Annotated in this window: 96 protein-coding genes, 1 tRNA gene and 1 pseudogene (1 of these 98 running past the window's edge); 20 read left to right on the plus strand and 78 right to left on the minus strand. The window is 33.0% G+C overall.

Features of this window, described 5'->3' with window-relative positions:
* From ACNQGO_RS06395 to ACNQGO_RS06420, 6 genes and pseudogenes are all read right to left on the minus strand, one after another.
* Positions 1-211, minus strand: a pseudogene (locus ACNQGO_RS06395) (IS3 family transposase); the annotation flags it as partial.
* Between the two features lie 23 nt (positions 212-234).
* The gene (locus ACNQGO_RS06400; RefSeq protein WP_417943658.1) at positions 235-513 is read right to left on the minus strand and encodes a transposase; all 279 of its coding nucleotides are present in this window, start codon (positions 511-513) and stop codon (positions 235-237) included.
* A gap of 986 nt (positions 514-1,499) precedes the next feature.
* Positions 1,500-5,762 (minus strand): T9SS type A sorting domain-containing protein, encoded by a 4,263-nt coding sequence (locus tag ACNQGO_RS06405; RefSeq protein WP_417984723.1) that lies wholly within the window; start codon positions 5,760-5,762, stop codon positions 1,500-1,502.
* A 38-nt stretch (positions 5,763-5,800) separates the two neighbouring features.
* Positions 5,801-9,301, minus strand: coding sequence for a PKD domain-containing protein (locus ACNQGO_RS06410; RefSeq protein ID WP_417984724.1), 3,501 nt, complete (start codon positions 9,299-9,301; stop codon positions 5,801-5,803).
* Positions 9,302-9,463: 162 nt separating this feature from the next.
* Positions 9,464-13,708, minus strand: coding sequence for a T9SS type A sorting domain-containing protein (locus tag ACNQGO_RS06415; protein ID WP_417984725.1), 4,245 nt, complete (start codon positions 13,706-13,708; stop codon positions 9,464-9,466).
* A 106-nt stretch (positions 13,709-13,814) separates the two neighbouring features.
* Positions 13,815-14,135 carry a hypothetical protein gene (locus tag ACNQGO_RS06420; protein ID WP_417984726.1) on the minus strand — a complete coding sequence of 107 codons (321 nt, stop codon included), beginning with the start codon at positions 14,133-14,135 and terminating at the stop codon, positions 13,815-13,817.
* Positions 14,136-14,528: 393 nt separating this feature from the next.
* Between ACNQGO_RS06420 and tnpA the strand changes: the two genes are divergently transcribed.
* Positions 14,529-14,966: an IS200/IS605 family transposase gene (tnpA, locus tag ACNQGO_RS06425; protein WP_417947645.1), complete on the plus strand. Its 438-nt coding sequence runs from the start codon at positions 14,529-14,531 to the stop codon at positions 14,964-14,966.
* 234 nt (positions 14,967-15,200) lie between these two features.
* Here the strand turns inward: tnpA and ACNQGO_RS06430 are convergent, their stop codons facing one another.
* The 10 genes from ACNQGO_RS06430 to ACNQGO_RS06475 form a co-directional block, all read right to left on the minus strand.
* Positions 15,201-15,509, minus strand: coding sequence for a T9SS type A sorting domain-containing protein (locus tag ACNQGO_RS06430; protein ID WP_417947647.1), 309 nt, complete (start codon positions 15,507-15,509; stop codon positions 15,201-15,203).
* Between the two features lie 159 nt (positions 15,510-15,668).
* Positions 15,669-16,430: a hypothetical protein gene (locus ACNQGO_RS06435; RefSeq protein ID WP_417947649.1), complete on the minus strand. Its 762-nt coding sequence runs from the start codon at positions 16,428-16,430 to the stop codon at positions 15,669-15,671.
* A 1-nt stretch (position 16,431) separates the two neighbouring features.
* Complete coding sequence (locus tag ACNQGO_RS06440) at positions 16,432-18,042, minus strand: T9SS type A sorting domain-containing protein (RefSeq protein WP_417984727.1); 1,611 nt, start codon at positions 18,040-18,042, stop codon at positions 16,432-16,434.
* A gap of 29 nt (positions 18,043-18,071) precedes the next feature.
* Entirely contained in the window at positions 18,072-18,701 is a 630-nt protein-coding gene (locus ACNQGO_RS06445; protein ID WP_417984728.1) for a thioredoxin family protein, read from the minus strand.
* A gap of 3 nt (positions 18,702-18,704) precedes the next feature.
* Complete coding sequence (locus ACNQGO_RS06450) at positions 18,705-19,202, minus strand: T9SS type A sorting domain-containing protein (RefSeq protein ID WP_417947844.1); 498 nt, start codon at positions 19,200-19,202, stop codon at positions 18,705-18,707.
* On the minus strand, positions 19,189-20,508 hold the full coding sequence (locus tag ACNQGO_RS06455; protein ID WP_417947845.1) for a multicopper oxidase family protein: 1,320 nt from the start codon (positions 20,506-20,508) through the stop codon (positions 19,189-19,191). Before ACNQGO_RS06455 ends, ACNQGO_RS06450 begins: the two co-directional genes overlap by 14 nt.
* Positions 20,509-20,536: 28 nt before the next feature.
* Positions 20,537-21,034: a Spy/CpxP family protein refolding chaperone gene (locus tag ACNQGO_RS06460; RefSeq protein ID WP_417984729.1), complete on the minus strand. Its 498-nt coding sequence runs from the start codon at positions 21,032-21,034 to the stop codon at positions 20,537-20,539.
* A 2-nt stretch (positions 21,035-21,036) separates the two neighbouring features.
* Positions 21,037-21,321: a hypothetical protein gene (locus ACNQGO_RS06465; protein ID WP_417948182.1), complete on the minus strand. Its 285-nt coding sequence runs from the start codon at positions 21,319-21,321 to the stop codon at positions 21,037-21,039.
* A gap of 56 nt (positions 21,322-21,377) precedes the next feature.
* Positions 21,378-21,926: an RNA polymerase sigma factor gene (locus ACNQGO_RS06470; protein ID WP_417948181.1), complete on the minus strand. Its 549-nt coding sequence runs from the start codon at positions 21,924-21,926 to the stop codon at positions 21,378-21,380.
* A gap of 276 nt (positions 21,927-22,202) precedes the next feature.
* Positions 22,203-22,276: transfer RNA gene (locus ACNQGO_RS06475), tRNA-Arg, on the minus strand.
* A 93-nt stretch (positions 22,277-22,369) separates the two neighbouring features.
* On the opposite strand from ACNQGO_RS06475, the gene ACNQGO_RS06480 reads away from it, so the two are divergent.
* Positions 22,370-22,882, plus strand: coding sequence for an adenine phosphoribosyltransferase (locus tag ACNQGO_RS06480; RefSeq protein ID WP_417984730.1), 513 nt, complete (start codon positions 22,370-22,372; stop codon positions 22,880-22,882).
* On the opposite strand, the gene ACNQGO_RS06485 is transcribed toward ACNQGO_RS06480, so the two are convergent.
* The 4 genes from ACNQGO_RS06485 to ACNQGO_RS06500 form a co-directional block, all read right to left on the minus strand.
* The gene (locus tag ACNQGO_RS06485; RefSeq protein WP_417944585.1) at positions 22,879-23,019 is read right to left on the minus strand and encodes an SsrA-binding protein; all 141 of its coding nucleotides are present in this window, start codon (positions 23,017-23,019) and stop codon (positions 22,879-22,881) included. The genes ACNQGO_RS06480 and ACNQGO_RS06485 overlap by 4 nt on opposite strands.
* A 67-nt stretch (positions 23,020-23,086) precedes the next feature.
* Positions 23,087-24,694, minus strand: coding sequence for a M56 family metallopeptidase (locus tag ACNQGO_RS06490; RefSeq protein WP_417984731.1), 1,608 nt, complete (start codon positions 24,692-24,694; stop codon positions 23,087-23,089).
* Positions 24,695-24,740: 46 nt separating this feature from the next.
* A complete protein-coding gene (locus tag ACNQGO_RS06495) occupies positions 24,741-25,100 on the minus strand; it encodes a BlaI/MecI/CopY family transcriptional regulator (RefSeq protein WP_417984793.1) in 360 nt (119 codons plus the stop codon).
* A gap of 420 nt (positions 25,101-25,520) precedes the next feature.
* On the minus strand, positions 25,521-26,738 hold the full coding sequence (locus tag ACNQGO_RS06500; RefSeq protein ID WP_417944583.1) for an MDR family MFS transporter: 1,218 nt from the start codon (positions 26,736-26,738) through the stop codon (positions 25,521-25,523).
* A 206-nt stretch (positions 26,739-26,944) separates the two neighbouring features.
* On the opposite strand from ACNQGO_RS06500, the gene ACNQGO_RS06505 reads away from it, so the two are divergent.
* The 5 genes from ACNQGO_RS06505 (at position 26,945) to ACNQGO_RS06525 (ending at position 30,599) form a co-directional block, all read left to right on the plus strand.
* On the plus strand, positions 26,945-27,547 hold the full coding sequence (locus ACNQGO_RS06505; RefSeq protein ID WP_417984732.1) for a DUF1684 domain-containing protein: 603 nt from the start codon (positions 26,945-26,947) through the stop codon (positions 27,545-27,547).
* Complete coding sequence (locus ACNQGO_RS06510; RefSeq protein WP_417984733.1) at positions 27,548-28,201, plus strand: TatD family hydrolase; 654 nt, start codon at positions 27,548-27,550, stop codon at positions 28,199-28,201.
* Between the two features lie 47 nt (positions 28,202-28,248).
* Positions 28,249-28,962 carry a tRNA threonylcarbamoyladenosine dehydratase gene (locus ACNQGO_RS06515; RefSeq protein ID WP_417984734.1) on the plus strand — a complete coding sequence of 238 codons (714 nt, stop codon included), beginning with the start codon at positions 28,249-28,251 and terminating at the stop codon, positions 28,960-28,962.
* A gap of 66 nt (positions 28,963-29,028) precedes the next feature.
* A complete protein-coding gene (locus ACNQGO_RS06520) occupies positions 29,029-29,703 on the plus strand; it encodes an HAD family hydrolase (protein WP_417984735.1) in 675 nt (224 codons plus the stop codon).
* Between the two features lie 50 nt (positions 29,704-29,753).
* The gene (locus tag ACNQGO_RS06525) at positions 29,754-30,599 is read left to right on the plus strand and encodes a DUF2911 domain-containing protein (RefSeq protein WP_417972133.1); all 846 of its coding nucleotides are present in this window, start codon (positions 29,754-29,756) and stop codon (positions 30,597-30,599) included.
* A 321-nt stretch (positions 30,600-30,920) separates the two neighbouring features.
* On the opposite strand, the gene ACNQGO_RS06530 is transcribed toward ACNQGO_RS06525, so the two are convergent.
* The 12 genes from ACNQGO_RS06530 to ACNQGO_RS06585 form a co-directional block, all read right to left on the minus strand.
* Positions 30,921-32,645, minus strand: coding sequence for a sodium:solute symporter family protein (locus ACNQGO_RS06530; RefSeq protein WP_417984736.1), 1,725 nt, complete (start codon positions 32,643-32,645; stop codon positions 30,921-30,923).
* Between the two features lie 122 nt (positions 32,646-32,767).
* Positions 32,768-35,299, minus strand: a complete 2,532-nt coding sequence (locus ACNQGO_RS06535; protein WP_417984737.1) for a PIG-L family deacetylase — start codon at positions 35,297-35,299, stop codon at positions 32,768-32,770.
* Between the two features lie 140 nt (positions 35,300-35,439).
* Positions 35,440-35,949: a hypothetical protein gene (locus tag ACNQGO_RS06540; RefSeq protein ID WP_417984738.1), complete on the minus strand. Its 510-nt coding sequence runs from the start codon at positions 35,947-35,949 to the stop codon at positions 35,440-35,442.
* Positions 35,950-36,126: 177 nt separating this feature from the next.
* Positions 36,127-36,633, minus strand: coding sequence for a hypothetical protein (locus ACNQGO_RS06545; RefSeq protein ID WP_417984739.1), 507 nt, complete (start codon positions 36,631-36,633; stop codon positions 36,127-36,129).
* 177 nt (positions 36,634-36,810) lie between these two features.
* The gene (locus tag ACNQGO_RS06550; RefSeq protein WP_417944573.1) at positions 36,811-37,128 is read right to left on the minus strand and encodes a hypothetical protein; all 318 of its coding nucleotides are present in this window, start codon (positions 37,126-37,128) and stop codon (positions 36,811-36,813) included.
* A 189-nt stretch (positions 37,129-37,317) separates the two neighbouring features.
* Positions 37,318-39,039: a BamA/TamA family outer membrane protein gene (locus ACNQGO_RS06555; protein WP_417984740.1), complete on the minus strand. Its 1,722-nt coding sequence runs from the start codon at positions 39,037-39,039 to the stop codon at positions 37,318-37,320.
* A 214-nt stretch (positions 39,040-39,253) separates the two neighbouring features.
* The gene (locus ACNQGO_RS06560) at positions 39,254-40,453 is read right to left on the minus strand and encodes an AI-2E family transporter (protein ID WP_417984741.1); all 1,200 of its coding nucleotides are present in this window, start codon (positions 40,451-40,453) and stop codon (positions 39,254-39,256) included.
* A gap of 181 nt (positions 40,454-40,634) precedes the next feature.
* Complete coding sequence (locus ACNQGO_RS06565; protein ID WP_417984742.1) at positions 40,635-41,165, minus strand: mechanosensitive ion channel domain-containing protein; 531 nt, start codon at positions 41,163-41,165, stop codon at positions 40,635-40,637.
* Between the two features lie 13 nt (positions 41,166-41,178).
* Complete coding sequence (locus tag ACNQGO_RS06570; RefSeq protein WP_417984743.1) at positions 41,179-41,763, minus strand: Maf-like protein; 585 nt, start codon at positions 41,761-41,763, stop codon at positions 41,179-41,181.
* On the minus strand, positions 41,756-42,679 hold the full coding sequence (locus tag ACNQGO_RS06575) for a geranylgeranylglycerol-phosphate geranylgeranyltransferase (protein WP_417984744.1): 924 nt from the start codon (positions 42,677-42,679) through the stop codon (positions 41,756-41,758). The genes ACNQGO_RS06570 and ACNQGO_RS06575 overlap by 8 nt, the downstream gene beginning before the upstream one ends.
* 40 nt (positions 42,680-42,719) lie before the next feature.
* Positions 42,720-43,247 carry a KdsC family phosphatase gene (locus ACNQGO_RS06580; RefSeq protein WP_417984745.1) on the minus strand — a complete coding sequence of 176 codons (528 nt, stop codon included), beginning with the start codon at positions 43,245-43,247 and terminating at the stop codon, positions 42,720-42,722.
* Positions 43,231-44,004, minus strand: a complete 774-nt coding sequence (locus ACNQGO_RS06585) for a Rossmann-like and DUF2520 domain-containing protein (protein WP_417984746.1) — start codon at positions 44,002-44,004, stop codon at positions 43,231-43,233. The genes ACNQGO_RS06580 and ACNQGO_RS06585 overlap by 17 nt, the downstream gene beginning before the upstream one ends.
* A gap of 201 nt (positions 44,005-44,205) precedes the next feature.
* Between ACNQGO_RS06585 and ACNQGO_RS06590 the strand changes: the two genes are divergently transcribed.
* Positions 44,206-47,412, plus strand: coding sequence for a cytochrome c biogenesis protein (locus ACNQGO_RS06590; RefSeq protein ID WP_417984747.1), 3,207 nt, complete (start codon positions 44,206-44,208; stop codon positions 47,410-47,412).
* A 278-nt stretch (positions 47,413-47,690) separates the two neighbouring features.
* On the opposite strand, the gene ACNQGO_RS06595 is transcribed toward ACNQGO_RS06590, so the two are convergent.
* A complete protein-coding gene (locus tag ACNQGO_RS06595; RefSeq protein ID WP_417971236.1) occupies positions 47,691-48,476 on the minus strand; it encodes an anti-sigma factor in 786 nt (261 codons plus the stop codon).
* Complete coding sequence (locus ACNQGO_RS06600) at positions 48,476-49,006, minus strand: RNA polymerase sigma factor (protein WP_417978759.1); 531 nt, start codon at positions 49,004-49,006, stop codon at positions 48,476-48,478. The genes ACNQGO_RS06595 and ACNQGO_RS06600 overlap by 1 nt, the downstream gene beginning before the upstream one ends.
* Before the next feature lie 414 nt (positions 49,007-49,420).
* Between ACNQGO_RS06600 and ACNQGO_RS06605 the strand changes: the two genes are divergently transcribed.
* A complete protein-coding gene (locus tag ACNQGO_RS06605) occupies positions 49,421-50,008 on the plus strand; it encodes a glutathione peroxidase (protein WP_417984748.1) in 588 nt (195 codons plus the stop codon).
* 189 nt (positions 50,009-50,197) lie between these two features.
* Here ACNQGO_RS06605 and ACNQGO_RS06610 read toward each other — a convergent pair whose 3' ends face one another.
* Positions 50,198-51,148: a tRNA dihydrouridine synthase gene (locus ACNQGO_RS06610; RefSeq protein ID WP_417984749.1), complete on the minus strand. Its 951-nt coding sequence runs from the start codon at positions 51,146-51,148 to the stop codon at positions 50,198-50,200.
* 58 nt (positions 51,149-51,206) lie between these two features.
* Positions 51,207-51,704, minus strand: coding sequence for a GNAT family N-acetyltransferase (locus ACNQGO_RS06615; protein WP_417984750.1), 498 nt, complete (start codon positions 51,702-51,704; stop codon positions 51,207-51,209).
* Positions 51,705-51,800: 96 nt separating this feature from the next.
* Here ACNQGO_RS06615 and menD point away from each other — a divergent pair, with 96 nt between their 5' ends.
* Together menD and ACNQGO_RS06625 are read left to right on the plus strand one after the other, a co-directional pair.
* On the plus strand, positions 51,801-53,462 hold the full coding sequence (gene menD, locus ACNQGO_RS06620) for a 2-succinyl-5-enolpyruvyl-6-hydroxy-3-cyclohexene-1-carboxylic-acid synthase (protein ID WP_417984751.1): 1,662 nt from the start codon (positions 51,801-51,803) through the stop codon (positions 53,460-53,462).
* An 87-nt stretch (positions 53,463-53,549) separates the two neighbouring features.
* Positions 53,550-53,891 carry a DUF2853 family protein gene (locus ACNQGO_RS06625; RefSeq protein ID WP_417971246.1) on the plus strand — a complete coding sequence of 114 codons (342 nt, stop codon included), beginning with the start codon at positions 53,550-53,552 and terminating at the stop codon, positions 53,889-53,891.
* Positions 53,892-54,041: 150 nt separating this feature from the next.
* On the opposite strand, the gene ACNQGO_RS06630 is transcribed toward ACNQGO_RS06625, so the two are convergent.
* Together ACNQGO_RS06630 and ACNQGO_RS06635 are read right to left on the minus strand one after the other, a co-directional pair.
* Complete coding sequence (locus tag ACNQGO_RS06630; protein ID WP_417984752.1) at positions 54,042-55,394, minus strand: M28 family metallopeptidase; 1,353 nt, start codon at positions 55,392-55,394, stop codon at positions 54,042-54,044.
* A 220-nt stretch (positions 55,395-55,614) separates the two neighbouring features.
* Positions 55,615-56,055, minus strand: coding sequence for a DinB family protein (locus ACNQGO_RS06635; RefSeq protein ID WP_417944557.1), 441 nt, complete (start codon positions 56,053-56,055; stop codon positions 55,615-55,617).
* Positions 56,056-56,697: 642 nt separating this feature from the next.
* Between ACNQGO_RS06635 and ACNQGO_RS06640 the strand changes: the two genes are divergently transcribed.
* The 8 genes from ACNQGO_RS06640 (at position 56,698) to ACNQGO_RS06675 (ending at position 65,678) form a co-directional block, all read left to right on the plus strand.
* A complete protein-coding gene (locus ACNQGO_RS06640; RefSeq protein WP_417944556.1) occupies positions 56,698-57,552 on the plus strand; it encodes a CvfB family protein in 855 nt (284 codons plus the stop codon).
* Between the two features lie 867 nt (positions 57,553-58,419).
* Complete coding sequence (locus ACNQGO_RS06645) at positions 58,420-59,250, plus strand: 1,4-dihydroxy-2-naphthoyl-CoA synthase (protein ID WP_417984753.1); 831 nt, start codon at positions 58,420-58,422, stop codon at positions 59,248-59,250.
* Between the two features lie 125 nt (positions 59,251-59,375).
* A complete protein-coding gene (locus tag ACNQGO_RS06650; RefSeq protein WP_417984754.1) occupies positions 59,376-59,897 on the plus strand; it encodes a PH domain-containing protein in 522 nt (173 codons plus the stop codon).
* Entirely contained in the window at positions 59,897-61,408 is a 1,512-nt protein-coding gene (locus tag ACNQGO_RS06655; RefSeq protein WP_417984755.1) for a PH domain-containing protein, read from the plus strand. The genes ACNQGO_RS06650 and ACNQGO_RS06655 overlap by 1 nt, the downstream gene beginning before the upstream one ends.
* An 83-nt stretch (positions 61,409-61,491) precedes the next feature.
* A complete protein-coding gene (menA, locus tag ACNQGO_RS06660) occupies positions 61,492-62,454 on the plus strand; it encodes a 1,4-dihydroxy-2-naphthoate octaprenyltransferase (RefSeq protein ID WP_417971256.1) in 963 nt (320 codons plus the stop codon).
* Between the two features lie 45 nt (positions 62,455-62,499).
* Positions 62,500-63,177 (plus strand): metal-dependent hydrolase, encoded by a 678-nt coding sequence (locus ACNQGO_RS06665; protein ID WP_417984756.1) that lies wholly within the window; start codon positions 62,500-62,502, stop codon positions 63,175-63,177.
* Positions 63,178-63,287: 110 nt separating this feature from the next.
* Complete coding sequence (locus ACNQGO_RS06670; RefSeq protein ID WP_417984757.1) at positions 63,288-64,496, plus strand: tetratricopeptide repeat protein; 1,209 nt, start codon at positions 63,288-63,290, stop codon at positions 64,494-64,496.
* Positions 64,497-64,631: 135 nt separating this feature from the next.
* The gene (locus tag ACNQGO_RS06675; protein ID WP_417984758.1) at positions 64,632-65,678 is read left to right on the plus strand and encodes an o-succinylbenzoate synthase; all 1,047 of its coding nucleotides are present in this window, start codon (positions 64,632-64,634) and stop codon (positions 65,676-65,678) included.
* A 39-nt stretch (positions 65,679-65,717) separates the two neighbouring features.
* Here ACNQGO_RS06675 and ACNQGO_RS06680 read toward each other — a convergent pair whose 3' ends face one another.
* From ACNQGO_RS06680 to ACNQGO_RS06875, 40 genes are all read right to left on the minus strand, one after another.
* The gene (locus ACNQGO_RS06680) at positions 65,718-66,197 is read right to left on the minus strand and encodes a nuclear transport factor 2 family protein (protein ID WP_417948010.1); all 480 of its coding nucleotides are present in this window, start codon (positions 66,195-66,197) and stop codon (positions 65,718-65,720) included.
* A 159-nt stretch (positions 66,198-66,356) separates the two neighbouring features.
* Positions 66,357-68,390 (minus strand): OmpA family protein, encoded by a 2,034-nt coding sequence (locus tag ACNQGO_RS06685; protein WP_417984759.1) that lies wholly within the window; start codon positions 68,388-68,390, stop codon positions 66,357-66,359.
* A gap of 72 nt (positions 68,391-68,462) precedes the next feature.
* Entirely contained in the window at positions 68,463-70,241 is a 1,779-nt protein-coding gene (locus ACNQGO_RS06690; protein ID WP_417984760.1) for an Ig-like domain-containing protein, read from the minus strand.
* Between the two features lie 402 nt (positions 70,242-70,643).
* Entirely contained in the window at positions 70,644-70,994 is a 351-nt protein-coding gene (locus ACNQGO_RS06695; RefSeq protein WP_417984761.1) for a hypothetical protein, read from the minus strand.
* A 1-nt stretch (position 70,995) separates the two neighbouring features.
* Positions 70,996-71,343 carry a hypothetical protein gene (locus ACNQGO_RS06700; RefSeq protein ID WP_417984762.1) on the minus strand — a complete coding sequence of 116 codons (348 nt, stop codon included), beginning with the start codon at positions 71,341-71,343 and terminating at the stop codon, positions 70,996-70,998.
* Between the two features lie 43 nt (positions 71,344-71,386).
* Positions 71,387-71,719 (minus strand): YtxH domain-containing protein, encoded by a 333-nt coding sequence (locus ACNQGO_RS06705; RefSeq protein WP_417984763.1) that lies wholly within the window; start codon positions 71,717-71,719, stop codon positions 71,387-71,389.
* A gap of 32 nt (positions 71,720-71,751) precedes the next feature.
* Positions 71,752-71,904 (minus strand): lmo0937 family membrane protein, encoded by a 153-nt coding sequence (locus tag ACNQGO_RS06710; RefSeq protein WP_417944540.1) that lies wholly within the window; start codon positions 71,902-71,904, stop codon positions 71,752-71,754.
* Positions 71,905-71,949: 45 nt separating this feature from the next.
* Positions 71,950-72,102 (minus strand): lmo0937 family membrane protein, encoded by a 153-nt coding sequence (locus tag ACNQGO_RS06715; protein ID WP_417944539.1) that lies wholly within the window; start codon positions 72,100-72,102, stop codon positions 71,950-71,952.
* 124 nt (positions 72,103-72,226) lie between these two features.
* Entirely contained in the window at positions 72,227-72,862 is a 636-nt protein-coding gene (locus ACNQGO_RS06720) for a porin family protein (protein ID WP_417984764.1), read from the minus strand.
* A gap of 193 nt (positions 72,863-73,055) precedes the next feature.
* The gene (locus tag ACNQGO_RS06725; RefSeq protein WP_417944537.1) at positions 73,056-73,517 is read right to left on the minus strand and encodes a sll1863 family stress response protein; all 462 of its coding nucleotides are present in this window, start codon (positions 73,515-73,517) and stop codon (positions 73,056-73,058) included.
* 625 nt (positions 73,518-74,142) lie between these two features.
* On the minus strand, positions 74,143-74,910 hold the full coding sequence (locus ACNQGO_RS06730; RefSeq protein ID WP_417984765.1) for a DUF4382 domain-containing protein: 768 nt from the start codon (positions 74,908-74,910) through the stop codon (positions 74,143-74,145).
* A 186-nt stretch (positions 74,911-75,096) separates the two neighbouring features.
* Positions 75,097-75,981, minus strand: a complete 885-nt coding sequence (locus ACNQGO_RS06735) for an MlaD family protein (RefSeq protein ID WP_417984766.1) — start codon at positions 75,979-75,981, stop codon at positions 75,097-75,099.
* A gap of 18 nt (positions 75,982-75,999) precedes the next feature.
* Positions 76,000-76,770, minus strand: a complete 771-nt coding sequence (locus ACNQGO_RS06740) for an ABC transporter ATP-binding protein (RefSeq protein ID WP_417984767.1) — start codon at positions 76,768-76,770, stop codon at positions 76,000-76,002.
* A gap of 1 nt (position 76,771) precedes the next feature.
* A complete protein-coding gene (locus ACNQGO_RS06745) occupies positions 76,772-77,563 on the minus strand; it encodes an MlaE family ABC transporter permease (RefSeq protein WP_417971282.1) in 792 nt (263 codons plus the stop codon).
* A 730-nt stretch (positions 77,564-78,293) separates the two neighbouring features.
* Positions 78,294-78,767 carry a Dps family protein gene (locus tag ACNQGO_RS06750; RefSeq protein WP_417984768.1) on the minus strand — a complete coding sequence of 158 codons (474 nt, stop codon included), beginning with the start codon at positions 78,765-78,767 and terminating at the stop codon, positions 78,294-78,296.
* Positions 78,768-78,997: 230 nt separating this feature from the next.
* Complete coding sequence (locus tag ACNQGO_RS06755; RefSeq protein ID WP_417984769.1) at positions 78,998-80,092, minus strand: alkene reductase; 1,095 nt, start codon at positions 80,090-80,092, stop codon at positions 78,998-79,000.
* A 489-nt stretch (positions 80,093-80,581) separates the two neighbouring features.
* Positions 80,582-81,952, minus strand: coding sequence for an NAD-dependent succinate-semialdehyde dehydrogenase (locus tag ACNQGO_RS06760; protein WP_417984770.1), 1,371 nt, complete (start codon positions 81,950-81,952; stop codon positions 80,582-80,584).
* Complete coding sequence (locus ACNQGO_RS06765; protein ID WP_417944529.1) at positions 81,952-82,314, minus strand: DUF892 family protein; 363 nt, start codon at positions 82,312-82,314, stop codon at positions 81,952-81,954. Before ACNQGO_RS06765 ends, ACNQGO_RS06760 begins: the two co-directional genes overlap by 1 nt.
* A gap of 571 nt (positions 82,315-82,885) precedes the next feature.
* Positions 82,886-83,080 (minus strand): hypothetical protein, encoded by a 195-nt coding sequence (locus ACNQGO_RS06770; protein WP_073355583.1) that lies wholly within the window; start codon positions 83,078-83,080, stop codon positions 82,886-82,888.
* A gap of 385 nt (positions 83,081-83,465) precedes the next feature.
* A complete protein-coding gene (locus tag ACNQGO_RS06775) occupies positions 83,466-85,916 on the minus strand; it encodes a hybrid sensor histidine kinase/response regulator (protein ID WP_417984771.1) in 2,451 nt (816 codons plus the stop codon).
* Positions 85,917-86,032: 116 nt separating this feature from the next.
* The gene (locus tag ACNQGO_RS06780; protein WP_417984772.1) at positions 86,033-89,557 is read right to left on the minus strand and encodes a response regulator; all 3,525 of its coding nucleotides are present in this window, start codon (positions 89,555-89,557) and stop codon (positions 86,033-86,035) included.
* A gap of 16 nt (positions 89,558-89,573) precedes the next feature.
* A complete protein-coding gene (locus ACNQGO_RS06785; RefSeq protein ID WP_417971297.1) occupies positions 89,574-90,146 on the minus strand; it encodes a chemotaxis protein CheB in 573 nt (190 codons plus the stop codon).
* A gap of 1 nt (position 90,147) precedes the next feature.
* Positions 90,148-90,972, minus strand: coding sequence for a CheR family methyltransferase (locus tag ACNQGO_RS06790; protein WP_417945046.1), 825 nt, complete (start codon positions 90,970-90,972; stop codon positions 90,148-90,150).
* Positions 90,973-91,062: 90 nt separating this feature from the next.
* On the minus strand, positions 91,063-91,497 hold the full coding sequence (locus ACNQGO_RS06795) for a response regulator (protein ID WP_417984773.1): 435 nt from the start codon (positions 91,495-91,497) through the stop codon (positions 91,063-91,065).
* 225 nt (positions 91,498-91,722) lie between these two features.
* Positions 91,723-92,274: a helix-turn-helix domain-containing protein gene (locus ACNQGO_RS06800; protein ID WP_309755739.1), complete on the minus strand. Its 552-nt coding sequence runs from the start codon at positions 92,272-92,274 to the stop codon at positions 91,723-91,725.
* Between the two features lie 338 nt (positions 92,275-92,612).
* A complete protein-coding gene (locus tag ACNQGO_RS06805; protein WP_417984774.1) occupies positions 92,613-93,083 on the minus strand; it encodes a hypothetical protein in 471 nt (156 codons plus the stop codon).
* A gap of 1 nt (position 93,084) precedes the next feature.
* Positions 93,085-93,762: a peptidoglycan DD-metalloendopeptidase family protein gene (locus tag ACNQGO_RS06810; protein WP_417984775.1), complete on the minus strand. Its 678-nt coding sequence runs from the start codon at positions 93,760-93,762 to the stop codon at positions 93,085-93,087.
* A 158-nt stretch (positions 93,763-93,920) separates the two neighbouring features.
* The gene (locus ACNQGO_RS06815; RefSeq protein WP_417978697.1) at positions 93,921-94,214 is read right to left on the minus strand and encodes a putative quinol monooxygenase; all 294 of its coding nucleotides are present in this window, start codon (positions 94,212-94,214) and stop codon (positions 93,921-93,923) included.
* Positions 94,215-94,385: 171 nt separating this feature from the next.
* Positions 94,386-96,794, minus strand: a complete 2,409-nt coding sequence (locus ACNQGO_RS06820; protein WP_417984776.1) for an alpha-ketoacid dehydrogenase subunit alpha/beta — start codon at positions 96,792-96,794, stop codon at positions 94,386-94,388.
* Between the two features lie 186 nt (positions 96,795-96,980).
* Positions 96,981-99,752: a gluzincin family metallopeptidase gene (locus ACNQGO_RS06825; protein ID WP_417984777.1), complete on the minus strand. Its 2,772-nt coding sequence runs from the start codon at positions 99,750-99,752 to the stop codon at positions 96,981-96,983.
* A 161-nt stretch (positions 99,753-99,913) separates the two neighbouring features.
* Positions 99,914-100,642, minus strand: coding sequence for an LOG family protein (locus ACNQGO_RS06830; protein WP_417945055.1), 729 nt, complete (start codon positions 100,640-100,642; stop codon positions 99,914-99,916).
* Between the two features lie 266 nt (positions 100,643-100,908).
* Positions 100,909-101,334, minus strand: a complete 426-nt coding sequence (locus tag ACNQGO_RS06835; RefSeq protein WP_417978689.1) for an endonuclease domain-containing protein — start codon at positions 101,332-101,334, stop codon at positions 100,909-100,911.
* Between the two features lie 160 nt (positions 101,335-101,494).
* Positions 101,495-104,326 carry an excinuclease ABC subunit UvrA gene (gene uvrA, locus ACNQGO_RS06840; protein WP_417984778.1) on the minus strand — a complete coding sequence of 944 codons (2,832 nt, stop codon included), beginning with the start codon at positions 104,324-104,326 and terminating at the stop codon, positions 101,495-101,497.
* A 136-nt stretch (positions 104,327-104,462) separates the two neighbouring features.
* On the minus strand, positions 104,463-107,543 hold the full coding sequence (locus ACNQGO_RS06845; protein WP_417984779.1) for a WD40/YVTN/BNR-like repeat-containing protein: 3,081 nt from the start codon (positions 107,541-107,543) through the stop codon (positions 104,463-104,465).
* A gap of 63 nt (positions 107,544-107,606) precedes the next feature.
* Positions 107,607-108,344: an outer membrane lipoprotein-sorting protein gene (locus ACNQGO_RS06850; protein ID WP_417984780.1), complete on the minus strand. Its 738-nt coding sequence runs from the start codon at positions 108,342-108,344 to the stop codon at positions 107,607-107,609.
* A 246-nt stretch (positions 108,345-108,590) separates the two neighbouring features.
* Positions 108,591-110,375, minus strand: a complete 1,785-nt coding sequence (locus ACNQGO_RS06855) for a chloride channel protein (RefSeq protein ID WP_417984781.1) — start codon at positions 110,373-110,375, stop codon at positions 108,591-108,593.
* A 42-nt stretch (positions 110,376-110,417) separates the two neighbouring features.
* On the minus strand, positions 110,418-111,086 hold the full coding sequence (locus ACNQGO_RS06860) for a DNA alkylation repair protein (protein ID WP_417984782.1): 669 nt from the start codon (positions 111,084-111,086) through the stop codon (positions 110,418-110,420).
* A gap of 119 nt (positions 111,087-111,205) precedes the next feature.
* Positions 111,206-112,891: a gamma-glutamyltransferase gene (gene ggt / locus ACNQGO_RS06865; protein WP_417984783.1), complete on the minus strand. Its 1,686-nt coding sequence runs from the start codon at positions 112,889-112,891 to the stop codon at positions 111,206-111,208.
* A 140-nt stretch (positions 112,892-113,031) separates the two neighbouring features.
* The gene (locus tag ACNQGO_RS06870; RefSeq protein ID WP_417948142.1) at positions 113,032-113,445 is read right to left on the minus strand and encodes a GxxExxY protein; all 414 of its coding nucleotides are present in this window, start codon (positions 113,443-113,445) and stop codon (positions 113,032-113,034) included.
* Between the two features lie 147 nt (positions 113,446-113,592).
* Complete coding sequence (locus ACNQGO_RS06875) at positions 113,593-114,174, minus strand: acyl carrier protein phosphodiesterase (protein ID WP_417984784.1); 582 nt, start codon at positions 114,172-114,174, stop codon at positions 113,593-113,595.
* 118 nt (positions 114,175-114,292) lie between these two features.
* On the opposite strand from ACNQGO_RS06875, the gene glmM reads away from it, so the two are divergent.
* Positions 114,293-115,343 carry the 5' portion of a phosphoglucosamine mutase gene (gene glmM / locus ACNQGO_RS06880; RefSeq protein ID WP_417984785.1) on the plus strand. 338 nt of this gene lie beyond the right edge of the window, so the window shows 1,051 of its 1,389 coding nt (coding positions 1-1,051); it begins with the start codon at positions 114,293-114,295; its stop codon lies beyond the right edge, outside the window.

Raw genomic sequence — 115,343 nt, forward strand, 5'->3', positions numbered from 1 at the left:
TGCGATTCACTTTAAAACCTAAATCCTTGAGCCAAAACGTCAGTTTCCTGCAGCCATAAAATGGAGTATTAAAATACTGTTGGTCTAATAATTGCATTATTTTCAAGTTCTCTAAACCTTCCTGTTTTGCTTTATAATAAAGACCGCCACGATGAATTTCTAATAATCGACGTTGTTTGACAATGCTCAATTTATTTTGGGTATCGACCATTTTCACTCGCTCACGGATCGATACTAACCCAGACTTTTTTTTAAAAAGTCATTCTCCAAAGTCAGCTGACCTATTCGAGCATAGAGTTTCTCTGTTGGAATTTCATCTTTGGCAACGACCGTTTTTTCTGCAGAAAAAACCGCAGAAAGATTCCGTATGGCTTCGGACTTCCACATTGAAATTTGGTTGGGCAGCAACTCGTATTTTTTTGCTAATACCTCGATGGTATCTTTCTCTTTTAAGGCTTCCAAAACAACTTTGGCTTTGAAGTCTTTTCCGAAGGTTCTTCTTGTTCTTGACATATTAGTGCTAATTTAAGGTTTTTATTCCTATCTAAATTAGTCGGAATATATTGTCCGAATTTTGGGGGTCAGCATACAACAACTGTTGTGGTCTTGGGAATTTTTTGTGGTATTTTCATAGGTTCGTTTTTTTGGTTAATTTTAATATGTAAATTTATGTTTAACCAAAAAATCAGGAATGTCATAAAACGATATAAATTGCTGATAAACGATATTATGTTTTTGGCAAAAAGTTAACGTATTGTTTATCAGTAATTTAAAATAAGAGTTTTTGTTAATATTTTGATAAAATATTTTATAATTATTAATTTTCTTATAAAAATTTACGATTTTAACTTAAAATAAGTACATTCTTTTATCTTTTTAAGATTTAGATTTAATGTCATTTCGAGTGATTTTGGCGCGATACGTTGCCACAATGTAAAATTGTACCTTGCTATAATTGTTTTGTGAAGTGTTAATATTCCTCTAGATCTACATCGTCACTTTGATTGTTTTACTTGATAATGGTTGATAAAGAGTGCATGATGAAAAACAAAACCTATCTCGAAGTGTAAGCCAATTCTAGATGCAATTTTTATAGCGGGTAACATACAAGCTTATTTTACATTACCATCAAGGATGGCAATGCTACAGTAAAAGATATTAAAACCACCTTAAATAAAAAGGCATTATATAAAAGGTTGACTTTCTTGCTTCTGTAATTATTGAAAATTGTTTAGGGATATTACAATTAGAACTGTTGTATCTAAAAAATACACATCAGTAGAGTAGGTAATAAAGGAAATTATAAAAGAGGTACACTAGTATAATACTGACAGTAGCAAACTAGATTTAAACAAAATGAGCCCGATACACGATCGAGCTCATTATTATCAAGATAAATGATAAATTTTTAAAACTTTTGGATGCAGTCTACAGGTAAAACCAAACCTTTTTTTGTTTAAATCTATTTTATTACCAAGGGAACTTGCTTAATACGATAGCTATTTTTTTATAATTTTTAAATAATTGTATTTATTTTCTACTTTATCAAATACAATTACAAAATACAAACCTTCGGTATATTTTTCCATGTTTACTTGCAACAAGGTAGCACCAGTTTTTTCATATTTTGGAGTGATGTATTTACCGTTTAAATCATAAAAACTAAAACTGAAATCATCTGTGTTATTTCTTGTATCAATTGTGAATAATCCTTGAGTAGGATTTGGATAGGCGACAACCGTAGCGACTGACTTTGAAATAAAATTTTCTATTGCCAAAACTTGGTCTGATGCCAATGAATAGCAAGAATTTGTTACTTGGTAATTACTTCCCGCACAAGGGTTAGAAACCCGTTGGATATACAATTTTTTATTAATCAAAGTAAATTTTAATTTTCCGTTTACAGAAGATTCAGAGTATACATTTGGTGAATCATTATTCAAAACAGAAGATGAAGTAGTGGAACCAAAATGCCTGTAATTGATAACATGTATAGAATTATTTAGCAAATCGATACTCAAATAAACTGTTGCATTGGTGGTGTTGCAACTAGTGCCTATATTTAATTTAACGAAAACACCATTTTGCACTCTTGCAATCGATGCAAAATCTTTAATGAGATTTGTATTCGAATTTGTTATTGTAGCACCAGAAATAGTGTTGTTACAATTTGAAGGTTCAAGGGTATTATCAATTCCATTTTGATCGTCATCCATCACAGACCAACACGATGGGTTGAGTCTAAAACTGCCATTACCACAAGGATTATAAATTCTTTTAACGTAAAGTTTATTGTTACTAATAAAATAATTTACTTGTGCATTTGTAGTCAATGTGCTGGTTATAGAACTGGTTTCGTTTCCTGTACTATCTGAATTTGTTGAAGCAAAATGTTGGTATCCAAGTACATGTATTATATCTGAATCTAGGTTTACAATGGCTTTTAAATTATTGGTAGCGTTGTTGCAAGAAGTAAATGCATTTAGATTTACATAAAAAAGACCAGTGGTTGCACTTGCAAAATCTGTTACCAATATATCACTACTGTCTGTAACTGCTGTAGATTGCGGAATTTGATTATCACATTTTTGTAGTTCACTAGAATCTCCAGAATCTATACCAGTAGCACTATATGGTTTCCAGCATGATTCTTGTAAAGTAACGGTTTTGTCAGTCTGACCAATTGACGCACAATAATTGAAAATATGGTTTAGATATAATGTTTTGTTGATTAACGAAAAAGATACCTGCGCCCAACGATTACTAAAACTCGTTACATTATTGGTATTGTTTCCTGTAACTTGAATTGGCAAAACGCCATCTTCGAAATGACTGTAACGGATAACACTAATTTGATTGTTATCTAAATTGACTATGGCAGTCAAATTACTGGTATAATTTCCACAATTGGTAAAAAGATTCAGTTTTACAATAAATTTTCCGGTTGTTGCACCATTAAAATTGGTAACTAATCCTTGGCTTCCAACTGCTAAGCTTGGTGCTGCTGGAATATTATTTACACAGTTTACAGGATTTTCAAAATCGGAATTTAACACCAAACAACTTGCGGCATCATAATTTACAGTTATAAAATTTGTTACAGTTTTTGTATCTGATATTCCTGAACTGTTGGTTACTTTTAGCGTAGCATTTACAACTCCTGGAGATAAAAATTTTACAACAGGATCTTTTGAAGTTGCACTTGTACCACTTAAATAAATAGGTGTTTTAGAAAAAGACCATTCCCAAGTTGCACCAGTATAATTAAGAATACTATAATCGCTAAATTTTATTTCTTGGTTTACACAAATGTTTTTTACGTTGGTTGTTGGTTGTGCCACAGGATTACTTTTTTCGTAAAAAGGGATTGTTTGCACACCACCTTTAGCACTTGCAACAATTAATCTTTCTTTAAAATAAGATGCTTTTAAAAAAACTCTTTCTTTAGCTGTTCCACTCATTAAATTTGGTGAATAATCTATCCAATCTGGCATGGTGTTGTTTTTGTAAAAACATTTTGATATTTCATTTTGAACTCCCATGATGTACACACCACCATTCGAACCATATTGATGTTGTATTTGTCGAATATTAAATCCGTTTAAATTTGGTGTATTTAAATCAGTCCAAGTTTGTCCACCATTGGTGCTTTTAAATATCCTAGTATTGTTGGCAATGCTGCCGTGAGTAAGCCAAATTTCGTTGGCATTTGTTTGCGATACGTCTAGATAACACTCAACTCCTTCTGGTTTTAAATCTATGTTATTAAGTGTCATGTTGCATTGGGTCCAGTTTGCGCCACTATCACTGGTTTTCCAAAGTCCATCAGTATGGGTCATTACATACATTACTTTTGGGTCTTTTCTGGTTGTTTTTACATCCCAAACTAATGAGTTAAAACTTTTATAAACTTGATTAGTTACACCATTATCATAAGAGATAATCACATCGTTATTAAAACCTGAATAAATAATGTTACTATCTTGTGTGTTCGATGTGGTATCACTATTTCTTAGCCCACTAATATAAGAATTGTTTTTGAGCGTAAAAGGATGAGAATCTGTATAATTCAAACAATAATCTACATCTATTTGTTTAAACCGTTTCAAATTCAAATCTTCATAAAACATTGAATTTGGTCTACTGAAAATTGCTTTTCCCACGGGTGCTTCATTTGAATGGATATGTATTGATTTACCGTTGTTCCAATTGGGGTTAAAAATGTTATTACCGTTGTGTATTTTTCCACCACCCATTTGATCGGTATTAAACCCAATATCAAACCCGATATAATTTAATGAAAACATCCCTTTGGTCATGGTTTTATAGAGCGAAAGATTGGTGAAGTTATCTGGAGATTCTCCCACGCCACCATCAGTGGAAACCACAACTTTTTCTCCAATAAAAACCAAGTCTTGAATGTCGGCATGAATTTTACCGCTCAAAGGACCACCGTAACCACCAATTTTATTAAAAGTTAATCCACCGTCTGTAGATTTTAAGAAATCGGAAATACCAAAATAATAAATATTTGTATCTACTGGCGAAATACCAAAAACAAAAGCATAAAATCCTTGAGTAAATACCAAAGTTTCTTTTATCGATAAAAATGAAAAATTTTCGCCACCATTGGTACTTTTAATTATTTCTACAACGCCGTGACCTGTTGCACCTCTGGTTTGAAAACCGATTGAAACTAAATCTGGGTTTGCAGCAGAAACGGCCAACAAAAATCCTTCTTTACCAGTATTTAGCGTGTAATTGGTTGGTTTAATTGTCCAAGTTAATCCTGCATCGGTACTTTTATAAAAAACACCTTGATCATCAATAGCATAAGCAATTGTAGAACTGCCAGGTTTAAATTCTACATCCATAAAGTAACCTGCTTGTCTTTCATTAAACGTTTCGCCTGCATCAGACGAGACAAATAGCCCATTGTGAGTAGCTGCAATAATGGTAGTGCCGTCGTTTGACCATAATATTTCGTTACAACCTCTTTGAACTGGTTTTACAGTCCAAGTTGCACCACCGTCTGCACTGTAACGAAACGGATTACTGGCTAATATTATTTTATTAGGATCGGTTGGATGAAAGGCACTTGGCCCACCGTGTTCGTTAAGATAAGTCCAATTTGCTCCTCCATCTGTGGTTTTAAAATTAGAATTTGTTTCGTCACTTGCCAACCTAATATTCGGATTAGAGGGTGCAATATTTAAGTAATAAACATTTACCATTGCTTGCACTTGCTCGTCGTTAACTACAACTTCGGTTGTGCCAATTTGTTCCCAATTGTTGACTAAAACACTTTTGCCACTCTTTTTAGCGTTAATATTACTTTTATTTTTTTCAAATAACTCTGCGTTTTTAAAAATTTTTTTTTCTGTTGGCAATTCAATGAAACCTTCATCATTAATCCACTCACCAGGAACTTTCATAACGAAATTTAGTGCAAATCGCACAATTGGATTTTCCGAAAGACTTTCATTAAAATCACTTTCATCCTTTTCAACGGTTTCTTTACTAGTTTTTTCTCTTTTCTCTTTTTTTTCTTCAATTAACCATTCATGAAGTTCTTTTTTTAATTTTTTTACATTAATCTGGTCTGGATTTTCATAAAACTGATTTGCCCACCTTGGTGTTTCGCTTGTTTTTGATGGTAAATCAGAAAAGTTGATGTAATCCTTAATACTCATTTTGGTATCTTGAGCAAAACCATTGATTGTTAATAAAAACAAGAGCAACACATAAATTTTTGTTTTCATATTTTAGTTTTTTAATTGATTATCAAACTATTAATTCTCTATTTCCTGTCCGAAATAATTAGCTTTCCGTTTAGTATTTTATCTTCTGAAATTATTTTATACAAAAGCATTCCTTCTTTCAAATTGTAATTACTAAGAGGAATTGGAGTATTAAACTTTGTAAAAACCGTATCTATTAATTTACCATCAATACTAAATAAATTAAACTTAATATTGTCATTGTCATTTCCGTTTACAGTTACAAAACCAGTGCTTGTTACTGGATTTGGATAAACCAAGGGTGTTTCAAATTTAAAATCATCTGAAGATAATGCTGTACCATTTAGTTTTATATTATCAATATATAATGCTTGACCAAACTGATTAATATTTCTAAATTTGATTAAAACATCTGATGTACCAGCGTAAGAAGACAAATTAATAGTTTCTGTGCGCCATTGCGTTGCTGTTGGTAGAAATAAATCTTGAGTTGATGGTCCTGTTGCTAATTGTTGCCCTACTTTATTATATAAAGTTACAAAACTAGGGCTACAATCTTTTGAAGCAAGTACTTGAAGGCCATCTTGATAACCATCCGAATGAAAAGAATATGCAACATCAAAAGTGAGTATTGCATTTGCAGCGCTAATTGTAGACATATTGATTTTTGCAATCATGTCGGCAGTTGTGCCTGATGCGTTTATATTAAAGTTATCAAAAACCATACATTTTGAACTCTGTCCGAAACCACCAACTGCATCGTTATAAGACCAATTGTAAGTACTTGTACTTTGCTGATACCAATTTTGAGGTAATAAATTTACTTCAAAATCTTGATTTATCGTTGCACTAATTAAACTCGAACTGGTATTTACGGTTATTGTGTCTGTAGAAGAAACTCCACTAGCATTTGTTACTTTTAACGTTATTAGGTGATTTCCCGAAGAATTAAAAAACACTTGCGGATTGCGTTGTGTTGAAGTGCTGATGTTTCCATCTTGAAAAGTCCAGGCCCATGTTGCATTGGTATGATTTAACATAGAATAATCGTCGAAATTAAAAACACTATTACAAGATGTTGCAGCACTTAATTTATCGACCATTATTTTAGCAACTGGCCTTGTTGGTTGTTCATATAATTGACTTTCCCAAATGCCTTTTCCATAACTCGCCATTCTAATTTTGCCATCTCTGTAAAAAGGACGAAGACCGTGTGCATTAATAACTGTTGGTAAGTTTCCGTTAAAAACAGTCCAATTAGTCATGGCATTATTTTTATAATAGCACGTTATATTAGTTGCAACATACACACCACCATTTGTACCACCAATTGTGGTCATAGATTGAATAGTTTGTCCATTAAGTTCACTTGTAGTTTGGTTAACCCAAGTTGAACCTCCGTTAATGGATTTATAGACTAAATTGTTATTTCCACCCTCTGCATAAGCAAGCCAAATTATTTGATCATTTTCTGGATCTATGCTAATAAGAGTTCTATTATTGCCAATTCCTGGCATCGCAATTGTAGAATTTGTTACCCAATCATCAGTAGTTTTAGCAAGATAACAACTTTGTGGGTATGGAGGTCTTACCACCACATACATGGTATTAGTGTTTCGTCTGGAAATTTCAATTCCTAAAACCATTGTTCCTGCGGGTGCAGTGTATTTGACCGTGGCAGTTTCGCCTCCGTCTAAACTTTTAAAAACCTTGTTTTCATAGCCTTTATAGATATAATTAAAACAACTTGGATGAAATTCTATTTCAGATGATTCTGCATACCAAGGTGATTCGTTTACTGGCAAAAAATTACCTGGTGGCGCATCTAGAACAGCACCTGTAATTGTTTGTGGTAAAAATTTACTACCTAGAATAGTTGCGAAAACACGTGATTGATTGCTAGGACTAACATAACCTGATTGTGGTTCTCCGCCTGTTAAATTTAAAAATTCTCCACTTGGGAACCCCTCTGCAAAGGCATCTACACCATTATGAAAAGTACCACCAATTAAAATATCTCTGTTCCAACCTGAGCCAAACCCCCAAAAATCTACTGCTCTCACGCCGTCCATTTTAAACTCTGAATTTGTATCAAAAAAATCATTTGATTTAAAAATACCGCCATCTGTAGTTGCCCAATACTCATTACCAAAAGCTCTATAATCTTGCTGATCTACATGTAAAATTGGTAAGCTGGAACATCCATAATTATACTTACAGGTAAAAGACTGCCCAGCATTAGTACTGCGATGCATACCAATTCCGCCTACTAAAATTTCGTTAGCATTGGTATTTGATGCCATAATGGCCAAATTCATTGTTCCTTCTCCAAAGTCAAAACTAAAGCCTCCTAAAATATCATTAGTCATTAAATTAGGATGGTTTACATTATACGGTCCGCCGTCATATCCCATAGTATTTGCCCAATTTGATCCACTATCGTTACTTTTGTAAACACCAATAAAATTTTGGTCACCTTGTTTAGAGTTACCTGCTAAAATAACGTACACTCGGTTGCTGTCTGCTGCAGAAACTGCAATTCTTGCGCCTCCTACTGTTCTACTAGGATCTGTAGATGTGTACCAACCAGTTGTTTGCGCTGTCCAAGTTAAACCGAGGTCTGTAGAAACAAGAAACTGATGTGTTTTTGTTGTTGTATTATTTATTACAGAATATAATGTATTTGGATTATTGGGTTTGGCCTTAATATCATAACACTCCTTGTTTAGTACTTGGTTCCAATTTGCACCACTATTTGTTGTTCTATAAATACCTTCTTTTCCAGCTAATAAAATTATATTTGGGTTTGCTGCATTAATATGTATTTCTGCAGGATTTATTATATAGCCACTATTTCTAATAGTACTGGTAAAAACTACAGCCCAATTATTGCCACCGTCTGTAGTTTTAAAAACTTGATTACCTGAACCAATATAAACGATATTTGGATCTGTGGGATGCACTGAGACAACAAAAACGCCTGCGTTCGCAACAACAGTATCTACTGCATCAGCAGTAACTAGAGTTTTTGAAACATTCACCCAAGTATTAGCGCCGTCGGTACTTTTATAAACTTCTCCAGGTTCTGTGCCACAATACATTATATTTGGTGTTCCTTCACAACGACCAATCGAGAGAATGTTTGCTTGAGAGCCACCTGGCGCAACGCCGCCAGTTTTAGGATTTTTAAATGGTCCCAACGCTGTCCAATTGCCACTCGCTACTCTGTTTAATTGTGTATCTTTTCTTAGTTTATCTACGGCTAATGCAAATTTAGCTTTTTTTGAAAAATCAATTTGACCGTCATTATTCAAATACGAATCAACCGATCTGCGCCAATGCTTGTAATATTGTGTATAATTTGATTTTTTATAAGCTCTAGATTGAAAATATTTTAAATATAATTGATCAACCTCATTTACATTTGGTTTTTCTGAAAACATTAATTTTGCCCAGTCTGGCGCGTTTTTGTATAATTCACTGTTTTTATCAACTCCCGTAGATTGTCCGTAACCTACTGAAAAACATATGATTAATATAAATAATTTAATTTTTTTCATAATTTACATTTTTGTTTATAACTTGGTATGATTTTTTTATGTTTTAACTCTCAATCAATGGTAATTCAGCTATTTCTTGTAATCATATTTTTTAGCATAATAGTATCCATTTAAAAATATTAGTTACAAAACAGTTTAAATATTATTTTGGTTTTCGTAGTGTTATTTTTTAATTATTTTCAAATAGTTGTATTTATCATCTGTTTTATTATACACTATCACAAAATACAAACCTTCAGCATATTGTTCCATATTTACTTGCAACAAGTTATCAGTTGTTTGTTCAAATTTTGATGTGATAAACTTACCATCGATGTTGTACATACTTAAACTATATTCAGAATCATTCGATTTAGTATCAATCGTGAACGAATTGGTTGTAGGATTTGGGAAAGCAACAATGGTGGCAGCAGAATTTGAAACAAAATTTTCTATTGCCAAAACTTGATCTGCACCTAATGAATAGCAAGACTCTGTAATTTGATAACTGCTTCCAGCACAAGGGTTAGAAACCCGTTGGATATACAATTTTTTATTAATCAAAGTAAATTTTAATTTTCCGTTTACAGAAGATTCAGAATATACATTTGGTGAATCATTATTCAAAACAGAAGATGAAGTAGTGGAACCAAAATGCCTGTAATTGATAACATGTATATAATTATTTAGTAAATCAATACTCAAATAAACTGTTGCATTGGTGGTGTTGCAACTAGTGCCTATATTTAATTTAACGAAAACACCATTTTGTACTCTTGCAATCGATGCAAAATCTTGAATGAGATTTGTATTCGAATCCGTTATTGTAGTGCCAGAAATGGTGTTGTTACAATTTGAAGGTTGAAGCGTATTATCAATTCCATTTTGATCGTCATCCATAGCAGACCAACACGATGGGTTGAGTCTAAAATTTCCGTTACCGCAAGGATTATAAATTCTTTTAACGTAAAGTTTATTGTTACTAATGAAATAATTCACTTGTGCATTTGCAGTCAATGTGCTGGTTATAGAACTGGTTTCGTTTCCTGTAACATCTGAATTTGTTGAAGCAAAATGTTGGTATCCAAGCACATGTATTATATCTGAATCTAGGTTTACAATGGCTTTTAAATTATTACTTGTGTTATTACAAGAAGTAAAAGCGTTTAGATTCACATAAAAAAGTCCGCTTGTTGCATTTGCAAAATCGGTTACCAATATATCGCTACTGTCTGTAACTAATGCTGATTGTGGAATTGGATTGTTGCATTTTTGTAATTCTGATAAATCGCCATTATCTATACCAGTACTAGCATAGGGCTTCCAGCAGGAGGATTGTAAAGTAACAGTTCTGCCAGTCTGACCTGTGGATGCACAATAATTACTAACGTGATTTAAATACAACGAATTGTTACTTAAAGAAAAAGAGATTCCTGCCCAGCGCACGCTTGCACTGAAAACCGTACTAGTATTGTTTCCAGTAACCGATACTGGCAACACGCCATCATCAAAATGGCTATAACGTATCACACTAATTTGATCGGTATCTAAATCAATTATTGCATTTAAACTGCCTGTAAAACTTTGACAATTCGTCAAAAGATTCAGTTTTACTAAAAACTTTCCGGTTGTAGCACCATTAAAGGTAGTTACCAATCCTTGACCTCCAACTGGAATGCTTGGCGCACTAGGAATATTATTTACACAATTTACTTCGTAATCATAATCCGAATTCAAACGTATGCAACTTGCCGAATCATAATTGACATTAACAAAATTTGTAACTGTTTTTGTATCTGATTTTCCTAAACTGTTGGTTACTTTAAGAGTAGCATTTACAGAACCAGGAGATAAAAATTTTACGATAGGATCTCTTGAACCTGCACTTGTACCATTTAAATATATTGGTGTTTTAGAGAACGACCATTCCCATGTGGCGCCTGCATAATCAAGAATACTATAATCGCTGAATTTTATTTCTTGATTAATACAAACGTCTTTTATGTTAGTGGTTGGTTGTGCCACTGGATTGCTTTTTTCGTAAAAAGGAATTTCCTGAACGCCAATTGTTCCAGCAACTCTTAATTTTTCTTTGTAGTAAGTTGCTTTTAAAAAAACATTTCGAGAGGTAGCAGTGTGTTTCACTAAATTCGTAGAGTAATCAACCCAATCGGTCATGGTGTTATTTCTGTAATAACATTTTGAAGTTCCATAGGCTTGTCCCATTAAATAGATTCCACCGTTCGAGCCGTACTGGTGCACTATTTGCTTAGATTGAAAATTAGTTAATATCGGTGTGTTTAAATCTGTCCAATTTTGTCCACCATCGATACTTTTAAATACTCGGTTAGTTGTATATTCTTTATTGTAGGTTAACCAAATTTCATTTGAATTTGTCTGCGATACATCAATAAAACAATTAATTCCGTTTGACGTTAAATTTGTATTATTAAGTGTCATGTTGCACAAAGTCCAGCTAAGACCGCCATCATTAGTTTTCCAAAGACCCGTACTTTGTGTCATAACATAAATCACTTTAGCATCTTTACGAGTGGTTTTTATATCCCAAACTAGTGATCCGAAATTTTTTAAAACTTGCCCAGTAATGCCGTTATCATAAGAAATTACAACATTATTTCCTGTGGCTGCATAGATAATATTGCTAAAATCAGTATTCGAAGTGGTATCGCTATTGCGTTCTCCAAAATAATAAAGATTGTTTTCTAATGTAAACGGAAAAGTAATAGTGTGATTTGGGTTGTAACTAATATCTATCTGTTTAAAATTCTTTCCTACACCAGAAAAAAACATGGAATTGGGTCTGCTAAAAATGGCTTTTCCATCTGCTTCTTCTGCACCACCAAGGTGTATTGCTTTTCCATTATTCCAATCTGGATTGTACATAGAATTGCCATTATGAAATTTTCCGCCACCCATTTGGTCAGTATTAAAACCTAAATCAAATCCCCAATAATCAAGAGCCTCAAGACCTCGACAAGTACTTTTCCAGTTAGCAAGACTTGTAAAACCATCCGTAGATTCACTCACGCCACCATCGGTTGATAAGACAACAGTATTTCCAAAAAGCACCATATCTTGCATGTCAGGATGGATTCCGAAAGGTGGATTGTAACCACCAATTGCATTAAATGTTAAACCACCATCAGTTGATTTATAAAAGGAGCAAATACCCAAAAAATAGGTGTTTACATCGGTAGGGGAAATACCAAAAACAAAATCGTAAAAACCTTGCGAACGCCAAATACTGGAGTTTGAAAGTAGTGCAAAATTTTCACCACTGTTGGTACTTTTAATTATTTCTACTGCATTACCACTTTCAAAAGTAGTACCAGTTAAAGAAGCAATACACACTAATTCTGGATTAGCATCCGAGACAGCAATTAAAAAACCATTTTTGGTAATATTAGAATTGTAGTTTGTTGGTTTTACCACCCATGTTAGTCCAGCATCTATACTTTTATAGAATACGCCTTCATTGTTGACTGCATAAGCAATAGTTGAACTACCAGGCTTAAATTCTACATCCATAAAACTGCCCGTTTGCCTTTTGCTGAAAGTTGCTCCAGCATCTGAAGAAACATATACACCATCGTTTGTGGCTGCAAGAATGGTTGAACCATTATTAGACCATATAATTTCGTTACATTCTGCAGTAACTGGTTTTACTGTCCAAGTTGTGCCACCGTCTGCACTTAATCTGAATGGGTTACTTCCTAAAACAATTTTATTCACATCTGTTGGATGAAATGCGCTAGGACCAGTGTTTTCTGCAATAGTAGACCAATTTGCGCCGCCATCTGTTGTTTTGTAAAGTACGCCTGTTTCGCCACTGGCCAATCTAATATTGGTTGCCGATGGTGCCACACTTATATAATAGATATTGGTACTACTAACAATTTGCACACCATTTTGCACTATTTCTTTAGACCCAATTTGTGACCAATTATTAACTGAGACATTTTTATTAACGCTCTTATTATAGCTAGTTCTATTTTTTTCTTGATTTTCAGCCTCTTTCAAAAAGGCATTTTTAGTGGGCATAACAATAAATCCTTCTTCATTGATCCAACTTTGTGGCACTTTATTTATAAAATTTATTGCAAATCGAACAATTGGATTTTCGCTAATGTTTTCTTGTAGTTCGTTTTCTGGTTCATTTTCGTTTTCATTTTTAACTTTATCTTTTCTTTCTTTTTTTTCAGCAATAACCCAATTATTAATATCTGTTTTTAATTTATTGACATTAACTTGTTCTAGATTTTCATAAAATTGATTAGCCCAACTAGGCGTTTCGTTTGTTTTTGATGGCAAATCAGAAAAGTTGATATAGTCTTTAATACTCATTTTGGTTTCTTGAGAAAAACCCAATTGAAATAATAGTAAAGCGATGATTAGTTTTAATTTCATAATAGTTTAATTTGGGGTTAATTTACTTTTTAATGATTTTTAAATACTTGTATTTATTTTCTACTGTATCAAATACGATTACAAAATACAAACCTTCGGTATATTTTTACATGTTTACTTGCAACAAGTTAGCACCAGTTTTTTTATGTTTTATCGATGAAAATTTTTTAATTCTAACATTAAAATTCGTTTTTCCCCCATCACTTAAATTATTATTTTGCAGTAATGTTAATCCTGGTCTGAGAAAATTTTCTATTGTTAAAATTGCAAAATCTTGATCAATCGCTAACTGATTTATTAAATCATCTTTTTCAAAAAAGGTCATTATCTTAGGAGACAACCCATTTGCATACACTTGTCCACTTGGGTACAAAGTTGCAAAGAGCATCAGTAGGGTTAAAAACGCCCCTTTTATTCTATTTTTCATACTATTTATTATTAAATTATATTTATTAATTTGTCTGCTACTCGGTTTGCCAGTTGTTGCATTACAGACACTGCAATAACTGTAGTGGTCTTGGGAATTTTTGTGGTATTTTCATAAGTTAGTTTTTTTTGGTTAATTTCAAGCGAAAATACAACCCTTAAAAAATATGCACTTGCTTAAAAACGATGCAAATTCCTGTAAAACGACTTTTTGTTTAAAAAAATGTTAAATTTTTTTCCACAGATTAATGGGATTTTGTTTTTGGCTTAAAAAAAACTTTGCTTGCGGATTTAGATTTTTGGGTTTAAAAGATATTTATTGGTCCCAAAAATAGTTAAAACTATGCACTTTAGTGCATTTCGCTTTTAGCTTCTAAAAATGTACATTTGAAATATGGATTTTCAAAGAACAAATGGACATACAGTATCAAGATTGACAGTTCATATAGTTTGGGCTACAAAGTATAGGTGTGCAGTTTTGCAAGGGGATATTAAATTGCGATGTAGAACTATTTTGATACAAATATTTGAAGCGGAGGGAGTTCAGATATTAAAGGGAGTAGTGTCAAAAAATCATGTGCATATGCACATTGAATATTGTCCTTCCCAAGATGTAAGCACTTTGGTTAAATTAATGAAGGGTCGTTCTTCAAGAAAACTACAAATTGAATTCCCAGACCTTAAAAAAAGATATTGGGGTCGTCATTTTTGGGCAATAGGTTTTGGATGTTGGAGTACGGGTAATATCACAGATGAAATGGTAAATCAATATTTGGAACATCACAGAAACCCGAATGAAAACAATATTGATAACTTCATAATTGAGGACTAGCAACGTGCAGACTTTAAGTCTGACAACCAAATCTATGGACTTTCAGTCCATAGTGGTTTAGTTTATGATTTAACCCTGTCAGAGTATAAAACCCTGTCAGGATTATTAAACTACGAACCTCGATAAAGTCGAGTTCTCAAGTTTAAGAATACAAAAAAGCCGTTCAAGATTTTTTAAACGACTTTTTTGGTCTAGAATTTATCAAAAAATAATAAACTTAAAAAAATGATTGTATTATTCGACGATTAACTTTTTAGAAATTTCAAATTCCGATGTACTTATTTTTATCATATACTTTCCGGATGAAATATTTGAAATTTGAATTGTTTGCACATATTTATTAGAACTGAAAACCTCTTGGCCAAGTACATTATAAATTGAAATTTTCTTAATCTCGTTTCGAATTGTTTCATCAATATCTAAATGAATTTCATTTTTTGTAGGATTTGGATATAAAATTATTTTACTTTCATTCAATAAAGTTTGATTTACTGACAAATTACTTACTGTTTTTCTTACAATTACTTCATTGTCTAGAACCACATTTTTACTCCAAATAAACTGAGCATCGTTTGAAGCATCGTCAAAAATATTTATAAAATTAGTATAAGATGGTTTGTTATCTACTCCAATAACTGTGTTAGCATAAGTCGTTGCGCTTGGCCAAGTCGAATCGTCGAAACTAGCTGTAGTCCAGTTTGCTTATCGAGCCCATTGCAAACCATAATAGGCGGTACCTGAATTACTATCGGAAGTACTACAAGTTGTAGACAAACGTGAAGTTCCAGATTCACTAGCACAAGCTAAGTTCATAATTGGTGCTGTATAAAAAGTTTGTGCTTTCCAACTTGTATCAGTTTTTGCAATAATTGTGTTACTAGCATCTTTAAAAACGGCTACCATACCGCCATCACCCGCATGATAAGAAAAACCACCATTTGTTTCTGCTCCCACACCCAATCGTTCTTCCCAATCGACTAAAAGCATTGCAATTGTAAATGGTTTATTTACTTTGAAACGTACAATACTCGAGTTAAATTCGGTAAAAGGAACTTTGTCTTTACCAACTGGAATGACGTTGATGTACATTTCGAAATAATTATCTGCAAAAATATAAGCCGTAATCACCTCTCCAGATGCATCAATTGTTACAATATCAGATCCGTTTAATGCTGATACCGCAGCCGTTGATGTTGCATAAGTGTTGCCATTGCATCCATTATTCAAATCTGATGCAAACGGGAAACTAGCATTTGCAAAATTGGTAACTGCAGGAACCGTCCAAGTTGTATTGTCTGTTGCGGTGATGGTTCCCACAGCCGCGACTCTACTTCCTAACGAACATGTGCTATACAAGTTTGCTGTGGTTATGGTTGTCGCCAAACGTTGTGTAGCAGATCCTGTTCCTGTATATTGTGCAAAACTATAAGTCGTAAACAATAAAAATAGTACTATTTTTATCATGTTATTTTACTAGTATTTTTTTAGTTACAACCGAATTAGTAAACTGAATTTTTACTAAATAAGTTCCTTTAGATAATTTACTAATATCTATATCTGATTTAAAATCAGTAGTTTTTGAAACTATACGTCCATTTATATCATAAATTGAAATGTTTTGAATATCACTCTCAGACGAACTAATTCCTAAATTTATTTTTAAAATATCTGTTGTAGGATTTGGATAAAGTGTAATACTTTTTTCTATTGCAATAAAATTTTCTGTTGATAAGTTTGGAACTGTACACAATGCAGATCCTGTATAATTTGTAGTAGTTGTTCCTGTAGGAGTTACATAATTAAACGTATAAACCCCTGCAGCAGTTGCTGTGTAGTTGGTTGCATATCCTGATGTTCCGTTTAAAGTATAAGCCGTATTATAACCGTTACTAGCATTGGCTACACAAGCCGTAATTAAAGCACCATTAAGCGGACCATACGGTCCTGGTCTTGGAGAAACACCTTGGGGCTGTGGAATAATTTGATAATTGGCATCTTGTGTAACAACTCCCACCATATTACCTACCATATATGGTGCAGTTGCAGTCCCATGATAATGATAAACACCACTCAAATAATGTCCGTGATTGGCATCTAAAGTCGCCATGGCAGCTCCAGTTGGTTCTAAAGGCCCATAAACTGCATAACCATCAAGTGCAAAAGCAATGGGTAAAGTAGCTGTTGTTTGCCCAAGAGTAATTAAATGCAAAGGAGCTGTATGGTAATGATAATCGTCGCCACGCCCACAATGTCCCCCATAATTATCGAGTTGTCCATCAAGAAAAGCATCTACTCCTGTATTTGTATACGGATTAAAAATAGGGACTCCATTAGCCGCTATTGCTAAAGCGCCTTTTATAAAATTTATAGAATTAACAGGTACCGGAGTAGCTGCATCAACTGGATTTAATGGAATAGTCCAATGACTGGTGTTGATAAAACATTTAGCCATAGGAACTTGTTGTTGCCAACCTCGACTAGAAATACCAACCATCATGGTGTGTGCACCAATTCCTGTTGAATTTACATAGAAATAACTGGCATCGTAAGTAGTGCTTACTGTCGATGCAAATGGTGCAAAAGCAGTTTGTACAAAAGCAGGATCAGTTGTGGAAAGAATTTTTTTACCAAAGCTAAATAAAGTAACAAGAACTCCTGAAAATAATATTGGAACAATATATTTAAGTTTTTTTCTATCTGTATATTTAAATACTAAAGAGGTTAAAACCAGTAAAAATAAAGCAATAAAGCCAAATTTATAATTAACCGAAGATTGATTTTCGATTACATTTTGGGGGATTATATTTTTGTTTAATGCTTTAACTGAAGCTTCTTTTTTATTTGCAAATTCTTGATCTGATTTAGAAAATGAATCGATAGGAAAATGAGTAAGATTATTGTGAGCATCTTCAATATAAACATTTCCGTTTTTCATCATAGCGAAAGAACCATCGATATATTTATTTTGTTTTTCTATAAACCAGTGTCGTAAAACTTGATTTTCGTAATTAATAGTATGAGCAAAAATAATATTGCTAAATAAAAACAGTGTTAATAATAGTAATTGTTTTTTCATAATGTAGGTTTTTAGTATTAGTTAATAGTTTAATCCATTATTGCAACTTCGCCACGATAAAATATTTTGCAACCGACTGCTTTTGTGAACGGATTTGATAGTTGCTTTTTTTGCAATAATTCATCAACGGCTTTTTCAAGATAGTTGTTTGCTTTGTTAGGTTCTAGTGCGCTGTTATCTATCGATCCTTCATATTTTACTATCCATTGTCCCAAATAATTTTTAATAATAACAAAAGATTGTGGTGTACAAGAAGCACCAAATTGTTTGGCTACCTTTTGTGATTTATCCTGTAAATAAGGAAAGTTCAATTTTTCTTTATTTACTTTTTTCTGCATCAATGCAAAATTTTCTTCTTTATAGGCCACGGTATCCATAGAATTGATTGCTAAAAGATAAATTCCTTTAAATTTAAATTTAATATTCAAATTATTAAGCCGTTCTGAATATAATTTTGCCATTGGACATTTATTACAAGTAAAAACAATAATAAATCCCTTTGCATTTTTATAACTTAGCAAAGAAATTTTTTGATTATTAGTAGCTTTTAAGGTAAAATTTTTAATTATTTTTTCTGTGGGAACAGGTGAATTTACTGTAAAGCTAGAAATAAATACTGCTAAAAATGAAAGAATTAAGCATGTTTTTACTGTTTTCATAATTTATTTTTTTATAAATTTTTTATTTGTAATGCTTTTTGTTTTATTATCAGTAAGTTTTAAAATATAAGTTCCTGCTGCTAATGATGAAATATCAATACCATTTTGCCATTCTGGTTTGGGTAACATCATAGCAACTCGGCCTTCTAGTGTTATAATTTTTATATAATAAATTTCATTTTCTGTGTTCTCTAATTTTATATATAATTTTTCGGTTGCTGGATTTGGATATAAGCTAAAGGCAACTTTCGTTACATTTTCATTTGTACTAAGTGTATTACTTACTATAAACTGCCCCATCATTCCTTCGTCTTCGTGAGTTAATGCATGACAATGATACATGTATGGCCAAGTCGAATCTGAAAAATCATCAAATTTGGCAACAAAAGTTGCCGATCCTCCAATAGGCAACCAAACAGAATCTTTCCAACCTTGTTCATAAGTACGTAAAGTTGTTCCCATATTTCCGCCCGAACGAGAAATAATTTTAAAAAAAAACATCGTGTAAATGAAAAGTATGACCAAAAATATTGTTGTTTACAATTGTCCATTGTTCTACAGCATTTAGATTAACAGTTTTTGGTGTCATTGTTGTGCTATAAAGTAAACCGTCTAAAGTAAATGCTGATCCACCATTTCCGCCTCCAATAGTAATTGTTCTTGTGCTTGTTACATTTGCTGCCGTCCAGTATGTATTGTTTACTAGCGTTGCTGGAATTGCAGTTATTGGTGTAATTGCGGTTGTTGTAGCCGCTATTTTAATGTTTAAAAGATTGTAAGAGGTGTTGTTTAACAGTCCTCCGTTCAGCGGACCATTACCTCCAGTTGGTGTGGATGGGTTTCCTTCTAATACTGGCCAACCAAAACTATTTTGTCCGGGAGTTAATGCCGTTATTTCGGCTGATGTATTATAAGCTTTTAAAAATAAAGTTTCGGCACCAACGGCATCATCACCTAAATTTACCATAATCTCGTAACGCTCAACTGTTTGAATTACCATTCTAGTTACTGCAATTGGAGCGTTTAGTAATCCGCCATCATTGCCTATGACATAAAAAGTTCTATTATCACTAAAACCAATATTTAGTCCGCGTTGTACTTCCGCATTCAAGATTCTAAAACGAACCCATTGTTTTGGCAAAGTTGCCTGTGGGTTTAATGTTCCGTTAATCATTGAATAATCACCATAATTGTCAATTAATTGAAAAGCCATTTGGTTCGTTGTTGCCAAAAATCGACGGCTAGAAATAGCTAACGGAATATCATCTACACCATACGTTCGAGGAATTGCGAGTGCTGCTTCTGCTGCGTCTTTTACAATTATAAAACCTCCAACACCTTTAGTTAGTTGTTCTTGTGTAGTTTCGTGCAAATGTGGATAATACAATAAAGTTGCTGCTTGGTTTTTGATTGTCCAATACGGTTGCCAAAGTGTTCCCGCCGGAATTACTTGATGTGGTCCGCCATCCATAATGGCGGGTAAATGCATGCCATGCCAGTGAAGTGTGGTAGATTCGTTCAGATTATTAGTAACATCCATATGGACAACGTCGTCTTTAGTGACAATCAATGTTGGTCCCCAAAAATTATTTGTTGTTGCTAATCCTGTATTTATAGAACCAGTTACTGTTGCCTGTCCTATTCGATATTGCTTTACATTATCATCTATATTTAGGGTAAATGTTTTTCCGTTTGTACCCGAAACACCATAATAAGCTTCTGGTATATTAAGGGCATTGTATTGACAGAAGACGCTATTTACGGATAATAGCAGCGTTAGAATGATTAGTTTTAGTGTTTTTTTCATTTTGTAGATTTTTGTTTTTGGTTGTTTTTTATCTTTTTTTATGTTGGTTATCAGGTCTAAAATAATCTCGAATTTCTTTGACTAAATCTTCAAATTTTGCGAGTTGTTCTGGTTTACAAACCGCTTTTAGTTCCTTTACTTGATCGTATCGCAGCATTTCCATTTTATATTCGTTATCTGAAATTCTTATGGCAAACATTTCTATTTTAGCTTCGTCTGTTTTTATATTAAACATTTCTGTATTCATTGCATCTTTATCATCTCGAATAATTTTTTTTAAAATTGCTTGTTTTTCGAAATTTCGTTTTCTTATCTCATCAAATTGAGCAACTTGCTGTTCCGATAGACCCAATTCATCTTTTAAAATTCCTGAAACATCTTTATAAGCTTCGTTTTTAGGAAACAATCGTGGTTCGTGATGCGGACGAATTTCTTTCAAAACAAAAAAACCAATTGAAACTACATTCAAAACAACAAGAACAACCACTGTTCTGATTAATAATTTGTGTTGCGTGAAAATATCCATTCCTAATTATTTGAATTAGTCAATAACTCATTCGAAATTATAACTAGACTCGAAGACCTATTTACTGCAACGGTACCCGAATCATTTGCGATTATACCCCAAACAACGCCTATATTTACACATACTAAGATAATCACCAATACATTTATTTTTAACATAGTAATTGATTTCGATAATCCAGCGGAATATAATTTGTTTTGAAAAACTAAATCCCAGTTCTCAGATGGCGTAATACTTTCTATAGATTCGAATTCTCTTAAAATTATATTGATATCTTGTGTTTTCATATTTAGATATTTTTATTTAGACGTTTATTAAATTTATTTCTGGCAGTTTCATTTTATTATTTTTTCAAAATATGGATTAAATCGACAGCAACTTTCTTTTTAGCTCTATAAACAAGGCTTTCGACTGCAATAATAGTGGTATTCATAATGTCGGAAATTTCTAAATTATTAAAACCATCCATTTTGCTTAATGTAAATGCAATTCTCTGATTATCTGGTAATTGATTGAGCAATTTGTATATTTGCTTCATACTATCCGAAGCAATTAAATCTTGATCAGGCATTTTTCCTCCAGAAATCCAATTGGCTACGCCTTCCAAGTGAAGTGTTTTACCTAATGATGAAATTCTTTTTTTTCTATTCCTTTTTTTAATTTCATCAAGACTTTTAGTTACAGCAATTCTAAAAATCCAAGTTGATAGTTTAGAATCACCCCGAAATGATTGAATAGACTGAAAAATTTCTATAAAAACTTCCTGTGAAACATCTTCTGCATCATCTTTATTCAACAAAAAACGATAACAAGTATTAATAACCCTAATTCTATACAGGAGTACCAATTCGTCAAAAGCATCTTTATTGTTAAGCTGTAACTTTTTATACATTGTTTAGCTTTTTGTGTGTAAATCTAAACAAATTATAATATTTTTTCTTAAAAAAATAAATACTTACTTTATAAGAGCTTTAGATCTTAATTTAGAGGGGTTAGTAATATAGAATTCTTCCTTAAGACTAACTACTATTTATGCTTAATTTTTGCTTCCCCACAGGTTTTGGGATTGATCCTTGATCCTTTTTGTTGACCATACAAAAACCGTACAAATATTAAAATAAAAAATCCCTAAAATACTGATTTTCAGTATATTTAGGGATTTTAAAAGTGACCTTGACTGGATTCAAACCAGTAACCTCTTGAGCCGTAATCAAGTGCGCTATTCAGTTGCGCCACAAGGCCATTTGCAAACCGTTATAATAACTTCATTGCGGGTGCAAATATAGGTATAAATGTGTAATTTGCAACTGTAAAATTATAAAAAAATAAAAAAAGATGTCATTAGAAAAGTATATCCGTGATATTCAGGATTTTCCAAAGGAAGGAATTATGTTTAAAGACATAACTCCTTTATTAATTAATGCCGAAGCGAGAAAAAAGTGCCTTGATCTTCTGGTTGCGGCAGTGTCAAATCAAAGGGTCGATAAAGTAATAGGGGTAGAAAGCCGCGGTTTTTTCTTTGGCACATTGCTAGCTCAGGAATTGAATGCGGGTTTTATACCTGTTCGAAAGCCGAATAAATTGCCTTACGAAACCATTTCGGCAACTTATGATTTAGAATATGGAACGGATACTTTAGAAATACATGCTGATGCGATTCAAAAAGGAGACCGAATCCTTATACACGACGATGTTTTAGCGACTGGCGGGACAGCCCGAGCCGTATGTGAATTAGTCGAACGACTAGGTGGAGAAATCGTTCAATGTAATTTTCTTATCGAATTAACATTTTTAAATGGCAGATCAAAATTAGATGGGAAAGACATTTTTGCTGCCCTTACGTACTAGCGCAATGCCCTAGTGGTTACATAATATCTAAAACCAATAATTGCCATTTGCCATTTTTTAGCTTTGGCCAAATCCAAACGCTGTTTGGTGAAACTAGGTAAAAGTATTTTGTTAATTTGAGCTAGAATTTTGAACATACTTTTTTTGTAAAGGTATAAAAAAAGACTGTCATGATAAATGACCGTCTTTGTTGTGTTTTTTTTATTAGTTTTCATTCATTTTTTCGCGGTATTCCTCCATTTGCTTTTCGTAGATTTTCATATTTTTTTCAAAAATTTTCATTTTAGCATCAAAAGGTTTCATCTGCTCGTCAAATTCAGCCATTTTCTTGTCGAACTCTTTCATTTGTGGTGCCATCGCTTCCATTTTTTTATTGAAAGCTTTCATTTTTTGTTCAAATGTCGCCCATTCTTTTTTATCTCCTTTTTCAGGGGAACCTTTTGGTGCTCTTGGCGCTGTTGGGAAATTAGGCGCTTTTGGTGCATTAAAGTTAAAAGTTGGGGGTGTGGGTGGAGTAGGAGGCGTTGGAAAATCATTATCATTGATTTCAATATTTGCCGTTTTTTCCGAAACTAGATCAGTGAATTCAACTAAATCGGTAACTTCTTCATTTGCGATGGCAGTTTCGTACACTTCATTTTTTTTGTCATTACTCGAAATCTCAATTGAGTTTTTTGTTCTAAAAATAGTTAAGTTATCAATGGGTTCATCGCCATCTATTATGGAGGTTCCTTTTTTACCAACTTTATCTTTATAATCTATTCGGATTGCAGTAATTTCTCCTTTCGAATTTCGTTTAATTTTTGAAAATTTGATAAATACGCTATTATTTTTTTGCAACACTGCTGCAGATGTTTTCATTTCTGCGTCGGTAGAATTTTTGTAAATGTAAATAGCTGATTCTTCTGCAAATACAGCGTTTTTTTCTTTTGGCGCTTCTTTTTTCTCTTGCGCGACCACTTTCACTTGATAATAAAACATAAATGCAAATAGAAATGGCATTATCATTGCGTACTTCCAAGATTTTGATTTTTTTGATTGATTTTTGTTTAACATAACGATTCGTTTTTTGATTAATGATTGATAAAAATGATTGGTAATGGCAACACAATTTTCATGTGTTGTTATTTTTAAAAGTGTAAGCTGATACGCTTTTTTGTCGGATATTTTTTTTGTGGCTTCACGGTCAGCAATGAATTCTAAGTTTTGTAAAATAGCATTTTTGTACCACCAGATGAATGGGTTAAACCAAAATACTGCACAAAAAACTCTAGCAAGTAATACATCAACGGTATGATTTTGATTGCTATGGATTTTTTCGTGTTCCAGAATACTTTGTAATTCTAAACTGCTATACAGAGACGAATTGTAAACGATTGTGTTAAAATATGAAAATGGAGCAATGTTCTCTGTAGTATCAATAAATTTAAAATCTGCTTGACGTGCTATTGTTTTTCCCTTAAAAATCTTTAAAAGGTTATAAAAATCAAATCCAAATTTAGTTAACAAGCCTAATGTACCCAGACAATAACTCAAAGCTAATCCTAAATAGATATACTCTTTAGTGTAATTTTTTTCAGAGACTGTTCGCACAGGTAAGTTTGACCAGTCATAATTTACAGTTGTTGGTTCTATCCAAATTATTTTGGTATAAACTAATAAAGGCATAACTGCAGCAGCAATAAGTCCTAACAAAAGAAACCATCTATTATTTGTAAAAAAAGTTTCTTTACGCAACAAAAAATGATACGCTATAAAAAACAATGCAAGTAAACTACTGGATTTAATCAGGTAAAGATAGAGTGTTTCCATAACGATTTTTGGTTTATAGTGTTTTGATTAAAATAATTGGGTTATTTTACTCTTGTTTTTCAATCATGGCCAGAATTTCTCGCAATTCAGCTGCAGAAATTTTCTCTTCTTTGGCAAAATGCGACACCATATTTTTATAAGAACTATTAAAGTAATTATCAATAGCGGTATTCATAAAGCGTTTTCTATACTCTTCTAAACTTACGATAGGATAGTATTGGTGGGTGTTTCCAAAAGCATAATGCGCTACAAAACCCTTTTCTTCCAGATTGCGAACAATGGTAGAAAGCGTGTTGTAATGCGGTTGTTCTTCGGTGATTTCTGCCATGATTTCTTTTACAAACGCTTTTTTGAGCTTCCATAAAATATGCATGATTTCCTCTTCTTTATTAGTCAGTTTTTGCATGATTCTATTATTTGCAGCAAACATACAACTATATTTATAGTTTACAAACTATTTTTATAGTTATTTAACTAAATTTTTAGTTTTTAAATTTATTACTTGTTTTAAATTATTGATTTTAAAACACTTGATGTTTTTCGTATTCATTTTTTTATTGAGAAACAAAATTTAATTAAGATGATGCTAGAAAGAAATAAAAGGATTTAATAAAACGATTTTCAATTTGAAAATGCGTGTTCAAGGTGCGCTTGGATGATGAAAACCATGTTTCGTGAGGGATAGTAGCGGCATCCTTTTAAAAAATCCTGTTTTAAGGATTTTATAAAAGATACAGCGGATAGCCCGACCACATTGCTAAAAGGGGCAATGGAACCTGCATGTTGATTTGCCCCTTTTTGAAATGTGGTCACGCCCAAAAAAAAATTATTGCTGCTCTTGTTGTACTAGTTTTTGTAACCAGATACACCCTCCAACGGCTAATATTCCTAGCGTTCCCATAACAAACCAGTTGGATTGATAGCCATATTGGTCAATTATTTCTAAACCAGTTTTAGAGCTGGCAATGTGTGCTAAACTGAAACTCATAGTAAACAAAGCCATATAGCGGCCTTCATGCCCTTTTGGAGCTCTACTCAGTGCAAATGAATTCGAAAACGGAAAAATAAACATTTCGCCAAATGTGATAAAAATAATACTGATCACTAATACACCTGCCCAAATATTTATTAGTAAAACATAAAAACTAATCGACATTAATAAAGATCCCCAAAGAATGATTTTTAGTTTATCAATGCCTTTTCTTTGACTAATACTAACAATTGGCATTTCTAAAAAGAAAATCAAAAGTCCGTTCAACGACAATAAAAGACCGCTTTGAAATTCAGTTAAGCCAAATTTTTCATTGTGATATAGCGGTAAAGTGGTAAAAAGTTGGAAAAACAGCATAGCCGAGACAAAGCATACAAAAAGAAAAATCCAAAATATTTTATCCTTGAAAACGGAGGCTGGTATCTCGGTTTCGTGGCTCGCCGTATTCAAATCGGCTGGTTTTTTACGTTCTTTTACTAGCAATGTAAAAATCAAAATCGAGATGATGCACGAGCTTCCATCTACCCAAAACAAACCGCTATAGCCTAAATTCATAATAATCAAACCTCCTAAAGCGGGTCCGGCAGTAAATCCTAAATTAACCGCAAGCCGCACTAATGTTAAGGCTCTGGTACGGTTTTCGGGTTTTGCATACGTACCTAGAGACACAAACATGGCGGGACGAAACATATCGGCAATAGTCATAATGACAAACATTCCGATGCACAATCCCCAAAATGTGCGTATGTATTGAATAGCGAAGAACAGTAGTCCGCTGGTAAATAAACTAAAAACCATGATTTTATAAAACCCAATTTTATCAGATAATTTACCGCCCAGCCAAGATCCTAGCATAGAACCAAAACCAAAAGCGACCATAATCCAACCTACTTGTGCGTAGGAAAAATTCAGATCTTCCTTTAAGTACTTGGATAAAAATGGCAACACCATCGTGCCAGCGCGGTTAATGAAAGTGATAAGTGTCAATATCCAAACTTCTCTGGTAAAACCTCTAAAATTATTTATGTAGCGTTGTAAAGCGTTTGCGAGCATATGTATTATTTCTATTGTACAAATTTACAATGTTTTTTAGGAGCTTTTTCCAGCTATTCGTTACAATCTTCTATTTTTTTTGCAGCAAAAAAATACAAGGATTTTCACTGCTATCTGGGCTAGAGTTTAACATCTTAAGGTCGTATGTTGCAAAATTACACTTGGCAACTTCCAACATTTAGACTAATTTTGCATAAAATTAAAATATGAAAACCAAAGTACTTTTTTTCTTCTTTATGCAGTTAGCTTTGGCTTACGGTCAAAATGCATTTAAATCGGCAGCAGTTGTACAATTTCAAAATAAGATGAATAAGGAATTCGCTGATGCAAAAAAGAGTCCGCTAACACCCGAAGATCGTGCAACATTTAAATCTTTAGCTTTTTATCCTGCCAATAAAACTTTTTTTGTCACAGCTACTTTAGTTAAAACAGAAAAGGAACAACCTTTTGAAATGAAAACTACTACTGACAGAAAGCCGCTGTATGTAAAATATGGAGAACTTTCATTTGTCATGAAAGGAAGGAGTTTTAAGCTAAATGTGTATCGCAATATTGAACTTTCTAAAAAAGAGGAGTACAAGGATTATTTGTTTTTACCCTTTTCAGATGCCACATCTGGCAAAGAAAGTTATATTGGTGGACGATATATCGATTTACGCGTTCCAGCAGGAAATACATTAACCATTGATTTTAATACGGCCTACAACCCGTATTGCGCATACAATTCGCAGTATTCTTGTCCCATAGTGCCGCTTGAAAATGATTTGGATATCGCCATAGAAGCGGGTGTCAAAAAGTTTCATGATTAAATGAAATTTTACAATTTACATACACATACAGCCACGCAGCAAGAAAATAGTGTCGAGTTAGTCAATCAGTATCCACAGGATTTTGATGCTAGTATTCCAGTATATTCTATTGGTATTCATCCTTGGTTTATTGTCGAGGAGCGTTTAGCATCGGATTTAGATATAGTGGAAACAAAACTGCAAGAACCCAATTGTCTCGCGGTTGGTGAATGCGGATTGGATAAACGCATTGCAATTCCGATCGAATTGCAACAGTTGGTTTTCGAAAAACAGTTGGTTTTGGCACAAAAATATAATAAACCAGTGGTGTTGCACTGTGTAGCATCTTTTGATGAATTAATTGCAACAAAGAAAAAATTGAACATCACTATTCCTATGATCGTTCATGGATTTTCAAAAAGTGAACAACTCGCCAAACAATTAATAAGCAATGGATTTTATATCTCCTTTGGGAAATATTTGCTTTTGAATCCCGAATTAGAATCCGTTTTCAAGAGTATTCCAGATGATAAAATTTTTCTTGAAACCGATACAATTTCAGAAAACATTGCAGCAGTGTATGAATTGGCAGCAACATACAAAGGAATTTCAATCTTGGAAATGCAGGAACTCATAAAACACAATTTTCACAAAGTGTTTTTTAAGGAATTGTAGAAATATTAGAGTACCCTATCAATACTAAAATTAAAAAAAAGAGAATAATGGCAGAATGGACAGAAAGAGCAGAACTTCTATTCAAAAAAGAAGGTTTAACTAATTTGCAAAATGCAAATGTATTAGTAGTAGGATTAGGTGGCGTTGGTTCTTTTGCAGCTGAATTTTTAGCACGTGCAGGAGTAGGAACCATGACGATTGTTGATGGGGACGTAGTAGATATTACGAATATTAACCGACAATTACCTGCTTTGCATTCTACAGTCGGACAACCTAAAATAACGGTAGTTGGTGATCGATTGATGGATATTAATCCAGAATTGAAGTTAACTCGCGTACAAGAATTTTTATCTCCGGAGCGCGCTTTTGAAATAGTTTCTGAAGAATTTGATTATGTTTTAGATTGCATTGACAGTGTGACTCCCAAATTAAATTTGATTATTGCAGCAAAACGCAAAAGAGTAAAAATCATAAGCAGTATGGGTGCAGGAGGTAAAATGGCAGCTTCTAAAGTAAAAGTGACTGATATTACGAATACGGTGAATTGTTTTTTTGCAAAAACGATCAGAAGACGATTAAAAGAAGTTAAAATAGATAAACTAAAGGTGGTTTTTTCTTCTGAAATTCAGGATGAATCTAGTTTAAAAATGACAGATGGATCAAATTTTAAGAAATCATTTTACGGAACAAACAGTTATATGCCAGGATTATTTGGCTTGTACGCTGCAGAAACGGTGATTCGGTATTTACTTAAGAAATAGTGTTCAGTGCCTAGGATTAAGAATCGGAGTAATCTAAGAAATCTAAAAAGTCTAAAAATCTAAAAAATGATACAAACCGTAATTTTTGACATGGATGGTGTAATTGTCGATACAGAGCCCGTGCATCGTTATGCTTACTTCAAGCAATTTGATGAATTAAATATTGCTGTAACGGAGGCAATGTACACTTCATTTACGGGTTTCTCTACTCGCAATACATTTCAAAAATTGAAAGAGTTGTTTGTAATCGAGCACGAAGTAGAAGATTTAATACAAAGAAAACGAAACATCTTTAATGATGCTTTTGATAGTAAAGCTGATTTAGAATTACTAGAGGGAGTTGAAAATCTCATCAAAGAATTACACCAAAACGGAATGCAATTGATTTTGGCCTCTTCGGCATCCAAAGTTACGATTGAGCGCGTGTTTAATAGGTTCAACTTACACAATTATTTTTCTCATAAAATAAGTGGAGAGGATTTTCCACAATCAAAACCACATCCTGCTATTTTTGAACACGCAGCAAGTCTTTCGATAGCACCAAAAGAAAGTTGCATTGTGATTGAAGATAGTACTAATGGCGTCAAAGCAGCCAAAGCAGCGGGTATTTTGTGTGTGGGATACAACAGTATTCATTCAGAAGCTCAAGATTTGTCTAAAGCAGATGTCATTATCAACCATTTTAACGAATTGGACTTTGATCTTGTTCGGAATTTGGATTCTAAATTAAGAAATAATTAACATTTTAAAGCTGTTGAATTTGTAAATTTGAAGTTCAAAAAAATTAAAGTATGAAAAAAATAATCCTTGTATTGGCTATCATTATAGCAAACTTTACTATCGAGGCTCAAGTAAAAACACCTCAGTCTAGTCCAAAATCTACTATTATGCAAACTGTAGGTTTGACAGATGTAGAAATCGTTTATTCCAGACCAAGCGCAAGAGGCAGAGTCGTTTTTGGTAATTTGATTCCTTTTGGAAAAGTTTGGAGAACGGGAGCGAACGAAAATACAACGGTATCCTTTAGTGATGATGTAATTATTGATGGTAAAACATTAAAAAAAGGAAAATATTCGTTGTATACGAATCCAAAAATAGAAAGTTGGGAAATCATTTTCTACAAGACTACTGATAACTGGGGGAATCCAGAGGAGTGGAAAGAAGAAAATGTAGCACTTAGAGCTACCGTTAAACCAGAAACTGTAAATAAAAGTGTTGAAACTTTTACTATGGGAGTTAGTGGTTTAGACAATAACTTTGCTTTTTTAGAAATGTATTGGGAGAATTCCTATGCTGCCTTAAAATTTGAAGTGCCTACGCAACAAAAAGCAACTGCAAACATTGATAAAGTACTTGCTGGGCCGGGTGCAGGAGATTATTTTTCATCGGCTCAATTTTTATTCCAGTCTAATGGTGACAATGCTAAAGCATTAGTTTATGTTAACAAAGCATTAGACATGACAAAAGAAAAACCGTTTTGGTACAACAGATTGAAATCCTTAATTCAAGCTAAATTAGGAGATAAAAAAGGAGCAATTGAAACAGCAAAATTATCACTTGCAGCAGCTGAGATTGCAAAAAACCAAGATTATGTAAAAATGAATAAAGACAGTATTGCAGAGTGGAGTAAGAGCTAATTTACTGCATTTAAGTACAAAATCCCGCTTCGATACTATATCGAAGCGGGATTTTTTTTGTGTTATATTTCCAATTTTAGCCATGATTTGTAGATCATATTCGAATTAGTACAGACTTAGGCAATGATAAATTTAACCACAGATTCGCAGATTTTTATTTTGAATACGAAGCACTTGTGCTATCCTAATAAACTACCATTGATTCCGAGATTAGTTGTATGTTGTAAAAAGAATAACCGCAGATTCAGAGATTTTAATAATCTGCGAATCTGCGGTTTTAATTACAAAAGTTTATTTAATTAAAACAAAAATAATTTTACTTTATGCTACAACTGCCTTCTGATTTCTAAAAATAGTCCATTGTAACATTAACGAAATTACTATGGTGAGCATGGCTCCTATAAAATTTAACCACAGGTAACCCAGTTTTTCTTCTCCACTTGGGAAAATATAGATGGCATAATAATAGATAATGAAAATTGTAAGTTGACTAATTACCGCACTGTAAAAAATAGCTTTGGATTGTACATTTTTGATATAAAAACCAACTAGAAAAATCCCCAAAACGGTTCCGTAAAATATAGATCCAATGATGTTTACCAATTGAATCAAATTTTCAAATAAGGTACCAATACAAGCAAAAAGTATGGCAATAACACCCCACAATAGAGTGAAAAATTTTGTTGCGTACAAGTAATGTCTTTCTGATTTTTCTTCTTTTAAGTTACGTTTATAAATGTCAATAGCAGTAGTCGATGCTAGTGCATTTAATCCTGAAGCGGTTGACGACATCGCAGCCGAAATAATTACGGCTAGTAACAAGCCAATAAGTCCTTTGGGTAGATAATTTAGGATAAAATGAAAAAACACATAATCTTTATCATTAGTCTCACTGTTGCTGTCGGCTTTTAGGATTATTTCCTTTGCTCGATCTCTCAAATCTTTTTCTTTATTTGATAATGCGACCAATTCTTTTCGAAGAATAGGATTGTCGTAATCTTGATTGAGCTGATCGATATACAACAGATTAATTACTTTTTTATCTTCCGATAAATCGTCTAATTTTTTCTCCAAAGCATTGTATTCGCCCTTAAAAGCTGATTTTTCAATCATAGCTTTGTTATTTGGATTGAAATTCAAAGGAACGGGATTGAACTGAAAAAAAACAAATACCATAACACCAGTCAATAAAATAAAGAACTGCATCGGCACTTTTAATAGGCCGTTCATGATAAGTCCCATTTGACTTTCGCGAACTGATTTTCCGGATAAATAACGTCCCACTTGAGATTGATCGGTTCCAAAATAGGCTAACGCCAAGAAAAAACCACCGGTTATTCCGCTCCAAAAGGTATATTTTTCTTCGGGATCAAATGAAAAATTGACAATATTCATTTTATCATTAGCACCAGCGATATGCAAGGCAGAAGTAAAAGTCATGTCATTTGGTAAATAATGCAAGATCAGAAAAAAGGTAATAAACATTCCCGACATGATGACAAACATCTGTTGTTTTTGAGTTACATTAACCGCTTTGGTTCCACCAGAAAAGGTATAAATGATAACAAGAACACCAATGATAATATTCATATAGGTTAAGTTCCAACCTAATATCGCCGATAAGATAATGGCTGGTGCATAAATCGTTAATCCAGTTCCAAGTCCTCTTTGAAACAAAAACAAAATAGCTGCAAGCGAACGCGTTTTTAAGTCAAATCTTTTTTCGAGGTATTCATAAGCTGTATATACTTTGTATTTGTGATATAATGGGATAAAAGTAACGCAAATGACAACCATCGCTATGGGTAATCCAAAATAGAATTGAACAAAGCCCATTCCGTCATGGTAGGCTTGGCCTGGCGTAGATAGAAACGTAATGGCACTGGCTTGTGTTGCCATCACTGAAAGTCCTACAACGTGCCAAGGGGTTTCATTACTTCCTAGAATAAAGTCTTGAACATTTTTACTGCCTTTGGTTTTCCAAGCACCATAAATTACAATGAACAGTAAAGTGACTATGAGTATAATCCAATCAAATAATTGCATAATTTAAGCGTATAATTTCATGATGAGACAAAAGATCAAAATATAAATGGCATTGGCCACTAAGACCCAAGTATAGTTTTTTTTCCAGGTTTTTACTTTTTTTGTTTCCATTTTAGTTAGGTTTAGGGCTTGATTTTTTGTGTAGGAATCGTTTCTGATGGCTGTAACGAGATCATATTAGAAAGTAATTTATATGCACCGGTAACACCTTCAGGTAGTTCTCTAAAAAAACTTAACCCAGTATAAATGTAGTGTCCTTTTCCATAAGGAGCAATTAACAGAGCACCATTTTTTGGGCTTTCCCCTTTATCATTTGAAGATAAAATAGGAGTGAAGGCTGTATCATATTCACCCGGATAATACAATCCTTGCTCTTGTTTCCAGCCTTCAAAATCTTTAGTTGTAATTTTGTTTGGAAAATTTAAAACGGGATGATTTGGTGCTAAAAAGCGAACTTCTGCATTTTCTTCTGTAACCCGATCACGAGAAAGTTTTAAAGGGTACGGCGCAATTTGATCTGTTATTAAATCGCCAGCGGTATTGTATTGTACAATCATTGTTTTTCCTCTTTTTACAAAATCAAAAAGTATGTTTTGCTTATTGGCTAAGGCGGTTACAGTGTTGTAAGCCCGAACTCCGGTCATTACCACATCAAAATTTTCTAATTTTTCAGGTGTAATGTCTTCAGGTTTAAGGAGCGTTACGGTGTATCCTAATTGCGTTAAACTATTAGGAACTTCATCACCAGCACCCATGATGTAGCCAATTTTTTCGTTAATGGTTTTTAAGTCTGTTTTTATTACTTTGGCTTCAGCTGATTTTAAAACTTGCTGTTTGGTAATGTGGTCGTAATTAATGATAATTTGCTCCTTGTCAAAGCGTTTATTGTCAATAATTACAATGCTTTTTGCTGTTGCTTCCTCCGATTTATTTGGAGCAGTTACTTCAAAATAAACGATTTGTTCGGTACCCTTTTTTTCAATACTAAACGGAATTGATTTTGGGACAATTTTCCAGTTGTCAGGAAGTTCAAGTTGTAAATCTCCTTTTAATGCGTCTTTTCCGGCCTTGATTTTCACACCTACATATTTACTTTTTGTGTCTCTAAAAAGCAAAACTTTGTCAATGATTGATGTGGTCACCTCTGGTACAATATCCAAATAATTATAGACTTCACCTTTTACGTCGTCATTGTATTTGTAAATTACAGTCCGCTCAAATGGAAGTTCGACTCCGTTTATTTGAATCGTAAAAACTACTTTAACTTCGCGAATAATATCAGGAATACCTCTATTTTGTTGTTGCTTTACGGTATACATTCCTACTGTTCCTTTTTCGTCTAACCAATACGGTTGCGTGTAGTTAATTGATTCAGGTAATTTTAAATCGAGGTTTATGTTATTTAGAATATTATTTTTCAACTCGCGATTCAGGGGTGTATTTATTTTTTCTGGTAAAGTGGTCACGCTCGTTAATTGTATAGGCGCTGAGCTTCTGTTAATGGCTTCAAGTTTCAGTTTAATAGTGCTTCCGGGAGTTGCTTCTTGATTTTGGGCTACGGCTTCTAAGTATAATCCTGAGCAGGCAGCTATAATTTCTTTTATTGCCTCAGATTTTAGCGGTACCCAATGATTTTCGTCCAAAGCTTTCATCATAGCATAGGCTTTCGCCAAATTTGGAATACTCGCAGATGGATTGTTATAATTGTATTCTACTGCAATTTTAGATAGTAATTCGCCAATGGCTTTCCCTCCTTTAACACGATTCCAAGAGGTATCAATTCCTTCAAAAATAGATTTTTTCGCTTGCAGTGGTTCACCATTTATGAATTCTAAATATTCTGTTTCTTCACCTCGTGTTCCTGTGCTTCCAAAACCTTGTGATTGATGACGACTGCGACTTAAGGCAGCAATTTCCTGATTTGATTTACCAATGCCCGTATAAAACACACCAGTTTGCAAGGCAATTAAATTGGTTTTATCAGCTGCATTAAATTTTTCTATAGTACCGTAAAACCACCATGAGGTGTTAAAAAACTGGCGTTTTACTTGCCAAGGTTGTACAAATTCTAATTGTTCAGGAAAAATAGTTGGATCGTTTGCTAAGGCAAAACTTTCTACACTAAGCATTGCCGATGCCGTGTGATGACCGTGAGTGGTTCCTGCAGAGCGATGATCAAATCGGTTGACAATTACATCGGGTTGAAATTTTCGGATGGCCCAAACAACATCAGCCAGTACTTTCTCTTTATCCCAAATTTCTAATGTCTCTGTTGGGTTTTTAGAAAAACCAAAATCGTTTGCACGAGAGAAAAATTGCTCTCCTGCATCAATTTTTCTAGCTTCAATAAGTTCTTGGGTTCTTATCACGCCTAGTAATTCTCGTAATTGCGTTCCTATTAAGTTTTGTCCACCATCTCCGCGTGTCAAAGATAAATAGCCAGTTCTAGCTTTTTGTTCGTTGGCTAAATAGGAGATTAAACGTGTATTTTCATCATCTGGGTGAGCCGCGATATAGAGTGCAGACCCAAGAAAATTTAGTTTCTCAATTTGATTATAAATTTCAACAGAATTCGGCTTTTTGGGTTGTTGTGCAAGAAGTATTTGGCAACATAAAAGAAAAAGTAATAGTGTTGAGAGGGATTTTTTTTGCATTGTTTTAAATTTAATTTGCAATTGCTTCAAATGTAGGAATTAAATAATCTCTTCTAAAATGTTTTGTATTTTCTTTAGTAACAAAAAAGAGAGAGAGAACCAAAACTGATTCTCTCTCTCTCTTTTAAACTATTATTTGCTTAATCTCTATCATGTCCTTTTCCTTTACCATGCCCTTTATCGTGTTTTTTATATTCTTTTCGGTTATCATCATCATGATCTCTCTGATAATAATTTCTATTATCGTTGTCATAATACCTGCGATTATCATTGTAACCTATATTTCTTTGTTGGCTACCATGGTATCCTCTGTAATATTTTACTTTATGATTTCTAAAGTTGGTATACGGTCTAGACCCATGATAATCGTTGAGTACTACTTTGTATCCACCGTATAAATCATAGTTTCGATATTGATTTGATAAATATCTAGAACGAATCCATCTACCACCACCAAAATAAATGAATTGAGTAGCTCTCACATCATAATAAGCTTCAACATCTGGTAAGTAGTAATATTCAGCTTCAGCGTAGCCAACAGGACCCCAGTTTGGAGCGGTACCTATGTTAAGATTTACAGAGATTTGTGCATGTATGGTACTCGAGGCAAAAAGGATAATTCCTATGGCGATTAGTTTTAATGTTCTCATCTTTTCAAAAATTTAATTAGTAATAATTTTAATATAATAGCTCGTAAACACGATGCTTTTAAACTATTTCCAACAACTGTGCCAAAACATGCAAAAGGACATTTAGTTAAGCATTAATACCATAAAAAAAAGAGCCTCATTGCTGAGACTCTCCTTATAAATTATATGAAATCAGTATTAATTTTTTCCATTTCCATTATTCCCTTTTCCACCTTTATGTCCATTTTCTTTGTGTCCATTTCCTTTATTACCATTCTCATAATTCCCATTACTTTTGTATGCCTTGCTATTATAACTTCGGTTGGAACCTATAGATTTTTGTGGTTTTCCTTTATATCCTTTGTAATATTTTACTTTGTGAGATTTAAAGTTACTGTAAGGTCTTGAACCACGGTAATCGTTTAGGACAACTTTATAACCATTGTATAAGTTATAGTTTCTGTATTGATTAGGAAGGTTTCTGGAACGAATCCATCTTCCTCCACCAAAATAAATAAACTGTGTAGCTCTAATATCATAATATGCTTCGATATCTGGTAAATAATAATAATCTACAGAAGAGTAACCAACTGGACCCCATGAAGGAGGATTACCTAAATTTACATTTACTGAAACTTGTGCTTGGGTTGCAGTCGTGGTAGCAAAAAGTATAATTCCTGCAATAATTAATTTTAATGTTTTCATTTTTCAAAATTTTAATTAGTAATTAATACCTAGTAATTTTTAGTTACCGTATTATCTCGTTTTATGATAAAGCCAACAACTGTGCCAATATCATATAATTAACTATTAGTAGTGTTATTTTACTGCATAAAAAAAGGAAACGAATATCGCTTCCTTTTTCTACAGTTATAAATTTATTTACAATAAAAGAATCAATAAAAGAATAACTATTATAATTGCTCCTACAGAAAGATATACACCATTTCCTGTAGATTTTAATTCTGCTTTAATTGCACGCACTTCTTTACGCAGCTCTTTTTTCTCTGAAGCGTTTAAAGATGATTTGTCCATTGCTTTTATTTCGTCAAGACGATTCAGCAATACTTTAACTTCAGCAGGTACTTCTTTTGGAGTATTTGAAACCGAAGTTGGATTTTTCTCTGCGGCTAACATTTGTGTTGGAACAACGCTTAATGATAATACCATCATCATTAAATAAAAGGTGATTTTTTTCATTTTTTATGGGTTTTTGTTAGTAACTAATTACAGTATAAAAGTAAGTATTATTAACAGATGTAATCTTATACAATTATTATATTAAATTACATAATTAACACTATTGGTTTTGCTGTTTTAAGAATAACTTATTGATAAGCTTGTAGTTATGTAAAATAATAAAAAACAGTTATTTATAATGATTGCGACTTATTTAAAAATAACGGCTCGTGGTTTGCCTAAATCAAAATCTTGAAATCCAAAATCAGTAGTTTCAAATGAGTTCGTTTTAAAAACATTTTCGCCGGTACCAGGAATTGATGGATAGTAAGATAGTGAAATTTGGAAGGCACTAAATATTAAAAAGTCATTGTTTATAATCATTCCTATTCCAACTTTAGAATAGGCTTTACTTACTAATAGTCCACGGGTAGGGGTTCCAAGCAATGCAATAGAATAGTTAAAGTAAGGGTTTAATCGAAATCCCCATAGATTCCATGGTGCATATGCCTGCGTTTGCAAAGTCATTATTGCTTTTTGGGTTCCATATTCAGGACTATTAAATCCTTGGATGCCATTGTTGTCATTAATACTAAGCTGATCGCCAATGCTATTAAGTCGTTTGGAACCAATAATTAATTGTGGCTTTACGAACTGTCTCAATTTCCATTTCCCAAAGCTCATTAACTTGGTAAAGTAATTCGCTTGAAATGAAAAAGCACTTTGTTCGGTAATAGATTTATTTAGAAAAGTACCCAACTCAAAATTAGCGCTTAAAAATCCCCATTTATAATAATTTCCGAAAGCCGCACGTGCTCCAATGTAATAGCGCCCTAGATTATTTTTAAATTGGTATCCCGAAGTAATTCCAAATATTTTTCCAATGGGAACATCTTCAATAATTCCATTTCTGAAAATATAATTATCTTGAACGAACTTCCGTGATGCAAGACCAATTCCTAAGAATGAAAATTGTTCATTAGTGTAAAATTTTTCAGGATCGTAAACCAGAGCCGGACTCTCTAAATATTTTACATTTAAAAAACGACCTGCAAGTATTAGATTTGTAGTTCGGTCACTTTCAGTATTACGATTGAGAATTTTAAAGGCATAACCAAGCCATAAATCATGGGAATTGTATTTGAAATTTTGGTATGAAAATACACGATTGTTATCTGGAAGCGTGTCTTTTCTAAACTGTGTGTCAAGATAAATTCCTCCAGCCCATTTGGTAAGTGCAGAATAAAACAAACGTTCTATGTTGATGCTTTTACTGTAATAATCATCTAAATCGATCTGATAATTTACTGTAGTTTTAATGAATGTATTTTTAAAATTAGGAATGGTATACCCCACACCATAGGCATTTTTGCCATCGCTGAATCTGTTTCTAAATTTTGTATTTAATTCATGACCAGAACCTATGATATTTCTATCAATAATTTCAAATCTACTTCCGGAACTAGACACAGAGCCTTTTGGAATAATACTCCAAGAATCTAAAACTCTAATATTAATATCTATCGAGTCACTATTGTTTAGAATTATTTGAGGAGCGATATCTACACGGCTGATGTACCGTTGGGTTCGAATTAAACGTTCAGATTCTTTGACCAATAAGGAATCAAATGGTTTATTTTTTTTTATGAGTAATACATTTCTAATCGCACTTCGGCTGGTTTTGATGTGAATTCTATTACCAGAACGTTCTGCCCAATTTCTAGGTTTTTTAGTAGTGTCAAGTTCAGAATACCCGAATGGATCTAATGTTACAATATTGATGTTTCGAATAATTTTTCCTTCAAAAGTTTTAAATACTTTGGGGGCAATAGCTAAATCTTTAGTTTTTAGATTTACAGGTCTGAAAACGAGTTTATGAAAGAGTTTTGTAAATTTATTTTTCTTAGAGTAGGTCTGTATTTGTTTATACATAGCTGAGGAATCTTTTCGCTTTTTTTCAACCTGAGAAAAAGAAATTTGATAACAGCAGGCGATTAAAATAAGTAGAACCAGTCTTTGTTTTTTAAACATGATAAAAAATAATAATTTTAAACATTGTTAACCAAACAAAAGAAAAATCTTTTAAGTACTAGTTCGAATTAACAAAATTCAGAATTTGAATAGTCGAAAGATACTCTTTTAAAGATTATTCGTTGGTTCTAGTAGTGTCATTTTCGGTTGTAGTTTCAGTAAATACGGGGACTACAATATCAGTCTTGATAACTATTTTTTTTGGTGTTGATTCAGAATCAAACAACGGTAGCTTAATGTTGCGCCAAGTATATGTTTTGGGTAAATGATCTCCCATAAGGTATCCCCAAGGTTCTAAGGATTCTACTCTATCAAAAATTACTTTGAGTACTGCCAGAATAGGAAGTGCTAAAAACATACCAGAAACTCCTGCAATTGCTCCACCTATAATAATTCCAATAATTGATATAAAGGCGTTTATTTCTACTTTTGAACTTACAATCATAGGAACCAAAATATTATTGTCAATTAATTGAACTATAACAGTGACAACGATGACACCAATAATTATGGACAAATCTGGTGAACTAGTTAGAGAAGCCACAATACTTAATACTCCAGCAAAAAGAATTCCGATGTATGGAATAAGATTTAAAATCCCTGTGATTATTCCCAATAAAATGGCATATTTCACACCAATTACCATAAACCCGAGTGTTGTCATTGTTGAGACTAAAATCATTTCAATGATTAAACCCACGATGTAACTGTTGATAGCTACTCTTATGTTTGTCAATATATCTTTTAACTGCTCGTGGTTCTCTTTTTTGAATAACTTGGATAAAAACAATAAAAAATGCGTTCGATACAGCAGAATTAAAAAAGTATAAATAGGTATTAATGTCAAATTTACCAATGTATCAGTAAATGACATTAAAGTAGTACCAATCATTTCTTTTCCCTTTTCCATTGAATCTTCAGTAGCGGTATCAATATATTGCTTTTGCTCGCGGGAACTTAAATGGAAATTATCTCTTATAAATCCTTGAATATTTCGAATATGAATGTTGATGTTACGCTCAATTTTATCAAAATCTTCTGCAAAATCACTTATTTGAAAGGATAAAAAGACAAAAACCCCAATAAAAAACAAAACAAACAAAAGTACAGCCAGCATAACTGCTAAAACATGTGGAAAATAGAGTTTCGATTTTAGAAACTGCACTATTGGATACAGTAAAATAGCAAATAAAAAGGACATCATCACTGGCACTAAAATATCCTGACCAATATAGAGTACGAAAATTAGTGCTATTAGACCCAATAAAACAGCGGTTAATTTAGCATACAATGGAAATTTTAAAATGTCATTCATGTTTTATATTCTTTAAATAAGTGGTACACTATTCCATACTGAATGGTTTAATTCCTAATCGACAAATATGAAAAATTAAAAAAATTGAAGTATTATATATTTTCTATCAATAGTTGTAAAATTATCACTTTTAAAAAATAAATTTGGAATCTAAAATCGAAAAAAGTTATGCAATAATGTCTCAATCCACAAATTCTTTATCGTCAAAATAGTCTTTCAATATCGAAATTCCTTTTTGTAAAAGGAGATTATTAGGATATATGATTTTTTCGCCTTCCCTTGTTTTTAGATACACATGAAATGCTCCAATATCTTCAATTTCAGCTTCGATAGGAAAATCTTTATCATGTATTTTTATGACATCACCTATTTTAAAAGGGAATGAAAAAAACAAAATAACACCGGATGTAATGTTGCTTAAAATAGACCATTGGGCAAACATAGCAACACCCACAACAGTTGTGATAGAAGAAAGTGCGATAAATATATCCTTGGTTTGGACTCCCCAAATAACGATTAAAGCAATTACGACCAAAATATTGATAAACAAGTGAATGTATTTAATCACTAAATTGGTTCTATGTTCTAGAGTTTGATTTGTTTTTGCGTAACGTCTCACCAGTTTTGTAGCAATTATTCGAAATAAAATCAAGAGAATTCCAAGGATTCCAGTGGCAATAAGTTCTCTTGTATATTCTTTAAAAAAGACCATATTCATAATTTAATTAGGCTAATTTACACAAATAGTCGTATACTTTATCTGTAGGCAGTCCCATTACATTGGCATAGGAGCCTTCAATTTTTGAAACGCCAATAAAACCGATCCATTCCTGAATTCCATAAGCACCAGCTTTGTCATACGGTTTATAATTTTCTAAATAATAATAAATGGCTGCATCACTTAGTTCCTTAAAGGTGACTTTGGTAACATCATGCAAAACATCCTCTTTCTCATTGGTTTTAAAACAAACCGATGTGATGACTTCATGGGTTGCATTTGATAAAGATTTCAGAATTTCAAAAGCATTTTTTTCGTCTTTTGGTTTACCCAAAGCGGTATTATTGTGCCAAACAATTGTATCGCTGGTTACTAGAATTTCACCTGCTTTTAATTCGCCTTCATAAGCACTCGCTTTTAACACCGCTAAATAGTTGGTAATTTGCTCGGCTTTTAACTCTGGAGGATAAATTTCATCAATTTCTTTTAATCTAATTTCAAAATCCAAGTCTAAATCCTTAAAAAATTGTTGGCGTCTTGGTGAACCCGAAGCCAGAATTAAACGGTATTTTTCTAATTTATTTTTAAGCATTGTATTTTATATTTATACTGATAATAACAACGGAGAGAATTCCAAAGAACATAATCCATTTCAAGAGCAAACTCAAGGTATAGAATTCCTTTTTAGTTTGTGCCGACCAAACTTTTACAGTAAAATAAAATAAAGGGCCCATTACAAAAAGCAACAAATAAATGGTGGTATAAATCAAGTTTAAAAGATACGCATTGATGTAATACAGCAGGAATAAAATAGGAACAAAGCTAAGTCCAAATACTATTTTAGCAGTTCTAGATTTACCAATAACAATAGGTAAAGTGCGTATTCCTTGATTGTAATCACCATCAACATCTTCGATATCTTTAATGATTTCCCGCAGCATATTAATGAAAAAAGTAAAAATTGCATAGTCCAAAAGTATAGAAAAAACAATTCTCATTTGTTGTTGGTTTCCAGCGTCTATTGCGGGTAGTAAGTCAAAAATACCAATGATAATGACACTGCAAGACAAGAGGATTGCTACTATGCTATTGCCAACAATCAGTATTTGTTTCAAACTTGTTGCATACAAATATAGGGTGGCAGCGATCAAAATAAAAACAGCCGCAAAGCTAGGTTTCAAGATCACATTTGACAAATAAAAACCAATTGCGACACCGGCAACCGTAAGTGCCATATAAAGGGTATACGCATTGGTTTCGGAAATATTTTTTCCAATTATAACATTATTTGGCTTATTGATTGCATCTGTTTTTTGGTCCAAAATATTATTAATTACATAACCACCAGCAGCAATCAAAACTGTGGATAAAACTAATAATCCGTATTGCCAATCGGCTAGAGCCAAAGGAATATCTTGAATTTTAAAAAAAGCATATCGAAAAACAAGCTGCATAAAAGCAAGCATTAGTAAGTTTTGATAGCGAATGAGTTTTAAAATTGGAAACATTGATGATATTTAAAATTATAGTTTAACATTTAAAATAGTTCTAATCGTGTTTCCCATCAAAATGTGCCATCCATTTTCCTTGTGCTTTCATGACTTGTTCGATGACATCTCTTGCAGCACCTTTTCCACCGTTTTTATGCGAAATATACTTAGAAATCGCCTTGATTTCTGGACTTGCATCTTGAGGACAGGCCGCTAAACCAACCAGTTTCATCACATGAAAATCAGGAATATCATCGCCCATATACAAAACATGTTCTGGATTAATAGTGTAAACATCCGTGTATTCTTTAAATGTTTCTACTTTATTTGGTGTTCCTAAGTGAATGTCTGTAATTCCTAAATTGCGTAATCTTATGCGAACGCCTTCGTTGCTACCTCCAGAAATGATGCACACATTATAGCCACTTTCTACAGCAGCTTTCATGGCATAACCATCTCGAATATTCATAGTACGAAGAATTTCTCCTTCATTGGTCACAAAAACAGAACTGTCTGTAAGTACGCCGTCAACATCAAATATAAACGTGCTGATATCATTCATGATTTCTTTATAACTTTTTGCCATTCTCTTGTATTGATTGTGTTAGTGTTTGATAAATTTTAAGATGATTTTTAGTAGTTAAAAATGCCTCATGTGCAGCAATAGTGGCTGTATCATTTCGCTTCGCTGGACCTGTTTGTGCATCTTGTGGCGAAAGTAACATTATTTTTTGAGCGGTTTCAGAAATTAAAGGAGTTAAAATTTCAAAAGGTACGCGGTTGTCAGTACAAATTTCTTGTCCTATTTGATACAGATGATTGGTGAAATTGTTCACAAAAACGGCCGCTACATGCAAGGCTTTTCGTTGTTCAGAGTTGATTGCGAATATCTTATCCGAAATTGATTTGGCTACTTTGTCTAATAATTGATAGTCAGTTGCATTTTCGCTTTCCAAGCAAATTGGAATAGTTCTAAAATCTACTTCCTTGTTTTTTGAAAAGGTTTGCAAGGGATAAAAAACACCTTTTCGATTGTTATCATCCAAAGCATTCAAGGAAACGCTCCCCGAGGTGTGAACTACCAAGCGATTTTTAAACGGAAGTTGTGCAGCGATCTCAGCAATCACAGCATCAGATACAGCAATAATATAAAGATCGGCTTCTACTAAAGAATTCAAATCATCCGTAATTTTAGAATGATCGAGTAGGTGAGATACTGTTCCTAATCGCCTCGAATACACTTGTACCAATTCGATTTCAGTTCCCAAATTTTCAGCATTTTGAAAAGCAGTGATTAGATGCTGTGCTACATTTCCAGAACCAATAATAATAACTTTAGTCATGGGACAAAATTAGCAAAAAAATACGAAGTGTTTTTAGGGAATTTCTAAGTTGGTAATAAACTGAAAATCTATGAAAAATATGGTTTTACGCTTGAAATAGTATCTATTTAATTTTGGATTAAATTAACAAATGTGCGAATATAAGAGTCGAGATTTTTAAGTACTTTTGTGCCACTTTTATTAAAACTTAATCCCTTAAAAATGGATAAAAAAATAGTTTCTTTTTTGTTTTCTACTCGATTAATGGCTTTATTATTTATTGTTTATGCAGTTTCAATGGGTGCAGGAACTTTTATCGAAAGCAAATACAATACCGACACAGCAAAAATTCTAATTTATAATGCTTGGTGGTTTGAAGCCATTCATGTTTTTTTTATGATTAATTTTATTGGAAACATCAAGCGTTACCAATTATTAAAGAAAGAAAAATGGGCTACTTTATTGCTCCACCTCTCTTTTATTTTTATTATTTTAGGTGCTTTCGTAACACGTTACATTAGCTATGAAGGGATGATGCCCATAAGAGAAGGTGCCGCTGAGAATCAAATTTTTTCAGATAAAACCTTTCTGACTGTCTTTGTAGACGGTGAATTCAAAGGAGAAATGAAACGTCGTACGTATGAGAAACAAGTTCTTTTCTCTCCTGCAACGGACAACGATTTTAATATTTCTGGGAAATTTGCTGATACACCTTTTAAAATAGAATATGAAAATTTTATAATGGGTGCCAAAGAATACATCAAGCCAGACCCTAACGGAGTGACTTATTTGAAAATTGTAGAAGCAGGTGATGGCGGACGTCATGAGCATTTCTTGAAAGAAGGTGAAGTTCAAAACATTCATAACGTCCTTTTTTCGGTGAATAAATTTACAGATGGTGCTATAAACATAAACACAACTGGTACGGCTTACACCATTCAAACGCCATTTGAAGGAAACTTTATGCGAATGGCTGATAAATTACAAGGAAATGTAACAAAGGATGCGGTACAACCCTTAATGATGCGCTCTTTATATAGTATTGGCGAAATGCGATTTGTATTCCCAGATCCTGCAGTGAAAGGAATAGTCGATTATAAATCAGATAATGATTTTAAAGCGAAAAATCATGAGGATGCAATTGCAGTGAAACTTACTGCTGAAGGTCAAGAAAAAACAGTTACGCTATTAGGTTCAAAAGGTAAAATAGGAGAATCTAAAACAGTTAAGATTGGCAAAATTGATTATACTTTTTTCTACGGAAGTAAAGCGTATGTATTGCCTTTCAAGATCAAATTAAACGATTTCATTGCAGAAAAGTACCCAGGAACAGAGAAAAGTTATTCCGCGTTTGAGAGTAAAGTAACTGTTCAAGATAAAGAACCATTTGATGCCCGAATTTATATGAATAATGTACTAGATCATGGCGGTTATCGCTTTTTTCAATCTAGTTTTGATCCTGATGAAAAAGGAACTGTTTTGTCCGTTAACCACGATTTTTGGGGAACAGGGCTGACTTATGCCGGTTATTTTATGTTATATTTTGCAATGATGGCTATTCTATTTACTAAATATTCGCGTTTTGCAGATATCAAACGTAAATTGGAAGTGGTTAAAACCAAAAAAGCTAAATTATTGACCATTCTAGTGTTGTTATTCAGTTTGAGTGGTTTTTCGCAAGAGGAAGAGCACAATCATGATGAACATGACGGTCATGCCCATGTCGAAGCTGCTAAGCCGCCAGTAAAACATGAGAATCATACCAAAAAAGTATTGAGTCAAGAGGAACTAAATACTTTGATCACTAAATACAAAGTACCTGAAGAACATGCAGCAAAATTCGGTCGACTAGTGATTCAAGATGGTGGAGGAAGAATGAAACCCATCAATACGTTTTCATCTGAATTGTTGCGAAAAGTAAGCCACGATGATACTTACATTGGTATGAACTCTGATCAAGTATTTTTGTCGATGACACAATACGCCAGTTATTGGATTGAAATTCCGATTATTTATATCAAAAGCGGGAATGACAGTATTCGTAAAATTATAGGAATTGATAAGGAAGCTAAATTTGCTCCTTTCGTATCGTTTTTTGATGCAAAAGGAAATTATAAGCTTTCTAAATATTTAGAAGAAGCCTTTAAAGCGGCAAATCCTAATCAATTCGAAAAAGATTTTATTGAAACCGATAAGAAAGTAAACTTAATGGAATCAGCTTTGAGTGGTAGGATATTAAAAATTTTCCCAATACCAGAGGATAAAAACAGTAAATGGGTTTCCTACTTAGAATTGAATGAATCGGGATTCAAAGGGATGGAAGCAACGTATACCAAGAATGTATTGCCATTGTATTTTGGATCTTTGGCGAATGCTTCCAGTTCTAATGACTTTAAAACTGCTGATGAATTACTAGAAAGTATTACTGGTTTTCAAAAACGTTTTGGTAATAAAGTGATGCCAAGCGAGGAACGAATTACATCTGAAGTATTGTATAACAAATATGATGTGTTTAAGAAGTTACCCTATTGGTATATTTTTGCCTCTATATTGATGTTGTTATTAACAATTATGAACATCTTTAAGGAAAGAAAAGTGCTTAATTATTTGGTTAATTTCATGCATATAGTCATCGTTGCTTTGTTTGCATTGCACACTTTTGGATTAATTGCCCGTTGGTACATTTCGGGTCACGCGCCTTGGAGTAATGCCTATGAATCGATTATTTATGTGGCTTGGGCAACGATGTTTTTTGGTTTGGCCTTTGACCGAAAATCGAAATTGACTGTTGCTTCCTCGGGATTTGTAACGGCGATGATTTTAGCTGCAGCCTATATGAACTGGATAGATCCAGAAATTGCTAATTTGGTACCTGTTTTAAATTCGTATTGGTTGATGATTCACGTGGCCGTAATTGTTGCAAGCTATGGGCCTTTTGCTTTAGGAATGATATTGGGAGCGGTTGCTTTGTTGTTAATTTTGTTTACTAATGAAAAAAACAAAGCCAAAATGGATTTGAATATTCAGGAAATCACTTATATTAACGAATTAGCATTAACGATTGGTTTGATCATGCTGACTATTGGTAACTTTCTTGGAGGACAATGGGCCAATGAAAGCTGGGGACGTTATTGGGGATGGGATCCAAAAGAGACTTGGGCCTTGATTAGTATTATGGTGTATGCATTTGTCATTCATGCTCGATTTGTTCCTTCGTTACGTGGAAAATGGATTTTTAATTTGATGAGTATGTTTGCCTTTATATCAATTTTGTTCACCTATTACGGTGTAAATTTTCACTTGGTAGGATTGCATTCGTACGCTAGTGGAGAAGCTCATTCATTGAATTGGATCTGGTACTCATTAGGTGCAATCACATTATTCGGAGTGATATCTTATCCGAAATATAAAAAATACTATAAGAAATAGGTAGCAATAGTTATTTACGGAAGTATTTAAGTTTATTCGAGCGCATTCGAGAGCTTTTATAGGGTCTCGATTGCTCCCGTCATAAAAAGGTGTATATGACTAATTTTTTATTGCTTGTTCGAGCTTAATTGAGAATTTTATCGGGTAATGACTGCGCTCGACTTGTCAAAAAGCGTTTCAAATCGTACAAGATTTTGTTATTATTTGAAATTTATGTACACAAAAAAGGTTCAACTTTACAGTTGAACCTTTTTTAGTAATACAGAAAAAGATATAGTTTATACTTTTCCTAATGTATATAATTGTTCCATTGTAGGAGTCAGGCTTCCGCCTTTAGGCTCTAGCGTTATCCCAAATGCTTGCGCTTCATTAGCATTATTTACAGCAAATAATTTTTGATCATTTTTATCAAAATTTTCTAATAAACCGATGCTTGTAGGTGTTAAAGGATTTAGTTTTAATGCCCATACTTGATATACCATTCCTTCTGGTGGTTCTGGTAATCCCGAGGCATCAACATATACCACTTTTGTGTCTTGGTTCCAATATACTTTTGCAAAAGACTCTGGTGCAACTGCTTGACCACCCAAGCCAACAACTGTATTTTTGGTATCGCGTACTACTGCTAAACTTGTTTCAACAGCTGTATTTTTAATTTTTAAACTTTTAAATTCTTTCTCTAAAGTTGCTTTTTCGATTTGAGTATTTACAATTTGAGTACTAGATTGATTCAGCTGATTGTATTGGTAACCAACTCCAATTAACAATAGAATTGCCGCTGCCCAACCCATGTATTGAGATCTATTGCTAGATGGCTCCATTTGTATCACATTGGCATGTTTTAATTCTAGTTTTTCTTTAATTTTCTCAAAGTTGACCACTGAGTGAAAAGGAGAAAAACTGGATGATAACGCCACAATAGCTTTTTCAATAGAAATGATCTCTGAGTTTATCTCAGCAGAATTTCTTGCTTTGCTGGCAACTTCTTCGTTTTCAGACTCGTTTAATAAGCCGTAAACATAAAGTTCCAGAATTCCTGATTCTATATATTCTTTTGTTTCCATTATACTTTCAAATAATTACGTAGATCGTTTATACAATTTCTATTTTGTGTTTTTACTGTTCCAAGGGGTATCGCTAATTCATCTGAAGCTTCTTGTTGCGTATACCCTTTAAAAAATAATAAGTCGATAATCTGAATGCATTTTGGTTTTAATTTTTTTACAAAATCTTGTAATCCAATGGTGTCCATCTTATCTGCCAGTTTCGAACTGTCTTCAAAGTGATTTACGAAATTATCTGTTGATAGGTTTTTTTGACTATTATTAAAATTCTTGGAACGCAATTTATCTATGGAAGTATTTCTAGCTATATTTAGTATCCAAGTGTAAAAACGTCCTTTGCTTTCATTGTATGAATCAATGTTTTTCCAAATTTTAATGAATACTTCTTGTAGAACGTCTTCTGCTTCCTCTCTATTTTTTACTAAAACACTAATTACAGAGAACAAGCTCTTAGAATACATATCATATAGATGTGTAAATGCTCTCTCATCTTTTTTATAAATTAAAACCAATAATTCTTCTTGACTCATATGATTGTTTATTTTTAGTACTACAAATTTAAACTTTACTATCCATAAAAATAGTAAAATTATTCCAATGAACTTATTTCGGAAGTGCATTAATACGGCACATTTAATTTTTTTGATTAAAAACAGCTTTTTTGGAAAACTATTTTTGAATTGTTTACGTAAATAATCAAGTAAAGTATTTAAAAGTACTTCAGTAAAATATAACGAAATTCAGCTTATAAATTAATGTCCATGAACAAGTTAAACTGAAGGTTTAGCAATAGAAATTTAAATACCACAATAAGTTTTGTTGTTTATTTGTTTGGAAGCCTGGCAGTTCATAGAGTCAGGCTTCTTTTTTATTTAACGACTGTTTAACAAAAAAATAGTTTGTTGCGACAAAAAATTATTTAATTTTATAAAAAAATTAATGTTATGAAAAAGTTACTAAGCATTGCCACTTTTACAATGATTTTGTTCAGCTGTCAAAATCAGGCACAACCTAAAAAATCTGAAACTAATATGACAACACAAGAGGTTACTAAAGAAAATATATATCAGTTTAAAGTGGAAGATCTATCTGGAAAAAGTTTTGACTTTGCTACTTTGAAAGGTAAAAAAATCATGATTGTAAATACTGCTTCAAAATGTGGATTGACGCCACAGTATAAAGATTTAGAAGTTGTTTATAAAGAATACAAAGATCAAGGGTTAGTAATTATAGGTTTTCCAGCGAATAACTTTGCCTCACAGGAACCAGGCACCAATGAAGAAATAGCTACTTTCTGTCAGATGAATTACGGTGTTACTTTCCCAATGATGGACAAAGTATCTGTAAAAGGGGATGATATGGCTGCTATCTATCAATTTTTGACTCAGAAATCAAAGAATGGATTACAAGACTCTAAAGTAGAATGGAATTTTCAAAAGTACTTAATCAATGAAAAAGGGGAGTTGGATAAAGTAATTTCTCCTCGTACATTAGTTACCGATCCTGAAGTACTAGATTGGATAAAAGCTTAATTTTCTACCGCTAATTTGCTAATTTTTATATAGTAAACAAAAAAAAGAGATTTTCAGTCAAATGAAAATCTCTTTTTTTTGTGGTTTAAGTACGTGTCGAATATTTTCTAAATTTGAAATCATTAAAAACTCAAGTTAGATAAAGAATCAGATCTTAATTTTTCTTAATTTCTTAAAGTTTCTTTCTAATTAAATTTTTTCATTTTTGAAAATCTCAGCTACAGCAGCTTCGTAATTCCGAATACTTTGTGCTTTTTTAATTTTTTTCAAAACCTTATGCGGATTGGCAAACGTAACTGAAAAATATTCCCATAAGTGATACATTTTCAATAAAATATGTGTAGAACCTGAGAGTGATTCGCTGTAAATAGCATACAATGTATCATGAAATGCACTAAATAATTCCATTTTGTTGGTGGGATATTCATGCGTATTATTTTTTATCATACTTGGTAAGAATGGATCGGAAATTAATCCTCTCCCAATCATCCAGTGATCAATACTCGGATAGCGTTCTTGCATTTCATGAAATTTTGCAACAGATGTGATATCTCCGTTGTAATACAATTTGTGCTTGGTCGTGTCAATACATTTTTGAAAGCCATCTAAATCTACACCGCCTTTGTATAATTGTTTTCCTAAACGAGCGTGAATAGCTATATTTTTCAGAGGATATTTGTCAAGAATAGGGAGTACATCAATAATTTCTTGAGGCGATTCATAACCCAATCGCATTTTCATTGATACTAAAATATCTGATTCCGTGTGTGCTCTTTCTAGAATATGATTGATTTTTTCGGTATTACTAATCAACCCAGATCCCATACCAGACTTTGTCACCATCGGGTAAGGACAGCCTAAGTTCCAGTTGAGTTCTTTGTATCCAAGCTCCCGAACATACTTTGCTACAAATAAAAATTCATCAGCGTCATTTGTGATTACTTGTGGAATTACTTCTAAATCGAGATTGTTTTCAGGTAATAAGTCGCGTTCGTAAGAGGCTTTAATCACCATTTTTCCGTTGAAGCGAATATAAGGTGAATAAAAAGTATCGATACCTCCAAAAAGTTTGTTTTGGGAATTTCTAAATCTAAAATCTGTAAAACCCTGCAAAGGGGACGAAAGCAATGTAAAACTCATAATTACTATAAAAAAACAAAAGTACCTTTTTCAAGTTAGTAACACTAATTAAGGAGTCTTATTCTAAAATCAATTGCATAAAAACAGAATGCAACCAGCGATCAAATTTATATCCAGATTCCTTAATAATCCCTACAGTTTTAAAACCAAATTTTTCATGAAACTCTATGCTGCTTTGGTTTTCAGCATCTATTACGGCAATCATTGTGTGTAGCTTTTGATTCTTAGCAAGCTGAATGAGTTCTTGTAAAAGCAGTTTTCCAATCCCTTTTCCATGGTGGTTGTCGTTGACATAAACAGAATGTTCAACTGTAAATTTGTATGCCTCACGAAAACGAAACTCGCTATACATACCAAAACCAACCGCAATTCCGTCTAGTTCAGCAACTAGAACTGGAAAGCCTTTTCTGATTTTTTCTTCTAAAATATTTTTTTGTTGCTCAAATGACCTGATAGTATAATCATACAAGGCAGTCGAGTGTAAAATATTGAAATTAATGATGTCCAGTATCGCTTGGGTATCTTCAATTTTATAAGGTCGTAACGTGATTTTCATGAGTTGTTTATTTGCTTCAAAATTAAGAAAAAACAGCTAAAAATTAAGGAAAAAGGATTGCAAGTTTGTAACTTTGTATTTCAGAAAATTGATAAAATGATATACCCCAAAATACCTTTAGCTCAAAGCATTATTGAGATTTGTTTGGCCAAAGGAATTACCAACATTATTATTTCTCCAGGTTCCAGAAATGCACCCTTAACAATAGGTTTTGTGAGTAATCCAGCCTTTCAATGTTACAGTATTGCTGATGAACGAACCGCAGCTTTTTTTGGATTAGGAATTGCGCAACAAACTAGAAAGCCAGTTGTATTAGTTTGTACATCGGGTTCTGCTTTACTAAATTATTACCCTGCTTTTGCAGAAGCATTTTATAGTCAGATTCCTATGATTGTGATTTCAGCAGACCGCCCACAAAGTAAAATTGATATTGGCGACGGACAAACCATTCGTCAGGAAAATGTATTTGAAAATCATAGCTTGTACAATGCGAATTTGCATGAGGATGTTTCGGCTGAAAATGATTTAAAAATCAACGAGGCGATTAATATTGCTATTTCTCAAAAAGGTCCTGTTCACATCAACGCCCCTTTTGAAGAACCTTTGTACGAAACCGTCTCGGAACTTTCAGTCGAAGTGAATACTGTCGCTTCCGCAAATGTGACTCAGACGATTTCCATTGAAGACGTTTCGGAATTTGCAACGATTTGGAACAATTCAACCAAAAAAATGATTTTGGTTGGCGTGAATGAACCGAATGCCATCAATGAAAAAATAATTGATGCTTTTGCCAAAGACGAATCGGTTGTGGTGTTGACCGAAACAACTTCTAACTTGCATCACGATACTTTTATCAACAATATAGATACGATAATTACACCTTTTACGAATGAAGATTTTGAAAATTTTTGTCCAGAAATTTTAGTCACTTTTGGCGGAATGGTCGTTTCGAAACGAATCAAAGCTTTTTTAAGAAAATACAAACCAAAACACCATTGGCATATTGATTCTTGGCGAGCGTATGATACGTTTGGCGCTTTGACCAAACATTTTGAAGTAGACCCAAATGTTTTTTTTGACACTTTCTTATCGCTTACAAACGCAATAGAAAGTGATTATTTTCAGCAATTAGACGCTGTAAAAGCATTACGAAAGCTAAAAAGTGATATTTATTTAGATAAAATTCCTTTTTCGGATTTTAAAGTTTTTGAAAAAGTGATGCAGGGTTTACCAATCAATAGTCAGCTGCAAATCAGCAATAGCTCAGCTATTCGTTATGCGCAACTTATAGACATTCACCCTACAATTGAGGTATATTGTAATCGTGGAACTAGCGGTATTGACGGAAGTACCTCGACGGCTATTGGTGCGGCTGTAGCCAATGCAAAACCGACTGTTTTTATTACAGGTGATATCGGTTTTTTGTACGATAGTAATGCGTTATGGAACAATTACATTCCTGAAAATTTCAAGATCATAGTGATTAATAACGGTGGAGGAGGAATTTTTAGAATTTTACCCGGACACGAAGAAAGTCCTGTTTTTAATACTTTTTTTGAAACTTCACATTGTTTAACGGCAGAACATTTGGCTAAAATGTTTGGTTTTGAATATACTATCGCTAGTGATGAGGCAAGTCTTGAAAGTGGTTTGTCTACTTTGTATGGACAAAATGACAAACCTAGTCTTTTAGAAGTTTTTACACCTACATTAATAAATGACCGTATTTTACTTCAATATTTTAAAGAATTAGTCTAATTTTTTTTTGAAATTTGTAAAATTAAATGAATTAATGTTTAAATTTGAGAATACAAAAACCAAATAATCAAAACAAAACTTTAATTTATGAGTGCAAGAGAAGAATTAATTGTGAAGTATGCTGCTGATTTGAAAGAAAAATGCGGTGTAAATCCAGATATGGATTTGTTGACAAAAGTAACTATAGGTTGTGGACCGTCAATTTATAATGCTGATGCAGCAACGATAGCCGGAAGTCAGCAATCCGAATTAGATACGGTGAAAAACAATTTCTTAATTAAGAAATTAGGTCTTGCTGAAGGTACAGAACTAGATGCCGCAATTGATGCAGTAATGGAAAAATACGGTCGTTCTAACAGGAATAAATACAGAGTGGTAATTTATTATTTACTGGCTGTTCACTTCAAAAAAGAAAGCGTTTACAATTAATACTTAATTTGTAAATGGGAGCCATAAAAAAAGCGTTTGCCTCAGGCACACGCTTTTTTGTTTGATGTTCCATTGAACTTCTCAAAAATACGATCTAGTACTTAAAACTTAATTTTCTAAATGTGTGGATGATTAAAAATCTTCTAAAATTTAACGAATTGGTATTGGAAAAACTGGTAAACTAGAATGTCCTAATGGATCTACAGCTTGAACAGCAAACAAAAAGTTATCTTTTGAATACGGGATTACAGCTTTTGTATCTTTCACAAAAATTGTTTTTTCCCAATGTTGAGAGGATGTTTCTCGTACTAGAATATGATATCCGTAAACTGATTTTCCTTCAGGTGCAGTCCAAACTAATGTGGAGAAATTTGTTAAATCCTTCACTTCAATTCCAACGTTTGTAGGTGCTTTTGGAGACCACGCTAAATTACTGAATGTAGCCAAGTTAGAACAGGCTACTTTCTTTAAATATTCAAAGTCCATAAACTCAGCAAGATCGCCGTATTGAATGTCATTTTCTTTACGTACGTTTTGGTGTTGATGGTCATAGTTTTCATTCATTTCACAAAAACGAATGGCTGTAAATCCATTTTGACTAAAAGGAGTGTGGTCGCCTCCACGCAAGAAACGGTCGTTGCGATATACTAAATTAATATCCAGTTGCTCTACATATTGATTGGTAACCGTCTTGATGTATCGGGCTAATTGTCTGGATGGACTGTCATTATCACGATTAGTTGATTTACGCATTTTAGACTCCGCTTCTGTTTCTAAATAAGGGATGGTTTCACTAAAAACGCGTACTTTAGTATTGTCACGTAGCATTGTCCCGCTAGATAAACTGTTGCCAATCATATCATTATTTAGCATCGCAATTACATTCCATTTGCCCTCTTTGGCAACATCTGCTAAATGTTTGGCTCCATACAATCCTTGCTCTTCACCAACAACAGCTACAAAAATTAAGGTAAAAGGAAATTCTCTCTTACTCATGATTCGGGCCAGTTCCATCATAGCTGCCACTCCAGAAGCATCATCATTTGCACCTGGTGCGTCAGATTTTGCATCCATTACATCTGAGGCACGTGAATCTAAATGGCCGCTTATAATCATTACACGATCATCAGTAGGATCAGTTCCTTTTAAAGTTGCCATTACGTTTCCTAATTGGCTGTCGGTTGCAATTCGTTTTCCATCGGCTTTGATGGTAAAAAAATCAATAACAGAAGTTAGTCTTCCGCCTGATGCCATTGCATAGTTGTCAAATTCTGATTTTACCCAGCGCTGTGCTGCACCTATACCGCGGGTATTGCTTTTAGTGTCGCTTAAAGTGTGACGGGTTCCAAAAGAAACGAGTTTCCGAACGGTAGCTTCCATGTTTTCCGATTTTACTTCGGCTACCATTTTCTTTATTTCGGGATCATCGATTGTAGTTTGTGCGTAATTGGTATGAGAAATGAATAGTAGTAGGAACAAACAGAGAATTGAAGTTGGTTTCATTAATTGTTTTTTTAGTTTTACCAAAGTTAGTAAAAAAGAAAAAGAGTTTTTCATGTCTTAGTAATTTTAGGATTTTTTTGAGGTTAAAATCAAAAGCTAAGACTTGTTTTGCAATTCAGGATTCTACCTTTTAAGTTTTTTTTATTTGTATGCAGGGATTGTGATGTATTGTTTGTGTTGAACAAGCTGTGAAATTCTTGCTGTTAGGAGTGCGTTTATCTTAGTATTTAATTATTTGTTTTAAATGATGCTCCAAATGTTCAACATAGTCAGTTATCAAAAATTTTAAAGTCAGAATATTTTCTTTGATTTTCACTTCTTTTGTTAGGCTATCGTTAGGTATTTTTTTGATGATTTCAAGAAGTTGTTTGTTGTAGCTTGTCCAAAATGAAATAATTTGTTGAGCATTTATTGCTTGATAAAAACTAAATTCATTCCATTTGTTTTGGTCGTAACTAATTTCGGGTATATTTTCAAATTGTCCACGAATAAATCTTTGGTGATTATTAGTTGCGCTGTCTATCAAATGTCCAATAATCTCTTTTTTACTCCATTTTTCTACGGATGTTTTATATGAGAGATTTTCTTCACCAATTTCATAGAGAAGATTTGGAATTATTTCTATTAAATATTCTAATCTTTTTATTGTTATTTCAATCATTTATGTTTTTTTACTAATTATCGGCTTACTTCAGTTTGTATATAATTTAAATTTTTTTATTCCCATCGTAAATATAGTCGATTTAAACTACAAAAAATTAATTTTTTGCAAGAAGTAGATTGCTGATTACCTCTTGAAAAAGAGGTTAGAACTCCAAAAATAGTGTAGCATTAAATCCTTTTTCTAAACTTTACAATAATCTCATTGCAATATTAGTCACGGGTTCTTTCTTTGTTTCGTTTTCGGAACGCGTATCTTGTAAATTAGAAAAAGACCTAACAGGTTTTTAAAACCTGTTAGGTCTAAGAGCTTGAAACATTAAAGTTTGAAAAACGTATTTGGTTTTTTAATTGTCATAGTGTTTGTAGAGCAGCTAACCAGACCATAAACCTCATAAAAAGTTGCTTCTGTTGTTTATGTTATGAAAACAATATCACCTAATCTAGCCCTGATAGAGGCGGTATCCTCGTAGCGTAGCGGAGAGATAAAGCCGAAAGCGGGACAACCCGTGATGAAACAACGTAAATTTATGCTCCTAAAAAAGAAAATAATCGTGGGATTCTGGCTTTGTTTTTTTGTGGACAGTTTCTTAATATCCTATTTTCAAACTTCGTACCTTTGTGCTTTAGAAATTGAAAGAAAATGATTGAAATAGGAAAATACAATACGCTTACCATATTACGCGATACCAAAGTAGGATTGTTTCTGGGTAATCCTGAGCAAGATCCTGAAGGAATTCATGACATTCTGTTGCCTAACAAATACGTACCGAACGAATTTGAAATAGGTGAGGAGTTGATTGTTTTTGTGTATTTAGACCACGAAGAAAGACCCGTTGCCACGACATTAGAGCCGTATATATTATTGAATGAATTTTCACTTTTGCGTGTGAATTATACCAATCAGATTGGTGCTTTTATGGATTGGGGAATGGAAAAAGATATTTTAGTTCCGTTTAAAGAGCAGGCACGTCCTATGGAAAAAGGAAAACGCTACTTGGTGTACCTTTATATGGACGAGAAAACCAATCGCTTGGTGGCTTCCAGTAAATTGAATCAGTTTTTAAAAAATGAAAACCTAACCGTTGAAAAAGGGGAGGAAGTCGATTTAATTGTATCGCATATTACTGAATTAGGAATTAATGTAATCATCAACGAAATGTACAAAGGATTAATGTACAAAGATGAAGTGTATGATGATGCAATTCGCACGGGAGACCGCATGCGTGGCTATATTAAAATGATTCGTCCTGATAATAAAATTGATGTGGCATTGCAAGTTCAAGGCTATCAAAGTATCGAACCGAATGCTGAGAAGGTTCTGGATGAACTAAGAGCCAGCAGAGGTTTTTTGCGTTTGACTGATAATTCACACCCTGAAGACATTAAAACGGTTTTGAAAATGAGTAAAAAAACCTTTAAAAAAGCTATTGGTGCTTTGTACCGAGAGAAATTAATCGAGATCAAGGAAGACGGAATTTACTTGGTTAAGGAATAAAAAATACTAACACTAATGCTATTTAATCTTTTGTAACCATTAAGAGATTAAGGTAATTTAGTTAAGGGGAGATCTCTAATGTAGCTTAATTACAGATGGTTTAGAAAAAAATATATTGTTGTAAAATCTTTATTTATTTAAAAAAAAGAAAGACTAATCGTAACGGTTAGTCTTTCTCTTTTTAATGCTGTTTTAGAATATTAAATTCTGGCAACATTAAAATAAATTTGAAGTTCAAAAGTAGCTTTTTTCCGCTTCTAAGCACAATAGTATGCTCTATACTATTTTAAATATAGTAACTTAAGCGTAAGTACTTTATAATACTATTTTGTCTTTAAATGTACAGCTACTTGCTTACGAGTTAAGAAATAATTTCACAATAAGACCTTTGGTTTTTATATATATTTTAAGATCATTTTCTGATTTTTTATACTGTATCGCGATTGCAGATACAAGAAAAATAGATCTTTGTTTAACCATAGGTGTTACTTTATATTTTTAACTGCTGGGGCAAGTGCCAGTATCATTAGCTCGTTTATCGGGGCTTTAAAATTGTTTTTATAAGTTATTACCGTAGAAAAAAGAGCGACAAGATTTTTAATTGCATTCAATACATTCTTTTTTTAGGTTAATAAATCAGTGAAGAATCAATAATTAATTCAGATGAATCATGTGTATTCGTCTGATTAGATACACTTAAAAGTAAAAATAATTTGAATTGAAGTCGCGAAAAAAAAAATTAAAGTATCATTTTTTAACATTACTAAGCCTTTAATCAGAGAAGGATTACCACAAGCTTGTTGAAATAGAATAGATAAAATCTAAAAAAAGATTTATTTTTACATTAAATAATTTAAAACACAAACAATGGATTGGATTACTGCTAAAGATTACGAAGATATCACTTATAAAAAATGCAATGGTGTTGCCAGAATTGCTTTTAACAGGCCCGATGTACGCAATGCATTTCGTCCAAAAACAACTGCTGAATTGTATAATGCCTTTTACGATGCGCAGGAAGATACGTCAATAGGTGTCGTTTTACTTTCTGCCGAAGGGCCGTCTTTTAAAGATGGCGTATATTCTTTTTGCAGCGGTGGCGATCAAAACGCACGTGGTCATCAAGGATATGTAGGCGATGACGGACAGCACCGTTTAAATATTTTGGAAGTGCAACGTTTAATCCGATTCATGCCAAAAGTAGTTATCGCAGTAGTTCCAGGATGGGCTGTAGGTGGCGGACACAGTTTGCATGTGGTATGCGATTTGACTTTGGCAAGTAAAGAACACGCAATTTTTAAGCAAACGGATGCTGATGTAACCAGTTTTGATGGAGGCTACGGTTCAGCTTATTTGGCTAAAATGGTGGGACAGAAAAAAGCACGTGAGATTTTCTTCTTGGGACGCAATTATTCGGCTCAGGATGCTATGGATATGGGAATGGTAAATGCCGTGATTCCGCATGCTGAATTAGAAGATACGGCCTATGAATGGGCACAGGAAATTTTGCAAAAATCACCGATGGCTATCAAAATGTTGAAATTTGCTATGAATTTGACAGATGACGGCATGGTGGGACAACAGGTTTTTGCTGGCGAAGCTACTCGATTAGCGTACATGACCGAAGAGGCAAAAGAAGGTAGAAATGCTTTCTTGGAGAAAAGAAAACCAAATTTTGAGAAAAAATGGTTGCCGTAATTCAGTAATCAGTGTTCAGTTTTTACTGATCAGTCACAAAATAAGTTGAAAATGTTTAAAGTTTAAAGTTTTTTAGAAAAGGACTTTAAACTTTTAAACCTTATGGTTTAAACTAAATTTTATAAATGGAGAATTTTACAAACGAAACGATTGATACGCGCCAACTTCCAAAATTTGAGGAAGTTACTTTTACAAAATTAGATCCCAAATATATATGGGTGGTATTGATTAATCTGGCGTTTTTTATCGGCCTGCTTATTCTTGTTCCAATATTGTTTTCCATGTTTAAACCCGAAATTTTTTCAGAAAGAATCTGGCTGATTATAGGTGCTGTTATCCCTGCATTTTCGATTTTGTTGGTAGTATTTTCTTTTATTGGATTCCAAAGAAAAGGATTTGCATTTAGGGAACATGATGTGCTGTATAAATATGGAATTTTAGCTACTAAAACGATTATAATTCCTTATAATAGAGTGCAACATGTTGCGTTACATGAAGGATTTGTTTCCCGTTATTTGGGCTTAGCCAAAATTGAAATTTTCACTGCTGGAGGAAGTTCTAGTGATATTGAAATTCCGGGAATCGAAAAAGAACAAGCCGAAAACATCAAACAATTGTTGATGGGTAAAATACAAAAGCAATTGTAATGGAGGCCGATTTTAGTACTCCACAACGGCAATCTTCAATAGGGATTTTAGTGCTATTTTTTTACACGCTTCAGCAGTACGCTAGAGCGTTGTGGCCCATTATTGTGATTTGGATTTTCAAGTTTGACGAGGTTAATAAATTGTATTTTTTCCTTGGAATTAGTATCGTTTTTGTATGTATTGGAGTTGTTTCCTATTTGAAATATCTGAATTTTACTTTCTTTTTGGATGCTGAAAATCAAGAATTTATTATTACCGAAGGCGTTTTTAATAAAACCAAAACTGCGATCCAACTACGTAAAATTCAGCAGGTCAATATCAATCAATCATTTATTCAAAAGCTAATTGGGGTGTATGAATTGGAAGTTGATACAGCAGGAAGTGCTACAAATGAGGTTGGTATAAAAGCAATTTCACAGCAATTGGCTTTGCAGTTGAAATCTCGTTTATTAGAAAATGAATCGCTGCAACAAGAGGCAGAGGAAGAAGTTATATCATCGAAAGAAACAGAATTAAAGGGAATAGATTCTAAACCATTTATAAAAATAAGTTTTTTGAGTTTGTTGAAAGTTGGAATCACGTCTAATTACGTTAAAAGTATTGCTTTACTGCTCCTTTTTATGAGCACTATTTATGAGAATTTTCAAAAATTTGCGGAGCGGAATTCAGCTTACGAACACAAAGTTGATTCCTATATTGACGAAAATTTGATGTCAAAAGGAATTCTGGTTGGTATAGCTGTTTTATTTGCAATAGTTTTAATTATCAATGTCATTCGGACTTTATTCATCTATTTTGATTACAGTATCACGAGACAAAAAGGTTCTTTGTTGCTTACTTTTGGCTTGCTTAATACAAAAAGCACAATAATTAAACCAGAAACAGTACAAATTACGACCGTTACCCGGAATTATTTTCAAAAGAAAATGGGAATACTCGAGCTTAAAATTAGGCAATCTACTGGTGGTGAAAAAGAGGAACAAAAATCAGTAATAGAAATTCCGGGATGTAGTGAGACGGAACGAGATGCAATTTTGAAATTATTATTTCATAAAATTCCAGAAAGAGGATTGCTGCTAGAGCCTAATTTTCGTACACTTGTTTTTTCTATTTTTCTTTCTATTGGATTACCTTTATTGGGATTTATGGCGGTTGGCTATTGGTTTGCACCTATGATTTTTGAATATAATTATGTGGTGCCCATTTATGTTATTTTTATTGGATTAATCCAGTATTTTAAATACAAAAACAACAAATTGTTTATCCATAAGAATTTTATAATTAAACAAAGTGGTGCTTGGGATGTGAGTAATGCGATTATTGTACCTAGTAAAATTCAAGCGATTACAACGTCGCAGCTTTTTTGGCATAAAAAACTAGATATTGGTTCCATAACATTGCACACTGCAGGAGGAAATATTGCATTTCAATTAGGGAATTATTCAATACTCAAACAAAAAGTCAACCTTTGGTTGTACGAAATAGAAACTTCCAATAGCAATTGGATGTAACAAAATGGTTTAAAGTGTAAGGTTTAAAGTTGTTTGCTATACAAATCTTAAGTTTTAAACTTCAAATTTTTAAATAAAAAAATATGAAACATTGGATCGAAGCCGCACGTTTACGAACCTTACCTTTATCGGTTTCTGGAATAATAGTGGGGAGTATGTATGCTTTGGCGCACCCAACAGATAGTATATTGACCCCAACAGAAGTCTTTAACTGGCGATTGTTTGGCTTTGCAATTTTAACAACATTAGGATTGCAAATACTGTCCAATTTTGCCAATGATTACGGTGACGGCATCAAAGGAACAGATAATGAAGATCGAGTAGGACCAAAGCGCGCCATACAAAGTGGTGTGATTACTCCGCAAGCTATGAAGCGCGCCATTATAATTACATCAGTATTGACATTGTTATCGGCTATATTGTTGATTTATTACGCGTTTAGAGATACAAATCTATGGTTTTCTTTGTTTTATTTGGTGTTAGGAATTTTGGCAATTATATCTGCCATTCGCTATACAGTTGGGAATACCGCTTATGGCTACAAGGGTTTTGGTGATGTATTTGTGTTTGTATTCTTCGGATTGGTAAGTACTTTAGGTGTGAATTTTTTATACTCCAAGCAATTGGATTTCGAATTGGTTTTGCCTGCCATAGCCATTGGATTGTTAAGCGTAGGTGTTTTAAATCTCAATAATATGAGAGACGAAGCATCCGATAGAAAATCAAATAAAAATACGATCGTAGTTAAAATTGGCGGAGCTAAAGCTAAAATATACCATTACATTCTTATTGTAACGGCGATGGTTTTGGTGTTGATTTTTGCAATTATAGATGATTTTAATTTTGATCAATACTTATTTTTATTGGCGTATATCCCTTTAACTAAGCATTTAATTACTGTATATAAAAACCATAATGCTAAGGAATTAGATCCCGAATTAAAAAAATTGGCACTAAGTACTTTTGCACTTTCGGTATTGTTGTCGTTAGGTATGATTTACTTCTTTTCGGATCTAGTTGTAAATACTTTTTTAGGTGGTAGATAAATAATAATCAAATATTAGATCACTCCATTTTTTAAATTTAAAAAGATGAAAATAACATTTTACGGCCACGCCTCACTAGGGATAGAAGTAGGTGGCAAGCACATTCTACTGGATCCTTATATTTCGGCTAATCCAAAAGCGGCTCACATTGACATTGATATCCTTCAGGTGGATTATATTTTACTAACACATGCTCACGGAGACCACATTCTGGATGTCGAGGCAATTGCAAAAAAAACGAATGCAATAATTGTTTCCAATGCTGAAATTGCAGGTTATTATGGCGCAAAAGGCTTTCAATCGCATCCCATGAATCATGGAGGAAGTTGGAATTTTGATTTTGGAAAACTGAAATATGTAAATGCCATTCATTCCAGTTCGTTTCCCGACGGCAGTTACGGCGGAAATCCAGGTGGTTTTGTTATTGAAGGTGAACATAAAAATATCTACATTGCGGGCGATACAGCGCTGACAATGGATATGAAACTCATTCCGATGCGTACTAAACTTGATTTAGCAATTTTGCCGATAGGCGATAATTTTACCATGGATGTAGAAGATGCGATTATAGCATCAGATTTCTTGGATTGCGATAAAATTTTGGGCTACCATTACGATACTTTCGGGTATATCGAAATCGACCACGCGGAATCTATTCGTAAATTCTTCAATAAAGGAAAAGATTTGATGTTGCTTGAAATAGGAAGTTCTATAGAGTTGTAGTTTTTATTTGGAGCAATCTCCTGCTATTCACTTGTATCTTTACTTGCTTAAAGAAAGCAAGTAAAGGATACCGTTTTTATCAGGGCTAAAAAATCATTTTAATCAAGAACATGAATAGTATAAAAAGAATTTTTCTACTCCTAACTGCACTCGCATTTCAAGTGAGCGCTGCTCAAAAAGAGGGCTATTGGGATAAAATTCGCGCTACAACCGAAGAAATTACGGTTTCCGCAAGAGACAGAATCATCATAAAAACCCAAGATTTTCCTGAGGGAACTACTGAAGTCGTTTATAGAATAACGCTTTTGGACAAAAACCAGCAAATGGCGAGCAGTTTAGTTTCGGTTTTAAAAGCGATTCCGGACCCAACGGGAATTAGTCAAGGTTCGGCAGGAGCGGTTTTTATTGTGTCTAAGATCTCAGGGGATGACAAATGCAAGTATGCTGTTTTTTCTGGCGCTGATTTAGCTACAAAATACAAAGAAAACGGAAAAACAGATGATGCATGTTTTATTCAAGATACACCGGTAAGCAAAGATGCCAAGCTACTTTCGACCGATAGATCAGCTTGTATGCAATCAGGTTTTAGGAATTTATGGTTTGGTTTCGAAAGTAAAAACTGGATTATGAACCAGAAAATTATTCTAGAAGTCGTGCCGTGGGTCGATAACAAACTCAGTCGCGGCTGGACTGTTGAAAACAGAAAAGCAATTATTGATCAATGCAAAACATCTAATTTAGCTCAAAAAATGACTAATTCTGATGATTTTTGCGTTTGTATTTTAGACAAAATCCAATCCAAGTACAGATTTAAGGAATTTCAAAAATTATTGGCTGTAGAGCGTGCTAAAGCGTTTAAAGATTTTGGGAACAGTTGTTTTGGACAAAGCAGTCTCTCTAAAAGCGTGTATGACGATTTGCGCAAGCAAGCCGCTGCATTAGCTAAGCAAGGAAAGCAAGGAGAAGCAATTCAGAAACTGACAACGATAATCAATGATGGTAAAGCCACTGCATTAGATTACAACGCCATAGGAAGTAGTTATCTTTTGACGAAGCAATACGGAAAAGCGATTAAATTCCTAAAAGAAGGCGAGAAGCTTGATGATACGGAGTTGTTGATCAAATTAAATTTGGCTCATGCCTATTTATTGAATGATAATTATTCGTCAGCAAAAGCCATTTATAAGGAGTATCAGTCGCAAAACGTAACGGATAGCTTGAGTTGGACTCAAAAAGTAAAACAAGATTTTGTCGCTTTCAAAAAGGCAGGAATTCCTTCAAAGAATTTTGAACGAATTTTGAAGTTGATGGAGCGATAGGTTAATTTTTTGAAAACTAAAATGGTTTATCTGTTTTAAAGAAGTGATTAATTTTTCACCATATAAGTCATTGAAGTTTAGAAAAATTAGTCAAATACAAATTTACTAGATTAAAATAATTTATAATTCATAATTTTGAAAGCAACCTACCACAAATACATGCTCCATTTTAAACGTCCATCAGGAACTTCCCGTGGCGTTATGACCGAAAAAGAAACTTGGTTTATTGTCTTGGAACAGGACGGTAAAAAAGGAATAGGCGAGTGCGGCATCCTGCGCGGATTGAGTATTGATGATCGACCAGATTATGAAGAAAAATTGCAATGGACATGTGCTAATATTCACCTAGGAAAAGACAGGTTATGGGAAGCGTTATTAGAGTTTCCTTCGATACAATTTGGAATCGAAATGGCGTTTCAATCTTTAGTGAGTGAGACTCCTTTTTTACTCTTTCCTTCGGCCTTTACGGATGGTTCAAAATCGATGGTGATTAACGGTTTAGTTTGGATGGGTGAGGAGGCTTATATGAAGCAACAAATTGAGGAAAAATTAGAAGAGGGCTTTACCTGTGTAAAACTAAAAATTGGGGCTATAGATTTTGATCAAGAATTACGATTATTGCGCTTTATTCGAGAACATTTCAGTCCGGAACAAGTCGAAATTCGGGTAGATGCTAACGGTGCTTTTGATGAAAATGAAGCTTTAATTAAATTAAATCAACTGTCTGAATTTAAGTTACATAGTATTGAGCAACCGATACAAAAAAATCATACTGACAGGATGGCAGAGTTGTGTAAAACCAGTCCTTTTCCTATTGCGTTGGACGAAGAGTTGATTGGCGTATTTGGTATGCAGGAAAAAGAGCAATTATTGACTAAAATCAAGCCGCAATACATTATTTTGAAGCCTAGTTTTGTGGGTGGTTTTCGTGGCACACAAGAGTGGATTTCATTAGCAGAAAAGCACCAAATAGGGTGGTGGATAACCTCAGCTTTGGAGAGTAATATTGGACTGAATGCTATTGCACAATGGACGTATTTACATCAAAATTTAATGCCTCAGGGATTAGGAACTGGAGCATTGTATACGAATAATTTTGATAGTCCGTTAACTGTTGCTACAGGTCAATTGTGGTATAAACCAACAAGAGCTTGGGACTTTGAATTTTCAAAATTCATATAGATAATTTTAAAAAATGGTTTTGTAATAAATCAAAAAAAATTATTCTTTTGAGTGTTTAGAGATGTATTTACGAAGGGTTTCCTGCGCCTGTTGTTGAATTTTCTTTTGAAAAAATCCTGTCCATCCAAGTAAAAAACCTGTAACTCCAAAAGCTTGTTTAGACCATTTATACAGGTCAAATTCATCAACATGCTTTATGATTAGACCGTTTTTAAATTGAAATTGAGCAGCAATAGTATTGACCACCATTTTATTGGTTTTACTAAATATATAGGTAGCCTCCCATAGGGCAGAGCCCATAAATTCATTGGCTTGACAGTCTGAAAAAATTACTTTTAAATTACCGTTACTTCTTTCTAAAAGCATTTTCCACATCATAGAAATCTGATCACCAGTTAAAGTGCCAAAAACGGGGTCTCTAAATTGTGCATCGGCAGCATAACATTGACTCATGCTATTAAAGTCACTATTTGCAAAAGCAGTATAGAATTTTGTGATTGTATTTTCGGTATCATTCATGATTTTGAATTTTAGTAAAACTACTATATTTCTTGCAAAAATCCATATTTATTTTAAAAAAATTTACATATAATATAGTGATTCTATGGATGAGAACAAAAAAAGGATAGCTTTTGGGCTATCCTTTTTTAAAATATCAATTCAAATTATTTCACAAACCTATTTTACAACTGGTATTATATCAATTATAACTGTACGGTTGTAAAAGCGTTCCTCTGGAGTTTTGTTATCAAAAGGGGCGTTATTTTCATTTTCACCATAACCAGAGACCTCAAATTTAACATCGTTTCTTCCTGCTTTACTCAAGCTATTTTGAATGATGGTTTTCACATCATTGGCACGAGCTAAAGACAATTCTTGATTGTAAGCCACCTCACCAATAACATCTGTATGTCCCTTGATCATTACGGTTGCTCCCATAGGGATTTTTGGAGTTACAATTTCAGTCAGATATTTTTCATACATAGAAATTGCTTCCGAGGAATTAAATTCGTAGATGATACTATATCTCGTACCTTCTACCATTTTTGCAGGAGTCCAAAGCACAACATGAGCAGTAGTTTCTTTCTCAATAATTTTTCCACTTTTAGTTTGGCCAATCATTTTTACTTTATAATCTCCTTCTGGACGAGACTCTAAAATCATTTTTCCAGGAATTTTCACTTCATCTTGTGTATACGGACCAAAAGATTTTGTTTTTCCTTGTTCATCTGTTAACTGTAAAGACCATGACGATAAGGCTTCTCCAGCTCCTTTATTATCAAAAGTAACATAACTTTCAACTGGGGCTTCTTGTGATGCAATTATCTGCACTGGTTTTAATGGTGCATTAGGACCACTTTGAAATTCCATCAATAAATCTGGAGAGTTACTTTCTATAGAAACTCTACGATCTCCTTCACGTAGTAACACTAATTCTTGTGTTCCTCCTGGTTGTTCAGATGGAATATTGGGTTTGTTTTGACCTTTTGTAGTAATTCTAGATGCATTGATTGCAAATATATTTACCAAGTAAGTTTTAACAGATTCTGCCATTGCAAGACCGTCTGAATTACTATTATTTGATGAACCTACCAAAGTAATTGTCGCTGAAGGATTTTTTTGCATTCGGTCTCCAAGGATATTCAGTACGTTATAATATACCGTCATTTGACGTTTGGAACGATCTGATAAATTTTTTGGAGCAAATGTTTCCAATTGATCTTCTTTGAAATCCTTTACTTGATTTTTTGTTAATAATACGTAACGATTTGGAATTTCACTAGAACCTTCATTAAAAAACACATAGTTTCTAAGTGGAAAAATTTCAGTCATTCCTCTTTCTCCAGGAACATTGTTAGGTGAATTTACAGTGAATTGTACTTCACGGTCTTTCACTAAATCTGTAGCTTCTTGAATGTTTTTTCCTTGTCCAAATTTAAGTGCAACTCCAGCTCTTATTGTAGTTATATTCCAAGTTTCTGTGGCACGTGGATTTTGTCCAAAATAAGGTTGGAACGAAACAAAAGGGGACAATACAAACTGTGTTTTGTTACGATCTGATGAAAGTGGAATATCAAATCCTGCACCAATTTGCATGGACAGAATAGTTTCTTCAATCTCGCTAAATTCACCTGTTACTGCAGGGGAAGGAGCTTGATCAGGGAAAGCTGGATTGATTCCTAATTGATAGGTAAATGATTTGTCTAAATTGAAAGCCAAACGTGGACCTCCATAAAGGTAAAAATTAGATTTAAATGGAGCAAAACGTACGCTAGGTTCTACAGTAATGTAACTAAGATCAGTTTTTAAGTCTGCGGGACAATCACATGCAGTAAGCACCTGATCAAAAGATCCTCTACGGCTATCATAACCTGCTTGTAACATTACTCCCCATCGGGAAGTAGCAGGACGATATTCTAAAAGTGGTGCAATAAAAAGCCCAACTCCATCACCATCATGAAAAGTAGCAGGAGGTGTAAAAGCAGCATTCAACTGATTTGTTGAGCCACGATAAAAATTAAAATTGGCTCCACCTGCAACCCCAAAGTACCAAGAAGGTTTAGCATATTTTATTGCTCTAACTTCTTGTGCTTGAACTGTTGTTTGGGCACTCAACCATGTCAAAGAGACTAATAAAAGCCCTTTGATTGGGAGGTTATTTAGAGACCAAGAATTACTTGATCTCTTTTTTGAAAAATGTATATTGTCCATGTTTTTGTAATTTTTATTGTTTTAAATCGGTATTAATTCCATAACAGAATTAAGTGCTTAATTTTAAAAAACTTAGTTATTAGGTACGTTTATAGTTGTATTTACCATTGTAACAGAAGCTACTAAGGAGATTGCTCTACCATTAAGTATCGTTAAAAACGGATTGGTACTATTAGCAGGTGATGACAAAGTAACTCCAGAGTTAGCAATAATATTTCCTACCATAACTCCACCACCAGCGTAATTAATAACTGCTGCAGTACCTACATACCAATACACATTATTAGGATTACCTACACCGTTTAAAAACGTTACACTACTTGGCATAGAATCACCTACTGTTAGAGAAGATGGCGCTTGAAAATACCATTTTGCATTAGGGTCTCCATTTGCATTCAGGGTTAGATTTCCGTTGGTTATAGTAAAAGAGCTTGACGCGGTATAAATGCCAGGAGCTAATGTTAATCCTCCTAATTCACCAGCACCAGGATTAGCAACACCTCCAGGCATAGAAGCTGGAGAAATACTGTTGTATAAATCTCTTGCTGCATTTAGTCCTGCTAATGCTGTTGCTGCTTTTGTAGCATTTCCAGGCATTGGTGCATCTGTAAATATTCCATCAGTTACAAGGCCGTTATTAAGTGGTGTCACTGTATAAACATCGCCACTTGTACCATCAGTAAAACCAGTTACTAACGTTGATGCAGCGGTTGTTCCTATTGCACCATCAACTACTGTTAATAAGCCTTGATTTGTTATTCCTGCATTTCCACCAAAAACTCCAAAAAACAAACCGCTTGTAATAACAGGAGGTGTTACAACTACATTTGAGGTTGTAAAATTCCAAATATAGTTACTAGCTAATGGAATACCTGCTGAACTTTTAGCACCAGTTGTTATGGTAGCTGTATAAACAAGTCCCGGATTAAGAGCATTCACTGGATTAAAAGAGGCAATAGTACCACCGGTGTATGTTACTACTCCTGAAATCACGATTGAACCTTGTCTCAAAGTAAAAGTAGTTGCATTGATTGTCAAAGGATCCATTGGTATGCTAAAGTTTGCAGTAACTGTTTTATTTACATCAACACCCAGTGCGTTATTTGATGGATCTGTACCTGTAACTGTTGGAATTGGCAGTGTAGTGAAATTCCATGTGTAATCTGCAGCTAATGGCGTTCCTTGTGTACTTGTTGCACCTGTTGTTATAGTAACAGTGTAAACTGTATTAGCCATTAATGGATTTGAAGGAGCGAATGAAACAGTTGTTCCATTATAAGTTATTACACCTGCAATTGTATTTAATCCCTGTTTTACAATAAATGTTGCATTAGTTAATGTTGTACGATCCATAGGTACACTAAATGTTGCAGTAATTATTTTATTTAAAGCAACGTTTCCTTGACCAGGTGTGGGATCAGTCGAAATAACAGCGGGAACAATTATCATTCCTGTAGCAAATGTCCATACATAATCTGTTTGAAGAGCATTTCCCATTACATCTTTTACCCCTGTAGTAATTCTTCCCATGTAGGTAGTATTAGGACTAAGTGGACTTGCGGGTCTAAACGTCGCTGTTCTTCCGCTATATGCAATTGTTCCAGTGACAACAGTGCCGTCAGCTTTTGTAATAATAAAAGTTGAAGCATTGATTGTTGATGGATTCACATCCTCATTAAAAGTGGCAGAAATAATTTGATTGAATGGAACATTTAAAGCAGTATTTGCTGGAATTGTAGATTCTACAAGTGGACAAATACCTACTGTTTCTATAAAATCGTCTTCTGCACATCCAGAAATTAAAGCAATAAATAGTATTACAAATGTTGATAGTAAATTTTTCGTTTTCATTTTTTTTGATTTTAATAGATTAAGTATTCTACTCAACAAAGGTTAATATATTGTTAAGCAAAAGTGTTATACAATTAAAAATAGAAGTAGTAAGATTTACTTATTAATAATATTTTTTTATTATAATTAACTAATAATGAATTACTTGTATAAAAAAATAATAAGCAGTAAAATTTTAAGAATCTTTTGTTTAGAAGATCGAAATTAAAAACAGTATTGTTGAAGCTGATTTTTTGTAATTTTTTTTTTGGAAGTGCTCTTCAAAGAAAAAATAAAAGGCATATTGAAATTTGTTTACTCAATAAAGTTCCATCCATTTTTAAATTGAGTTTAACAAAAAAAAAGAGGATAGCTTTTGTGGCTATCCTCTAATGAATTTAAAATTCTTTAAAATGAATTGAATTAAGGTTGCTTTTCTAGGGTATAATTTTCAGCTTTTTTACTTACAAAGTTGGTTATCGCAAATTGCAAAATTGTACCAAGAACCTTTTTAATAGGATTATGGGTAGAACCCAATAAAACTTTTTTTGTTATGTATCCTGATGCAATACCAATAACACTGTTAAGAATATTTCCTTTAAATTCTGTGGTAGTGGTAAGCTGCCCAAAAGCATTTTTTATAAGATTTACCGGTTTCAAACTTTCATACGTATCGTAATACTGATCTTTAAGTTGCATTAAATCTTCAGCTTGTTTTACTTTCAGTAACGCGATTGCTTCTTTAAGAATTTCGGTCTCTTGTTGCTTTTTCATATTAACTTTTTTTAAGCATTTTAGCAATTATAAAGTTGCTGATAGGCATTTTGAGTACTTTATCTTTTACACTGTATAACACAATTGCAAGGACTAAATAGATACCAGAAACAATAAAAAAACCATGATATACTTTTCCAACTAATTCTCCTACCCATAAGGATAGACCAATATTAGCCAGAAAGGCAAACAACACAAAAACAATAGAAACGGTTAAGCGTGAAATCAATGAAGAAAGTACATCAGCAGTTTTATCAACTGCGGTAAGTTTTACCAAATCAATGGTTGTTTTCGTGTAATCTTCTGCTCTTTCAAAAAGCATTTCTATTGTTGATGTATTATCTTCCATGGTATTTTTTTAGATGAATTTAATATTGAAATTATAATAGTACTTAAATAGTAGTATTTTTTATTTCATTTTTAGCATCATAAAATTTTGATTTACCCTCTTCAATTAGCGATTCACCATCATTTTTGACATCATAGAACTTTGATTTTCCTTGAGCCAATAAGGTTTCGCCTTCAGTCCAAATTTTTTCATACTTTTTGTTTATTGTTCCAAGTAAAGTATCTAATTTGTCTTTAAGTTCATCAGCATAATCATTGCTTTTATCCATGATTTTCTTTCTTGTTTTGTCTCCTTTTTCAGGTGCAAACAAAACGCCTAATAATGCTCCTACGGCTACTCCGCCTAAAACTCCTAAAATTATTTTATCTGATTTCATAATGTTATATTTTATTGTTTAATGTTATGTTTTTAAAGACTTCTACCTTGTATAAGTCTGAATAATATTGCGATTACTGCAATTACAAGTAGCACGTGTATAATAGATCCAAGACTAAATGCAAAAAATCCAATTGCCCAAAAGATTACTAATATTACCGCTATGGTGTAAAGAAGATTGCCCATTTTTTTATTTATTTAAGTGATTAATGAATTGTTTTATTATTTTTTTTAGACTCTTCTACCTGATATAAGTCTGAATAAGATTGCTATAACTGCAATTACAAGCAGTATATGGATAATTGACCCAGCGCTATAGGCAAAGAACCCAATAGCCCAGAATATTACTAAAATTACTGCAATGGTGTAAAGAAGGTTACTCATGATTTCTAGTTTTTAAGTGGTTGTTAATTATTTAAAAAACAGTACTATTAACCTTTAAAATTGTGCTAAAGCCTGTTTGTTTTTATTCTTTAATTTAATGGTTTTGCCATTTGTAGCGAAACGCTTAAAGTGCAAAGGAAGCATATACACTCAAGACACTGTTTTTAGCATCTGGTGAGGTAAAATTACTATTGGCGTCGTCTTTACCAATTTTGGTAAGACCATAATTATAACGGAATCCAAAACTAACGGATTCTAAATCAAGACCAACTCCTCCGGCTAAACCAGCATCAAATCTATTGAAGTCATCTACATTTACATTGTCTTCAAAATTGTAACTACCGCTATCAGATTTATTAGTTGTTTTACCGCTAATTAAATAAGCAGCATAAGGACCTGCGTGAATGTTTAAATTTTGGGTAAGATTAACCACTAATAAAAGGGGTACTTCAATATAATTTAACTTGAATTGTGCTGTTCCGTTCACTAACGCATTGTTATAAACTAATTCAGCTCCTTTTCCTGTATATGAAATCTCAGTTTGGAAAGAGATGTTCTCTGAAATTGGCATTTTTGCAAAAAGTCCTGCATTAAATCCTGTAAGTACATTATTGTCATCTACATCATCTGTATAAAAGTTAGAAAAGTTTACTCCACCTTTTATCCCAAATTTCGTTGCATCTTCTTGAGCTTGAACAGTAGTGAAGGTCATAATGCTAAATGCTAATGAAGCAAAAATCAGTTTTTTTGAATTTTTCATTTTGTTTTTTTATTGAATTATTACATTACAAATATCAGAATCTTACATAAGGTAATTGTTATAATACTTTTGGTTAAGTTTACATTATTCACACCTTAATCATTTTAGTATCAATTATTAGGAGCATTTTTTAAGGAAATCAAAAAATACTAAACAAAAAAAAGACGCGTTAAAAACGCGTCTTTTTAGAGTTCTATTTATTATCTACTGTCAGGTTTTTAAAAGCTTGACCTAATTCATTCATGTCACGATTGTATTCTTTCTTGAATGATTCCCAATCATCTTTTGAATCTTTTTTATAGCTTTCAATCTTTGCTTTCATGTCGTTATTTTTTTGTTCTAATACTGCAATTCTTCTAGCGTATTCGGTATCAATCGAACTACCTGTATTTTTCATACGTGCTTTTAGATCCAATATTCTATTTTCATTGGCAGTAATTGTCGCATCTGTGCTGGCTCTAAATGCGTCCCATTCTTCATGAGTTGCTTCTTTACGCGCATCTGAGAGTTCTTCTTTAGCGTCATCAAGATTTTCTCTTGCATTTTCAACATTATCTTGAGCAGCTTCCTCTTTTTTTGTAGTGTTTTGACAACTAGTCAAAACGGTTCCGGCCATAAAGGTTGTAATTGCTAATGTGTAAAGTGTTTTTTTCATTTGATTTAATTTTAGGTTTAGTTTTAATTTGTTTGTAAGGTTTTGTATGTTCTAATGTAAATTGCTGTTTATAGAACTGCTAAGTAGCAGACAAAAGCAGCGATTGTATGAATTATTTTTAAAGCAGTGATCAATCATATAAGCGAATTGCTATTTCTTCAACAACTGATAAGCTCTATTTTTCAATGAATTGCTTTTTGTTTTTAAACTTTTAAAGTCAATATGTCGTACTGAATTAAATCGATTTTTTTCTATTATGTTTATTTTCCGGCCATTGAAATTTAATTCTCTAAGCAGTCAATTAAAAAAATATACTAGTGCAAAGTTGGGGTATGGAGGCAAAAATTCAGTTATAAAACTTTTAGAATAAGTTGTATTATTTACAGATTATCAAAAAAACACATAATTTAAATCTGTATATTTTATTATACAAAATATTGATTAAAAGGAATATAGTATGTATTAACTGATGCTATAATTTAAACATAAAGTTTCAGTTTTTTATAAAGCAAAAAAATCATTAAAAACGTTCTACAAGTAGATTTCGTTTTTAATGATTTTAGATTTTTAATTTCTTGAGTCAACATCTTTATAAAATTTAAAAAGACATTGCCAATTTCATTCTTTAAATTATAATGAAAGAACCTATGTCGGTAATTTGACCTGCTGTAATAGCTACATCAGTTTTAACTACCGGCAATAAAGGAAGCGCTGGTGTGATCGTAATTTTGTATGTTCCTGGAGGAAGACCCATTACCATAAAATCGCCATTATCATTTACATTACTGGTATAACTTACACCACTTGCAGAAGTTGCTTCAACAACAGCCATAGTTCCTGCAGGAGTAATTTTACCTTTTACTGTACCACTGATTGCTTGTTCGATGGTTCTAATCACTGGTTTCAATGAGTACGTTCCATTTCCTTGCTTCACAATAGATTTATTAGCGTCAAAATCTAAAAGAACGGTGTACAAAATACCGTCTTGAAGTTTGTTACTAACTTTTATTTTTAATCCACTTTGCTCTGCACTTGGAGTACTTAATGGGTAACTCACACCGTCTAGAACCACTGTATTATTTGTACCAAGAATAAGTCTTACTTGATTTACTGAAGAAATTTCAAGTGAATCAGTAGCCAGTAAAGTATCTACACCATTAGAGAATTCTAATAAGTTATAGACTCCTTTTTTTACATTCAATAATACAATTTTTCCACCATCACCTATAACTTCTACACCTTGAATGTCTACATTTACCTCTTCATATGGTCCAGGAGCATCTGTTAAACGAACGGCATAAGGGTAACTTGCATTTGCATCATCATCATTATTACAAGAGTAAATTATTGCTCCAAGTAATAGAAAAGGCAGGATAAATTTTATTTTTTTCATAATTATTTAATTTAGATATTCTATTAATATTTAAGTAAAGGTACTTTCCGAATATAGATATTATGTTATATAACTATAGTTTAAAGTTGTACAATTGTCACTTGTAATTAATCGAAAATAATATTTCAAAAAAGCAATTGGTGATTTTATCTTTTTAAAAAATACAATTGTTGCTATATTCAACGGTTACTTTATAGTATCAAATTTTGCACCCATATTGAGTTCTTTTTTCATTTCATTTTCTTCTAAATCTTCTAAATCTTCCAATTTTTTATCTTCGGCTTTTTTCTTCTTATTGAAATAACCGCGCAGTAGAAAATTATGTTTGGCAGCTTCGATTACTTCATTTAAACCTTTGGTTCCTGTTTTCACATTTGTCATTGTAGAATCTATAATTAAGCCTATTTTTTCATCGCTAACTAATTTAGATAATGCTCCTTTTCCATTATTCATTTTTATAGTGAATTTTGAAAATTCATTAGAACTATTTTCTAGATTAGTAACCATTTTTTTTATGCTATTTCCAAACTCCTCATCGGAGACCAGCCTAGATAAAGCCCCATTTCCATTATTCATGCTACTACTAAACTGAGCAAGCTCTGCGGTAATAACTCCAGCATTATCAACACTTTTCTTAACGCTCACCATCAAATCATCCATCTCTATTGCTTGTTTAGAGGCAATATTGTCGTTGTCTTCTACAATAACATTAGAGTTTTTTCCAGATGAAATTATAAGTACTTTATCACCCATCAAACCATCAGAACTAATACTTGCAATAGCATCTTTTTTGATGTATTTACGAACTTCTTCTTTGATGACTAATTTTATAACCACCGATGTATCTGTTAAAAACTCTATTTCTTCCACCGTACCGATATTGATACCAGAGAAACGAACATTATTGCCTACATCGAGTCCGTTTACTGAATTAAATTTGGCAGTCAACTCAAATGTAGAGCCAAATAAATTTTTCTGTTTTCCAACAAAATATATTGTTGTAACAAAAAGTACCAAACCAATAATTACAAACATTCCTAATTTCCATTGGTATCCAGATTCTTTATTCATTTTATTTTGTTTTTTTGGTTATATAAAAAAAGATCGAACCCATTCGTCATCACTTTTTTCTAATTCTTCGTAGGTACCTTCCACATGTATTATACCTTCTTTTAAAATTACTAAACGATCAGCAGTATGTTTTGCGCAAGCCATATCGTGCGTAATTATGATGGAAGAGGTTTTATTCTTTTTTTGAATTTCTAATACTAATTCGCTTATCTCTCTCGAAGTAATAGTATCGAGTCCCGTTGTAGGTTCGTCATATAAGATGATTTCTGGTTTTAAAATTAAAGTTCTAGCCAAACCAATTCTTTTACGCATACCTCCTGATAATTCAGACGGCATTTTATCAATCACTTCACTTAAACCTACATTTTCTAAGATTTCCTTTATTTGATTTTCAACTTCTTCTGAAGATAATTCTTTCGCATGGCGCTTGAGTGTGAATGCCAAATTTTCTCGTACACTCATGGAATCGTACAATGCAGCATTTTGAAAAAGAAAACCAATTCGAACTCGTATTTCATTGAGTTCGTTGGTATCCATTTTGGTAATATCAGTACCAAAAACATTAATCACACCTGAATCAGCACTTACTAAACCCACAACACATTTTATTGTGATTGATTTTCCAGAACCCGATTTTCCTAAAACCACTAAATTTTCCCCTTTTTTTACTGAGAAAGTGACTCCTTTTAGTACTTCGTTAGTGCCAAAGGTTTTATAAAGATCCTTGATTTCTATAACAGTTTCAATTGTCGTAGCAAGAGGAGCTTGGGATGTTGTTTCTTGTATCATTTTAAAGAAATAAATCAGTTATTTGAACCGCTAGCATATCAATAATAAATATTGTTAACGATGCAGTCACAACAGCTGAATTTGCTGCTTTCCCAACACTTTCTGTTCCATTTGCTGCATTAAATCCTTTATAACAGCCAATCATTCCGATAAAAAATCCAAAGAAAAATGTTTTGATCGTAGCTGGAAAAATATCTAAAAACGTAATAGATTCTAAAACTTGTGCAAGGTATCGGAACATATTAACATCACTGTGAATATTTATTCCTACGTATCCGCCTACAATCCCAATTCCATCGGCATAAATTACTAAAAGTGGCACCATTAGTGTAGTTGCTAAAATACGTGTAACTACTAGATATTTATAGGGGTTTATAGCCGAAACTTCCATAGCATCTATTTGTTCCGTAACTTTCATAGAACCTAATTCGGCACCTATACCCGAGGAAACTTTACCAGCGCAAATCAGTGCGGTAATAACTGGAGCAATTTCCCTTATTAAAGAGAGCGCAACCATACTTGGTAACCAGGATTCTGCGCCAAACTTTGCTAATGTTGGTCTTGATTGTAATGTGAGCACTAAACCCATGATAAATCCAGTAATCGTTACCAATGGTAAGGATTTATATCCTATCACGTAACACTGTTTTATAAATTCTTTGAATTCATATGGAGTTTTCACTACTTCCTTGAAAAAACGCGCACCAAATATTGTGATTTTGCCCACATCATCGAAAGTTTCTTTCAAGTAGTTTGTTATACTTTCTTTTCTGACTGTTATAGTTTTATTCATTAAGTATTTTTTTTTGAATGCGTATTAACTATCAATAATCTCCTGTTACACTATTAATACTATTCTTTTATATTGTATGCTATTGAGCTAATATGTACAATAGTCTATAAAGTATTATTTTTAAAGGTTTTTTTGCAAATTTAATTATGAATACCACTATGGCTGTTATATAACTCTTATGTAAAGTTTCAATATTCACAGATGCAAAAAATGAAATTGTAACAGTACTATTAAGCCTGATGCTTTTTGCCAAAAAGTAAAAACAAAAAAAAGGCTATTGTTAAAACAATAGCCCCAAATAAACAAAACCAAACTAACCTTTTATTTTTCGCAAATCATGAAATCTTTTCATTGTGAAAAAATTATTATGCTATAAGCATCTGTATTTTCTAACTTAAGAACTATATTCTTATCGTGTGGTATTTTTTAGTAATGAAAAAGAAAAAAATAAAACCATTAAAAAAATATTTATAGACTGTTTTTAACAACAGTTTCAAAAAGTGTTCAAATGGTTTTATTCAATAAAAAAACAGGGTAATTATTTCAGGAAAACACTATTTTTTTGCTAATATGAAAATCAGCCACTTTATTTAATTGTTACTTTGAGTTTCTGATTCTAGTACTAATCTTGGTACCTCAAAATTTCTTTTGGGTGTTATTTTGCCTACTCTGCAATAACTTCTTGAAGCAGTACATACTTCGTTTGTTGAATTTTCCATAAACTTTTTTATTATTCTAAATATCTTCTTAGTGTCCATGCCATTGTTTCGTGTGCTTTCATCAAGCCAGTCAGGAAATCAGCAGTTCCGGCATCCTTATTTACATCAGTGCTAGTATCAACATCCTTTCTCAAATGAACGATAATAGTTTCGTGATCTCCTAATAATTCTTTTACCATCTCTTTTTGATTCGGGTAGTGATTAGGCGACTCTTTTATAATTGTTAAATCGGCAAACTCCGTCATGGTTCCTATGGATTTTCCACCCAGTTTGCTTATGCGTTCAGCAACTTCATCAATAGAGGATTCAAGTTCTGTATATTGAGCTTCAAATAATTTGTGAAATTCCATAAAACTCTCACCACAAACATTCCAATGAAATTTTCTTAATTTTACGTATAATGTCATTTCATTTGCCAAAATCGACGATAAGATAGCAATACTGTTATTTAAATGTTCTTGCGTAATTCCTATTTGTAGTTTCATAATTTCTGAATTTTATTAATGTTTAATTTTTTGTACTTAAATACGATTTTGTCTAATTCTTTTCTTTGTAATTTTCAAAATAGTATGATGCAATTAAGACTAAAATTTTACATTACAAAGTTCATTTTATTCACCTGAAAAAAATTATAAAATTTATTTAAAAAGTTGTATTATTCACACACTATTTTTTTTTAAAGACAAATATTCAATATTTATTATGTGTGATCATTCTACCACAGTGTATTATGAATCGGATAATCAGTATATCCTTTTTCATCTGCTGAATAAAATAAATCCGTTTTAAGATCTTCTGATAAAGGCCAATCATTTTTAAATCGTTCCACTAAGTCTGGATTATTAATAAAAGGACGACCAAAAGCAACAAGGTCCGTAAGCCCACTTTCAATGGCTGCCTCGGCGCTTTCTTTATCATAACCGCCACAAAGAATCAACGTATTCTTGAAATTATGACGAATCAGTTTCTTTATTTCCTTAGGGACAGCAGGTGCTCCTGTTGCAGAATGATCTACAAGATGAATATAGGCAATGTCTAGTTTATTAAGTTCTTTAGTAAGGTAATCGTATGTTTCATGAATTTCTGGATAATGAGGCATATCACTGGCTACTCCGTAGGGCGATAAACGAATGCCTGTTTTTTCTTTTCCAATAGCTTGTGCAATTGCGGCAACTACATCAAGTACAAAACGGCATCGATTTTCAATACTGCCGCCATATTGATCCGTACGGATATTGCTTATAGGCGAAAGAAACTCTTCTAACAAATACCCATTGGCACCATGCAATTCGACACCATCAAATCCTGCAAATAAGGCGTTTTCAGCTGCAGCTACATATTCAGTTTTGGCATGTAAAATATCTTGTTCAGTCATCTCTTTCGGTACTGGAAAATCTTGTAAGCCTTTTAAGTCGGTCCACATTTGTCCAGCAGCTTTAACTTGAGAAGGAGCAAGAATTTGAGATTCTATAGGCATATTCAACGGATGACTTATTCGTCCAGAGTGCATTAATTGAATAATTATTTTCCCACCGTTTTCATGAACGGCTTTAGTCGTTTTTTTCCAACCCTCTACTTGTACTTTACTAAATATTCCTGGAATTCTGGCATAACCAAGCCCATTTAGAGATGGAGATGTGCCTTCGGTTATGATTAATCCGGCATTGGAACGTTGTTTGTAATATTCGGCCATCAATTCATTAGGAATATTGTCAATAGCTCGACATCTTGTCATTGGTGCCATAACAATTCGGTTTTTCAAATCAATAGACCCCAGTTTTTTTAATGTAAATAGCTCGTATGTTTTCATGTCTTTTTTTAATTATTTATTACTAACAAAATACTTGTGTTTTATTAATTAAAAATACCGTCACAATAAAATTTAGGTAGTGTAACAACACTATTAATCTTTATTTTTTTTCGAAAAATATTTTTTTAAAAATCTAATGCTACAGTTCTCTTTCTCTCTATTTTGCTTATCATTTTTACTGTTCGTCGCAACTCTGCTAAAATCTTTACAAGAGATGAAATGTTGAACTAGCATGGTTTTTATTAAAAATAATTTTAAACGAAATCTGTGTTAAATTTTATATTATGAAACTTTAGTGATAAAATTATGTTAGGCAACATTCCTTTTTTATTCTGATTAACGGGTATCAAGCTCGTGTACCGCTTCGTTGGTCATAGGCGGAAGATTGGAAAACTCCTATGTTCTTGATGCCGTTGCGCCAATCTGGCAAATCAGAAAAACGTTACCTAACATAATAATTTTATATTCTTATAAAAACTACATAGAGTTTTAAAGGCCGCTAATGCGAATGAGTTTCTTGTTTACAAATTCATGAATTCCTAATTCAGATAATTCTCTGCCGTAACCAGAATTTTTAGTTCCTCCAAAAGGCAGATCAGCTTGGGTGGAGGTTGGCTGATTAATAAATACCATTCCAGTATCAATTTTATCAGCGATACGTTTCCCTCGTTCTATATCTTTCGTAAATATGGAACAACCTAGCCCAAAACTGGAATCGTTTGTCAATGTTATTGCTGCTTCTTCATCGATTACTCTGTAGAAAGAAGCCACAGGACCAAATATTTCTTCATAATACGCAGGAATTCCTGGATTCAAATCGGTTAAAATAGTAGGCTGAACAAAAGCGCCTGGAAGGTCAGAGCGAGTTCCTCCAAGTAAAATGGTTGCTCCAGCATCAACAGATTTCCTAATTTGATCTATAATATGTACAGCAGCAGCTTCGCTGCTCATCGGTCCTAACTCCGTTGTAGAGTTCATCGGGTCACCAACAATTAAGTTGGACATTTTTTCTTTGAATTTTTCAAGGAATTCATCTGCAATTGCTTCTACAGCTATAAATCTTTTAGACGCTACACAACTTTCACCATTATTATTAATTCGACCTACTACTGCCCATTCTACGGCTTTGTCAATGTCTGCATCTTCAAGAATGATGAAAGCATCATTACCACCCAATTCCAATACTGATTTCTTTAAATATTTTCCGGCTTCTGATGCTATACTTGCACCAGCCTCCTCACTTCCTGTTAGTGAAACTCCTTTTATTCTTATATCTGCAACTAAAGATGTTGCTCTTTCTCCAGAAATCAAAAGATTGGTGTAAAGACCATTTGGTGCTCCGGCTTCGTTAAGCAAATCTTCAATAGCTATGGCACATTGAGGAACCATTGATGCGTGTTTTACAAGAACCGTATTTCCCACCATAATATTTGGAGCAGCAAAACGTGCTACTTGATAAAACGGAAAATTCCATGGTTGAACGCCCAATAGTACACCAATGGGACTACAACGGACGACGGCACTTCCAAATTCAGGTTTTAACTCTTTGTCTGCTAAAAATTCTGAAGCGTGAGTGGCATAGTAATCAAAAATATCGGCACTCAATAGAATTTCACCCTCGGCCTGAGCAATTAATTTACCCATTTCTAGTGTTATTATTTTAGCTAGATATTCTTTTTTTTCACGCATCAAAGAAGCTACTTTGTGCAATATTTGAGCTCGTTGCTCATAATTAGTTTCTTTCCATGAATTGAATGTTTTTGCAGATTGTGCAACCAATACATCAACAGCTTTATCAGTCATTTCCTCAAAAGAGCGTACAACTTTATTGGTGAATGGATTAACGGTTTGAATAGCCATTATTTATTATTTGAAAGATTAATTGAATTTTTTTCTGGGGTTATTAAACCATACATTGCTTCATATTGCAACATGATATGTTTTTCGCCAATGGAATTAAAAAAATCTTCCAGACGTTTGATATGATCTATTGTAAATCTCAGGTGTACTTTGAGTGCATCAGCAAGTTCATCACTGGCAGCATTTTTAATCAGTACAGGAATAGATATAAGTAGTGCTTTTTCTGTAAAGTAAATTTCTTTTAGTTCCTCTACAAAAATATTTCGACAACCTTCACTTGTTTCAGGGGATGTTGTATTTGAATTTCCTTTCCCTTTTTCTAGCCTGACATTTTTGTCCGTTTTGGTTATGGTACTTTTCATTTGTTTTTAATTTATTAAAAAACATTAATTCTATAGTGTAAAGTTGGGATTATTTTACTTTTAAGCTATTACACAATTACTCGTATGTATTACATCTTTCACATATTATTAAACTAATCTTTTAAAATTAATCAGCATGAAATCCTAACTATTTCGGAGCTTGTCAAATTATTTAGTTCATTTGTACTTAATAAAATAATAAGAACAATTTTAGGGATACAAATTGTCTAAGGGAATAGATAAGTAAGTTTTTTTTAGAGGATTTCATAAAAAAAAGTTCTATAAATCTGGTGAGTTTATTGATTATTATGAAATGCAATTAGTGTTGAGGGAAAATAATCTAGAAATGAATAGGAGTAGTTGTAGGCGATAAAACAAACCGCTAAGAGTTATAAAAAATAGACTCGATATTTGGTATTTTAAGGTCTGTAATGCAAAAAAACGATAATTATATAAATAAAAAAACTTCCTTTTACATAGTAAAAAGGAAGTTCTAGATTGTAATCAATTTATTTGTGCTCGAACGGACTATTACTTTAAAGAAAAAGAATCATTCAAGTGCTAATATAATTTATGACTCATCTTTTGTAGTACGTACTAAACTAATTCCAGATACAAAGAAAATAATTCCTAATATACCGTAGATAATTAGCGATTTAACATCTCTTGTTTCACCTGATGTTCCAGCAAATATAACCGCTGTATAAATAAGACCTCCTATTCCAAGAGCAGTTAGTAACGCTCCAAAGATTCGTTTTAAATTCATGATTTTTAGTTTTTATGATTTATATTTATTTTCATAAGTTTCTTATTATCAACTAATTGTTTAATAATGAAACTTTCTAAATTATTAGAGCCACCTTTTAATGTGGTACTAATTACATGACAAATGTATTCCGATTCGCTTGTGAAAGTCTTATACAATTGTTAATATAACTTACATCTTTCACACTCTTTGCGAGGCAATACTAGTTGTGAATGAATTAAGTATAGCAAAATAGTTTTTAGTCATTAAACAAGAGATGCGTTGGATTGCTTCTTAATTTTATACTTTTTATTGTATTTTATAATGAAGCAAAAAAGTAGAATAGGAGTTTATGAAATTAAATTTCTTTGTTCAATATGAAAACTTGGTTAAGTAGCTCCTAGAGTTATTTCAAACTATTTTTTAGGGTATTGAATTCTTCTTGTAATTCAGAGCAAGCTTGCTTACAAATTTTATCTAATTGCGTTACTAAACTAAATATAGTATTGTTTTTATCTTTTGTGATTGTAAAATCATGAATTTTTTTGGCAACGTTTTCATGATCTGGATGGATTCCCATAATAGTAAAGGAAGGTAGCATTTTATGAACAGCAGCGCCTAATAAGGTCCAATTCTCTTCTTTCAAACTTTGTTTAATTGTATTTAATAGGTGAGGAGTTTGTTCTAAATAAATTGAAATCATTTCCATCATTAACTCAGGATTTGATTTGGTACGTCGGTTTAAGTACGTTAAATCAACATATCTTATTTCTTCTATTGAATTTTCATTCTCTACTACGGCATCAATAACTTCTATATTTTTTGGCTTAGATAAAAAGCTCACTATTTTGCTGTGCAGTAGTTTTTCATCAACTGGTTTAACAAGATAATCATCCATTCCTGCTAATTTACATTTTTCTAAATCTACTGTCGTGACATCAGCTGTTAAAGCAATAATTGGGATCGAAGATTTCATTGTATTTCTAATGTATTCAGTAGCTTCAAATCCATTCATTACTGGCATTTGCAAATCCATAAGTACAACATCAAACTCTTTTTCTTTCAATTTTTCAACAGCTATTTTACCATTTTCGGCAATCTCACAATCAAATCCAAAGTCATCTAATATGGTTTTCATCAACATCTGATTCAAAGTAATATCTTCAACAACTAATATTTTCACATTTTTCATTTGCGAATCGAGCTCCATGATTTCATTTTCTAGTTCTGCTACAGCGTTAGTTTTTTTGAAACTCAACATAAAACTAAAAGTAGATCCTACATGTAAAGTACTTTCAACACAAATGCTACCACCTTGTGCTTCGAGCAATTGTTTTACTATTGCTAGTCCTAAACCCGTACCGGCATACAATCTAGAAGTTCCGCTAGTTGCTTGTTGAAAATTTTCGAAAATACTTCCAATTTTATCCTCAGATATTCCGATACCAGTATCCTTAATAGAAAATTTTAAAACAACATTGTGTTCATCTTGTTGAAATAAATCGACACTAACTGTAACCTTGCCTTTACTAGTAAATTTAACAGCGTTACTTACAAGATTCAGAATGATTTGGTGCAACCTAACAGGATCTCCTATTATAAAATCGGGTATTTTATTATCGTATTCTTTAATTAATTGTAAGTTTTTTTCTAAAATTTTAGGTTCAAATAATTGAAGCATTACGGAAACAGTTGACTTGATTTTGAAAGGAATTTTCTCAAATGTCATTTTTCCAGAATCTACTTTAGCGAGATCGAGAATATCATCTATAAGTACGATTAAAGCATCACCACTCAGTTTGATAGCATTAAGGTATTCATTTTGTTTTGCTGTCAAATCAGTCCTCATAATCACTTTTGTAAATCCAATGATGGCATTCATTGGCGTACGAATTTCATGACTCATATTTGATAAAAATTGCTGCTTTGCTTGCATGGCACCTTCTGCAACTCTAGTTGCTTTTTCTGCTCTAATTTTTGCCTGTTCAGCATGTCCTCTAGCAGATTCAGCTGAAATTTTAGCCTCAATTAATTCATTTGCAATATGTTTTTGATCGGTAACATCTCTTGCAACAAGAACTACACCCAATACCTTTTTTGCATCATTTTTATATACAGATCCATTGAATAGTACATCAATTAAGTCTCCTTTTTTTTGTTTCAGAATTAGTGGACAATCCGTTACAAATCCTTTTTCAAATGCAGTTTGATAAACTTCACGGCCTTTTTGTGAATTCGTAAAATAATCAAAAAAATCAGTACCTATTAATTTAATTCGGGATATTCCTGTTATTTGCACAGAAGCATTATTTACATCCGTTATTTTCCCTTCAGGACTAACTGCAAATAGTGGATCATGACTCGCTTCAATAAGACTGATTGTATATTCTGAAAGTAACTTTTCTTGTATAAGATCGGTATTTAATTTTTTTAGTTGTTCTGCTTGAACCAGTAATTCTTGTGTTTTTAAATGTAAATCTACAAAAATAGCTACTTTAGCTTTTAAAATTTCTGGCGAAAGTGGTTTAATCATATAGTCAACAGCACCCGCTTCGTATCCTTTAAAAATTTGTAACGAATTATCATTACTCGCTGTTAAAAAAATAATAGGTACATGTTTGAGTTTATCGATCTGGCGGATTAGATCTACCGTTTCAAACCCGTCCATTAAAGGCATTTGAACATCAATTAGTATGATGGCAAAATCTTGTTGGTGTATCAGTATTTTCAAAGCCTCATTTCCCGAGTTGGCTCTAACGCATAAATAATTTTCATTAGACAGTATAACTTCTAAAGCAAATAAATTTTCGGGTAAATCGTCAACTATTAAAATTTTGACAGGGCTGTTTATTTTCATTTTCAATTGTAAAATAAAAGTTTTGTTCTTAACTAATTCAAAATTATTTTTATAAAAATCAAAACCATATAAATGTAGTACTATTGCTAATTATAGACTTTTTAAGTGAATTCAAATTATTTACTTAACCAAACACGCATTAATGATAAAAGTCGGTCTACATCTATTGGTTTTGTAATGTAATCGTTTGCTCCAGCGTCGATACATTTTTGTTTGTCATCTTTCATTGCTTTTGCAGTTAATGCAATTACAGGTAATTTTTTGAATTTAATTTGAGAACGAATTCGTTTCATTGCTTCATAACCATCCATTTCTGGCATCATAATATCCATTAATACGAGGTCTATATCTGGATGTTGCTCCAACATTTGTAGTGCATTTTTACCGTTTTCTGACTTGATCACTTCGATTTCACGTTCTTGTAAAATTTTTGATAATGCAAAAATATTTCGCATATCATCGTCTACTAAAAGTATTTTTTTGGCATGAAATATAGCATCCTTGTCGTGTATGCCAGAAATTATTTTTTGTTTGGATTTTGGTAGGTTGTTAATTGTTCGATGCAGAAAAAGTGCCGTTTCATCGAGCAAACGCTCCTCTGATTTTACGCCTTTTATAATAATACTTTCAGCATATTTATGCAACAAATCATTTTCATCTTTAGAGAGTTCTTTTCCAGTATAAACAATAATAGGAGGCATGTTTTGGCCTTTAATACCCTCTAATTTTTGAATAAGCTCAAAGCCACTCATATCTGGTAATCCTATATCTAAAATAACACAATCTATTTCATGATTCTCATACAGTGCTATTGCAGCTGCCCCAGTTTCTGCTTCGAAAAATTGTACATCCCCAGTGCCAATGAGTATTTTCATCGCTTTTCTTGCATTCTCATTATCTTCGATGATTAATAATTTTTTTATTTTTTTATTTACAAAATTTTCGATTCGATTGAAGGCATCATCAAGGGTTTCTTTAGATATTGGTTTTATTAAATATTCAACAGCTCCTTCGCGTATTGGCTCAAGCGAACGATCATTTGCAGAAATAATATGTACTGGTATATGTCTTACGGTTGTATTTGATTTTAGCTCTTGCAACACCTGTTTACCTGAAATTCCTGGTAAACCCATATCCAAAATAATGGCTTGTGGATTGAATTTAGAGGCCAGTACAAGCCCATCTTCACCAGTAGCAGCGGTCAAGCATTTAAAACCTTTTATATTGGCTTGTTTTAAAAGTATGTGGGCAAAATTTGGATCATCTTCAATAATTAGCACCACTTTATCTCCAGGACTTAGGTTTGTCCTATCGTCTGGAATAGTAGCATAATTTAGAAAAGTAGTTTCATTTTTATCTATCGGAATATACTGTCTTGGTAGTATAGGTAAAGAATTAGATAGTTCTATTTCAGGCTTGATGGCAAGTGGAAGCACTAATGAGAAAGTTGCACCATTATTTAAACTACTAGTCACAGTAATCTTACCTTCTAATAATTTTGCTAACTCACGTGATATAGAAAGTCCTAATCCTGTACCACCATATTTTCTAGAAGTTCCTCCTTCGGCTTGCTGAAAAGCTTCAAAAATGGCTGCTTGTTTGTCCTTAGCGATACCAATACCAGTATCAGTAACTGCAATATTTATTGATTTGTCTGTATCGGGTTTTACATGAATGGAAACACTGCCTTTCTTTGTAAATTTGATCGCATTAGAGAGTAAGTTTTTTAATATTTGATTTAAACGTTGCGAATCAGTTGTAATGAATTCGGGTACATTTTCAGCTATCTCACAACTAAGAAACAATCCTTTTTGCTCTGCTAAATGTTTAAAATTTTGAAGTAGTTCGGCAGTGAGATTTATAATTGGTATCCTTTCAACATTTACAGACATTTTTCCTGCCTCAATTTTAGAAAGATCTAATACTTCATTGATTAAAATTAGAAGATCATGACCGCTTTTATAAATAATTTCAGCACTTTCTACCTGTACATCATCTAAGTTTTTCTTCCTGTTTTCTGATAAATCTTTGGATAAAATAAGCAAACTATTGAGTGGTGTTCGCAACTCATGTGACATGTTTGCCAAAAATTCTGATTTGTATTTGCTGCTTATTTCAAGTTGTCGTGTTTTTTGTTCAATACTACTTTTTGATGCTTCAACTTCCTTGTTTTTTTCTTCTAGGGATTGAGTTTGTTCTTCTAACTCGTCATTAGTCATTTGCAATTCCTCTTGTTGTTGCTTCAAATTTTGAGCTTGTTGTTCCAATTCTTCATTCAATTGTCTTAGTTCTTCCTGCTGAATTTGAAGTTCTCCCGCTTGATTGGATAGTTCTTTATTGGCAGTATGCAATTCAGCGGCTCTTTTTTCTTTTTCTTCATTTTGAAAAGCAAGTTCTTTAATAGCAATTCCTAATTCTGCGGCTCTTTTTTCTTTTTCTTCATTTTGAAAAGCCAATTCGCTGTTGGCAATAGCTAATTCCGCAGCTCTTTTTTCTTTTTCCTCCGATTGTAGAACGGTATTTACACTAATCGCAATACTACTCATTGAGACTGCTACAAATTCCTTTTCGGTTTCGCTAAAATCAGTAAACTTTCCTATTTCTATAACACCTATTGTTTTATTATCTAACATAAAAGGAGTTATCAAGATACTTTTGGGTTGGGTATCTAGTACTGCAGAAGTAACACGAATTTGATCATCTGTGGTGTTGGTAAAAACTATTTGTTTTTGTTCCCATGCTGCTTGACCTATAAGGCCTTCATTTAATTTGAAAAAGTCTTTAGTGTTTTCTGCGGATGTAAAAGCAAATTTACCGCTTAACATAAGGCTATTTTCTGATTCATTTAATAAATACACAGCTCCTATATTGGCTTTCAAGTAGGTACACAAAAAACTGATCGTATTATTGGCTAACTCGGTTATGTTTTGGGTTCCCAATAACTTTTCATTCAGCGCCGCATTTCCTAGAAGAAACCAATTTTTACTATCATTTTCTAGTTGAGAGGCTTTAAGTGCCTTTAAATTTGTACTTACTATATTGTAAATTACAATCAGTATTAGTGCTATTATTAGTAACAAAATCACAAAAACAAAATTGAATTTACTAGCTTCTTCATCAGTGGCTTGTGTCCTCTGACTAAGCAAAACGGACTCAGTTTCCTGTGCTTTATTTATAATGTTTCTTATTTCATCTTGAATTTGTTTTCCTTCACCTGATGCTACAAATTGTCGTACTTTTTCATAATCAATTCGTCGAAGTGCAATGCATTTTTCCAGATTTTCAAAACGCATTTTAATTTCATTACGAAGTTCTGCAACATTATTTTGCTGAAAGGGATTGTCTGTAGTTAGTTCGTCTAATTTAGCGAGTTCTTCATTTACTTTGATGTTTGATGCTGTAAAAGGCACTAAGAAATCGTCATTACCTGTAATAATAAATCCTCGTACACCAGTTTCTGCTTCAACGGTTAACATTAAAATTTGTTCAAATTTGTACAATACTGAATTAGAATGGTTGACCAAGATAGTAGAGGCAATGAATTTTTCAGTATTTTTAAAAGAGAAAATGGCAACACCTAAAAGTACCATTGCGCAAGCAATAAACCCAGTTGCTATTTTTTTATCAAGAGTCATATTCATTTTTTAATGTAATTTATTAACTTTTTTGTTGTGCAATTTGTATTATATAATCTGCTATACCTTCTATTGTTCCCAAATAATCAGGAGTAACGGCTGCAATAGCCGATCGAGGCATGTAAGCTGATTCGGCTGTTTCTGGATCTTGAATAATAACTAGTCCTCCATAGTCCTTTATCCTTTTAAGACCTTTTGCACCATCATGATTAGCACCGGTTAAAATGATACCAATTAAGGTGTTTTTATAGGCTTCGGCTGCAGATTCAAACAATACATCAATTGAAGGCCTAGCAAAATTTACACGTTCATCAATAGTAAGCGAAAAAGTTTTATTTTTTTCAATGAGCAAATGATAATTGGGCGGTGCGATGTAAATAGTTCCTTTTTCAATTTTTTCTTTTTCATCTGCTTCTTTTATTTGAATTAAATTTTTTGAATTCAAAATTTTAATCCATTCGCTATCGGAGTGAGGTCCTAAATGTTGCACAATAATTATTGGTAAACAAAAATCAACAGGTAAAGCTGAAAATATTATTTTCAAAGCACTCATACCGCCAGAGGAAACACCTATTACAATTGCTTGGTACTGCATTTTAGTATTTTTTTTTGAAAATACGTTGCTTTGGGTCTAACTCACTATATTTTGAATAGTATTCTGTAAACTGGATACTTTCCTTAGAACCTAAAGCTAAAATTCCTCCATTAATTAAACTATCATAGAAAAGTGTCTGAACTTTATTTTGCAAATTTTGATTAAAATAAATTAACACATTCCGACACAACAATAAATTCACTTCAGCAAAAACGCTGTCTGTTACTAAATTATGATTTGCCCAAACAATATTTTTTTTTAATGATTGGTTCATAATTACATTGTCATAATGAGAAGTATAATAATTTGAGAATGATTCTTTACCACCAGATAATTGGTAATTTGCGGTATATTCTTTTATTAATTTATTCGAAAAAATGCCCTCTTTGGCACTATTTAAAGCTGATTGGTTAAAATCAGTAGCATATATTGTAGTTCGGTCATACAAACCTTCTTCTTGTAATAAAATAGCCATAGAGTATGCCTCTTCACCTGAGGCGCAACCTGCATGCCATATTTTTATGAATGGGTATGTTTTTAAGATGGGAATTACTTTTTCTCGCAAAGACTTGTAAAAAACAGGATCTCTAAACATTTCGGTTACTGTGATTGATAAATCCTGCAAAAGTTCTGAGACGAATAGATCATCATTTAAAACCATTGATTGCATTTGAGCAATATCTTTAATACCTGAAATATTCATTCTATTGGTAATTCTTCGTCTAATATGAGCTTGGGAATATTCTCTGAAATCATAACCATATTTCCTAAAGATGGCTTCTAACAACAATGAAATTTCGAGATCGGATGTATTTGTATGGTGCATTTATAAATATTTTTGGTTTTATTCCAACCAAATCCCGGGATGATATTCATCTAAATAAAATTAAAATACGCTCTTTATTTAAAGCCTATTTTACATGCGATCCATGTACCAGTTCAATTCTTTTTGCATTTTTTGATACTGAAAAATTGAGGTTATAATTTTTTGTAAACGAACAAAAGCAGTTTCACTCTTTACCACATAATCAAAAGCTTTATGATGCATACAGTTAATAGCAACTTCTATTTTATCCTGAGAGGACAGCATAATTACAGGAATTTCAGGATTAAACTCTTTTACCTTATCTAAGGTTTCAAGTCCATTCATTGCATTGACTACAATTCCATCAAGTTGATAATCTAATATGACAATATCTGGATTATTTGATAAATTTGCAATACATAATTCTCCAGTGGGGTATGTTTCAATTAAAAAATCGGCATTGTCTAAAAATTCAATTTCTAAAGATTTTAAAAACAGTGCGTCATCATCTACTAGGAAGATCTTTACTTTAGTATCATTTTTCATTATATGGTATTTTTAGTGTAGGTGTATATTTTATGCTATTTATGCAACTTTTGTTTGTTTTCAATATAATTATAGAAGTACTAAAATAAAATTTTGACAGTTTTGCAATCCATAAAGATTAGCGAACTGGGTTATCTACTTTATAGTAAATACGAAATCGAGCATTTTTGTACTTAAATATCTTTATAGTTTAATGATTTTTTACTTTTCCATAAAAAAATCAAACTATTTTTTAAGACCTATTTCCTCTATTGGATTTCGTCTTTTGTCTTTTAGTTGTTTAAAATGTGATGGAGATAATCCAGTAACTTTTTTAAATTGGCTTGATAAGTGCGCTACACTGCTGTAGTTCATTTTCCAGGCAATTTCAGTAATGTTCAATTCACCATAAATAATCAATTCTTTTATTCTTTCCGTTTTATGAGAAATAATAAATTGTTCGATTGTAGTACCTTGAACTTCTGAAAATAAGTTGGAGAGATAGGTGTAATCATGATTCAATTGTTGACTCAGATAATCAGAAAAATTAATTTTTATATTTTCTGTCGAGTGATGAACCATTTGAATGATTACATTTTTAATTTTCTCGATTAGCATGGATTTTTTATCATCCATTAATTCTAATCCAGAGTCTAAAAGAGCCGATTTTAATTGAAGACGTTGATCCATAGTTATGTTTTCCATGATTTCAACCTCGCCTAAATCGACAACCATATAGTGTAAATGGAGTTTTTTTAACTCTTCTTTAACCGCCATTTTGCAGCGATTGCTTACCATGTATTTAATGTATAGTTTCAAATTTATTTTTTTAACAGATTATGTAAATTTCTAAAATAAGGCATTAAAATGACTTACATAACTTTAAGAATAATTTACAAAATTCACAGATTGTTAACAACAGAATTGTATCAATAGTGTTAAGATTTACTAACGAAATGCGACTGCTTTTAATAAACTATTTTAAATCAAGATGAAACATAAGCGGTAAATACTTTGACAACAAAACAAGGCAAATAGCATTTAATAGAATTTAATGTTGCATCAAGAATGTTTTTTAACAATTAAAAATAATTATTTATACAATTACTTATCAATACGTTGTTTAGTAATAGTATCTATTTTGAAAAAGAATCAACCCAATCTAGAGATTTAATAGCTGAAACTTTATTTTCTACATTCATTGAAACACGCAGTTCTTTATTAGCTACTTTTTTTGAATACATTGCTTTGTATCTAAAAATTGTTGTTTTATCGTAATTGTTTTTATACACTTCAACGAGTTCTAAATCTTTGAAAGTGCCATAATATTGACGAAAACGAGTACAAGTTTTTGTCAAGCGTTCCTCCGTTGTGTTATGTATAACGGATGATGTTGCCTCAGTTGTATTGAAGGGTTTAAACTTTGATGTATTGCAAGTCATCAAAACTCTCTTACCCAAGTCGTATGCTTTGTCTTTTTGTAAATCATTTATTTCTGCAAAACTAATTTTTTCAAAATTAGCTTTTTTGGGTTCCTCTACGGCTGTTTTTTTTGAATTACAACCAATAAGCAGTAACAGACTGAATACAATAAGTATTTTTTTCATTTTAAGTAATTTTTAATAATAAGTTAGGATCTGGACAATTTTTTAGAGAAAATGCCAAATTACTTTTACTACAAACTCCAGGATAATCTCCAATTGAGTTTGAGATGTCGGCAATAATTTGAAAATGCAAATGAGGTGCGTAATCCCCATTTACCGATGCATCACCTATAGTTCCTAATTGTTGTCCTTTTAGAAAAACGGTGCCAATCTCAATTCCATCAATACTTTCTAACGACAAATGCCCGTATAAAGTATAAAATTTATGATCTTCAATTTTATGTTCTAAAATAATTGTAGGACCGTAGTCTCCTAATCCAGTATTATAATTAAAGCTATGAACAAAACCATCTACAGCTGCTAGAACGGCAGTACCTGCTTTTATCCATAAGTCTAATCCAATGTGTATGTTTCGCTCTTCAGTTGTTGTATCGTTGAAAATTCCACTTCGTTTGTACAAATTTCTAATTTCATTGTACCCTCCAAAAGCCACTTTTGCATTATTTTTACTTAAATAATTTTCTATATAAGTTTCAAAATCAGCAGCATTATCTATGTTTTGTTTTTTAAAAATATCATTATTTGTAGAAATATCCAATGGAATATATTGATTATAATCAATTGTAGCATCTATAACTTTTACATTTTCAAGCTCTTGTAATATATTTTCTAGTACTTTCATTTATTATTTATTTTTTTAAAACACTAATTTAAAATAAAAATGCCAACATAATTAGATTACGTTGGCATTATTTAGGTAATATGTTTTTCTAAAACATCATTTTTCTGGTATGTAAATGAGAACGTTATTTGCTTTTCACTTTCAAAAAAAGCTAGCAGTTATTTTACAGCTAATAACGCTACAAATTCAATTACTGGATCTTTAGAGAGTAGGGTGCCAGCATTTGCCATCAATGCCTCAGCAATTTTGCCTTCAAGATGTGCTTTTCTTCCTTCTTCTGTTTCAAAAGTATCAAAAATTCCAAAAGTAGAAGTTCCTATTTGCCATCCATACCAATTTACTGTTTCTGGCTCGTCCAAAACTAGTGGTAACGCGCTTTTTAAAAATGCGGCAACTTCCTCTTCTTTTCCAGGTTTAGCTTCTAATCGAGCTAATAAGGCATATTTTTCCATTGTTATTTTATTTAGAATTTAAAAGTACTATTAATCCTTATCAGATTGAAATAGTTTAACTTTTGTTTACTAATTTATTTATGCTTTGTATGGCTCCAAATCGGATAGAGGTAGTCATAAAAAATCATAACTGTTGCCAGTCAGGATTATTCATTATTAATGTTGTCTGGACTAATATAAACTAGGAAACTTAACAGGATTTACTTCATTCATCATTTCATAAACTTTTTCAAAAATGTCTTCGGATGAAGGTTTAGAGAAATAATCTCCGTCTGTTCCATAAGCAGGTCTATGTGCTTTTGCAGTCAAAGTTTGTGGTTTGCTGTCTAAATAATTGTAGGCGTCTTGTTGTTCTATGATTTGTTGTAAAATATAAGCTGAAGCGCCACCAGGTACATCTTCATCAATTACTAATAGGCGATTTGTTTTAGCGATACTTTTTACAACATCTTGGTTCACATCAAATGGGAGCAACGATTGTAAGTCGATAATCTCACAATCTATACCTACTTCTAAGAGTTCATTTGCTGCTTGCTGAACTAAGCGTAATGTTGATCCATAGGAAACTAATGTAATGTCTGTTCCTTTTTTCAGTGTTTCTACAACTCCAATTGGCGTTTTAAACTCACCATAGTTCAATGGCATTTTTTCTTTTAATCGGTACCCATTCAAGCATTCGATTACCAAAGCCGGTTCATCACATTCAAGCAAACTATTATAAAAACCAGCTGCTTGCGTCATGTTCCTAGGGACTAAAACATGAATTCCTCGAATTGCGTTTATGATCATTCCCATAGGAGACCCTGAATGCCAAATTCCTTCTAAACGATGACCACGTGTTCGTATAATTAATGGTGCTTTTTGTTTGCCCACCGTTCGGTATCTAAGTGTAGCTAAATCATCACTCATGATTTGGATGGCATACAATAAATAATCTAAATATTGAATTTCAGCAATTGGTCGCAAGCCACGCAACGCCATACCAATTCCTTGTCCTAGTATAGTAGCCTCGCGTATTCCCACATCGGCAACACGTAACTCTCCATATTTTTCTTGCATTCCTTCCAGTCCTTGATTTACGTCACCAATAGCTCCTGCATCTTCACCAAATATCAATGTTTCAGGATATTTGGTAAAAATAGCATCAAAATTATCGCGTAAAATCATACGACCATCTGTATCTTCTTTCGCGTTTTCTGGATATACGGGCAATACTTTTTCTACAGAAAAAACATTTAAATCTGTTTCTGAAAAAAGATTGCTGCTAAATTTTTCTTGTGTTTTTGTAGTGTATGAACTAATCCATTGAGATAGTTCTTCTTTACCGTTTTCATTTTGTAATAATCGCAATACTTTACGTGCTACAACCAAAATTTCCTTTTTCAAAGGTGATTTAATCCCTTTTAAATCGGTGGTAAATTGTACAATACGATCTTTATTTTTACTGGTTGCAGCTAGCTTTTCTAGCAGTCCAACTAGTTGTTTTTGTTCTTCAACAATAGGTTCTATAAATGCATTCCATGCCGCTTTTTTAGCTTCTAAAACTTCTTTTTTGGCATTAGCATCAATAGCATCAATTTCCTCTGGAGAGGCAATATTGATGGCGATCATCCAAAGTTTCATTTGACGAATACAATCAAAATCTCTTTCCCAAGCCAAACGATTGGCATCTTTATATCGTTCGTGAGATCCAGAACTCGAATGCCCTTGTGGCTGTGTTAATTCATTGACGTGGATCAAAACAGGAACGTGGTTTTCACGAGCAATTGCAGCTGCTTTCTCATAAGTAGCTACTAAGTCTGCGTAATCCCAACCTTTAACTCTCAATATTTCATAACCATTAGTACCATCTTCTCTCTGATATCCTTTTAGAATTTCTGAAATATTTTCTTTGGTTGTTTGGTGCTTTGCATGTACAGATATTCCATATTCGTCATCCCAAACACTCATAACCATTGGTACTTGTAATACACCTGCAGCGTTTATGGTTTCAAAAAACAAGCCTTCGGATGTACTTGCGTTACCTATGGTTCCCCAAGCAATTTCATTTCCTTGATCAGAGAAATTTGCAGCATTTGGTATTCCAGCAATTTGTCTGTATATCTTGGAGGCTTGGGCAAGTCCTAATAATCTTGGCATTTGTCCTGCCGTTGGCGATATATCAGCACTTGAATTTTTTTGTTGAGTTAAGTTTTTCCAGCTTCCATCTTCATTTAAACTATGAGTAGCAAAGTGGCCACCCATTTGCCTTCCTGCAGACATAGGTTCTTGTTCTACATCTGTATGACCATACAAACCAGCAAAAAATTGTTGCATTGTCAACTCTCCAATTGCCATCATAAAAGTTTGGTCGCGGTAGTAACCAGATCGGAAGTCACCATTCTTGAAGGCTTTTGCCATGGCTAGTTGTGGTACTTCTTTCCCATCACCAAAAATGCCAAATTTAGCTTTTCCAGTCAATACTTCTTTACGTCCCAAAAGGCTGCATTCTCTACTTGTTATTGCTAACGTGTAGTCACTCAGTACTTCGGTTTTGAAATCTTCAAATGTTAATGTAGTATTGGTTTGTTCTTTTATCATAATTGAAAAGTATAACTTATTAAGGCAAATTTACTTAAAAACTAGTTATTTTCATAATTCTCTAAAAAAATAAAATTAAATTTTAGTAATTTATTCTAATAAAATGAACTATATTTTTTTTACATATGTAATTTTTATACCGTATTATTGAGAATAATTTAAAAAATAATTAAAATCTATATCGAATTAGAACCATTTTCGATTAAAAAGATTGATTAATGTTTTAGGAGAGAAAGTTACTATGAATCGTATTTTCTCGTTGTAATTATTTTGTGCTATTTCCCATCCATTGGAAGAATATACCGGAAAATACAGCTCAAAGTAGTCCGTTACCAGATTCAGTCTTACGCCACTGTCGTAAATAAACTGCTCTTTTTGGTTTTTATTTTTTAGCAATCCAACATCTCCATAAATTTCAATCCAATTCCAAATACTCACACTAGCATTTAAACTGCTAATCCATTGATTTGCATAAGGTGTTTTTATTTTTGATTTAAAACCGCCTTCTGCCAAAATGAATTGTTGACTATATAAACCAGTACTTTCTGAACGTCCTAAATAGTTATAATCAAACAAGTAATCAGTAGGTCGGTCTGCTGCATAACTAAAAAAATCAGATCCAGTTTTATTGTACAAGAAACTACCAGCATAAAAACGTAAATTAAGTTGACGGTTGTTTTCAAAAAGCTTTCTGTATTCAATTTCGCCATTTATTTTTCCAAACCCACCTGATATTTGAACATCAGTATTAAAATTAAAATGATTTGTAACCTCGGTTTTGGTGTTTACATACCGCGCATTAAAAATAGAGTAGTTGGCAGGTCCGTTGTCAATTACAAAAGCGCTCTTTTCCCGGTTTACTAGCACTTGTCTAAATAAAATTAATTGTTTTCTATTGTCTCTAAAATTAGGCTCTCGGATACGCAATTGAACCATTGGATTTAGTTTAAGATAGGAAGCATCTTGCGCATAATGAAAGTAAGAACCACTCATGGAATACCTCACATTAAATAAGGTGCTGTTTCGATAATTTTGATTTACTGCAATAGAACCTGATCCTGATACGTTATTAGACCTAGTAGAATAGGATGGATTAATATCAAAAGTAAAGGGTTTATCGAGTATTGTTTTATTATGCAATCGCAATCCGGGTGTAATTCCGTCATATAAGTTATAAGAAATAGAGGGTACATACAATATTTGATTATAATATGGATCTTCTAAATCTTTCATAAAAACGAACTTTATGGGTCTGTTATTCGGAAAAAAACCATTAAGCTTTTTCCAGTTATTTCTTAAATTAAATTCGGGAACCTCATTTTTTAGATTCAAAATTATTTTATCTGCCCCATTTCTCTTTAGCGTAAAAGTGCTATCACCCGTTGTTATATCCAACCATTCTTTAAAAACTACAGTACCTTTTTTAGTGCCATAAACCGGAATTGGAATGGGAGTTCCAGTACGATTTTTTATGGTGAAAGTGATGCTGTCATTGGTTTTTGCTACACTAGAAAATTTATAATCTATAATGTCTCTGGAATCAATAATCGTTTTAAAAAACCAATTAATATCTTTATCTGTATTTGATTTTAGTATGTTTTCAAAATCTATTCTAGAAACTTGTTTGACTTGATTTTGAATGTAAAATTGTTTGATGCTATTTGGTACAATATTATTTTGTGCATAGGAATCCAGAAATCGCAAACTCAAACCAGATCTATATTTACTGGCTATTTGTTCGTTGAATTTGATCAAAGTATTCTTTGAATCTCCAAGTGGCTGATCCAAATTTCTTCGCGCCATTAACATATAAAAATAACTGTATTGCTCATTAAAACTAATAGTAGCAATATTAAAACTATTTAAAAGGCGTATATTAGAGAGGCTGCCCATCATTTTAGCTTCAGGGTGATTTTCATCCATATATTTCATCATGGCATATACCTGCAAACCATCATAGATCCAGTTGTCTTTTCTTGGGTCTAGTTTTAAACTAGTTTTAAGATATTCATTAAGATAGGTTTTGAGGAATTTAATTTCAAAAATAAATTCATCTGGAAACGGACTGATAAACGCTGGCAATTGATTCAAACCATAAAACGGATTTCTGTCATAATCTGTCTGCGAAACGATAATTTTGTCGTGAGGAAATTTGCCTATTAATTCGTTTGCAAAATTCACAACTCGATCTATTACAATTGCTTTTTGAATGGCGTCTAACTTATTGTTTTTTAAATTAGTCAGTACTTCTACACTGCTATTTTTAAAACTTTCAAAATTTAATTTAGGTTCAATGATAAGATTAAAATTAGTTCTATTATCTCCTGATAATTGATAATTTGTAAACGTTGCGTCATTAACTGATTTGCTGCTATTTAAATCAGAAATAGCTTCTAAGTTTTTAGGAATATTTAATTCAATTTGAAAACTAGTGGTAGCATTAGCAATATCATCTAAATTAATATTGCTGTATCTTATAAATTGATGATTTTCATAACGGGCCGGTGTCAAAAACCAGTTTTTTAGAGTAATAACTCCATTGGAACTATATCCGTATTTTGTAAATTTATCACTGGGAATTTTAGTCAAGTACAAGATAAATAAGGTGATTTTCTGATTGGGAAGTAGTTTTTCTTTCAATTTAATTTCAATTAAATCGGGGGTTTTCTCGGTTCTTTCCCAAGATAAATCCATTTTATTGGTATCCAAAATAGAGATATTTGTGGTACTTCCTCGTTCTTCCTCTTTTGCCAAATGAAAGCCTCTATAAAATTCATCTGAAAAACGTTTGGCAAGTGGTGTATTTTTATTAGAATAGGCGTTGTTCCAATCGTTTAAAACAATCGACGTCAAAGTGTCATTCGATTGATTAAAAAATGTAATTTCTTGCTGTGTACGTATTGTTTTAGTACTGGAATTCAGTTCAACTACCATTTTAGAATGATGTTGTGCTTGCATTTTTATTGAAAGTAATACAAGAAAGGTATATATCGTAATTTTAAAAAGTAGATTCAAGTGCTTGGATAAATTATATTAAAAAATAAATATACTTTTTTTTACATTAGAATTGGAAAAAAAATTACCACAAAAAAAAGCTGTCGATTGAGACAGCTTATTTGTTAGAAATTTGGAGATAAATTATACTTTTTATAAAACTTATCGAGGACGTCAACCACTTCATCTTCAGTATCTACAATTTTAAATAAATTCAAATCATCAGCACTTACGGTGCGTTCTCTTTCTACCAAAACTGTTTTTATCCAATCCATTAATCCAGACCAAAAACTGGATCCGACCAATATAATTGGGAATTTAGCAATTTTTTTAGTTTGTATTAAAGTCATGGCTTCAAACAATTCATCCATAGTCCCAAAACCGCCAGGCATAACCACAAATCCTTGCGAATATTTGACAAACATTACTTTTCGAACAAAGAAATAATCAAAATTTAAATTTTTATCGTTGTCAATATATGGGTTGTAATGTTGTTCAAACGGCAATTCAATATTCAATCCTACCGAAGTTCCGCCACCTAGATGCGCGCCTTTATTCCCGGCTTCCATAATTCCAGGTCCACCGCCGGTAATCACACCATAACCAGCTTTACTGATTTTATAAGCAATTTTTTCAGCCAACAAGTAATATGGATCTTCGGGTTTTGTTCTCGCAGAACCAAAAATACTCACACACGGACCTATTCGTCCCATACTTTCATACCCATTAACAAACTCAGCCATGATTTTAAAAATGGCCCAACTGTCATTGGTTCTAATCTCGTTCCAAGTCTTTTGTTTTAATCGGTCTTGGATTACTTTATCCTCGTCATTGTCAAAATCTTCTAATCTCATATTCTGTATTTTAATTATCTATTTTATTTTTTTTGGAGCTTTATCCTGCTTTCCGTTCTATCTTTTTATTTTTTAAAGAAAAAAATAAAAAGGATGCCACTTCCATCAGGGCTAAAAATCAAGCCTACTAAAGTAATTCTTTTTTTATAACTGCAACATACTGCTTTTGTATTTTTTATTATTCTCTAGTCTCATATTCCCCTCTTTTGGAGGGGTGCCCGCAGGGCGGGGTGGTTTTTAGTCCTACATTTTCAAAAGTTAATAGCTTATTTACCAAATTCTACAACTATATATTGCTCTAGCTCCTTCATCACATTATTCAAATCATGTTTTACCCGTAAATCAGATATTCGATACACCTTTAATCCTAAAGATAGTAGATATTCTTCTCTTTTTTGGTCGTATTCTTCTTTATTGTCATGGCTTGAACCGTCAATTTCGATTACCAACCCTAAGGTTTTTACATAAAAATCTACTACGTAGTTACCTATAATTCTTTGTCTGTCAAAATCTATTTTCCAAAATATACCTTTATGAACTTGCAACCAAAAAATTACTTCTGATAGCACTCCTGCTTTACGCAACGCCCGGGATCTAGTTTTTAGTTTTATGTTGTAGGGTAAGTTTTCGATGAAATTTCTATAAATGGGTTGTGAATTTATATATGCAGTTATCTCACGAGTACTTTCCATACGATTTGCTTTTTTTACATTCCCTTGATAGTAAAGGCTACAATTTAGTTGGTGCCATTACAAGACATCAATTTACATAAAAAAGCCATATTTTTCAAAAATCACAATATTTAAAAACCACCCCGCCCGCCGCGGCGGGCACCCCTCCAAAGGCGGGGAATTACACCAACTCTTTCTTTAAAAACTGTGCAGTATAGCTTTTTTTATTTTTTGCAACTTCCTCAGGAGTTCCTTTGGCAATCAATTGACCGCCCCCTTTTCCACCTTCAGGACCGATGTCTATAATGTAATCGGCTAGTTTAATCACATCCATATTGTGCTCGATAATTAAAATAGTATTTCCTTTATCAACCAGTTTATTAATCACTTCCATCAAAACTCTAATATCCTCAAAATGGAGTCCTGTTGTAGGTTCGTCAAGAATATAAAACGTATTTCCTGTGTCTTTTTTAGATAATTCTCCTGCTAGTTTGATGCGTTGTGCTTCTCCACCAGAAAGCGTTGTGCTTTGTTGGCCTAAAGTGATATAACCTAAACCAACATCCTGAATGGTTTTAACTTTTCTATAAATCTTCGGAATCATTTCAAAAAACGGAACGGCTTCATCAACCGTCATATTCAACACATCCGAAATAGATTTTCCTTTGTATCGAATTTCCAATGTTTCTCTATTAAAACGCTTTCCTTGACAGGTTTCACATTCTACATAAACATCAGGCAAAAAGTTCATTTCTATTGTTCGAACACCAGAACCTTCGCAGGTTTCGCAGCGTCCGCCTTTTACATTAAAACTAAAACGTCCCGCTTTGTATCCCCGAATCATACTTTCAGAAGTCATCGTAAACAGATTTCTGATTTCGGTAAAAACTTCGGTGTATGTTGCTGGATTACTTCGTGGCGTTCTACCAATTGGACTTTGGTCAATATCAATTACTTTATCAATATGTTCCAAACCTTCTATTTTTTTGTACGGTTGCGGTTTTTTGACGCCATTGAAATAATAGGCGTTCAAAATAGGGTAGAGCGTTTCATTAATCAAAGTCGATTTACCGCTTCCCGAAACTCCAGTCACACAAATCATTTTACCCAAAGGCAATTCTATCGAAACATTCTTCAAGTTGTTTCCTGTTGCTCCGGTCAGTTTCAGGAATTTTCCATTTCCTTCTCTGCGTTTTGCAGGAACTTCGATTTTCATTTCACCATTCATATACATTGCTGTAATAGTATGGTGTTTCAAAATCTCGGCAGGAGTTCCTTTGCTGATGATTTCACCACCGTATTTCCCAGCTTTAGGGCCAATATCAATTACATAATCGGCACGTTCAATCATGTCTTTATCGTGTTCTACCACAATTACGGAGTTTCCAATATCTCTTAATTGTTCTAACGAATGAATTAATTTTTCATTGTCTCTTTGGTGTAAACCAATACTTGGTTCATCCAGAATATACAAAACACCAACTAACTGAGAACCAATTTGAGTTGCCAAACGGATGCGTTGTGCCTCACCACCGGAAAGCGATTTGGAGCTTCGGCTTAAAGCCAAATAATTCAAGCCTACATTCATCAAAAAGTTTAGTCGATCCTTAATCTCTTTGATTACTTCAGTAGCGATACGTTTTTGTTTATCAGATAAATGACTGTCTAAATCGTTAAACCAAGTGGTCAAATCCGAAATGTCCATATCGCACAATTCGGTGATGTTTTTTTCGTTGATTTTAAAAAACTGCGCTTCTTTTTTCAAGCGGGAACCTTCACAAACCGGACATTTTATTTCGTCCATAAATTCCTTTGCCCAACGTTTTATGCTTGTAGAACCACTTTCATCATGTTGGTTTTTTATGAAATGCGAAATCCCTTCAAAATCAATTTTGTATTCTCTCGCAACTCCTAAATCTTTAGAATTAATGGTGAATTTTTCTTTGCCACCATTCAAAATCATTTCCATAGCTTCCTCCGAAATTGTGTTAACTGCATCCGTCAATTTGAAGCCAAATTTTTCACCAATAATTTCTAATTGCTTAAATATCCAAGAGCTTTTGTATTCGCCCAACGGAGCAAAACCACCTGCTTTTATCGATAATTTTGGATTTGGAATAATCTTTTTAGGATTAATTTCATTTACCGTTCCCAATCCGTTACAATGATCACAAGCGCCTTTTGGGGAATTGAAAGAAAATAAATTCGGTTCTGGATTCTGGTAGGAGATTCCAGTGCTTGGACACATCAAATTCCGACTAAAAAACCGAACTTCATTAGAGTCTTGGTCTAAAACCATTAACACATTTTCTCCTTGATTCATGGCTGTATTAATGCTTTCTGTTAACCGTTTTTCGTTTTCTAGAGTATCATCAATAACCATTCTATCTACAACAATTTCTATATCGTGTGTTTTGTAACGGTCTAATTTCATTCCTAAAGTTATATCCAGCACATCACCGTTTACACGAACTTTAAGGAAACCTTGTTTGGCAATTTGCTGGAAAAGCTCTGCATAATGTCCTTTTCTGGCTCGAATCACAGGCGCTAGTATATTGATGCGTTTTCCTGAAAAATCCTGAATAATCAAATCCTTGATTTGCTCATCAGAATAGGAAACCATTTTCTCGCCACTGTTGTAACTGTACGCATCGGCACCACGTGCATAAAGCAAACGTAAGAAATCATAAATTTCAGTAATCGTTCCTACAGTGGAACGCGGACTTTTACTAGTCGTTTTTTGTTCAATAGCAATTACAGGAGAAAGTCCGTCAATTTTATCAACATCTGGTCTTTCTAAACCACCCAAAAACTGACGCGCATAAGCTGAAAAAGTTTCTACATAACGGCGTTGCCCTTCGGCATAAATGGTATCAAAAGCTAAGGAGGATTTCCCAGAACCCGAAAGACCGGTAATTACAACCAGTTTTTCTCTTGGAATGGAAACATCTATATTTTTTAAGTTGTGCACGCGAGCGCCTTGAACTTCAATGGTATTGTCTTTGTCTAGCATAATTTTTTGCAAAAAGCAAAGTTACTATTTTGAATTGTTCTTTTGATGTAACAGTTTAGAAGTTTGTGTTAAAATGGGGCATAAAAAAAACGCTAATTGGAATTAGCGTTTTTGATACAATTTGTTTTAAATGTGCTTATTCTGCAATAAACTCTGCATATGTTTTCAAAACAAACGGAATGTTTTGTTCTTTAGCTTGTTTTAAATAAGTAGCTTCATTTTTAGCCTTAACCGTTTTGAAATCTTTCATTTCACTATCAAAGCGTTGCATAATGGATTCCTTATTTTCTAACTGTGAAGGAGAAGGAGCTGTAAAGTTTCCAGCAACAGATGCATATAATTCTCCGAGTTTTTCTCTTAACTGAGGTTCTGCCGAAGCTACGTAGCCATCACCAGTAGTAACTACCATTTTTGCTTTTACGTTCTCAAAATCAGTTTTAATTTTTGTACCATTTTTAGCAAAACTCTTATTTTTAGCAATCAATTGATCTAATAATTTTACAGTTTCGTCAATTTCATACACCGCATAAGCTAGTTCTTCATTTTTGTTGAACAACTCTCGTGTAGTTTCTTTTTGTTTCACTCTATCAGATGCAGAAATACTACTTTTTGGATCATTTAGTACTTTAAAAGTGTGTGTGTAAGTATCTTTCCCTTTAGTCATCACCACTTTATAATTGCCCTCTTGAACACGTGGCGCAGTGAAACCAGCAAATGATACTGTTTTTCCAGCTGCAATTTTTGGGTTTTTCATATTGTAGTCCCAAGTTACAACGTTGATTCCTTTTTGTTTGCCTGCAGGTAATGACACAAGTTTGTTGCCTTTTTCGTCTTGTATTTCAAGATCCATTTTACCCAAAGTATGTCTCTTTTTCAAGTAATAGATAATTTGAGCACTTGAAGATGGGTTATTACCCACAAACTCCAATTCTGTAGCAGTAGTTCCAAAACTGGATTGCTCTTCAATTACAGCTGGCTTCATATCAAAGAAATGAACATCTTTAGCAAGAACGTCTTGACTGATTTGGCGCAACGGTGTAATGTCATCAAGAATGATAACTCCACGACCATGAGTTGCCATCACCAACGAATTGGTTTTAGTACTTAATTCCATGTAATGTACAGCAACCGATGGCATTTTATTGGTAAAATGAGACCAATTTGCTCCACCATCTATAGTAATGTATAAACCTTTTTCAGTACCTAAGTATAATAAGTTTTCATTGGTAAAATCTTCTTGAATATTACGAACAAAACCATCAACATCAGGAGTAATAATTGATTTCCATGTTTTTCCAAAATCTATCGTTTTGTAGGTATATGGAGTATAATCATTGGTTGCATGTCCTTCAAAAACAGCATAGGCTATTCCTTCTCCAAAAGTACTCGCTTCAATGTGATAACACCAAGTGTTTTTTGGAAGTCCAATAATGTTAGCAACCACATTAGTCCATGTTTTACCTCCATCCTTCGTAACTTGCACATTACCGTCGTCAGTTCCGGCCCAAATCACTTTTTCGTTTAATGGAGACTCGGCAATTGTAAAAATAGTACAGTGTTTTTCTGCACCAGAATTGTCAACAGACAATCCTCCAGATTTTTCTGTGTTGTATTTTGATGCATCGTTCGTAGTTAAATCAGGTGAAATTTTGGTCCATGTACGACCCATATCTTCTGATTTATGTACGAACTGACTTCCCATATAAAAACGATCGGTTTGTTTTTTACTTATTTCCATTGGAGCATTCCAGTTGAAACGTAATTTTGGATCGCCTTTTACTGCCAATGGCTGAATGGTGATCAACTCCTGCGTATCTGTATTGTAGCGCCAAACATTTTCGGCACCTTGCATTTCGCTGTAAATAATATTTTTGGTTGGATGTTTTATTACTCTAAAACCGTCACCTTGACCAATTCTTGTCCAATCTCTAGATTCTATTCCGCCCGGACTTTTTGAAGGGCCATACCAAGAACCGTTATCTTGCAAACCTCCATAAACATTAAATGGTTCTTTATCATCGATACTTACGTGATAAAACTGAGAAACAGGAATGTTGCTGACCATTTCCATAGTATTTGCACCATCCCAACTTCTATAAACACCGCCATCTGTACCACAATATATTCTATTGCTATCATTAATATCAAAAACAATATCATGGATATCAGAATGCATATTTCCAAGGTTTTTGAAGGTTTTTCCACCATCTCGACTAATGGATCCGCTCAAACCACCTTTGACTACAATTTCAGGATTTTTTGGATCAACTGTGATTCTAGAAAAATAGAAAGGTCTTACCACTAAACCAAAATCATTATTCAGATGTTTCCAATTGGCACCTGCATCATCAGAGCGATACAAGCCATTCAGTTCTGCTTTTTCTGTTTCAAGAACAGAATATAAGATGTTGCTATTAGAAGGAGAAACAGCAATGGCTATTCTGCCCAATTGACCAGCAGGAAAACCAGTGTGGATTTTGTTCCATGTTTTTCCACTGTCTACAGATTTATACAAAGCAGATTTAGTTCCACCCGAGCTAAACGACCAACCTGTTCTTCTAAATTCCCAAAAAGAGGCATACATTATGGCGCTATTTTTAGGATCTACAATCAAATCTGAACATCCTGTTTTGTTATCTACAAAAAGAACTTTGTTCCAAGTGGTTCCCCCGTCTGTTGTTTTATAAACACCTCTTTCATCACTATCTCCCCACAAGGCACCAAGAACACCAACCCAAACAATATCGCTATTCTTTGGATCAACGATAATAGAACTAATTCTGTCAGATTTAGGTAATCCCATATTCTTCCAGTTCTGACCTCCATCTGTCGACTTGTAAATGCCATCTCCCATGGAAACACTATTTCTAGTCCATGTTTCTCCAGTACCAACCCAAATGTTTTGGTCTGGTTTTGAAGGATCAATTGCAACACAGCCAATAGATTGAATATGTTCATCGAATATTGGATTAAAAGAGGCTCCACCGTCGTTACTTTTCCATACACCACCTCCAGCTGTACCTGAGTATATGATCTTGTTGTTTGTAGGATGCACTTCAAGATCTGTAATTCTGCCACTCATTAAAGCAGGACCTATGTGTCTGGCTTGAATGTCACCAAAAAGTTCTTTGCCTTTTAGGACAATTTTATCTTGTGCCAAAGCATTTGTTGCAGATAGTATGCCTATGCAAGCAACCCATATAATTCTTTTTTTCATAAAAATGTTTGTTAAAAAAAGCCCTTATTTTGCAATAAGGACTTCGAGTTGATTATACAGATATTATTGAGCTGGAAAAGCGTAAATTTTTGAATCTACAGTAGGATTTAAAATAATTTTTTTAACCTTCATTTCTTGACCACCTTGATTGATTGAAAAAGGGAAATAGATTCCGTCCACCTCTTGATAATCGCTCATAGTAGAAGTTGATTTTTGTCCTTTTGCAGGTCCTTGCTTAATCTCAGTTTCAGCTGCGATTGGTAAATTGTTTTCGGTTTCGAAAAAATAGTAAGAAACATCATCAGATTTTACACCATTGACCATGATAGGTTTTTTGGTGAATTTTATTTTGAAACATTCTGTTCCTTCTTTTGTTTCTTTACCCATGAATTCTGCACTATACCCTTTGGATTTATAGTCTAAAAATGGCTCTGGAAAATCTTCACTACTCAATTTAGCATTTGCTGTAGTTTCTGCATCCATTTTTTCAGCTTTCATAGTCATAAAGTTAGTGCTCCACATGGTTTCGCCGTCTGACGCCATTTGTGTTATTTCTTTTCCCTGTAAATTAAGCTTTACAGCCATTTTTCCTCCTTTTTCTTGAAAAACTTCAAGTGGAATTTCCATTCCTTGAGCGTTGGTCACCATTTCCATCTTCACACTTTTCAGGGCTTTTAGTTTTTCTGCTCCACCAATGGTCGCTATGTATTTTGAAATAATTTCATCTGCACTTTGTGCAAAAATTGGTGAACTAGCAATTGAAAATAAAAATGCAACGATTGATAATTTAAATGTTTTCATATTTTTTTTATTTGGTTTATTGGGTTAGTATATTTTTATTTTAAAATGTTACACGCTTAACTACAATCCTTGTTAATTTTTGTTTTGTTAGTTGTTTAAAATATATAAAACTATGCTTCAAGTCTAAGAAGATATGAGATAGTTGCAATATTATCTGTTCATTAGGTTAAAAAAATATCAGTTTTTTCTTATTGTCTTAAAGATAAATTTTTCAAAAGAAAGCTTTTTTGCTTTTAAACCCAAAATTTATTCAATAGTCATTGATTTTAATTTTGTTCTATACGCTTCAAGCGCAACAGATTTAGAAATAAAACCAAAATATTTTCCCTCTTTAAGCACAGGTAAAAAAGCTTTTTTTGATTTTTCAAATTTATTCATGACCATTTCCATACTGTCATCAGGAAAAATGATTTCTGTAGGTTCTGTCATTATTTCTCTGACCAAAGTGTATTTTACGCGATAGGTATTGAATATTATTTCTCTAATATCATTAAAATGAACAATTCCTAATAAGTTCTTTTCAGAATCAACGACTGCAAATATCACTTGATTAGAATGTGATATTAAATCGACCAGTCTCTCTAAATTTTCAGTAGGGGAAACCGTCAAGTAGTCGGTTTGTATGATAGAAGTAGTCTCTAAAGTCGAAAGGATATTGGTATCTTTATTGCTGGTAAACGCATGGCCTTTTTTGGCTAAATTCTTAACATCCATCGAATGTTTTTCAAATCGTTTTGAAATTGCAAAACTAATGGAAGCAACAATCATAAGCGGAATCATTAAGTTGTAGCCTCCTGTAATCTCAGCAATTAAGAATATCGCAGTCAAGGGAGCATGAAACAAACCACTTAAAATTCCTGCCATTCCCACTAAAGTAAAATTACTTACGGGTAATTTTGTAAGTCCTGTCAAATTTAAAAATTTAGAGAAAAAGAAACCAACATACGATCCCAAAAATAGGGAAGGAGCAAAATTTCCACCGTTTCCACCACTGCCTAAAGTAATTCCAGTTGCAAAAACTTTGAGCATCATGGTTAAACCAACAAATACTAATAAAGCCCAGCTGTTGTCTCGAAAACCACTAAACAATGTGTTTTCCAATAATTTTCCGGGATCACTCTCCGATAATGTTTTGATGCTTTCGTAACCTTCTCCAAAAAGCGTTGGGAAAATAAAAATAAGAATGGCTAAAATCGACGAACCAAAAAGCGCTTTTCGATAAGGCGATAATTTAAGTCTTTCAAAAAATTGTTCCACTTTCTGGAAATTACGGGAATAATAAACAGAAACAAACCCAGTAAATAGACCTAATAGGATATAGAAAATAATGTTGTGATAATCAAAGCTTTGTTGTTGTTTGAAGGACAATAAAATCTCTTCATCTAATGCGATTACTGAAACTAATGCTCCTGTTGCAGCTGCGATCATAATAGGAGTAAATGCTGAAATACTCACATCAACCAACAAAACTTCGATAGCAAATAAAACCCCGGCAATGGGTGCATTAAATGCTGCGGCAATTCCGGCAGCAACTCCACAACCTATGAGAAGCGTTCGGTCCTTATAGCTTAATTTATATTTTTGGGCATAATTCGATCCAAAAGCGGCTCCTGTAATTACAATAGGGCTTTCTAAACCCGCTGAACCTCCTAAACCAACTGTAAGTGAACTGGTTACAATTTGGGCATACATTTGTTTTTTGGGAATAATACTCGCTTTTTTTGCAACAGCATATAAAATTTGCGAGGTTCCTTTTTGGATTGTTCCTCCTAAAAATTTTTTAACTACTAACACGGTTAATAGGATACCAATTATGGGCAGTAAACTATTAAGAAATCCTAATTTTAGAATTCCACTGACATAAGTAGCAAATGAGAATACCCAATGCGCAAAAGTTTTTAAAACAATAACAGCAAAGGCTGCCGAAATTCCAACTAGAACGGATGATAAAAATATAAACTGCTTTGGCGTCAACATAGATTGCGCAAAAGCTATTATGGTTTCTAATTTAGAAATATATTTTTTGAACATGATACTTTTTAAAAGGGGTGCAAAACTACTATTATTTTAATTTCAACAAATGTTTTTCAACGCTTCTTTTGCACTTAAAGGTTTTAATGTAACGTTTTTTACAAATGTTGTTACAGCTTCTGGATTTGATTTTGCATATTCCCTTAATGCCCAGCCGATTGATTTTTGAATAAAAAATTCCTTAGAATGAGCCTGTTTTAAGCATTCAGAAAATAAAAAATCAGCATTCGTTTTTTGTTTGTATCCCAATTGAAATAAAATAGCACTTCGGTTCAACCACATATGCTGTGAATCTGAAAATTGTGTTATTACTTTTTTGGTTTCTGATGGAAATTCTAATAGATATTCTCCTAAAATGTATTTTGCAATCGTATCGACGCTATCCCACCAAAAATTGTCGCTTATCAGTTTTTCAATCAGTTGAATATCTTCTTTTTTATAATTCCCTTTGAGTTCTTTTATCAAAATTTCAATGGCACAATAATGAAATTCCCGTTCTGACTTTAAATATAAATCTAATACAATTGTTCTTGCGTTTATTGAAACCACTTCTTTATTTTCTTTCCAAATTTCCTTAAAAATACGTCTTCGTTCCTCAGTTTTTATTCCAAAAAACGGAAAGTTATTCTTCATGTATTTTGCCATGGCAAAAGCATTTTCCGGATTTTGATTTGCTTTAAAAGCGTTTTCTAAGACAAGTGTAAAGTTCATAAATAGTAAATTTCAATGGCAAAATTCAATTGCAATATCAAAAAACAAAATTTAATAGTAAACATAAAATCTGCTTCTTAAATTTTCTTTTTTCTATTTTCTAAAGTCTTATAAATGCTCTAAAAACCAACCGCTTTATCGTCTCCTCTAAAATCTGCACCACCTTCGAGTTTTTTATTTGGTAAAACCAAAATCGCATCTACTTTTCCTATTACTGGAGTCGTTTTTTCATTAATGATATATCCTTTTGATTTCAAGGTTTCAAAGGTTTTATTGTCAAAAGTATTGGGTTCAAAAGTGATTAAATCCGGTAACCATTGGTGGTGAAAACGAGGTGCATTTACCGCTTGCTGCATACTTAAACGATACTCATAAACATTTAAAATAGTTTGCAATACGGATGTTATAATTGTCGAGCCTCCGGGAGAACCCACAACCATAAATAATTTCCCGTTTTTCTCCACAATTGTTGGCGTCATAGAACTCAACATTCTTTTTTGTGGCGCAATGCTATTGGCTTCGTTTCCTACTAATCCAAACATATTGGGTTCACCTGGCTTAGCACTGAAATCATCCATTTCGTTGTTGAGGAAAAAACCAAGTTCATCACAATAATATTTAGAACCATAACCGTCATTTAATGTTGTGGTTGATGCAACCGCATTGCCAAACTGATCTACAATCGAATAATGGGTCGTTTCCGTACTTTCATTATACGTTACTTTTCCTTCTTTTATTTCCGATGATAAAGTAGCTTTTTCAAAACTAAAATTTGACATTCTTTGTTTCAAATAATCATCATCCATTAAAGCATTCAAAGGGATTTTTACAAAATCAGGATCACCCAGATAATAACTTCTGTCGGCATACGCTCTTCTTTCTGCTTCTACAATAACTTGAATGGCTTCCGTTGAGTTATGTCCCATTTTTGCTAAGTCGAAAGGGGCAATCATTTTGAATATTTCAGCTAGACATATTCCGCCACTGCTGGGTGGAGGCATTGAGATTATCTTTAAATCTTTGTAATCAAAAGTGAGTGGTGTTCTCCATTTAGCTTCATATTTAGCCAAATCTTCCAAAGTAATTATTGCTCCTTTTTCCTGCAGGTATTTGACTAATATTTTAGCAGTTTCTCCTTTGTAAAATTCATCTCTGCCATTTTTTAAAATTCGTTTTAAAGTATTTGCAAGGGCAGGATATTGTATGACATCATTTTCTTTGAAAACAGTTGCAAATAATGTTTTGTTGCCATTTACTTTTATGAATATGTCTCGATACGCAGCTAATTTATCTTCTTGTTTTTTAGTAACAATAACCCCTCTTTCAGCCAAAGCAATCACGGGTTTTAGAATTTCTTCAATTGGTAATGAACCCAATTTTTCATGAACTGCAAAAACGCCGGCAATCGTTCCAGGAACCCCAATAGCAAGAGGAGTTTCGGTACTTTTTCCTTTTATTACATTTCCTTTATCGTCTAAAAACATATCTTTTGTAGCAGCTAATGGTGCCTTTTCTCGGTAATCCAAAGAACCAATTTCTCCGTTTGCTTTTCGATACACCATAAAACCGCCACCGCCAATATTTCCTGCAAACGGATAGGCTACAGCCAAAGCCAATTCAGTTGCAACCATCGCATCAAATGCATTACCGCCTTTTTTCATGATTTCAATTCCAATTTTGGAAGCTTCTTCTCTAGCAGAAACAACCATGGCTTTTGAAGTTACAAGGCCAGTCGGTTCAAGCGTTTTTAAATTTGATTTGCAACCTAAAATGGCAAAGGCAAGTAGGAAAATTATTTTTTTCATTGTATAATATATTTAAGTGTATTGTTTTGGTTGTTTTTAATAAGTAATGCTACAAATGGTCTAACCACATAGAGACATAGGATTTTAGTTTGTGTTTTAAAGAAGCTTCGCTTAGTAATAGATTTCATAGACGAATTTAATTATTCTTTTGGTAAAGTTTTATAAAATTCATTAACAAAGGTCTTTTGTCCTTCTTTGAAAATATTATAACAGTTAAAATTTATCAAAACACCTTTTGGTGATTTTAATAATTTCATATGATTCAAAAGTTTTGCTTCAAAAGCAGGATGCATTTCTGATACTGCTTTGAACTCAAAAACAATTAAGTTTTCAACGAACAAATCACATCTAAAATCAGATTCCATGATTTTGCCTTTGTAAATGATAGGTATTTTAAGCTCTGATATAAAATTAATATTCCGCACCCGTAATTCCTCTTTCATGCATTGGTGATAGACACTTTCTAATAAACCCCTACCCATGATTTTATGAACTTCTATTGCTGCCCCAATAATTTGAAAGCTTAATTCATTTAGATATTTTTGTGTAGTCATCTTTTAGCCATTTCGAATTATTAATGTTCTTAGAGCGTTATTGTTTTAATTAAAATATTGTCTTTGAAATAGTACTATGTTTAAAAATTATTTTCTATTCTTTCATTGTAATAAAAACAAACCTATGTCTCTATGTGGTAAAAAAAATTAACCAATTCTTTTTTGTATTGCAAAAACGTTCAATTCTTGAAAAAAATTAGTGAATTCCTCTTCAAATTCAGAATAGAATTCGGAAAGTTCATTGGTAGCAAACCGCATTTGAGATTGATTTTTGGTGCGATGGTCCATTTGAGTCAAAATATGCTCAATTCCTTCTACCGTTTGATAACTCACCAGCCAATTTTCTTTCATCATGATAGGCATTAGTCCTTTAGTTCGTTCTGACAGCATTTCATAATTATAATGCAAAGATTGGTAAAATCGTTCCACGAAATCCTCCAGTTTTTGATCAGAATATTGATTCCAATTTTTAGCCAGAAAATGGTCGTAAAGTACATCTACAATTACACCTGAATAATGATGGTATTTCTCATGCAGTTTTTTAGTACTTTGTCTAAAAATGGGATGTGCATCCGTAAAAGTATCAATGGCACGATGCAATATTATTCCTTTTTGTACATCCAAAGGATAATTTTCAAAATGCTTCCCCCGAATGCCATCGGCCATGAAATTGCCAATTTTGATTAAATCATTATCCCCAGAAAGATATATGTGTGCTAGAAAATTCATTCGTCTAATTTAGGAATTTAAATGATGAATTTGAAATCGAATTGACTTTTATAAACCGTCAATTATTATATTTGTCAGCAATTTAAAATTTATACTTCAAAAATTAAAATAACAATCAATGACTTTAATAAAATCAATATCGGGAATTCGAGGGACAATAGGAGGGAAAGTAGGGGATAACCTTACACCTGTTGATGCAGTAAAATTTGCTTCGGCCTACGGGACTTGGTTGAAAAAATATATTGGAAAAGAAAAATTGACTGTAGTTGTTGGTCGTGATGCTCGTATATCGGGGCCAATGATACATAATTTGGTAGTCAATACCTTAATTGGTCTAGGAATAGACGTAATCGATTTGGGACTTTCAACAACGCCAACTGTTGAAGTTGCTGTTCCGTTAGAAAAGGCCGATGGTGGAATTATTCTTACCGCTTCGCACAACCCAAAACAATGGAATGCCTTGAAATTATTGAATGAAAAAGGGGAGTTCTTAAATGGAGAAGAAGGACTGAAAATTCTTGAAATTGCTGAAGCGGAAGCTTTCGATTTCTCGGATGTAGATGATTTGGGATCCATTATGATAAACGATGCCTACATGGACATTCATATTGATGAAGTGTTAAATTTGCCTTTGGTAGATGTTGATGCTGTAAAAGCTGCAAAATTCAAAGTAGTAGTAGATGGCGTAAATTCTTCGGGTGGAATTATTATCCCGAGATTGTTGGAATTAATGGGCGTTGAAGTAGTGGAATTGTACTGTGAACCAAACGGACACTTTCCTCATAATCCAGAACCGCTGAAAGAACATTTGACTGATATATCCGAATTGGTGGTTAAAGAAAAAGCCGATTTAGGAATTGTGGTTGATCCAGATGTAGATCGTTTGGCTTTCATTTGCGAAGACGGAGAAATGTTTGGAGAAGAATACACGTTGGTGGCTTGCGCCGATTATGTTTTGAGCACAACTCCAGGGAACACGGTTTCTAATATGTCATCATCTCGCGCCTTGCGTGATATTACAAATGCACATAACGGAAGTTACGAAGCCAGTGCCGTTGGTGAAGTGAATGTGGTTGAATTAATGAAAAAAAATAATGCAGTAATAGGTGGCGAAGGAAATGGCGGAATCATTTATCCAGAGCTACATTACGGACGCGATAGTTTGGTAG

Origin of the sequence: Flavobacterium frigidum, assembly GCF_048286735.1 — a bacterium.
GTDB lineage: Bacteria > Bacteroidota > Bacteroidia > Flavobacteriales > Flavobacteriaceae > Flavobacterium.

Excerpts from the sequence above, each read along its gene's own strand:
- ACNQGO_RS06400 (WP_417943658.1), bottom strand. The coding sequence starts at position 513 with ATGTCAAGAACAAGAAGAACCTTCGGAAAAGACTTCAAAGCCAAAGTT.
- ACNQGO_RS06405 (WP_417984723.1), bottom strand. The coding sequence starts at position 5,762 with ATGAAAACAAAAATTTATGTGTTGCTCTTGTTTTTATTAACAATCAAT.
- ACNQGO_RS06410 (WP_417984724.1), bottom strand. The coding sequence starts at position 9,301 with ATGAAAAAAATTAAATTATTTATATTAATCATATGTTTTTCAGTAGGT.
- ACNQGO_RS06415 (WP_417984725.1), bottom strand. The coding sequence starts at position 13,708 with ATGAAATTAAAACTAATCATCGCTTTACTATTATTTCAATTGGGTTTT.
- ACNQGO_RS06420 (WP_417984726.1), bottom strand. The coding sequence starts at position 14,135 with ATGAAAAATAGAATAAAAGGGGCGTTTTTAACCCTACTGATGCTCTTT.
- tnpA (WP_417947645.1), top strand. The coding sequence starts at position 14,529 with ATGGATTTTCAAAGAACAAATGGACATACAGTATCAAGATTGACAGTT.
- ACNQGO_RS06435 (WP_417947649.1), bottom strand. The coding sequence starts at position 16,430 with ATGATAAAAATAGTACTATTTTTATTGTTTACGACTTATAGTTTTGCA.
- ACNQGO_RS06440 (WP_417984727.1), bottom strand. The coding sequence starts at position 18,042 with ATGAAAAAACAATTACTATTATTAACACTGTTTTTATTTAGCAATATT.
- ACNQGO_RS06445 (WP_417984728.1), bottom strand. The coding sequence starts at position 18,701 with ATGAAAACAGTAAAAACATGCTTAATTCTTTCATTTTTAGCAGTATTT.
- ACNQGO_RS06450 (WP_417947844.1), bottom strand. The coding sequence starts at position 19,202 with ATGTTTTTTTTTAAAATTATTTCTCGTTCGGGCGGAAATATGGGAACA.
- ACNQGO_RS06455 (WP_417947845.1), bottom strand. The coding sequence starts at position 20,508 with ATGAAAAAAACACTAAAACTAATCATTCTAACGCTGCTATTATCCGTA.
- ACNQGO_RS06460 (WP_417984729.1), bottom strand. The coding sequence starts at position 21,034 with ATGGATATTTTCACGCAACACAAATTATTAATCAGAACAGTGGTTGTT.
- ACNQGO_RS06465 (WP_417948182.1), bottom strand. The coding sequence starts at position 21,321 with ATGAAAACACAAGATATCAATATAATTTTAAGAGAATTCGAATCTATA.
- ACNQGO_RS06470 (WP_417948181.1), bottom strand. The coding sequence starts at position 21,926 with ATGTATAAAAAGTTACAGCTTAACAATAAAGATGCTTTTGACGAATTG.
- ACNQGO_RS06480 (WP_417984730.1), top strand. The coding sequence starts at position 22,370 with ATGTCATTAGAAAAGTATATCCGTGATATTCAGGATTTTCCAAAGGAA.
- ACNQGO_RS06485 (WP_417944585.1), bottom strand. The coding sequence starts at position 23,019 with ATGTTCAAAATTCTAGCTCAAATTAACAAAATACTTTTACCTAGTTTC.
- ACNQGO_RS06490 (WP_417984731.1), bottom strand. The coding sequence starts at position 24,694 with ATGGAAACACTCTATCTTTACCTGATTAAATCCAGTAGTTTACTTGCA.
- ACNQGO_RS06495 (WP_417984793.1), bottom strand. The coding sequence starts at position 25,100 with ATGCAAAAACTGACTAATAAAGAAGAGGAAATCATGCATATTTTATGG.
- ACNQGO_RS06500 (WP_417944583.1), bottom strand. The coding sequence starts at position 26,738 with ATGCTCGCAAACGCTTTACAACGCTACATAAATAATTTTAGAGGTTTT.
- ACNQGO_RS06505 (WP_417984732.1), top strand. The coding sequence starts at position 26,945 with ATGAAAACCAAAGTACTTTTTTTCTTCTTTATGCAGTTAGCTTTGGCT.
- ACNQGO_RS06510 (WP_417984733.1), top strand. The coding sequence starts at position 27,548 with ATGAAATTTTACAATTTACATACACATACAGCCACGCAGCAAGAAAAT.
- ACNQGO_RS06515 (WP_417984734.1), top strand. The coding sequence starts at position 28,249 with ATGGCAGAATGGACAGAAAGAGCAGAACTTCTATTCAAAAAAGAAGGT.
- ACNQGO_RS06520 (WP_417984735.1), top strand. The coding sequence starts at position 29,029 with ATGATACAAACCGTAATTTTTGACATGGATGGTGTAATTGTCGATACA.
- ACNQGO_RS06525 (WP_417972133.1), top strand. The coding sequence starts at position 29,754 with ATGAAAAAAATAATCCTTGTATTGGCTATCATTATAGCAAACTTTACT.
- ACNQGO_RS06530 (WP_417984736.1), bottom strand. The coding sequence starts at position 32,645 with ATGCAATTATTTGATTGGATTATACTCATAGTCACTTTACTGTTCATT.
- ACNQGO_RS06535 (WP_417984737.1), bottom strand. The coding sequence starts at position 35,299 with ATGCAAAAAAAATCCCTCTCAACACTATTACTTTTTCTTTTATGTTGC.
- ACNQGO_RS06540 (WP_417984738.1), bottom strand. The coding sequence starts at position 35,949 with ATGAGAACATTAAAACTAATCGCCATAGGAATTATCCTTTTTGCCTCG.
- ACNQGO_RS06545 (WP_417984739.1), bottom strand. The coding sequence starts at position 36,633 with ATGAAAACATTAAAATTAATTATTGCAGGAATTATACTTTTTGCTACC.
- ACNQGO_RS06550 (WP_417944573.1), bottom strand. The coding sequence starts at position 37,128 with ATGAAAAAAATCACCTTTTATTTAATGATGATGGTATTATCATTAAGC.
- ACNQGO_RS06555 (WP_417984740.1), bottom strand. The coding sequence starts at position 39,039 with ATGTATAAACAAATACAGACCTACTCTAAGAAAAATAAATTTACAAAA.
- ACNQGO_RS06560 (WP_417984741.1), bottom strand. The coding sequence starts at position 40,453 with ATGAATGACATTTTAAAATTTCCATTGTATGCTAAATTAACCGCTGTT.
- ACNQGO_RS06565 (WP_417984742.1), bottom strand. The coding sequence starts at position 41,165 with ATGGTCTTTTTTAAAGAATATACAAGAGAACTTATTGCCACTGGAATC.
- ACNQGO_RS06570 (WP_417984743.1), bottom strand. The coding sequence starts at position 41,763 with ATGCTTAAAAATAAATTAGAAAAATACCGTTTAATTCTGGCTTCGGGT.
- ACNQGO_RS06575 (WP_417984744.1), bottom strand. The coding sequence starts at position 42,679 with ATGTTTCCAATTTTAAAACTCATTCGCTATCAAAACTTACTAATGCTT.
- ACNQGO_RS06580 (WP_417984745.1), bottom strand. The coding sequence starts at position 43,247 with ATGGCAAAAAGTTATAAAGAAATCATGAATGATATCAGCACGTTTATA.
- ACNQGO_RS06585 (WP_417984746.1), bottom strand. The coding sequence starts at position 44,004 with ATGACTAAAGTTATTATTATTGGTTCTGGAAATGTAGCACAGCATCTA.
- ACNQGO_RS06590 (WP_417984747.1), top strand. The coding sequence starts at position 44,206 with ATGGATAAAAAAATAGTTTCTTTTTTGTTTTCTACTCGATTAATGGCT.
- ACNQGO_RS06595 (WP_417971236.1), bottom strand. The coding sequence starts at position 48,476 with ATGGAAACAAAAGAATATATAGAATCAGGAATTCTGGAACTTTATGTT.
- ACNQGO_RS06600 (WP_417978759.1), bottom strand. The coding sequence starts at position 49,006 with ATGAGTCAAGAAGAATTATTGGTTTTAATTTATAAAAAAGATGAGAGA.
- ACNQGO_RS06605 (WP_417984748.1), top strand. The coding sequence starts at position 49,421 with ATGAAAAAGTTACTAAGCATTGCCACTTTTACAATGATTTTGTTCAGC.
- ACNQGO_RS06610 (WP_417984749.1), bottom strand. The coding sequence starts at position 51,148 with ATGAGTTTTACATTGCTTTCGTCCCCTTTGCAGGGTTTTACAGATTTT.
- ACNQGO_RS06615 (WP_417984750.1), bottom strand. The coding sequence starts at position 51,704 with ATGAAAATCACGTTACGACCTTATAAAATTGAAGATACCCAAGCGATA.
- menD (WP_417984751.1), top strand. The coding sequence starts at position 51,801 with ATGATATACCCCAAAATACCTTTAGCTCAAAGCATTATTGAGATTTGT.
- ACNQGO_RS06625 (WP_417971246.1), top strand. The coding sequence starts at position 53,550 with ATGAGTGCAAGAGAAGAATTAATTGTGAAGTATGCTGCTGATTTGAAA.
- ACNQGO_RS06630 (WP_417984752.1), bottom strand. The coding sequence starts at position 55,394 with ATGAAACCAACTTCAATTCTCTGTTTGTTCCTACTACTATTCATTTCT.
- ACNQGO_RS06635 (WP_417944557.1), bottom strand. The coding sequence starts at position 56,055 with ATGATTGAAATAACAATAAAAAGATTAGAATATTTAATAGAAATAATT.
- ACNQGO_RS06640 (WP_417944556.1), top strand. The coding sequence starts at position 56,698 with ATGATTGAAATAGGAAAATACAATACGCTTACCATATTACGCGATACC.
- ACNQGO_RS06645 (WP_417984753.1), top strand. The coding sequence starts at position 58,420 with ATGGATTGGATTACTGCTAAAGATTACGAAGATATCACTTATAAAAAA.
- ACNQGO_RS06650 (WP_417984754.1), top strand. The coding sequence starts at position 59,376 with ATGGAGAATTTTACAAACGAAACGATTGATACGCGCCAACTTCCAAAA.
- ACNQGO_RS06655 (WP_417984755.1), top strand. The coding sequence starts at position 59,897 with ATGGAGGCCGATTTTAGTACTCCACAACGGCAATCTTCAATAGGGATT.
- menA (WP_417971256.1), top strand. The coding sequence starts at position 61,492 with ATGAAACATTGGATCGAAGCCGCACGTTTACGAACCTTACCTTTATCG.
- ACNQGO_RS06665 (WP_417984756.1), top strand. The coding sequence starts at position 62,500 with ATGAAAATAACATTTTACGGCCACGCCTCACTAGGGATAGAAGTAGGT.
- ACNQGO_RS06670 (WP_417984757.1), top strand. The coding sequence starts at position 63,288 with ATGAATAGTATAAAAAGAATTTTTCTACTCCTAACTGCACTCGCATTT.
- ACNQGO_RS06680 (WP_417948010.1), bottom strand. The coding sequence starts at position 66,197 with ATGAATGATACCGAAAATACAATCACAAAATTCTATACTGCTTTTGCA.
- ACNQGO_RS06685 (WP_417984759.1), bottom strand. The coding sequence starts at position 68,390 with ATGGACAATATACATTTTTCAAAAAAGAGATCAAGTAATTCTTGGTCT.
- ACNQGO_RS06690 (WP_417984760.1), bottom strand. The coding sequence starts at position 70,241 with ATGAAAACGAAAAATTTACTATCAACATTTGTAATACTATTTATTGCT.
- ACNQGO_RS06695 (WP_417984761.1), bottom strand. The coding sequence starts at position 70,994 with ATGAAAAAGCAACAAGAGACCGAAATTCTTAAAGAAGCAATCGCGTTA.
- ACNQGO_RS06700 (WP_417984762.1), bottom strand. The coding sequence starts at position 71,343 with ATGGAAGATAATACATCAACAATAGAAATGCTTTTTGAAAGAGCAGAA.
- ACNQGO_RS06705 (WP_417984763.1), bottom strand. The coding sequence starts at position 71,719 with ATGAAATCAGATAAAATAATTTTAGGAGTTTTAGGCGGAGTAGCCGTA.
- ACNQGO_RS06710 (WP_417944540.1), bottom strand. The coding sequence starts at position 71,904 with ATGGGCAATCTTCTTTACACCATAGCGGTAATATTAGTAATCTTTTGG.
- ACNQGO_RS06715 (WP_417944539.1), bottom strand. The coding sequence starts at position 72,102 with ATGAGTAACCTTCTTTACACCATTGCAGTAATTTTAGTAATATTCTGG.
- ACNQGO_RS06720 (WP_417984764.1), bottom strand. The coding sequence starts at position 72,862 with ATGAAAAATTCAAAAAAACTGATTTTTGCTTCATTAGCATTTAGCATT.
- ACNQGO_RS06725 (WP_417944537.1), bottom strand. The coding sequence starts at position 73,517 with ATGAAAAAAACACTTTACACATTAGCAATTACAACCTTTATGGCCGGA.
- ACNQGO_RS06730 (WP_417984765.1), bottom strand. The coding sequence starts at position 74,910 with ATGAAAAAAATAAAATTTATCCTGCCTTTTCTATTACTTGGAGCAATA.
- ACNQGO_RS06735 (WP_417984766.1), bottom strand. The coding sequence starts at position 75,981 with ATGAATAAAGAATCTGGATACCAATGGAAATTAGGAATGTTTGTAATT.
- ACNQGO_RS06740 (WP_417984767.1), bottom strand. The coding sequence starts at position 76,770 with ATGATACAAGAAACAACATCCCAAGCTCCTCTTGCTACGACAATTGAA.
- ACNQGO_RS06745 (WP_417971282.1), bottom strand. The coding sequence starts at position 77,563 with ATGAATAAAACTATAACAGTCAGAAAAGAAAGTATAACAAACTACTTG.
- ACNQGO_RS06750 (WP_417984768.1), bottom strand. The coding sequence starts at position 78,767 with ATGAAACTACAAATAGGAATTACGCAAGAACATTTAAATAACAGTATT.
- ACNQGO_RS06755 (WP_417984769.1), bottom strand. The coding sequence starts at position 80,092 with ATGAAAACATACGAGCTATTTACATTAAAAAAACTGGGGTCTATTGAT.
- ACNQGO_RS06760 (WP_417984770.1), bottom strand. The coding sequence starts at position 81,952 with ATGGCTATTCAAACCGTTAATCCATTCACCAATAAAGTTGTACGCTCT.
- ACNQGO_RS06765 (WP_417944529.1), bottom strand. The coding sequence starts at position 82,314 with ATGAAAAGTACCATAACCAAAACGGACAAAAATGTCAGGCTAGAAAAA.
- ACNQGO_RS06770 (WP_073355583.1), bottom strand. The coding sequence starts at position 83,080 with ATGAATTTAAAACGAATCTTTGGAGCGTTACTAACTGCTCTTGGAATA.
- ACNQGO_RS06775 (WP_417984771.1), bottom strand. The coding sequence starts at position 85,916 with ATGAAAATAAACAGCCCTGTCAAAATTTTAATAGTTGACGATTTACCC.
- ACNQGO_RS06780 (WP_417984772.1), bottom strand. The coding sequence starts at position 89,557 with ATGAATATGACTCTTGATAAAAAAATAGCAACTGGGTTTATTGCTTGC.
- ACNQGO_RS06785 (WP_417971297.1), bottom strand. The coding sequence starts at position 90,146 with ATGCAGTACCAAGCAATTGTAATAGGTGTTTCCTCTGGCGGTATGAGT.
- ACNQGO_RS06790 (WP_417945046.1), bottom strand. The coding sequence starts at position 90,972 with ATGCACCATACAAATACATCCGATCTCGAAATTTCATTGTTGTTAGAA.
- ACNQGO_RS06795 (WP_417984773.1), bottom strand. The coding sequence starts at position 91,497 with ATGAAAAATGATACTAAAGTAAAGATCTTCCTAGTAGATGATGACGCA.
- ACNQGO_RS06800 (WP_309755739.1), bottom strand. The coding sequence starts at position 92,274 with ATGGTAAGCAATCGCTGCAAAATGGCGGTTAAAGAAGAGTTAAAAAAA.
- ACNQGO_RS06805 (WP_417984774.1), bottom strand. The coding sequence starts at position 93,083 with ATGAAAAAAATACTTATTGTATTCAGTCTGTTACTGCTTATTGGTTGT.
- ACNQGO_RS06810 (WP_417984775.1), bottom strand. The coding sequence starts at position 93,762 with ATGAAAGTACTAGAAAATATATTACAAGAGCTTGAAAATGTAAAAGTT.
- ACNQGO_RS06815 (WP_417978697.1), bottom strand. The coding sequence starts at position 94,214 with ATGGAAAAATATGCCTTATTAGCTCGATTAGAAGCTAAACCTGGAAAA.
- ACNQGO_RS06820 (WP_417984776.1), bottom strand. The coding sequence starts at position 96,794 with ATGATAAAAGAACAAACCAATACTACATTAACATTTGAAGATTTCAAA.
- ACNQGO_RS06825 (WP_417984777.1), bottom strand. The coding sequence starts at position 99,752 with ATGCAAGCACAACATCATTCTAAAATGGTAGTTGAACTGAATTCCAGT.
- ACNQGO_RS06830 (WP_417945055.1), bottom strand. The coding sequence starts at position 100,642 with ATGAGATTAGAAGATTTTGACAATGACGAGGATAAAGTAATCCAAGAC.
- ACNQGO_RS06835 (WP_417978689.1), bottom strand. The coding sequence starts at position 101,334 with ATGGAAAGTACTCGTGAGATAACTGCATATATAAATTCACAACCCATT.
- uvrA (WP_417984778.1), bottom strand. The coding sequence starts at position 104,326 with ATGCTAGACAAAGACAATACCATTGAAGTTCAAGGCGCTCGCGTGCAC.
- ACNQGO_RS06845 (WP_417984779.1), bottom strand. The coding sequence starts at position 107,543 with ATGAAAAAAAGAATTATATGGGTTGCTTGCATAGGCATACTATCTGCA.
- ACNQGO_RS06850 (WP_417984780.1), bottom strand. The coding sequence starts at position 108,344 with ATGAAAACATTTAAATTATCAATCGTTGCATTTTTATTTTCAATTGCT.
- ACNQGO_RS06855 (WP_417984781.1), bottom strand. The coding sequence starts at position 110,375 with ATGTTCAAAAAATATATTTCTAAATTAGAAACCATAATAGCTTTTGCG.
- ACNQGO_RS06860 (WP_417984782.1), bottom strand. The coding sequence starts at position 111,086 with ATGAACTTTACACTTGTCTTAGAAAACGCTTTTAAAGCAAATCAAAAT.
- ggt (WP_417984783.1), bottom strand. The coding sequence starts at position 112,891 with ATGAAAAAAATAATTTTCCTACTTGCCTTTGCCATTTTAGGTTGCAAA.
- ACNQGO_RS06870 (WP_417948142.1), bottom strand. The coding sequence starts at position 113,445 with ATGACTACACAAAAATATCTAAATGAATTAAGCTTTCAAATTATTGGG.
- ACNQGO_RS06875 (WP_417984784.1), bottom strand. The coding sequence starts at position 114,174 with ATGAATTTTCTAGCACACATATATCTTTCTGGGGATAATGATTTAATC.